Annotated in this window: 114 protein-coding genes (2 of these 114 only partly in view); 62 read left to right on the top strand and 52 right to left on the bottom strand. The window is 51.9% G+C overall.

Annotation, left to right across the window (positions count from 1 at the left end):
* On the top strand, positions 1 to 798 hold the 3' portion of the coding sequence (purD, locus tag HQ393_RS11170) for a phosphoribosylamine--glycine ligase (protein ID WP_179355251.1). 477 nt of this gene lie to the left of the window's left edge; the window shows 798 of its 1,275 coding nt (coding positions 478–1,275); its start codon lies off the left edge, out of view; it ends in the stop codon at positions 796 to 798.
* A 180-nt stretch (positions 799 to 978) separates the two neighbouring features.
* Here the strand turns inward: purD and HQ393_RS11175 are convergent, their stop codons facing one another.
* Entirely contained in the window at positions 979 to 2,373 is a 1,395-nt protein-coding gene (locus tag HQ393_RS11175; RefSeq protein ID WP_179355252.1) for a linear amide C-N hydrolase, read from the bottom strand.
* A gap of 462 nt (positions 2,374 to 2,835) precedes the next feature.
* Here HQ393_RS11175 and HQ393_RS11180 point away from each other — a divergent pair, with 462 nt between their 5' ends.
* The 5 genes from HQ393_RS11180 to prfA all read left to right on the top strand — a co-directional run bounded on the left by HQ393_RS11180 (position 2,836) and on the right by prfA (position 9,035).
* On the top strand, positions 2,836 to 3,102 hold the full coding sequence (locus HQ393_RS11180) for a FeoA family protein (RefSeq protein ID WP_179355253.1): 267 nt from the start codon (positions 2,836 to 2,838) through the stop codon (positions 3,100 to 3,102).
* Positions 3,099 to 4,862: a ferrous iron transport protein B gene (gene feoB, locus HQ393_RS11185; protein WP_179355254.1), complete on the top strand. Its 1,764-nt coding sequence runs from the start codon at positions 3,099 to 3,101 to the stop codon at positions 4,860 to 4,862. The genes HQ393_RS11180 and feoB overlap by 4 nt, the downstream gene beginning before the upstream one ends.
* 163 nt (positions 4,863 to 5,025) lie before the next feature.
* Positions 5,026 to 6,327, top strand: a complete 1,302-nt coding sequence (locus HQ393_RS11190) for an NAD(P)/FAD-dependent oxidoreductase (RefSeq protein ID WP_179355255.1) — start codon at positions 5,026 to 5,028, stop codon at positions 6,325 to 6,327.
* A gap of 154 nt (positions 6,328 to 6,481) precedes the next feature.
* Positions 6,482 to 7,735 (top strand): glutamyl-tRNA reductase, encoded by a 1,254-nt coding sequence (hemA, locus tag HQ393_RS11195; protein ID WP_179355256.1) that lies wholly within the window; start codon positions 6,482 to 6,484, stop codon positions 7,733 to 7,735.
* A gap of 220 nt (positions 7,736 to 7,955) precedes the next feature.
* Positions 7,956 to 9,035, top strand: coding sequence for a peptide chain release factor 1 (gene prfA, locus HQ393_RS11200; protein WP_179355257.1), 1,080 nt, complete (start codon positions 7,956 to 7,958; stop codon positions 9,033 to 9,035).
* A gap of 48 nt (positions 9,036 to 9,083) precedes the next feature.
* Here the strand turns inward: prfA and HQ393_RS11205 are convergent, their stop codons facing one another.
* A complete protein-coding gene (locus tag HQ393_RS11205) occupies positions 9,084 to 11,966 on the bottom strand; it encodes an AAA family ATPase (protein ID WP_179355258.1) in 2,883 nt (960 codons plus the stop codon).
* 125 nt (positions 11,967 to 12,091) lie between these two features.
* On the opposite strand from HQ393_RS11205, the gene HQ393_RS11210 reads away from it, so the two are divergent.
* The 4 genes from HQ393_RS11210 (at position 12,092) to HQ393_RS11225 (ending at position 16,592) form a co-directional block, all read left to right on the top strand.
* Positions 12,092 to 13,942 (top strand): ribonuclease catalytic domain-containing protein, encoded by a 1,851-nt coding sequence (locus tag HQ393_RS11210; RefSeq protein ID WP_179355259.1) that lies wholly within the window; start codon positions 12,092 to 12,094, stop codon positions 13,940 to 13,942.
* 83 nt (positions 13,943 to 14,025) lie between these two features.
* Positions 14,026 to 14,610 (top strand): hypothetical protein, encoded by a 585-nt coding sequence (locus HQ393_RS11215; protein WP_179355260.1) that lies wholly within the window; start codon positions 14,026 to 14,028, stop codon positions 14,608 to 14,610.
* A gap of 179 nt (positions 14,611 to 14,789) precedes the next feature.
* Entirely contained in the window at positions 14,790 to 15,170 is a 381-nt protein-coding gene (gene panD / locus HQ393_RS11220; RefSeq protein ID WP_179355261.1) for an aspartate 1-decarboxylase, read from the top strand.
* Positions 15,171 to 15,386: 216 nt separating this feature from the next.
* Positions 15,387 to 16,592 (top strand): EAL domain-containing response regulator, encoded by a 1,206-nt coding sequence (locus HQ393_RS11225; protein WP_281361496.1) that lies wholly within the window; start codon positions 15,387 to 15,389, stop codon positions 16,590 to 16,592.
* Between the two features lie 13 nt (positions 16,593 to 16,605).
* Here HQ393_RS11225 and HQ393_RS11230 read toward each other — a convergent pair whose 3' ends face one another.
* From HQ393_RS11230 to HQ393_RS11245, 4 genes are all read right to left on the bottom strand, one after another.
* On the bottom strand, positions 16,606 to 17,307 hold the full coding sequence (locus HQ393_RS11230; RefSeq protein ID WP_179355263.1) for a substrate-binding periplasmic protein: 702 nt from the start codon (positions 17,305 to 17,307) through the stop codon (positions 16,606 to 16,608).
* A gap of 111 nt (positions 17,308 to 17,418) precedes the next feature.
* Positions 17,419 to 17,769, bottom strand: a complete 351-nt coding sequence (locus HQ393_RS11235; protein ID WP_179355264.1) for a 4a-hydroxytetrahydrobiopterin dehydratase — start codon at positions 17,767 to 17,769, stop codon at positions 17,419 to 17,421.
* A gap of 13 nt (positions 17,770 to 17,782) precedes the next feature.
* Positions 17,783 to 18,679 (bottom strand): histone deacetylase family protein, encoded by an 897-nt coding sequence (locus HQ393_RS11240; RefSeq protein WP_179355265.1) that lies wholly within the window; start codon positions 18,677 to 18,679, stop codon positions 17,783 to 17,785.
* An 82-nt stretch (positions 18,680 to 18,761) separates the two neighbouring features.
* Positions 18,762 to 19,208, bottom strand: a complete 447-nt coding sequence (locus HQ393_RS11245; RefSeq protein WP_179355266.1) for a tetratricopeptide repeat protein — start codon at positions 19,206 to 19,208, stop codon at positions 18,762 to 18,764.
* 168 nt (positions 19,209 to 19,376) lie between these two features.
* Here HQ393_RS11245 and HQ393_RS11250 point away from each other — a divergent pair, with 168 nt between their 5' ends.
* Positions 19,377 to 20,177 carry a substrate-binding periplasmic protein gene (locus HQ393_RS11250; protein ID WP_179355267.1) on the top strand — a complete coding sequence of 267 codons (801 nt, stop codon included), beginning with the start codon at positions 19,377 to 19,379 and terminating at the stop codon, positions 20,175 to 20,177.
* Between the two features lie 17 nt (positions 20,178 to 20,194).
* Here HQ393_RS11250 and HQ393_RS11255 read toward each other — a convergent pair whose 3' ends face one another.
* Positions 20,195 to 20,434: a CDGSH iron-sulfur domain-containing protein gene (locus HQ393_RS11255; RefSeq protein WP_179355268.1), complete on the bottom strand. Its 240-nt coding sequence runs from the start codon at positions 20,432 to 20,434 to the stop codon at positions 20,195 to 20,197.
* A gap of 75 nt (positions 20,435 to 20,509) precedes the next feature.
* Positions 20,510 to 21,016, bottom strand: coding sequence for an SRPBCC family protein (locus HQ393_RS11260; RefSeq protein ID WP_218871128.1), 507 nt, complete (start codon positions 21,014 to 21,016; stop codon positions 20,510 to 20,512).
* Between the two features lie 187 nt (positions 21,017 to 21,203).
* Here HQ393_RS11260 and HQ393_RS11265 point away from each other — a divergent pair, with 187 nt between their 5' ends.
* Complete coding sequence (locus tag HQ393_RS11265) at positions 21,204 to 22,832, top strand: methyl-accepting chemotaxis protein (RefSeq protein WP_179355269.1); 1,629 nt, start codon at positions 21,204 to 21,206, stop codon at positions 22,830 to 22,832.
* 195 nt (positions 22,833 to 23,027) lie between these two features.
* Here HQ393_RS11265 and HQ393_RS11270 read toward each other — a convergent pair whose 3' ends face one another.
* The 10 genes from HQ393_RS11270 to HQ393_RS11315 all read right to left on the bottom strand — a co-directional run bounded on the left by HQ393_RS11270 (position 23,028) and on the right by HQ393_RS11315 (position 36,303).
* On the bottom strand, positions 23,028 to 23,555 hold the full coding sequence (locus tag HQ393_RS11270) for an REP-associated tyrosine transposase (protein WP_179355270.1): 528 nt from the start codon (positions 23,553 to 23,555) through the stop codon (positions 23,028 to 23,030).
* Between the two features lie 875 nt (positions 23,556 to 24,430).
* Complete coding sequence (locus HQ393_RS11275) at positions 24,431 to 25,192, bottom strand: M48 family metallopeptidase (RefSeq protein ID WP_218871130.1); 762 nt, start codon at positions 25,190 to 25,192, stop codon at positions 24,431 to 24,433.
* Between the two features lies 1 nt (position 25,193).
* A complete protein-coding gene (locus tag HQ393_RS11280; RefSeq protein WP_218871132.1) occupies positions 25,194 to 28,487 on the bottom strand; it encodes a type I restriction endonuclease subunit R in 3,294 nt (1,097 codons plus the stop codon).
* Complete coding sequence (locus HQ393_RS11285) at positions 28,484 to 29,527, bottom strand: virulence RhuM family protein (protein WP_438833109.1); 1,044 nt, start codon at positions 29,525 to 29,527, stop codon at positions 28,484 to 28,486. The genes HQ393_RS11280 and HQ393_RS11285 overlap by 4 nt, the downstream gene beginning before the upstream one ends.
* Positions 29,524 to 31,071: a hypothetical protein gene (locus HQ393_RS11290; RefSeq protein WP_179355272.1), complete on the bottom strand. Its 1,548-nt coding sequence runs from the start codon at positions 31,069 to 31,071 to the stop codon at positions 29,524 to 29,526. The genes HQ393_RS11285 and HQ393_RS11290 overlap by 4 nt, the downstream gene beginning before the upstream one ends.
* Before the next feature lie 119 nt (positions 31,072 to 31,190).
* A complete protein-coding gene (locus tag HQ393_RS11295) occupies positions 31,191 to 32,519 on the bottom strand; it encodes an anti-phage deoxyguanosine triphosphatase (RefSeq protein WP_179355273.1) in 1,329 nt (442 codons plus the stop codon).
* A 12-nt stretch (positions 32,520 to 32,531) separates the two neighbouring features.
* Positions 32,532 to 33,698, bottom strand: coding sequence for a restriction endonuclease subunit S (locus tag HQ393_RS11300; protein WP_179355274.1), 1,167 nt, complete (start codon positions 33,696 to 33,698; stop codon positions 32,532 to 32,534).
* Positions 33,688 to 35,211 (bottom strand): type I restriction-modification system subunit M, encoded by a 1,524-nt coding sequence (locus HQ393_RS11305; protein ID WP_179355275.1) that lies wholly within the window; start codon positions 35,209 to 35,211, stop codon positions 33,688 to 33,690. The genes HQ393_RS11300 and HQ393_RS11305 overlap by 11 nt, the downstream gene beginning before the upstream one ends.
* Positions 35,212 to 35,213: 2 nt before the next feature.
* Positions 35,214 to 35,846: a restriction endonuclease subunit S domain-containing protein gene (locus tag HQ393_RS11310; protein WP_218871134.1), complete on the bottom strand. Its 633-nt coding sequence runs from the start codon at positions 35,844 to 35,846 to the stop codon at positions 35,214 to 35,216.
* Positions 35,847 to 36,024: 178 nt separating this feature from the next.
* A complete protein-coding gene (locus HQ393_RS11315; RefSeq protein WP_179355276.1) occupies positions 36,025 to 36,303 on the bottom strand; it encodes a hypothetical protein in 279 nt (92 codons plus the stop codon).
* 90 nt (positions 36,304 to 36,393) lie between these two features.
* Here HQ393_RS11315 and HQ393_RS11320 point away from each other — a divergent pair, with 90 nt between their 5' ends.
* On the top strand, positions 36,394 to 36,705 hold the full coding sequence (locus HQ393_RS11320; RefSeq protein ID WP_179355277.1) for a helix-turn-helix domain-containing protein: 312 nt from the start codon (positions 36,394 to 36,396) through the stop codon (positions 36,703 to 36,705).
* A gap of 50 nt (positions 36,706 to 36,755) precedes the next feature.
* On the opposite strand, the gene HQ393_RS11325 is transcribed toward HQ393_RS11320, so the two are convergent.
* Positions 36,756 to 37,130, bottom strand: coding sequence for a hypothetical protein (locus HQ393_RS11325; protein ID WP_179355278.1), 375 nt, complete (start codon positions 37,128 to 37,130; stop codon positions 36,756 to 36,758).
* A 164-nt stretch (positions 37,131 to 37,294) separates the two neighbouring features.
* On the opposite strand from HQ393_RS11325, the gene HQ393_RS11330 reads away from it, so the two are divergent.
* From HQ393_RS11330 to HQ393_RS11340, 3 genes are read left to right on the top strand one after another with little or no spacing between them, the layout of a single operon-like run.
* Complete coding sequence (locus HQ393_RS11330) at positions 37,295 to 38,413, top strand: tyrosine-type recombinase/integrase (protein WP_179355279.1); 1,119 nt, start codon at positions 37,295 to 37,297, stop codon at positions 38,411 to 38,413.
* On the top strand, positions 38,407 to 38,730 hold the full coding sequence (locus tag HQ393_RS11335; protein WP_179355280.1) for a helix-turn-helix domain-containing protein: 324 nt from the start codon (positions 38,407 to 38,409) through the stop codon (positions 38,728 to 38,730). Before HQ393_RS11330 ends, HQ393_RS11335 begins: the two co-directional genes overlap by 7 nt.
* A gap of 1 nt (position 38,731) precedes the next feature.
* Positions 38,732 to 39,574, top strand: coding sequence for a hypothetical protein (locus HQ393_RS11340; RefSeq protein WP_179355281.1), 843 nt, complete (start codon positions 38,732 to 38,734; stop codon positions 39,572 to 39,574).
* A 421-nt stretch (positions 39,575 to 39,995) separates the two neighbouring features.
* On the opposite strand, the gene HQ393_RS11345 is transcribed toward HQ393_RS11340, so the two are convergent.
* The 5 genes from HQ393_RS11345 to gatC all read right to left on the bottom strand — a co-directional run bounded on the left by HQ393_RS11345 (position 39,996) and on the right by gatC (position 44,488).
* The gene (locus HQ393_RS11345) at positions 39,996 to 40,289 is read right to left on the bottom strand and encodes an STAS-like domain-containing protein (RefSeq protein ID WP_179355282.1); all 294 of its coding nucleotides are present in this window, start codon (positions 40,287 to 40,289) and stop codon (positions 39,996 to 39,998) included.
* On the bottom strand, positions 40,283 to 41,158 hold the full coding sequence (locus HQ393_RS11350) for an ATP-binding protein (protein ID WP_179355283.1): 876 nt from the start codon (positions 41,156 to 41,158) through the stop codon (positions 40,283 to 40,285). Before HQ393_RS11350 ends, HQ393_RS11345 begins: the two co-directional genes overlap by 7 nt.
* A gap of 76 nt (positions 41,159 to 41,234) precedes the next feature.
* Complete coding sequence (gene gatB, locus HQ393_RS11355; RefSeq protein ID WP_179355284.1) at positions 41,235 to 42,677, bottom strand: Asp-tRNA(Asn)/Glu-tRNA(Gln) amidotransferase subunit GatB; 1,443 nt, start codon at positions 42,675 to 42,677, stop codon at positions 41,235 to 41,237.
* 20 nt (positions 42,678 to 42,697) lie between these two features.
* Positions 42,698 to 44,149, bottom strand: a complete 1,452-nt coding sequence (gene gatA, locus HQ393_RS11360) for an Asp-tRNA(Asn)/Glu-tRNA(Gln) amidotransferase subunit GatA (protein WP_179358488.1) — start codon at positions 44,147 to 44,149, stop codon at positions 42,698 to 42,700.
* A gap of 51 nt (positions 44,150 to 44,200) precedes the next feature.
* Positions 44,201 to 44,488, bottom strand: coding sequence for an Asp-tRNA(Asn)/Glu-tRNA(Gln) amidotransferase subunit GatC (gene gatC, locus HQ393_RS11365; RefSeq protein WP_179355285.1), 288 nt, complete (start codon positions 44,486 to 44,488; stop codon positions 44,201 to 44,203).
* 232 nt (positions 44,489 to 44,720) lie between these two features.
* Between gatC and HQ393_RS11370 the strand changes: the two genes are divergently transcribed.
* The 7 genes from HQ393_RS11370 (at position 44,721) to HQ393_RS11400 (ending at position 51,945) form a co-directional block, all read left to right on the top strand.
* A complete protein-coding gene (locus HQ393_RS11370; RefSeq protein ID WP_179355286.1) occupies positions 44,721 to 45,767 on the top strand; it encodes a rod shape-determining protein in 1,047 nt (348 codons plus the stop codon).
* A 37-nt stretch (positions 45,768 to 45,804) separates the two neighbouring features.
* Complete coding sequence (gene mreC, locus HQ393_RS11375) at positions 45,805 to 46,719, top strand: rod shape-determining protein MreC (RefSeq protein ID WP_179355287.1); 915 nt, start codon at positions 45,805 to 45,807, stop codon at positions 46,717 to 46,719.
* A complete protein-coding gene (gene mreD, locus HQ393_RS11380; protein WP_179355288.1) occupies positions 46,719 to 47,225 on the top strand; it encodes a rod shape-determining protein MreD in 507 nt (168 codons plus the stop codon). Before mreC ends, mreD begins: the two co-directional genes overlap by 1 nt.
* Before the next feature lie 37 nt (positions 47,226 to 47,262).
* Positions 47,263 to 49,185 carry a penicillin-binding protein 2 gene (mrdA, locus tag HQ393_RS11385; protein ID WP_218871136.1) on the top strand — a complete coding sequence of 641 codons (1,923 nt, stop codon included), beginning with the start codon at positions 47,263 to 47,265 and terminating at the stop codon, positions 49,183 to 49,185.
* Complete coding sequence (rodA, locus tag HQ393_RS11390; protein ID WP_246307883.1) at positions 49,178 to 50,290, top strand: rod shape-determining protein RodA; 1,113 nt, start codon at positions 49,178 to 49,180, stop codon at positions 50,288 to 50,290. Before mrdA ends, rodA begins: the two co-directional genes overlap by 8 nt.
* Before the next feature lie 195 nt (positions 50,291 to 50,485).
* On the top strand, positions 50,486 to 51,463 hold the full coding sequence (locus tag HQ393_RS11395; RefSeq protein WP_179355289.1) for a septal ring lytic transglycosylase RlpA family protein: 978 nt from the start codon (positions 50,486 to 50,488) through the stop codon (positions 51,461 to 51,463).
* A 152-nt stretch (positions 51,464 to 51,615) separates the two neighbouring features.
* Positions 51,616 to 51,945: a DUF805 domain-containing protein gene (locus HQ393_RS11400; protein WP_179355290.1), complete on the top strand. Its 330-nt coding sequence runs from the start codon at positions 51,616 to 51,618 to the stop codon at positions 51,943 to 51,945.
* A 66-nt stretch (positions 51,946 to 52,011) separates the two neighbouring features.
* Here the strand turns inward: HQ393_RS11400 and HQ393_RS11405 are convergent, their stop codons facing one another.
* The 20 genes from HQ393_RS11405 to HQ393_RS11500 all read right to left on the bottom strand — a co-directional run bounded on the left by HQ393_RS11405 (position 52,012) and on the right by HQ393_RS11500 (position 75,572).
* Entirely contained in the window at positions 52,012 to 52,209 is a 198-nt protein-coding gene (locus tag HQ393_RS11405) for a hypothetical protein (protein ID WP_218871138.1), read from the bottom strand.
* 104 nt (positions 52,210 to 52,313) lie between these two features.
* Positions 52,314 to 55,133 carry a bifunctional diguanylate cyclase/phosphodiesterase gene (locus HQ393_RS11410; RefSeq protein WP_179355292.1) on the bottom strand — a complete coding sequence of 940 codons (2,820 nt, stop codon included), beginning with the start codon at positions 55,131 to 55,133 and terminating at the stop codon, positions 52,314 to 52,316.
* A 102-nt stretch (positions 55,134 to 55,235) separates the two neighbouring features.
* Positions 55,236 to 56,546, bottom strand: a complete 1,311-nt coding sequence (argA, locus tag HQ393_RS11415; RefSeq protein ID WP_179355293.1) for an amino-acid N-acetyltransferase — start codon at positions 56,544 to 56,546, stop codon at positions 55,236 to 55,238.
* An 83-nt stretch (positions 56,547 to 56,629) separates the two neighbouring features.
* Entirely contained in the window at positions 56,630 to 58,087 is a 1,458-nt protein-coding gene (gene wbaP / locus HQ393_RS11420) for an undecaprenyl-phosphate galactose phosphotransferase WbaP (RefSeq protein WP_179355294.1), read from the bottom strand.
* A gap of 11 nt (positions 58,088 to 58,098) precedes the next feature.
* On the bottom strand, positions 58,099 to 59,193 hold the full coding sequence (locus HQ393_RS11425; RefSeq protein ID WP_179355295.1) for a glycosyltransferase: 1,095 nt from the start codon (positions 59,191 to 59,193) through the stop codon (positions 58,099 to 58,101).
* Complete coding sequence (locus tag HQ393_RS11430) at positions 59,186 to 60,013, bottom strand: glycosyltransferase (protein WP_179355296.1); 828 nt, start codon at positions 60,011 to 60,013, stop codon at positions 59,186 to 59,188. The genes HQ393_RS11425 and HQ393_RS11430 overlap by 8 nt, the downstream gene beginning before the upstream one ends.
* 8 nt (positions 60,014 to 60,021) lie before the next feature.
* Positions 60,022 to 60,540: a GNAT family N-acetyltransferase gene (locus HQ393_RS11435; protein ID WP_179355297.1), complete on the bottom strand. Its 519-nt coding sequence runs from the start codon at positions 60,538 to 60,540 to the stop codon at positions 60,022 to 60,024.
* Entirely contained in the window at positions 60,531 to 61,337 is an 807-nt protein-coding gene (locus tag HQ393_RS11440) for a glycosyltransferase (protein ID WP_179355298.1), read from the bottom strand. The genes HQ393_RS11435 and HQ393_RS11440 overlap by 10 nt, the downstream gene beginning before the upstream one ends.
* Positions 61,334 to 62,440, bottom strand: coding sequence for a glycosyltransferase (locus HQ393_RS11445; RefSeq protein ID WP_179355299.1), 1,107 nt, complete (start codon positions 62,438 to 62,440; stop codon positions 61,334 to 61,336). Before HQ393_RS11445 ends, HQ393_RS11440 begins: the two co-directional genes overlap by 4 nt.
* Positions 62,437 to 62,925 (bottom strand): GNAT family N-acetyltransferase, encoded by a 489-nt coding sequence (locus HQ393_RS11450; RefSeq protein ID WP_179355300.1) that lies wholly within the window; start codon positions 62,923 to 62,925, stop codon positions 62,437 to 62,439. The genes HQ393_RS11445 and HQ393_RS11450 overlap by 4 nt, the downstream gene beginning before the upstream one ends.
* Entirely contained in the window at positions 62,922 to 63,923 is a 1,002-nt protein-coding gene (locus HQ393_RS11455; protein ID WP_179355301.1) for a glycosyltransferase family 2 protein, read from the bottom strand. Before HQ393_RS11455 ends, HQ393_RS11450 begins: the two co-directional genes overlap by 4 nt.
* Entirely contained in the window at positions 63,923 to 65,230 is a 1,308-nt protein-coding gene (locus tag HQ393_RS11460) for an oligosaccharide flippase family protein (RefSeq protein WP_179355302.1), read from the bottom strand. Before HQ393_RS11460 ends, HQ393_RS11455 begins: the two co-directional genes overlap by 1 nt.
* Before the next feature lie 84 nt (positions 65,231 to 65,314).
* On the bottom strand, positions 65,315 to 65,581 hold the full coding sequence (locus HQ393_RS11465) for a hypothetical protein (protein WP_179355303.1): 267 nt from the start codon (positions 65,579 to 65,581) through the stop codon (positions 65,315 to 65,317).
* Positions 65,578 to 66,174, bottom strand: coding sequence for a hypothetical protein (locus HQ393_RS11470; protein ID WP_179355304.1), 597 nt, complete (start codon positions 66,172 to 66,174; stop codon positions 65,578 to 65,580). The genes HQ393_RS11465 and HQ393_RS11470 overlap by 4 nt, the downstream gene beginning before the upstream one ends.
* Positions 66,171 to 67,790, bottom strand: a complete 1,620-nt coding sequence (locus tag HQ393_RS11475) for a hypothetical protein (protein ID WP_179355305.1) — start codon at positions 67,788 to 67,790, stop codon at positions 66,171 to 66,173. The genes HQ393_RS11470 and HQ393_RS11475 overlap by 4 nt, the downstream gene beginning before the upstream one ends.
* A complete protein-coding gene (locus HQ393_RS11480) occupies positions 67,787 to 68,980 on the bottom strand; it encodes a type II secretion system F family protein (protein ID WP_179355306.1) in 1,194 nt (397 codons plus the stop codon). Before HQ393_RS11480 ends, HQ393_RS11475 begins: the two co-directional genes overlap by 4 nt.
* Before the next feature lie 16 nt (positions 68,981 to 68,996).
* On the bottom strand, positions 68,997 to 70,700 hold the full coding sequence (locus HQ393_RS11485; RefSeq protein WP_179355307.1) for a GspE/PulE family protein: 1,704 nt from the start codon (positions 70,698 to 70,700) through the stop codon (positions 68,997 to 68,999).
* A gap of 2 nt (positions 70,701 to 70,702) precedes the next feature.
* On the bottom strand, positions 70,703 to 72,313 hold the full coding sequence (locus HQ393_RS11490) for a tetratricopeptide repeat protein (RefSeq protein WP_179355308.1): 1,611 nt from the start codon (positions 72,311 to 72,313) through the stop codon (positions 70,703 to 70,705).
* Positions 72,310 to 74,145: a type II secretion system protein GspD gene (locus tag HQ393_RS11495; RefSeq protein WP_179355309.1), complete on the bottom strand. Its 1,836-nt coding sequence runs from the start codon at positions 74,143 to 74,145 to the stop codon at positions 72,310 to 72,312. The genes HQ393_RS11490 and HQ393_RS11495 overlap by 4 nt, the downstream gene beginning before the upstream one ends.
* Before the next feature lie 65 nt (positions 74,146 to 74,210).
* Positions 74,211 to 75,572, bottom strand: coding sequence for an ExeA family protein (locus HQ393_RS11500; protein WP_179355310.1), 1,362 nt, complete (start codon positions 75,570 to 75,572; stop codon positions 74,211 to 74,213).
* A 348-nt stretch (positions 75,573 to 75,920) separates the two neighbouring features.
* Between HQ393_RS11500 and HQ393_RS11505 the strand changes: the two genes are divergently transcribed.
* The 17 genes from HQ393_RS11505 (at position 75,921) to hisD (ending at position 88,411) form a co-directional block, all read left to right on the top strand.
* Entirely contained in the window at positions 75,921 to 76,715 is a 795-nt protein-coding gene (locus HQ393_RS11505) for an ABC transporter ATP-binding protein (RefSeq protein WP_179355311.1), read from the top strand.
* 5 nt (positions 76,716 to 76,720) lie between these two features.
* The gene (gene mlaE / locus HQ393_RS11510) at positions 76,721 to 77,512 is read left to right on the top strand and encodes a lipid asymmetry maintenance ABC transporter permease subunit MlaE (RefSeq protein ID WP_179358491.1); all 792 of its coding nucleotides are present in this window, start codon (positions 76,721 to 76,723) and stop codon (positions 77,510 to 77,512) included.
* The gene (gene mlaD / locus HQ393_RS11515; RefSeq protein ID WP_179355312.1) at positions 77,513 to 77,983 is read left to right on the top strand and encodes an outer membrane lipid asymmetry maintenance protein MlaD; all 471 of its coding nucleotides are present in this window, start codon (positions 77,513 to 77,515) and stop codon (positions 77,981 to 77,983) included. It abuts the gene before it with no gap.
* Positions 77,983 to 78,606 carry an MlaC/ttg2D family ABC transporter substrate-binding protein gene (locus HQ393_RS11520; protein ID WP_179355313.1) on the top strand — a complete coding sequence of 208 codons (624 nt, stop codon included), beginning with the start codon at positions 77,983 to 77,985 and terminating at the stop codon, positions 78,604 to 78,606. The genes mlaD and HQ393_RS11520 overlap by 1 nt, the downstream gene beginning before the upstream one ends.
* On the top strand, positions 78,603 to 78,875 hold the full coding sequence (locus HQ393_RS11525) for an STAS domain-containing protein (RefSeq protein WP_179355314.1): 273 nt from the start codon (positions 78,603 to 78,605) through the stop codon (positions 78,873 to 78,875). The genes HQ393_RS11520 and HQ393_RS11525 overlap by 4 nt, the downstream gene beginning before the upstream one ends.
* Positions 78,876 to 78,933: 58 nt before the next feature.
* Positions 78,934 to 79,752 (top strand): MlaA family lipoprotein, encoded by an 819-nt coding sequence (locus HQ393_RS11530; protein WP_179355315.1) that lies wholly within the window; start codon positions 78,934 to 78,936, stop codon positions 79,750 to 79,752.
* On the top strand, positions 79,749 to 80,642 hold the full coding sequence (locus HQ393_RS11535) for an ABC transporter ATP-binding protein (protein WP_179355316.1): 894 nt from the start codon (positions 79,749 to 79,751) through the stop codon (positions 80,640 to 80,642). The genes HQ393_RS11530 and HQ393_RS11535 overlap by 4 nt, the downstream gene beginning before the upstream one ends.
* Before the next feature lie 20 nt (positions 80,643 to 80,662).
* Entirely contained in the window at positions 80,663 to 81,418 is a 756-nt protein-coding gene (locus tag HQ393_RS11540; protein ID WP_179355317.1) for an ABC transporter permease, read from the top strand.
* Positions 81,419 to 81,468: 50 nt separating this feature from the next.
* On the top strand, positions 81,469 to 81,717 hold the full coding sequence (locus HQ393_RS11545; RefSeq protein ID WP_179355318.1) for a BolA family protein: 249 nt from the start codon (positions 81,469 to 81,471) through the stop codon (positions 81,715 to 81,717).
* A 2-nt stretch (positions 81,718 to 81,719) separates the two neighbouring features.
* Positions 81,720 to 81,902, top strand: coding sequence for a hypothetical protein (locus HQ393_RS11550; RefSeq protein WP_179355319.1), 183 nt, complete (start codon positions 81,720 to 81,722; stop codon positions 81,900 to 81,902).
* Between the two features lie 74 nt (positions 81,903 to 81,976).
* Positions 81,977 to 83,227, top strand: a complete 1,251-nt coding sequence (gene murA / locus HQ393_RS11555) for a UDP-N-acetylglucosamine 1-carboxyvinyltransferase (RefSeq protein ID WP_179355320.1) — start codon at positions 81,977 to 81,979, stop codon at positions 83,225 to 83,227.
* Positions 83,228 to 83,394: 167 nt separating this feature from the next.
* A complete protein-coding gene (locus HQ393_RS11560) occupies positions 83,395 to 83,799 on the top strand; it encodes a DUF4870 domain-containing protein (protein WP_179355321.1) in 405 nt (134 codons plus the stop codon).
* Positions 83,800 to 83,859: 60 nt separating this feature from the next.
* The gene (hisG, locus tag HQ393_RS11565) at positions 83,860 to 84,507 is read left to right on the top strand and encodes an ATP phosphoribosyltransferase (RefSeq protein ID WP_179355322.1); all 648 of its coding nucleotides are present in this window, start codon (positions 83,860 to 83,862) and stop codon (positions 84,505 to 84,507) included.
* On the top strand, positions 84,507 to 85,016 hold the full coding sequence (locus tag HQ393_RS11570) for a potassium channel family protein (protein ID WP_179355323.1): 510 nt from the start codon (positions 84,507 to 84,509) through the stop codon (positions 85,014 to 85,016). Before hisG ends, HQ393_RS11570 begins: the two co-directional genes overlap by 1 nt.
* 71 nt (positions 85,017 to 85,087) lie before the next feature.
* Complete coding sequence (locus HQ393_RS11575) at positions 85,088 to 85,228, top strand: hypothetical protein (protein ID WP_179355324.1); 141 nt, start codon at positions 85,088 to 85,090, stop codon at positions 85,226 to 85,228.
* A 119-nt stretch (positions 85,229 to 85,347) separates the two neighbouring features.
* Entirely contained in the window at positions 85,348 to 87,003 is a 1,656-nt protein-coding gene (locus HQ393_RS11580; RefSeq protein ID WP_179355325.1) for an FAD-dependent oxidoreductase, read from the top strand.
* Between the two features lie 115 nt (positions 87,004 to 87,118).
* Positions 87,119 to 88,411 (top strand): histidinol dehydrogenase, encoded by a 1,293-nt coding sequence (gene hisD, locus HQ393_RS11585; RefSeq protein ID WP_438833110.1) that lies wholly within the window; start codon positions 87,119 to 87,121, stop codon positions 88,409 to 88,411.
* A 55-nt stretch (positions 88,412 to 88,466) separates the two neighbouring features.
* On the opposite strand, the gene HQ393_RS11590 is transcribed toward hisD, so the two are convergent.
* Positions 88,467 to 88,898: a hypothetical protein gene (locus HQ393_RS11590; protein ID WP_179355326.1), complete on the bottom strand. Its 432-nt coding sequence runs from the start codon at positions 88,896 to 88,898 to the stop codon at positions 88,467 to 88,469.
* A gap of 163 nt (positions 88,899 to 89,061) precedes the next feature.
* On the opposite strand from HQ393_RS11590, the gene HQ393_RS11595 reads away from it, so the two are divergent.
* Positions 89,062 to 89,616 (top strand): TetR/AcrR family transcriptional regulator, encoded by a 555-nt coding sequence (locus tag HQ393_RS11595; protein WP_179355327.1) that lies wholly within the window; start codon positions 89,062 to 89,064, stop codon positions 89,614 to 89,616.
* Between the two features lie 63 nt (positions 89,617 to 89,679).
* On the opposite strand, the gene HQ393_RS11600 is transcribed toward HQ393_RS11595, so the two are convergent.
* The gene (locus tag HQ393_RS11600; protein WP_179355328.1) at positions 89,680 to 90,708 is read right to left on the bottom strand and encodes a tetratricopeptide repeat protein; all 1,029 of its coding nucleotides are present in this window, start codon (positions 90,706 to 90,708) and stop codon (positions 89,680 to 89,682) included.
* Positions 90,709 to 90,911: 203 nt separating this feature from the next.
* On the opposite strand from HQ393_RS11600, the gene HQ393_RS11605 reads away from it, so the two are divergent.
* From HQ393_RS11605 to HQ393_RS11675, 15 genes are all read left to right on the top strand, one after another.
* The gene (locus HQ393_RS11605) at positions 90,912 to 91,268 is read left to right on the top strand and encodes a TfoX/Sxy family protein (RefSeq protein ID WP_179355329.1); all 357 of its coding nucleotides are present in this window, start codon (positions 90,912 to 90,914) and stop codon (positions 91,266 to 91,268) included.
* 163 nt (positions 91,269 to 91,431) lie between these two features.
* Positions 91,432 to 92,025 carry an imidazoleglycerol-phosphate dehydratase HisB gene (gene hisB, locus HQ393_RS11610; protein ID WP_179355330.1) on the top strand — a complete coding sequence of 198 codons (594 nt, stop codon included), beginning with the start codon at positions 91,432 to 91,434 and terminating at the stop codon, positions 92,023 to 92,025.
* Position 92,026: 1 nt separating this feature from the next.
* Positions 92,027 to 92,683: an imidazole glycerol phosphate synthase subunit HisH gene (hisH, locus tag HQ393_RS11615; protein WP_179355331.1), complete on the top strand. Its 657-nt coding sequence runs from the start codon at positions 92,027 to 92,029 to the stop codon at positions 92,681 to 92,683.
* A gap of 79 nt (positions 92,684 to 92,762) precedes the next feature.
* Positions 92,763 to 93,506 (top strand): 1-(5-phosphoribosyl)-5-[(5-phosphoribosylamino)methylideneamino]imidazole-4-carboxamide isomerase, encoded by a 744-nt coding sequence (hisA, locus tag HQ393_RS11620; protein WP_179355332.1) that lies wholly within the window; start codon positions 92,763 to 92,765, stop codon positions 93,504 to 93,506.
* 5 nt (positions 93,507 to 93,511) lie between these two features.
* A complete protein-coding gene (locus HQ393_RS11625) occupies positions 93,512 to 93,871 on the top strand; it encodes a hypothetical protein (protein WP_179355333.1) in 360 nt (119 codons plus the stop codon).
* 33 nt (positions 93,872 to 93,904) lie between these two features.
* Positions 93,905 to 94,672, top strand: coding sequence for an imidazole glycerol phosphate synthase subunit HisF (gene hisF, locus HQ393_RS11630; RefSeq protein WP_179355334.1), 768 nt, complete (start codon positions 93,905 to 93,907; stop codon positions 94,670 to 94,672).
* A 9-nt stretch (positions 94,673 to 94,681) separates the two neighbouring features.
* On the top strand, positions 94,682 to 95,026 hold the full coding sequence (locus tag HQ393_RS11635; RefSeq protein WP_179355335.1) for a hypothetical protein: 345 nt from the start codon (positions 94,682 to 94,684) through the stop codon (positions 95,024 to 95,026).
* Complete coding sequence (hisI, locus tag HQ393_RS11640; RefSeq protein ID WP_179355336.1) at positions 95,023 to 95,412, top strand: phosphoribosyl-AMP cyclohydrolase; 390 nt, start codon at positions 95,023 to 95,025, stop codon at positions 95,410 to 95,412. The genes HQ393_RS11635 and hisI overlap by 4 nt, the downstream gene beginning before the upstream one ends.
* Positions 95,413 to 95,497: 85 nt before the next feature.
* Positions 95,498 to 95,824: a phosphoribosyl-ATP diphosphatase gene (locus HQ393_RS11645; RefSeq protein WP_179355337.1), complete on the top strand. Its 327-nt coding sequence runs from the start codon at positions 95,498 to 95,500 to the stop codon at positions 95,822 to 95,824.
* A gap of 20 nt (positions 95,825 to 95,844) precedes the next feature.
* Positions 95,845 to 96,171: a histidine triad nucleotide-binding protein gene (locus HQ393_RS11650; RefSeq protein WP_179355338.1), complete on the top strand. Its 327-nt coding sequence runs from the start codon at positions 95,845 to 95,847 to the stop codon at positions 96,169 to 96,171.
* Positions 96,172 to 96,234: 63 nt separating this feature from the next.
* Positions 96,235 to 96,438 (top strand): Sec-independent protein translocase subunit TatA, encoded by a 204-nt coding sequence (tatA, locus tag HQ393_RS11655; protein WP_179355339.1) that lies wholly within the window; start codon positions 96,235 to 96,237, stop codon positions 96,436 to 96,438.
* Positions 96,439 to 96,444: 6 nt separating this feature from the next.
* Positions 96,445 to 97,032 carry a Sec-independent protein translocase protein TatB gene (tatB, locus tag HQ393_RS11660; RefSeq protein ID WP_179355340.1) on the top strand — a complete coding sequence of 196 codons (588 nt, stop codon included), beginning with the start codon at positions 96,445 to 96,447 and terminating at the stop codon, positions 97,030 to 97,032.
* A gap of 3 nt (positions 97,033 to 97,035) precedes the next feature.
* Complete coding sequence (gene tatC, locus HQ393_RS11665) at positions 97,036 to 97,782, top strand: twin-arginine translocase subunit TatC (protein WP_179355341.1); 747 nt, start codon at positions 97,036 to 97,038, stop codon at positions 97,780 to 97,782.
* Positions 97,783 to 97,795: 13 nt separating this feature from the next.
* Entirely contained in the window at positions 97,796 to 99,598 is a 1,803-nt protein-coding gene (locus tag HQ393_RS11670; protein WP_179355342.1) for a PglL family O-oligosaccharyltransferase, read from the top strand.
* A gap of 63 nt (positions 99,599 to 99,661) precedes the next feature.
* A complete protein-coding gene (locus HQ393_RS11675; RefSeq protein WP_179355343.1) occupies positions 99,662 to 100,573 on the top strand; it encodes a pseudouridine synthase in 912 nt (303 codons plus the stop codon).
* Positions 100,574 to 100,851: 278 nt separating this feature from the next.
* Here HQ393_RS11675 and HQ393_RS11680 read toward each other — a convergent pair whose 3' ends face one another.
* The 3 genes from HQ393_RS11680 to HQ393_RS11690 all read right to left on the bottom strand — a co-directional run bounded on the left by HQ393_RS11680 (position 100,852) and on the right by HQ393_RS11690 (position 103,323).
* Entirely contained in the window at positions 100,852 to 101,652 is an 801-nt protein-coding gene (locus HQ393_RS11680) for a hypothetical protein (protein WP_179355344.1), read from the bottom strand.
* Positions 101,653 to 101,754: 102 nt separating this feature from the next.
* Positions 101,755 to 102,279: a hypothetical protein gene (locus HQ393_RS11685; RefSeq protein ID WP_218871140.1), complete on the bottom strand. Its 525-nt coding sequence runs from the start codon at positions 102,277 to 102,279 to the stop codon at positions 101,755 to 101,757.
* Positions 102,280 to 102,408: 129 nt separating this feature from the next.
* A complete protein-coding gene (locus tag HQ393_RS11690; RefSeq protein ID WP_179355346.1) occupies positions 102,409 to 103,323 on the bottom strand; it encodes a helix-turn-helix transcriptional regulator in 915 nt (304 codons plus the stop codon).
* 373 nt (positions 103,324 to 103,696) lie between these two features.
* Here HQ393_RS11690 and HQ393_RS11695 point away from each other — a divergent pair, with 373 nt between their 5' ends.
* From HQ393_RS11695 to HQ393_RS11705, 3 genes are read left to right on the top strand one after another with little or no spacing between them, the layout of a single operon-like run.
* Entirely contained in the window at positions 103,697 to 106,663 is a 2,967-nt protein-coding gene (locus HQ393_RS11695; protein ID WP_179355347.1) for a beta-galactosidase, read from the top strand.
* Positions 106,660 to 108,033 carry a glycoside hydrolase family 125 protein gene (locus HQ393_RS11700; RefSeq protein ID WP_179355348.1) on the top strand — a complete coding sequence of 458 codons (1,374 nt, stop codon included), beginning with the start codon at positions 106,660 to 106,662 and terminating at the stop codon, positions 108,031 to 108,033. Before HQ393_RS11695 ends, HQ393_RS11700 begins: the two co-directional genes overlap by 4 nt.
* Positions 108,026 to 109,198 carry an AGE family epimerase/isomerase gene (locus tag HQ393_RS11705; protein ID WP_179355349.1) on the top strand — a complete coding sequence of 391 codons (1,173 nt, stop codon included), beginning with the start codon at positions 108,026 to 108,028 and terminating at the stop codon, positions 109,196 to 109,198. Before HQ393_RS11700 ends, HQ393_RS11705 begins: the two co-directional genes overlap by 8 nt.
* A 45-nt stretch (positions 109,199 to 109,243) precedes the next feature.
* On the opposite strand, the gene HQ393_RS11710 is transcribed toward HQ393_RS11705, so the two are convergent.
* Positions 109,244 to 110,146: a polysaccharide deacetylase family protein gene (locus HQ393_RS11710; RefSeq protein ID WP_179355350.1), complete on the bottom strand. Its 903-nt coding sequence runs from the start codon at positions 110,144 to 110,146 to the stop codon at positions 109,244 to 109,246.
* 163 nt (positions 110,147 to 110,309) lie between these two features.
* On the opposite strand from HQ393_RS11710, the gene HQ393_RS11715 reads away from it, so the two are divergent.
* Together HQ393_RS11715 and HQ393_RS11720 are read left to right on the top strand one after the other, a co-directional pair.
* Entirely contained in the window at positions 110,310 to 111,194 is an 885-nt protein-coding gene (locus HQ393_RS11715) for a carbohydrate ABC transporter permease (RefSeq protein WP_179355351.1), read from the top strand.
* Positions 111,191 to 112,090: a carbohydrate ABC transporter permease gene (locus HQ393_RS11720; protein WP_246307884.1), complete on the top strand. Its 900-nt coding sequence runs from the start codon at positions 111,191 to 111,193 to the stop codon at positions 112,088 to 112,090. Before HQ393_RS11715 ends, HQ393_RS11720 begins: the two co-directional genes overlap by 4 nt.
* A gap of 135 nt (positions 112,091 to 112,225) precedes the next feature.
* Here the strand turns inward: HQ393_RS11720 and HQ393_RS11725 are convergent, their stop codons facing one another.
* A complete protein-coding gene (locus tag HQ393_RS11725; RefSeq protein ID WP_179355352.1) occupies positions 112,226 to 112,990 on the bottom strand; it encodes a TlyA family RNA methyltransferase in 765 nt (254 codons plus the stop codon).
* A 13-nt stretch (positions 112,991 to 113,003) separates the two neighbouring features.
* A complete protein-coding gene (locus tag HQ393_RS11730) occupies positions 113,004 to 113,771 on the bottom strand; it encodes a pseudouridine synthase (RefSeq protein WP_179355353.1) in 768 nt (255 codons plus the stop codon).
* A gap of 181 nt (positions 113,772 to 113,952) precedes the next feature.
* Between HQ393_RS11730 and HQ393_RS11735 the strand changes: the two genes are divergently transcribed.
* Positions 113,953 to 114,330, top strand: the 5' portion of a protein-coding gene (locus tag HQ393_RS11735; protein ID WP_179355354.1) for a SirB2 family protein. It continues 9 nt past the right edge of the window; the window shows 378 of its 387 coding nt (coding positions 1–378); its start codon is at positions 113,953 to 113,955; the stop codon falls past the right edge of the window.

Genomic DNA, 114,330 nt, shown 5'->3' on the forward strand with positions numbered 1-114,330 from the left:
GACGAAGCGCACGACGCAGTCGATGCGATGCTGTCGGACAATAAACTCGGCGACGCTGGCGCGCGCGTGGTGATCGAAGAATTCCTAACCGGCGAAGAAGCCAGCTTTATCGTCATGGTCGATGGCAAAAATGTGTTGGCGATGGCCTCTAGCCAAGACCACAAACGCCTGCTTGACGGCGATGAAGGCCCGAATACTGGGGGTATGGGCGCATACAGCCCAGCGCCAGTAGTAACGCCAGAGATACATGCCAGGGCATTGCGCGAAGTCATCTTGCCAACCGTACAAGGCATGGCCAAAGACGGCATCGAATACACCGGCTTTTTGTACGCCGGCCTGATGGTCAGCGCCGATGGTTCACTCAAAACGCTGGAATTTAACTGCCGCTTTGGCGACCCAGAAACCCAGCCGATTATGTTGCGTCTGAAATCAGACTTTGTGACGCTGATCGAACACGGCGTAAATGGCACGCTGGATCAAATCGAATGTGAATGGGATCGCCGCGTCGCGCTCGGCGTCGTGATGGCTGCACACAATTACCCTGAGACACCGCGTAAAGGCGATGTGATTACCGGCCTGCCTGGTGAGCTGGAAGATGGTCATGTTTTCCATGCGGGTACTGCGCTCAATGCCGCTGGCGAGCCTGTCACCAGTGGTGGTCGTGTCTTGTGTGTCACCGCGTTTGGCGACAGCTTCAAAATGGCGCAAAAACGCGCTTACGATATTTTGGCGGGCATTCACTTTGACGGCGCCCAATACCGAAGCGATATTGCTTGGCGCGCGATTAATCGCAAATAAAGCGACACTAAGTTCAAACAAAAAGCGGCCTAGGCCGCTTTTTGTTTGAACTGCCAAAGTAAAAATTACTGAATAAAGATGAACTCAATCAAAAAATAGAGTCCACAAGCTCTGCATCACGACCAAACTCATCGTTCAAGTCTGGGCTGTAGGCTCTATTTTTGATGTCTGCAGATAAAACTATCTTTTTGCTGACTGCTTCAATGAAAATTCGCCTGTCAGGTCACGATAAACAATGGCATCCCATACGCTGCCGTCGTCAAGCTCGTAATTGATGAAATAGTTAGCGCCTTTCACCACCTGTTTTTTCACTTCGATAATGCGTTTCAATTTAGCTGATGAGCTATCTTTGCTTACTGCAAAATTGGCGGCATCCATGGCCAGTTGATCGACTTCCGCAGCGCTCCAGCCACCTGCTAAGGACATGATGTTTTGCGATGAATTGGATGGGTTCAAGTATTCGATATCCTGCGCTTTTTCGCGGTCTAGCGGAATACGCACGACCTCCTTGGCATCAAAGTTGACCGTTTTAAAGTCGAGCTGGCGGATGCGGCGGTTGTGTTGCGTGTGGTATTGCAACACGAGATTTTTTGTATCGTACGCCGTCGTCCAAATAGTTGAGCTGCGCATACCTTCTTGATTCACTTCACCACCACCTTCAGCGGCTGCAGTGCCGACAGTGAGGTTGAAGTTATCTAAAATACGAAATGCTTCGTACATGGTTTCTGGACCATCGACTGTTTTACGTGCTGTGCTGGCGTACGCAGCTGCACGCAAGAAGCGTGATGGCGAAGTTAAATCGCCTGGCAAACCAAACAGCCGTGCACCCGCACCAAATTTCAGTGATTTAATATCGTCTGCTTTACGATGAGGCAGCGGTACATCGAGGCTTGTATAGTTCAGCAGATTATTAATGTGCCAATCGTAATTCGGGCCGTTGGTGACAATACCCAAGGGCGCATCATGCAGCTTAGTAATGCCGTTAGTAAATTCGATGACCACAGCTTTACCCGTGTGGTCGGTGACCATCAAATGCACAGGGGGTACACCACCAATTGCTTCAACACGCACGCCAATTACATTGAGTTTCGCCATCGCAGCACGGACTTCATCGATGGATTGGAAGTTGGACAATAAGTAAGGTGCGAGCGCCAAAACTGGAATGCTGGTCGCCGCCTTGCTTGGGTCATACTTCGCATATTCGGTATACCCTTCTTGATAGAACAAGTTGACCGTCAAGCCTTTTTCATTCATCCCATCAATCAGATAATCTTTTTCAACCACATCTAAACCGACCACACCATATTTTGTTTTCCAGCCCACGCCTTTTTTACCGTCTTCCAACGTGGTTTGTAGCGCATAGTTGCGCGGGATAATGGTGACACGAGAGCGCAGATCAAAAGTGCCCCACTCTTGAGTGCGAGCGAAAATGTAAGCGCCATCTTGTGCTTGTAGCGTAATCCCTGTGCATGCTTGTGCCTGCTGAAGAGGTGTAATAGCTAGCAACGCAGTAGCAACTGAGGTGCTAATCAATTTATGAGCGAATTTCCATGATCTACGTAATTTTGACTTCATGCTTTGCTCCTTGGTTTCTGGCGAAATGAAAAACTACAGAATGTAGGCCGCAGTATCCTCGACGAGGAATTACTGGCACCAATTATTCGCATTGTAAAAAATAATATATAAGTAAGCTCATTGTCATTGCATGTTATATTTATGTCAACATGCAACACTGTATTTACCTGCTCTAGATGCTCAGACTTTTTGGCTTTTATCCATGCCATTGAATCAAACCGATACCCAAACAATGGCCTAAGGCATTTCAAATCAGTTTTGTAAATTTTGCTGATCGGATAATGTTTTGGCTGCGCTTTGACCACACGGCACACATAAGCACCGTCTTTGTCTTGCCCACCATAAATCACCCCCTCATTACTCATTTTTAAGCTAAATCAAAATCAGGCTAAATACGATTGATTTTCAATAACCAAAGGCGGATGATCTATATCTATTAAATGCAAATCAGTCTCGTTAATCATGAACCTTGCTCAAATCCCCCTCACTCAAGCCGCCCAAGTCATCGCCTTAGACCTACCCGCGGATCTTAGTCAGCGTTTATCGGCGCTGGGTTTACGCATCAATAGTGAAGTGAAGGTTTTGCGTCGCGGTTGGCTCGGCGGCCCACTGCAACTGCGGGTTGGCGGCACCGAAATCATGCTGCGCCGTGATGCGGCACAAGGGATTAAAGTTCGCCTCATCAGTAGCGAAATGCCATCGGCCTGCAGCGCCGAGGTTGTGGCATGAAGCGCATCGCACTGGTAGGCATGCCCAATACGGGCAAATCGACATTATTTAATCGCTTAACAGGTGGCACAGCCCGTGTCGCCAATTGGCCGGGGCTAACCGTCGAGCTGGCTTCAAGTCGCATCTTGCTCGGTGGCGATATGGTGCAGGTGTTCGATTTGCCGGGCATTTACGATCTGACTGGCGGCGCGGAAGACGAGCAAGTCGCACAGCGCTTTTTGGCCGAAGCGCATTTAGACGCCGTGGTTTTGGTGTTGAATGCGTGTCAGCTTGATCGCCAATTGGCGCTGGCTTTGCAATTAAAAGCCTTGGGCGCGCCTTTGGTCTTGTGCCTGAATATGCTGGACGAAGCCAAACGCGCGGGGATCACCATCGATGTGGCGGCGCTAAGTCAGGCCCTCGATTGCCCAATTGAGCTCGTGAGTGCGAAATACGGCCAAGGCATCCCAGAAACCAAGAAAGCCATTCAGGGTATGTTTGTAAAAACATCACACCAAATGGATTTCAGTAATATACCTAGCGCCAGTATCCTGCATCCACAAGAGCATCAGTTATTCAAAAGCTGCGTTCATCAACCACCTACCTTGAACGAAGGCGCAACGGCCAAGCTCGACCGATTTGTACTGCACCCTTGGCTGGGCCTGCCGCTGTTTATCTTGATGATGCTGGCGCTGTTTCAACTGACCTATGCCATTGGTACGCCGCTGCAAGACTACCTCGGTGAAGGCCTCGATTGGTTCAAAACCCACGCCTTGCTGCCCGCGACGGCCGGCCTGCCTGAATTTGCACGCGGCCTGATTGTGAGCGGTGTATTTGATGGCATCAGTACCGTATTGACCTTTGCCCCGATTATTTTCCTCTTTTTCTGCCTGATGGCTATCATCGAAGACTCGGGCTACTTTGCCCGCGCTGCGTTTATGATGGATGGCGTAATGAGCCGCATGGGGCTTGATGGCCGTGGTTTTGTGATGCTGATGATGGGCTTTGGCTGCAATGTTCCGGCGATTATGGGTACTCGCGTCATTCGCGATCACAAAGCGCGTTTGCTCACAATGCTGACGATTCCATTCTCGCTGTGCTCGGCCCGATTGCAGATTTTCCTCTTTCTCAGCGGCGCGCTCTTTAGCCCGACGCAAGCGCCATGGGTCGTTTTGTCGCTGTATCTGGCGAGTATTTTGATCGCGATGAGCACAGCGGTGATTTTCAAATCGCAATTCAAATCGAGCGAGCCATTTGCGTTGGAGCTACCCCCCTACCGTCTGCCCTTGTTTAATCACATTTGGCGTCGCGGCTGGGGCGAAGCGCGTGATTTCTTGCGCCTGGCCACCACGATGATTGTGATTGGTGTTGTGTTGGTGTGGTTGCTCACCAATTATCCGAACCCACAGCATAGCTACGCCGAAGTAATCGCCAAATTCTTTGCGCCAGTACTCTCCCCCATTGGGATTGAATCCACGCTGTCGATCGCGCTGATCTTCGGTTTTGTCGCCAAAGAAGTCGTGCTCGGTGCGCTGTCGGTCATCACTGGCCACGAAGGCGCAGCTCTGGCGAGCCAGCTCGCGCATACGCTCGATCCTGTTTCTGCGTATAGCTTTATGCTGTTCTCGCTGATCTATGTACCTTGTGTATCCACAATTGCGGCGATCAAGAAAGAATCCAAATCGAATGCCTACACCGCCTTCTCGCTCACGTGGTCACTGGGCTTAGCGTGGTTGGTGTCATTTGTGTTTTACCAATCAGCGCGCTTATTAGGATTCTAAACGCCAGCTCACCCCAAAAAAACGCCCGATAGTGAAAGCTAACGGGCGTTTTGCTATGGATCACTGCTAAGATTGTTGAGAACACAGCAATTCAAGCCATGCCTCATACTCAAAAAGTAAGGCTAGACTTAGCAATAGCACCTCACAAAAGGTAAGCTCACCCATGAATTCAACACACAAAATTGTTATCGTCGGCGGTGGTGCTGGCGGACTTGAGTTGGCAACGAAATTAGGTCGTGAATTGGGGGCTAAAAAACGCGCCCAGATTATTCTGGTTGATGGCTCGCCGACGCACATCTGGAAGCCTTTGCTGCACGAAGTCGCCACTGGCGCGCTCAATACCGGCGAAGACGAAGTTAATTACTTCGGCCACGCCTACCGCAATGGCTATCAATTTGAATTTGGCTGGATGCAAGGAGTCGATCGGGAGCGCAAGATGATTCGTCTGGCGGGCGTGAAAGACGCGCAAGGCGAGCTACTGACGGGCGAGCGCGAAATCGCCTACGACACCTTGGTGCTGGCACTCGGCGCAATCGCCAATGATTTTGGCACACCCGGCGCGCAGCAAAACTGCATGTTTTTGAATACGCCAAACGATGCTGAAAAACTTCGCCGCCGGATTCTCGATTTATCCTTTGCCGTTGGCGCCTCTGGCAATGGGGCAAGCAAGTTGACTATTGGCATTGTCGGCGGCGGCGCAACGGGTGTTGAGCTCGCGGCCGAGATCGACCACACCATCCGCGAGATGCATAACTACGGTGCGAACCTGAGCCCTGCGCAACTGGAAATCACCATTATCGAAGGTGCGCCGCGCATTTTGTCCGGTGCGCCCGAATCGCTTTCGCAATACGCGACCGAGGCTCTGGCTCAGCGCGGCATTATGGTGGCGTGCAATAGCCGCGTTGCTGCGGTGACTGAAACTGGTTTTCAACTGGGCAACGGCCAGCATTTGGATGCGATGATTCGCGTCTGGGCGGCAGGCGTGAAAGCCGCCGACTGGCTCTCGACGCTGGGTTTGGCGACCAATCGCAATAATCAGATCGAGGTCACCACCTGCCTGCAAACCCAAACTGACCCAGCGGTATTTGCCATCGGCGATTGCGCCGCAGCGCCCAACGGCGAAGGCGGGCCGCAATTGGCGGCAACCGCCCAAGTGGCGCACCAGCAGGCGAGCTGGCTGGCCGAAACGCTGATCAAGAAACTCAATGGCCGCGAAATCACGCCTTTTGTCTTCAAGCCGCAAGGCATGATGGTGTCGCTAGGCAAGCATACTGCGGTGGGTAGCCTGGCCGCCGTGGTGGGCCCAAAGCGCGATTATTATGTCGAGGGCCGTGGCGCCAAGTTGATTTACGCTTCGCTGTATCGCCTACATCAAGCCGCCGTGCATGGCTGGGTTTTGGCGGTGTTGCTGTGGATAGGCGATAAATTACGCCGCGTTGGCCGGCCGACTTTGAAACTTCACTAATCACCCCTTCGAGGTAGTCGCGGTCTTTGGCCGCGACAATCGCAACCAAAGGCTTGATTTCAGGTTAAAATAGCGCTCTTTTGCGCCAAATCCGTCCAGCGTTTACGCGAGTGCACGACTTGGCGCATTTATCTCAAGCGAATATCCGAGCAAAATGAATCTCGTTGTTTTAGGGCTGAACTACCAAACTGCGCCAGTCGCAGTACGGGAGCGGCTTGCCTTTAATCCCGACGAGATGACTGCGGCGCTGGCTGAATTAGTGAGCCTCAAAGGCGTCTTTGAAGCAGCAATTGTGAGCACCTGTAATCGCACCGAGCTGTATTGTCACGCCCGCGATTTAGATGCTGTAACGTATTGGCTTGCAGACAATAGAAAACAAGACCCGCAAAGCGTTACCCCCCATCTGTATACATTGCAAGGTGCTGAAGCTGCGCGCCATGCTTACCGTGTCGCCTGTGGCTTGGATTCGATGGTGGTCGGCGAAACGCAGATTTTGGGGCAACTGAAAGACGCCGAACGCGCCGCACGCGAAGCCGGCACGATGGGCACGCTACTCAATGGCGTTTTCCAGCGCGCGTTTTCAGTCGCCAAAGACGTGCGTACCCGCACCAAAATTGGTGCGGCATCGGTATCGATGGCGGCGGCTTCGGTGCGCCTGGCCGAGCGGATCTTCCCGACGATTGCCGAATGCAAAGTGCTATTTATCGGCGCGGGTGAAATGATCGAGCTGTGCGCCACGCATTTTTCCGCGCAATCACCCTGTAAGATGGTCGTCGCCAACCGCACTTTAGAGCGCGGCCAGGCTCTGGCGCGAGAACTCGGTGGCGAAGCGATTTTACTGACCGATTTGCCCGAGCGCATTCACGAATTTGATGTGGTCGTTACTTCGACCGCCGCCCCGCTGCCGATTGTCGGCAAAGGCATGATCGAGCGCGCATTAAAAGCGCGTCGTCGTCGCCCGATGTTTATCGTCGATTTGGCCGTGCCGCGCGATGTTGAAAGCGAGGTGGGCGAGCTGGAAGACGCGTATCTATATACCGTCGATGATCTGGCGCAGGTGGTGCAGCAAGGCATGGCGTCACGTGGCGCCGAAGTTGCGAGCGCCGAAGCAATGGTCAACGAAAAAGTCCACGAATTTAACAACTGGCTCGCTAGCCGTGCGATGGTGCCGACGATCCGCGATTTGCGCGATCACGCCGATCGCCTCGCCCGCACCGAGCTGCAACGCGCACAGAAAAAACTCGCCAATGGCGAAGACCCGCAGTTGGTTATCGAGCAGATGGCGCAATTGCTGAGCAATAAATTCCTGCACGCACCCCTGGCCGCGCTCAATAATGCCCAGCCCGATGAGCAGGAAACGCTGGTTAATCTGGTACGCCGCCTGTACCGCCTGCAAGACATTGATTAGCGACGCTCGCCGATCGCCGCCGCTTGCGCACAGCGCCCCCCAATTCTGAATACAAAATCTCAATACAAAAAAGTGCTCGTGCAATAGTTTTATGGCAAGGCGTCGAAGCCGCAGACAGTACATGTAGTACGACAAGGCGAGACAACGACGCAAGAAAACTTTTGCTTAACTACTTTATTCAATCCGCCAATCCAAATTTGGCGTATGAAATGGACTCAATATGAAACCCTCTATCCTCAATAAATTGGCCCAATTGGCCGATCGACTGGAAGAAGTCGGCGCGCTGCTGGCCTCGGAAGAAGCCACGCGCGACATGGATCAATATCGCAAACTCAATCGCGAATACAGCGAGCTAACGCCCGTGGTTGAGCTCTGGCACGAATTTAATCGCATCAACGCCAATTTAGCCGATGCCGAAGCCATGCTATCTGACCCCGAAATGGCAGAAATGGCCGAGGAAGAAATCAAGGACGGCAAAGCGCGCCTGGAGCAACTCGATCTTGATTTGCAAAAAGCCCTGCTGCCCAAAGACCCGAACGACGAGCGAAATATTTTCCTCGAGATTCGAGCGGGTACGGGTGGCGATGAAGCGGCCTTGTTCGCCGCCGACCTATTTCGCATGTATAGCCGCTTTGCCGAACGCAATCGCTGGCAAGTCGAAGTGATGTCGGCCAATGAATCGGAGCTGGGTGGCTACAAAGAAATCATCGCGCGCATCGTCGGCCAGGGCGCGTATTCACGCTTGAAATTTGAATCGGGCGCGCACCGCGTACAGCGCGTTCCCGCCACTGAAACACAAGGCCGGATCCACACTTCGGCCTGTACCGTGGCGGTCATGGCCGAGGCTGATGAGCTAGAAGAAGTGAACATCAACCCGGCCGATTTGCGGATCGACACTTTCCGCGCCAGCGGTGCGGGTGGTCAGCATATTAATAAAACTGACTCGGCCGTGCGCGTGGTACATATTCCGACCGGCATTATTGTTGAGTGTCAGGACGACCGCAGCCAGCATAAAAACAAGGCCCGCGCTTTAGCAGTACTATCGGCGCGGATTAAAGATGCGCAAATGCAGGAAATTAATGCCAAGGAAGCGGCGGAGCGTAAATCGCTGATTGGCTCAGGCGATCGGTCCGAGCGCATCCGCACCTACAATTATCCGCAGGGCAGGATGACCGATCACCGCATTAATCTGACTTTGTATAAACTCGATTTCATTATGGATGGCGACCTGTACGAATTAACCCAAGCCTTGATGAGTGAGCGGCAGGCAGAATTGCTGGCCGAGCTGGGCGACAACTAATACCCAGCCAGGTATTGCCACACATAGCATTTAATAAAAAGCCAAGGGCTAAATACCCTTGGTTTTTTTATTGATTAGCGCGCCATATTCACGCTGAATATATTTAACCAGCGCGCTTGCACCCCACAGATCGTACTGCTCGATCGCAATATTGAGCATTTGCCGCGCATGGTGATATTGCTGCCGACCAATTAAAAAGCGCGCGTAATACAAGGCAGCCATCCCGTATTCGTTGTGTTGCTGTTGCGCTCGGGCGGACTCAATCGCTTCCAGATAAAAGCGCTGCGCCTGCTCAGGCAACTGCTGCACACTAGCCCATTGCGCTTGCAATAGAGCAGATTTACTAGCAAATAACACCGGATTCATCTGCGCCCATTGTTTGAGTTGGGCAATATCTCTTCGCATCGCCAAGCGATGCGTCCAGCGATGACGATCAATCGACATGCAGCGATTCAAAGCCGTCAGATAACGAAATAACCCCGCAATCACCGAGCCCCGCACCGAGCCCACATAGGGCTGAGCTTGCTCGATCAATTGCAGCGCCTCATCACTGGCATGGCAAAATGTCGCGGCATATACGCCGCAAAGATAGTAATTAAATAGATTCAAGCCATCATTATGCTCGTGCAATTGCGCCAGCATATTGGCGTCAAAATAGCGCCCCTGATTCAGCCACGGCGCTTGAGTGCCCTGCACTAAATTATGCAAAAACTGGCGAAACTCAGCCGACATCGGCAATAGGTGCATTTGGCGAGTATGGCGCAGATCTTCGTCGATTTTGACTGCTTCTTTCGCCAAATGCGCCAAGGGGCTGCCACTGAGTATCGAATGCCCCAAATAAAACAAATGCGCGTAGCCCGCAAACTCAAAATCACCCTGAATTTGCGCATTTTGTTGCCAACGCCAGACATTGGGCAGCAACTGCTGCATATTGTGTCGCCATGGCTGAATAAAGCCGAAATCCAGAATCGGTACTCGATGGCGCTGTCGATCACTTAATACGGTTTGCGATAAGGCCTGCGCTTCGTGGGCCAATTCAAAGGCCGCTTGATAGCGTCCTAGGCTACTCAGTATCAACGCGCCGCAAATTTTCGCCCCCGAGCTCGCAGGGCTTGGTCCATAGCGCAAAGTCAGGATAAGTTGCTTAAGCGTCACTGCAGGCAATAGGTCAGGGCGTGAAAAGAAACACGGGCCAAATAAATCAGCCAGCACTTCTTGCACACTATTGATGCGCACATCGTGGCAAGGCGGCAAGTTGGGCTTGCTTCGCAGTCGTAACAGCCACCATTTAAACAAATACAGCGCCGTCTGCCTTGCACTGGGCTGCATCGCCATGGGCTCGCCCAAATATTGCAAAGCAATTTCTGCGGCAGCAAAAGCGTTTGCATAATCATTACCCAGCAAAGCCAGCCTGAGCTGACACGCAGCCAAGAGATAGATCACTCGCCGGCTCGCTTGCGCGGGCAATCGACGTAATAGAGCCGAAATGCTCTGTTGCTGGGCAGGCTCTTGCAAGGTCTCACACCACGCTTGCACTATTTGCTCGCTGAGCGCTGCGTGCTCGAGCCAGATTGAATCCCCCAGCAACTGCAAGACCTGTTCCAAAATCTGGCCGGCATGGTAAGGGCTACCTTGCTCTATCCCCTGCTGCGCCGCCTGCAAGGCATGGTGCGCAAACTTCACGCACTCCGCCGAGCTGAACACTGACCCAGCCAATTGCGCATGATGCAAAGCGGGCAAGGTCAGATTGGGAAACTTCATCATTCGCTGCGCCAGACGAGAGTGCAGCTCAGATTCGGAGCTATGCTCGATACTTTGGTGCGCCAAGCGCTGCAAATGCGGGTGAACAAAACGCCAAATATCACCCGAAACCACTTCAATCAGGCCATGCTCTTGCGCCAATTGCAGATGTTCCTGCACAGCAACATCGAGCAGATAATCGTGCAGCAAACGCGCGTCAAATTCCATCCCGATCAAGCTGGCGCATTGCAATAATTCCAAGCCAGTCTCCGGCAGCGACAATAATTGGCTGCGAAAATACGACTCGGCTTCGGGCGTGCGTAACTGCAGCGCAATTTGCTGAATGCGCTGCGGCCACTGCGTTTCTGCGACGGGTTTTAATAAATCATGCGCCGCCAGGCTATCGAGCATAAAGCGGCTCAGTTGCAGATTACCCTGGCAGGTTTGCTGCAAGTAAGGCGCAATTCCCGCTGCTAAGCGCGGGCTGAGATGCTGCTCTTCGATTAGCCAGCTGACGGTATCGCGAACGCTGAATGGCTCCAGGCGGAAAACTTGGCAATGCGCTTGCGCCTGCCAGCGCTGAATCATCGGCGCGCGCTCATCGCGCACGCACATCAGCAACATCAAATAGGGAATCGATCGGTGCTCGATCAAATAATCCAAAATCGCCATCGCGTCTGGATCAAGCAGATCGACGTCATCAATAATCCACACCAAAGGCCGCAATTGTGACGCAGCTAAGCTGCAGAGTTCGCCCACCAAAAGCTGCACGCTCAAGGCTTGGGTCAGATCCAGTGCCGAGACTGAATCAATCAAACCCAGACGGCGCGCCATTTCCAGCAGCGCCTCCTGCCCAGTCAACCCTGGATCGATCATCTGCTTGCACAGCGGCAAAGCGAGCTGACTTAAACCAAGCAATAAACTATCGAGCGGATTGCTCCAGTTCAGCGACTCAATCCGGCTTTCAATCAGCATGCCACCCCGTTGGCGCACAAACGGCAGCAAGTCGTGCGCTTGGCGGGTTTTTCCCGAGCCTGCCTCACCCACCAGCATGGCCAGCACCCCCGCACCCGCAGCGGTTTCTGCCAAGGCAAAGCGCAGCTGATTCGTCGCAGAGCGACGCTCCAGTAACTCTGGCTCAGCGGCAGAAAGTGGGGTTGTAGGCGATACGGCCTGCTCGTTGACTGACAAAGTGGGTCATTTCCAAGTTATTTTGTCGATTGTCGCCGATTTAATCCCAACTTTCCATGCCTCAGCCGCAAAAGGCTTTGATATAATTGACGGTTTTGGCCTTAGCGCAACGGTTGATGACGGCGATGAATGTTTTTTACGAGGAAGATGGCAGCTTTAAAGTCGCCAGCATCAATGATGAGCAGGCTGCCAGCATGCAGGTGGAAGACGCGCGCGGCAAACGCAGCAAAATTAAAACGGCGAACGTACTGTTGCGTTTTGACCGCATAAGCCTAGATGACTTTTATAAAACAGCCCAAACACTGGCGGAAGAAATCGACGTCAACTTCCTATGGGAATGTTGTGGCACGGATGAATTTGGCTTTGCCGACATCGCTGCCGAATATTTTGGCGCCAACCCGAATCTAAGTCAGCAAGCCGCAGCAGCCATCGCGCTGCATGGCTCGCCGATGTATTTCTATCGCAAAGGCAAAGGCCGCTACAAAGCAGCCCCCGAAGAAAACCTCAAAGCTGCGATTGCAGGTCTGGAACGCAAAGCGCGCGAAGCCGAGCAAATAGCCGCATGGGAAGCCGATCTATTGGCGGGTATATTGCCACAAGCCTTGCAAGAAAAGCTTCACAGACTAATACATCGCCCAGATAAAAATAGCCTCGAATATAAAGCCCTTGCCCAAGCAGCCGACAGCGCGCAAATGTCGCCGCTGCGTTTGCTCGAGAAAAATGGCGCGATTCCCGATGTGGCGCAATACCATCTGGATGCCTTCCTGAGCGAGCATTTCCCTAAAGGGCGTGGTTTTCCCGCTGCCGAGCCAGTATTCGCACCTGAAGATTTGCCACTGGCCGACGTCGAAGCCTTCTCGATTGACGACGCGACCACCACCGAAATTGACGATGCGTTTAGTCTGAAAAAATTGCCGAATGGTAACTGGCAAGTTGGCATCCATATTGCCGCGCCCGTGCTGGGTATTTTGCCGGGCACGACGCTCGATCAAGTCGTGCTCGATCGCTTGTCGACCGTGTATTTTCCCGGCGACAAAATTACGATGCTGCCTGATGACGCCGTTGAGGTATTCACACTGCAAGAAGGTGCGGCACGCCCTGCGGTGTCGATGTACCTCGAAGTCTCGCTGGGCTACGATATTCTGAATCATCGTTCGGTGATCGAGCGTGTGCCAGTGGTCGCCAATTTGCGCCACCACGACATCGAGCCTTTCTTTAATGAAGAAACAGCGGGCCAAGACGGGCCGGATTACCAATGGAAATCCGAGCTGACTTTCCTGTGGCATTTGGCCGGAGCACTCGAAGGCCGTCGCGGTAAAGCTGATCAGGTTGGCCCAGTTCGACTTGATTACAGCTTTTATATTGATCGCGAAGAGGGTCAGCCCGAACGCGTTCGCATCGTGCCGCGCAAACGCGGCGCGCCGATGGATAAGCTTGTCGCCGAGCTGATGATTCTGGTTAATAGCCAATGGGGCGCAAACCTGCGTGACGCGCAAATCGCCGGCATTTACCGCTCGCAAGGCGGTGGCCGCGTGAAACTCTCAACCCAACCAACGGCCCACGCTGGCTTGGGTGTTGAATGCTATATGTGGTCCAGCTCGCCGCTGCGCCGCGCGGTGGACTTCATCAATCAGCAACAATTAGTTGCGATGCTCAAGGGTGAAAAGCCGCGCTATCAGAAGAACGACGCCGAGTTATTCACCGCGATTTCGTCATTTGACGCCGCCTATGCCGCTTATGCAGATTTTCAGGACAAAATGGAGCGCTATTGGTGCATCCGTTATCTAGAACAAGAGAATATGCGTGAGTTTACGGCGCAAGTGATCAAGGAAAATTTGGTGCGCGTCGATGGCATGCCTTTGGTCTTGCGCGTGGGCGGCTTGCCGGAACTGCCGGCGGGAACAACAGTCTCACTACAGCGACTCAAGATTGATTATCTGGAGCTAGCAGTGGAAGCTCGAATCGCCACGATTTAAGCGCCAAGGCCAGCACAAAGCTGGCCTTCCTCGCCATGTAACTTGTGGCCGTCGCAGTCATGAATATTGTGAAGGATTAATCGATGCAGCCTAACCGCCGCCTCAGTGATTTTCTACCGTTGAAGTTTGCCAACGGCCAAGAGATCAAACAGTTTTCCAAGCCCTGCGTTGCCTGCGGCAAAATGCTGCATGCGAAACACATGCATGGCGTGGCTCGCCTGATAGAAAATCATATTGCCATCGCCGCCAAAGCGCATTGCGAGTCTTGCGGCGCCGATTTTAGCGTGGCCTGCGTTATCAATTCAGATAAGCAAGTGAAACGTGTGGTGCTGCCGCGCATTTTATTTAATCTGTATCTGCGTAATTTACCCCTTCAAAATCAAGAAACCGCCCCGAGCGCCTACGTGCGAGAACAGCCTTTGCCTGAGGAACTCGATGCACGGGAAGATGCAGCCGAATATCGTCGGGCAGGGCCGGTCAAACCGAGTTTTCAGCCGCGCGATATCGTGCGCGCCGAAGAGTCTTTAGGGCGATTTCAGGAAAAACCGATTCCTGCCTGGCTGATTTTGGACGGCGCCCGTTTCGAGTTTGACCGCATCGCCCCTGATGCACGCACCAAGGATGGTGAATATTTACTCGACGGATGCCTGATTTATCGCCCTGCCTGATACATATTCAGCTTGGCTTTTTGATTCAAAGTTTTATAATCGCGCCTATCTTTTGGGTTCTAAAGAACCAAACAAACATTCTCATGCAAGAATCTAAGCCGAAGACAATGTACTGCAAGGCTTAAGTGACGCCGCGTGAGAATTTTTGTCTTATCACTGACCCCGCGCGGGAGAACACCATGCAACGTAATATGCTCAAATCTAAACTGCATCGCGTGACAGCAACGCATGCTGAATTGCACTACGAAGGCTCCTGCGCCATCGATGAAAATCTGCTGGAAGCGGCCAATATTCGCGAATACGAAGCCATTGATATTTGGAATATCAATAATGGCGCGCGTTTTTCAACTTACGCGATCAAAGGCCAGCGCGGCTCAGGCATTATCTCGGTAAATGGCTCGGCGGCACGTCATGCACAAGTGGGCGATTTGCTGATTATCGCAACGTTTGCCGACTACAACGAAGAAGAGCTCACTCATCACAAGCCTTCTTTGGTCTACGTCGACAGCAATAATCGCATTACGCACAGCAGCAATGCGATTCCGACGCAGCAAAATTAATCAAACTCGCCGCACAGCAAAACCCGCTTCTTCAAGCGGGTTTTTTTATACTGCAATCTCCCTCATGGCGGCATCTGGCAGCAGTTAACGCCATATCACCGATTACAAACAGCGAAGGTAAAGGACTAGGCTATAGTGAAATAGACCGAAACGGACCCCTACCTCGTCATGACTGCGACCACTACACTCCTCACCCCCGCTTCAGCTCTTAGGGTAATGATTGTGGATGATTCAAGCGTGCAACTTCAGCATGCGATTGCGCTATGCACACGCCTCGGCTGGAACGTAGTTGAAACGGCTTCAGATGGTCTTGATGCTTTATTAAAACTCAAAAAATCCATCAATCTGCCTGATTTAGTACTGCTTGATCTGGAAATGCCCGGCATTAACGGCGTAGCGCTTTTGCAAGAGCTCGCTCGCCTGCAACTACATATGGCTGTCGTGGTATTAAGTTCGCGCGAAGCTAGCCTGCTGGAATCTGTCGGCTATATGGCACGACAATCGGGGTTAAATTTACTGCAAGTGCTGCAAAAACCGCTCACCAGCGCCATGCTGGAGCAATTACCACTGCATTTACCTTCGGCAAGCAATCCCACCGCAGTACAGATCGAATGTAGTGAAGATGAATTTAGCACCGCCCTCGCCGCAGGTCAGGTGATATCCAGTTATACCCCGCGCACCGTGCTGGAAACTGGTTTAGTCAAACGACTATCAGCCCAGATGGTTTGGCTTCACCCCGAGCATGGCCCGCTGCATGCAGCACAATATGCCAATCAAATTGCCGATAGCCGAATCTATCTGCAAGCGTATAACCAACACCTCGATACGGTACTGAGCCAGATCCAAACCTGGGCCAGTAAAGGCTTGCCACTGTCGGTTCAGCTTGATCTGCCAGCGAAGCTCGTCGCATCGCCATTACAAGCGCGCACTTTATTGGCAAAGATTGAAAATTCTGGCTTAAGTGAATCGGCCATTTGCTTCGAAGTGAGCGCCCAAGCATTGGCCCAAGATAGTGACGCGATGCTGCCAGCCTTGAATATTTTACGAATTCAAAATATCGGCCTCGCCATCCGCGATTATTCGGTGCACTTCGATTGGGTGCGTTATATGGGACGCGTACCATTTAACGAGTTGATACTGGATCGCGAAGTCCTCGACAAAGCCATGTACGAGACGTTGAGTTTGGTGCTATTCGAGCAAATGATCGCTCTGGCGCACAAGCTGAATATGAAAGTAACCATCGATGGTTTAAGCCAACTGGCGCAATGGCAAATGCTGAAACAGATTCATTGTGATTATGCGCAAGGGCCCTTGGTCGGCACAGGCTTATCCGCGGCAGAGATTGCCCCATGGCTGCGCGAGAACATCGACCCGTTACGACAATTAGCGCATCAAGCCGAGCCCCACTCCCCGCAAATTTAGCCGCAAAATACGGTTAGCGCGCCCGTACGGCCTGTAGGCCCTGATTAAACCGCTTTAATATCTCTTCGCCATTGGGCAAGGCGCGCGGCACAATCAAATGCAGCGACAAGCTATCCATCTGCCCACCCAAGGGCACAATATCAGACTGTGCTTTTGCGCTTTTTGCAATGCTACGCAAGCCCTGCTCTTTATCGGTAATCGTAAAATCGCTGTGCCCAGCGGCAATAAGCTTAAGGCAGGCCGTCATATCGTTGGGGCGCTGAATCAGCAGGTCGCCCGATTTGACCATTGCATCAATAGCAGGCAGCAGCGCCCAGCCCAAAGGCTGACAATAACGATGCCCCTTCAAACTAGCTAAATTGCGTCCATCGAGCGCCGCACCGGCATGCCCAAATACATAAAACTTCAAATCAAATAGCGGCTCGGAATATAAAAACACTTTTTCCCGCTCGGGGGTACGCATATAGGGAAAGGTCGCAACGAATTCGCCCTTGAGCGTGGCGTGATAGCCATTACTCCAAGGACGCCACTCCAGCGCAGTCTGCTCACCAGCTTGTTGAAAAGCGGCAATCACCAACTCAGTCGCAATGCCGCCATTGGGTAGGGCTGGATCAGCAAACGGCGCATAATCAGGGCCGGTAACCAGTTTAATGGGCGCGGCCTCGAGCATTGAGCAGGCCAATAGCAGCGCGAACGGGGCAATACGGCGTAGCATATTCACTCCTTTTTCTGGAGTGTAGTCAATCACTTACAAGCTGCCACCCTAGACGCCGACGAACGACATCTGGCGTGACTGAAGGCAAGCGATGGATGCGACTTCGCGACCCTATTCAATCAACAAGCGATCGGTCTTGGCAGCTAATTCAAAATCCATCCGATGTAAGCCACGGATTTTGTGCGACCACCACGTCACGGTCAGTCGCCCCCATTCCAGCAAAAGCGCGGGGTGGTGTCCCACCTCCTCGGCCAGCGTTGCCACGCGGTTACTCATCGCCCAGGCCTCGGCAAAATTGCGAAAGGCATACACGCGCTGCAATTGCAGCACGCCATCGACCACAATCGGCGTCCAATCAGGAATCGCACGCATCAACTCGGCCAACTCGGCGTCGCTAACTTGCGGCGCACCGGCACGGCAGGCCTCACATTTTTGTTGTAAATCGGGATTTATTTCATCCATCACGCCCTCCTATTTAGCCCTTGCCAAACCGCTGAACCGCAGCCCTTACGGTGGCGGCCTGAATCGCCACGGTATCTGCGATAGGCTCAGCATAGCCACCACCCATGGTCAGCGCGACGGGCACGCCAAACCGCAAACAAGTATCTAGCACCATCTCATCGCGCTTGAGTAAGCCAGCCATCGATAAATTCAGCTTCCCCAAGCGATCGCCAATATAGGCATCAGCGCCCGCCAGATAAATCACCAAATCCGGCTGAGCCAGCGCAAACAGCTGCGGCAAAGCGCCAGCCAATTCGGTCAAGTAGCTTGCATCATCGCAAGCGTCTGCCAGCTCAATATCCCAATCGCTCTCTTGCTTATCAAATGGATAGTTATTCGCGCCATGCATTGAAAAGGTAAATAGGCTTGACTCATTGGCCAGCATCTTCGCCGTGCCATTGCCTTGGTGCACATCCAGATCAATCACCAGCGCCCGCTGAATGAGACCTGCGCTTTGCAATAGCTTCAGCGCCACCGCGCTATCGTTAAAGACGCAAAATCCACTGCCATGATCGTCAAATGCATGATGCGTGCCCCCAGCCAAGCTCACTCCGCAACCCTCAGCCAAAGCGGCGCGGCAAGCGGCGATGGTGGCGCCGGTCGATGCACGCGAACGCTCGACCAAGGCAGCCGACCAAGGCAGGCCGATGACCCGCTGCTCCGCAGCACTTAAGTCACCCACACTCATTTTGCGTACGTATTCGTCGGTGTGCGCAATAGCTAACTCGGTATCCGTCACACTAGGGGTATCGACCACATATCCTTTTGCAAATTGGATTACAACCTGATACAGCATGGGGTATTTAATTGCAGGAAAGCGATGACCCGTTGGCAAGGGCAATGGATATTGGTCTGAGCGGAAAATCTTCATTCGATGTCGATCGCAAACAATGTGCCGCCATCATACGTCAAAGCCACACTAAAGAAGTTTCGCGGTAGTACTGCGATCGCACTCATGGCTTGGATTTGCTAATTTCCACCGCCAGATCCTCAGCCTCTTCGCATTGGCCACATAAGGTCCGCAAAATATCGAGTTGCGCCTGTGCATGGCCGACATCGCCCACTTGCAAATATGCCTCACCCAGATACTCATGCGCGCCCAGATGCCGAGGATTTATCTGGAGTGCCCGCTCGTAATACGGAAAAGCCTCTGACAAACGCCCAGATTTGCGCGCCACATAGCCCGACCAATTCCAGACATCGGCCTGATCCGATGCCCTGACACGCAAGGCTTTGAGCTGCGCCTCGGCGGCTGTCCATTGCTGCGCCTTCACCAATCGCTCAACCTCGATCAGTTGCTGACTGGTTTGATTCGCACTGCTTTGTGGCGCAGGGCCGCCACCGCCAGAGGCCAGCGCCAAGCTCGAAATCAAACCGCAAATCAATACTATTTGTTTCATGCTCGGCTCCCGTCTTTGACATATTTAATCCTAGACAGACTTCCGCGGCAGGCTGGCAGATGAAGCATTGAGCCGCCAGACGTACGGTGACATCCCCCACCATAAATCCCTTGCCCAAAGCTGTCACACCAACAATAGTTAAACCACACGATCTAGGTGGGGCACATCATGCAGACACAGCACACCCACAGCACATTGCCTTGGAAATGCCTTGTCATCGTGCTGACATTGCTCAGCGTATGGCAGCCCCTAAACGCAGTAGAAAAATCACCGCTACCGCCGATCCGTGTTTTGACCTCCGAATTTCCACCGTATAACTACGATGATGGCAGTGGCGAAGTCACAGGGCTAAGCACCGATGTAGTGCAGGCCGTGCTGCAAGAATTGCACCTCAAAGCCAAGCCCGAAAATCAGCCTTGGGCGCGGATCTACCAGCTAACGCAAGATGAACCCAATATACTGATCCACTCGATTACCCGCAGCAAAGAGCGTGAGCATTTATTCAAATGGGTGGGGGTGATAGCCCCAGCCGATTGCAGCCTGTGGGCATTGGCTTCACGCACCGACATACACATCAATAGCATTGCGGACCTGAAACCCTATCGCATCGGCACCACGAATAATGATGTGGTCGAACAATACCTGCGTCGGCAGCAATTGCCCTTAATTGATAGCGTGTCGGGGCAAGGCGCTTATGAGCAGAATATTCAAAAATTAAAGGCCAAGCGTATTGACCTATGGGGCGTCTCTACGCTGCCGGGGATGTATTTTCTAATGCGTCAGGGTATGGAGGGCAAAGTGATTAAGGTATTCCCGCTCAAGGACATACCCAGTGATGGTATGTATATGGCTTTTGGCAACAAAACCGACGACACGGTCGTCGAGCAATTTCGCGCCGCACTCGAGAACATCAAGCGCAAAGGCATCTATCAGCAGCTACTTAATCAATATGGCTTTAGCGCGCCATAACTTGGCGCAGGCTGACTTTATAGATGGGCGTGCGTACCGTCGCAAAATGGCTTGGATTCGCTGTGTTTACAGCAGCAAAAATAAACCGTTTCGCTCACTTCGGCGACAAACTTAATCGGCGTCATATGGGTATAGCGATGCGAGCCATCACAAAATGGCTGCGTTTTGCTATGGCCGCAGGCGCACCAATGATAAGTTTGCCCCGCTTCAACATCGACAGCGATCGGGGCTTTCTGGGCAATCATGGGCTCGGACATGGTAGAAACCTCCTGCAAACGGGATATTTCAGCCTAGCCGCAGCAGGACAGGATAGCAATAAGATCAACTGAGCGTCAGATGCGCTGCATATGCGCAATCAATTGTTCCAGCGCTTTGCCCCAGCCTTCCTCAAACCCCATTGCCGCATGCTGCGCGCGACCCGCTGCATCGCGATGTTTCACAATCGCCGTGTAGCGTGTACCACCGGCGATCGGCTCCAGCTCGATCTGAGCCGTAAATGGGAAATCACCACAACTACTGTCTGCAAAGGATGGATTTGGGCGAAAGCCCGGCAGCAAAGCATTGGTCCACACCAGTCGACGATGGGGAAGCAACTCCAGATAGCAGCCGATGCCGGAGAACTGCTGCCCCGGCTCAGGCCCTTTCATCTCGGTATGAAACAGCCCGCCGACTCGTAAATCGATCTGGCATTCAGTGGTTTGCCACGGCGCAGGCGTAAACCAGTGCACCACATGTTCAGGCTGTGTCCATGCCGCCCAGATTGCTTCGGGCGGCAAAGGCACTTCGCGCTCAAAAACCAGATCCAGCGTGGCGTCAAATTGTGCATTATTCATCGTCATCAAAAACTCCATCCTAGGGCTAAAACTCAGTGATTGCAGCCGCTGGCAAGGCATGCAACGGAGCGATATTTATATTGCATATACATGATAGAAAAATAAAGCACTTGGCGACATCCCCTACTAACCACCAACCTGCCAATTTGCTATGGTGGCAAACTCTTGACCTTACAAGCTGACAGTTGCCATTATGAAAACGCTCAAGGCCAAAATCAGACTGGTACTGATTCTGCTCACCTCGCTGGCGGTGCTTACTTTCTGTATCTTCAGCTACTTCGAAACCCGCACCGTCGCGATGAAGGCCATCGACGATCAGTTGATTGCCGCCGCCAATGGCTATCGATTTATGATGCCTGACGAGCTACACACTCAGCTTACGCCACGCGAGAGTGCGGATCTCAAACAGATGCGCGCACTGAGCGTGAAACTCACCCGCTTTGCCGAATCACTCGGCTTACCTTACGTGTACAGCTTTGTCCTCAAAGACAACAAGCCCTACTATGTCGTCTCTTCGCTCTCGCCCGACGAAGAAAAAGACCCCAATCTTGAGCAATACCTCAAGCTCTACGAAACGCCCAACGCCGAATTGCTCACCGCCTTGCGTGAAAACAAGCTCACCTGGGCTGAATACACCAGCAGCTACGGCAGTTTCCGTTCGATTTACTTGCCTTTCCGCACCGCCAACGGCACAACGATTGTCGCAGTGGCCGATGCAGATTTGGGCGTAGTGCAAAATACGCTGCGCACCTTGCTACTCAAAGAAGTCGGCGCGGGTCTGGTCTTGATTTTGATAGCCGCCATCGTTTCATTTTGGCTGAGCAATCTAGTGGCCCGCCCACTGGAAAACCTGCTCGCCGCGATGCGCCAGCTCAATAGCGGTGAAGCCGACCTTACCACGCGCCTCGACGCCAGCCGCCAAGATGAAACCGGCCAGATCGCAGGCGCGTTCAACCAGTTTATTGGCGAGCTACATAAACTCATCAGCACCGTGGAAACCGAAACCACACGCCTGAATCAAGGCGTACAAAACATTGAACGCGTGGTCGAGCAATTGGCCAAAGAATCGCGCTCGCAAGCTGATCTGGTCTCCGAAACCGCCGCCACAATCGAAGAAGTCACCGTCAGCATCTCGCACATTGCCGATAGCACCAGCCAAGTCGAACGCGCCGTCAGCCAAGCCGACGCCGGCGCACGCAGCAGCGCGCAATCGATGGGCCAGATGAAACAGCAAGCCGCCACCATGGGCAGCACGCTGCACGCGCTGGCCGACTCGATCAGCCAGCTCGACACCGAATCCAAACAAATTAATAACATCACCAATGTGATTAAAGATATCGCCAACCAGACCAATCTGCTGGCGCTCAACGCCGCGATCGAAGCCGCCCGCGCGGGCGAGCAAGGCCGTGGCTTTGCCGTTGTCGCCGACGAAGTACGTAGTCTGGCCGAGCGCACCGCGCGTGCCACGATCGAAATCGAAACGCTATTGGGCAATATCTGCGAAGAAACCGCCCGCGCCGTCGAGCGCACCACCGCCACGGCCAGCGGCGCTGAAATCAGCCGCCAGACCGTCGACGACGTCAACACCCGCATCGCCACCATGCAAAACGAAATGCAAGGCGTGCTCATGCAAATCAACGAAATCTCCGCCGCCACCCGCGAGCAATCGCTCGCCACCGAGCAAATCGCGCAAGTCTCCGAGCGCATCAGCCAACAAGTCAGCACCACCGACCAAGCGCTGCAGCAAACGCGGCAGACCTTGAATGGCCTCAATCAAATGGCAGGCGCATTACATAGTGTCGTGAAGCGCTTCCGTTTGTAATTACGGGCTTGAAACTTGAAGTTAAAAAACCGCCTTTGGGGGCGGTTTTTTATTGCCGATATTTGCAGCGTAGAACAGTTAAATAGAAAGATTAGCCTGCTAGCGCAGGCGGTGAATCGGCCATTCGCCGGGCAATTCGTTCTAATGAGCGCTGTAGGGTGTAATAAGCGAAGCGCATTACACCATGAAAACACCTCAATCCTGATAATCGGGCAACTCATCCGAACCCGCCCAATTCAAAGGGTAATCGCCTTGTAGCACCCAGCGATGAAATGTCGAATAGGGCCAGTCCTTCACCTGCGTCACCAAACCATGCTTCAGTGGATTGATATGAACATAATTGCAATGCGCAGCAAAATCCCATTCATCCCGAATCAAATGCTCCCAGTAGCGACGCTGCCAAATCCCCCGCTCCCCACGCTTTAAGCGAATGGCCGATCGAACCTCGTTTTTGGGAATTCGTTTTGAAAAGTCAGATTTGATCAAATGCCAGCGACGGGCAAAATCAGCATCTGCTGCGGGCAACTCAATCACACAATGCAGATGATCAGGTAAAACCACCCACGCATGAATCAGAAACGGATGCCGCCTTTGAACATGCAGCACCACCTCGCGCAGCGCATCAACATGCCGCACCAGTAAATCATTACCGGATCGTTGCAATAGATTGACCGTAAAGAAATACGTGCCGCCAGGGCACCAGATGCGATGATAATTAGCCATACACCCATTGTAGGGTGCAAAAGCGATGCGCATTGCACCTTTAGACGCGCATCTTCGTGCCAAACAAACCGGTGTAATGCGCTTCGCTTATTACACCCTACGGCCGCAATTAATTGATTCACGATTGCCTAGCCTGCTGGCGCAGGCGGTAAACCGGCGGCTTCGACCGCCTAACGAGCAAAGCAGGTTTTTATGCGGCTACGCCGCGAGATTTTGGTGCGCGTTCCGCCGCGCAGACAGGTTGGGGGCTTTGCTTCTCCAAAGCCCCCAACACCCCAAAGGAGCCCCCCGCCTGCGGCCCTCCGGGCTTCCCTCAGTCGGTCGCGAGCCAAACGATAAAACAGTTTGTCTCACTCCACTCCCTCGGCGATGGGCGACAGGGGATTAAAAACCCCAGCCCATAGAGCTCATACAAAATTACCATGGGTATATCGATAAAAACCAATAGGCTAAATACCTTTAGAGCAACACCACAGCAGGTATATTCCACAATCGTCGGTCTGCGCAGTTTTCCCTGTCATCAAGCCGAGCGAGGAACAAGCGGCAAGGGAATTCGGCGGGCTCTGTTTTGTTAAAGCCCGCCGCCTTGCCGATTGTCCGCAGCGAGGGCATTTTGCGTAGCAAAACTTGATGAGGGGTCGCCTTTCTTTGCTGACTTTCTTTGGCGAAGCAAAGAAAGTCAGTGCCGCGGCGCACAGCCGCCAATGCCCGTTGATTGAATATTGCAGGCAAAATAGTGATTTCCTGATTTATCGTATCAAAGTCCGAATGATCCCCATGGTATCCCCCAGCTTTGCTGGGGGTCATTTAACTACTTTTTTCGAATGAGCCTTTATTGTCATGCAAATTTCATTACGGCAGAAGTGAGATGCCTTTCAGGAAATCAACATATTCGCCGAACTATCCAACCTGCTTTTCACCTTTTCCCAATTCGGCATCACCTGCCCAATTAGTCGGTAAAACCGCTCGCTGTGGTTGTGTTCAGCTAGGTGGCATAGCTCGTGCAAGATCACATAATCGATACAATCTCTTGGTGCTTTGACTAAGTGAGGGTTGAGCGTCAGACGTCCTGCTGGTGAACAGCTTCCCCATTGGGTTTGCATGGTTAGAACCCGTAGTGGTGGCTTTTCACTAACCCATAGGGCTTGCTCCAGCATTGCTTCTAATCGACGGACAAAGACTTCTTTCGCTCGCGCTTTGTACCAGTCGGCAAGCAGTGCGCTGATTTTCTCTGCTGACTTTTCCCGTACCGTTACTTCGATCTTTCCTCGTAATAGTTTTACGGATGGCTTCTCAGTGAGGTTTTCGATGACTTTCAGGACGTACTGTTTGCCAAGGTAGTAGTGGCTTTCGCCGCTGATGTATTGCCGTGGGCGTACGTGTTCTAGGCGGGATCGGAACTCGCGTAGTTGCTGATAAATCCAGCGCGCACGCTGTTTGGCAGCAGCAATCACTTGCTCATCACTGGCCGTTTCAGGTGCGCTGATTTGCACACGGCAATCTGGCAATACTTTGATCAGGATTTTGCCATTGCCTTCTGTGCGCGGTAGCCGCTCAAAACTAATCTGCTCGTCGGAATAGTTGAACGACAGCGTAGTTTTGCTCGGCTTTTGCTTCGGTTTGATTGCGACGTTCAACTTACACCCCAGCCGCATTCAAACCAACGCGGGTAATTTGCACCACCCATTCCACCATTGCCTTGGCCTGATCCATGCCTGCACCAATGGCTTTGCACTCTTTGAATAAGAGCGGTAGCAATTGCTTGCGGATGTTGGCTTCGATGTTTTGCGGATTGATAGAATGCTCGCCCACAACTTGCTCAACCAGCTGGTCGATATCAAAAGCCAGTGCCACCCATTTATCGAGTACCTGTGGATCGCTGATAGCGAATACCTCGGGCAGCGATTTTTTAAAGATGCCGAAATAAGCCTGCGCATGGCGATTGCCTTTGAAAGCATCTGGCAATTCATCCAGCTGGCGACTTTGCACTTTTTCTTCAAATTCGTGGAACAGCAGGTATTGTTTGAGCGGGTGATCGAATAGCTTTTCAGCCTCGGCAATCGCATCGCGCAGCAGCTTGGAAAAGGCCTCCTGCGCGTAGGGATCATCACGCAATTCCTGCTCAATCATCTTGGCCACACGGGTTTTGATGATGTCGGTTTCATTGCGGGTTTTTTCTTCTGACCAGTCTTCCGGCTTGGGCTTGCTGCCCATTTTGCCAACTTCATAGGTGCCACCCGGCTCACGCACTTCAACGCCGACAACGTGCTTATCAAGCAGTTTTTTCACCTGCGCGGCATAGTCGTCGTAGTTGATGGTTTCGCCCGAATCCTGCTTTACCAATTGGCGCAAGCTAGAGAACTGCTTCACCGTTTCTTTGTAATGCTGGCGGTCGGCATCGCTAAAGCTGGTGTCCTCGAAGAAGGTGGCCGATTGAAGCGCCACTTTCAGGCAGCTAGAAAACTCGCTCAAGGCCTCGTAAAAGTCATCGCGCACTTTCTGGTTTACATCGACCAGCTCGCCGTTGCGCTCTTCGGTTTTCGGGATCAACACCTGGCGCAGTTGTTCGATGTCGTTCTTGTTTTTAACGCCATCAAAAATTGCCCACAACTGTTTGTATAAGCGCGGCAGGCGTTTGTATTCGGTGCTCATCGGGTTGTAGAGGCCCGCAATATCGTTGATGTCGTAGCCACCTTGAGTGCGCGAGGCTAGGTCCTGATACTTGGCAATGGTGGTATCTAGCTCCGCCAGAATGCCGCGATAGTCGATCAGCAGGCCGAACTTTTTCAGCGGGTGCAGTCGGTTCACGCGGGCAATGGCCTGAATCAGGTTGTGCTCTTTCAGCGGCTTATCGATATACAGGACGGTGTTTTTTGGTTCATCAAAGCCGGTAAGCAGCTTATCCACCACAATCAACAGCTTCAGCGATTCATCTTTATCGAAACGCTCGATCACTTGTTTGGTGTAGGCCTGCTCGTCTTGTGAGCCAACATTGTCTTTCCACCATTGTGTCACTTCGGGGATGGAGGCCTCATCCACTTCCGAATTACCCTCGCGGGTATCCGGTGCGCTGATCACCACGGCGGATTCAAATAGCCCAACCTCATCGAGGTATTTCTTGTATTTGATGGCCGATGCTTTGCTATCGCAAGCCAACTGGCCTTTCAGGCCTGCGGTGATGTTTTTATCAAAATGCTCGGCAATATCGCGGGCAATCAGCTGGATACGATCTTCAGCGCGATACAGCTCGCCACGCTTGCCGTATTTGCGCTTCAGGTCGGCTTTCTGCTCGTCGGTCAGGCTGGTGGTAATGCGCGTGAAGCCTGCATCAATCGCTCGGTCATTGATATCCAGATCGGGGATGCGCTCTTCGTACAGCAGCGGGGTAACTGCTTCATCTTCCACCGCCCGCTGCATGGTGTAGGCATGCACAATCGGGCCGAATTTGCTGGTGGTTTTGTCGTCTTTCAGCAGCGGCGTGCCGGTAAAGGCCACGAAGGCGGCATTGGGCATAGCCTGCTTCATGCGGATATTGCTCTCGCCACCCTGACTACGGTGGCCTTCATCAATCAGCACGATGATGTCGGGGCTGGTGTTCACGCATTCTGGCAGCTTGGTCGCGGTATTGAATTTGTGAATCAGTGAGAAAATAATCCGCTCGGTGCCGGTGCTAATCTGCTCCGCCAAGCGCTTGCCCGAGGTGGCCAGCGCGGCCTCTTTGTCTTTTTTGCCTGCTAATTCGCCACCAGAAGCAAAGGTTTTGGAGAGCTGGCTTTCCAAGTCAACGCGGTCAGTCACCACTACTATGCGACATTGCTTCAACGAAGCATGCAAGATCAGCGCCTTGCTCAGAAACACCATCGTGAACGATTTACCCGAGCCGGTGGTATGCCAGATCACGCCGCCTTCGCGGCCACCATCGGCACGGCGGGTATTGATACGGGCGATCAGCCGCTTAATGCCAAACACCTGCTGATAGCGGGCGACGATCTTGCCGACCTTTTTATCGTACAGAGTGAAATACCGCACAATCTCCATCAGGCGGGCAGGCTTGAGCAAGCTAATCAGCAATTTATCCTGCCCAGTCACCGCCAGCTCACCACCGGCGAGCAGAGATTGAAACCAAGCCAAATCCTTGGTTGGGCGATGATTAAATAGCGTATCTGTCTGTAGCTGGCTCAGCGTCTTATTCTTGATCGCATACATCTCAGCATCAGAGATATCCTCTTCGCGCCAGGCAGCGAAAAACTTCTCCGGCGTGCCGCAAGTACCATAGCGGCCATCAGTGCCGTTGATAGATAAAATCAGCTGCGCATAGGCAAACAGGCGCGGGATTTCATCGTGGCGCTGATTACGTAGCGATTGCGAAATGCCCTCGGCAATGGTCGGGCCTTTTTTGGCATTACCATCGGGGCGCTTGGCCTCGATCACTACCAGCGGAATGCCATTCACAAAGCACACGATATCAGGGCGACGGCTATCAATGCCGCCCGTGCGCGTTACGCTGTATTCCTCGGTAAACAGGAAGCTGTTGTTCTCTGGCGTTTCCCAGTCGATCAGCGCAATAGTCGGGTTGGCTTTCTTGCCATCCACAAACTCGGTCACCGAAATGCCATACAGCATGTGGTTGTAGAGTTTTTCATTCGCTAGTGCCAGACCTTCATTCAGCGCCGGGCTACACACCTCGGCAATCAGCTTATCCACCGCTTTATCCGACAAAGCCTGCTCACGCCCCTCAAAGCGAAAACGCCGAGTTTGCAAAACCTGCCGCAGCTCATCGCGCAACACCACCTCATCCTGCTTGCCACCGCGTTTGGCCAAGGCCAGCTCGGGTGGCAGGAAAGTCCAGCCGAGGTTGGTCAGCAGCGTCAGCGCGGGGATTTTGGCGCTGTATTCTTCTTGGAATTTGGGCGTGAACGCTTGATTCATCATTGATCCTTGTTGCGCGGCGAGGCATTCCATGCCAAAAGTGCCGCGATGTCTTGTTCACCCTCTGCCTCTTTCAGCCTGCGTTGCTGTTCTGCAAATTGTGCGTATTCGGCCAAGGCCTTTTCATCGGCTTGCTGCTTGCTAATTTTGCCCGCACCTTGCAATACATCGCGGTCGTTAAATTGTAAAAACTGATCCAGCTTGTCCTGCCAATCGCGTAGAAACACCTGCTGGCGTCGCTTGGCCTGGTCTTCGGCAAAATCCAGCCACATTGAAACTACGCGGTTCAGCTCGTCGATTTCCTGCTGATTCAGATAGTTTTTGGCAACAGTCACATCACCTTTGCGGACTTCTTCACCCTTAAAGCTGGTCAGCCCCATGTGTGGCAAGCGGGCATCTACGCGATGGTGAATCAGCTCGGCTGCAGTCTGGCCCGTGCAGGCAAAATGCAGCTTATTCTGGATGATCTGGAAAAACTGCGTGGTTTCTTTCAGGGATGGCTGGTAATCGGCAGCTAGCGCAAAAATCTCGCGCACCCGCAGGTACATCCGCCGCTCGCTGGCGCGAATGTCGCGGATGCGTTCCAGCATCTCGCCAAAATAATCAGGTACGACGGACGGGCCAACGGGCGGGTTTTTCAGCCGCTCGTCATCCATCACAAAGCCCTTGATCAGATATTCCTGCAGCGTCTGCGTCGCCCATTGGCGGAATTGTGTGCCACGGCTTGAGCGAACGCGGTAGCCAACAGCCAGCACCAACGGCAAGCTGAAGTATTGCACCTGATAGTTTTTGCCATCTGCGGCAGTTGTTCGGTAAAACCGAACAACTGAATCTTCGCTTAGCTCACCCTCTTCAAATACATTCTTGATATGCCCGCTGATGGTGGCCTTGGCCTTGCCGTATAGATCGCAAATCATCGCTTGCGAGAGCCACAACGTCTCGTTTTCGAAGCGGCACTCGATACGTACCTTGCCGTCTGGGCTGGTAAACATTACGAATTCACCTGCTGGGATCGGCATACTCTCGGCACTCGAAGTACTCATTGTTGACCCTCTGGATTTAATTCAGCAAGTACGCGATCCATCCATAGCTGACCATCCACTTGGCGACTTTGTGGATCAACAGGAATAACAGTTAGTAATTGGCTGGCCGCATGTGAAATGCGCAATTTATTGCGTAATCTTCGTTTTTGGTCTTCAGCACTACCTTCGCTAGCCACAGAAATCACAAACAATCTGCGCCCATTTACTTCCAAAAGCTCTCTAAAAAGCCCGTTGATATGGCTGTCATCCTTATGGAATCCGAAACCAATTGCCACAATGGCGTCCGAATCAGCAAACGTATCAAACAGTTTTACGTATCGCCGCGACATCGCGACCGACGTGAGAGGCTTGAGGCCGCTTTGCGTCAAAATGAAAGGTACATGAATCTGGCTAGTATCTACATCTTCAGGGCGATCAACAGTAACAACCGTATTTTTATAAGGGTTGTAGTAATCGTTAACGCTGCCATTCAAATGAATCACTTCTGGCAATGCAACGCCAAGACCAGCAAAAACTTGAGCAAGTATGCTGTTGTAGTTTGCAGTGCCAACTGCAGAAATTTCTACGCCATCCGCAAGTGCGGCTAGATCATGGTAATAACCGTGATCAGGTAGGTTTGCAGCATCTGGGGCTTGTGAATTGATGTAGTGTCGGGCAATTTTTAGGAAAATCACCATCCGGGTAAACTTAGCCCACTCGGTTGATGGTGAAAACAAATACCGGAAATGACTATCGATGAGCTGCTGATAGTCCAATACCGTAGTGAATATATTTTCTAGAACTTGCTGTGCAATTGCACAAAACAGTTGGTTTGCATCCGCATTTTCGCTAAGGTCAAATCGTCGATTTTCTTCTAGCAGCAACTCAAGAGCAGTAGAGCCAACTCGGTTAAACTCCAAACGGAACATGCCTGTTACATCATCGAAGATCGGCAAGTCATCTGGCGCAGCTTCGAATAGCTCCTGATTCAAGCGTTGAACCAAATCTTGACCATGAGCGCCAACCAATAATTGTAAAAAAGCGGTCACGTAACGTTTTAGATCATCGCAATTTGCTGCAAGCTTGATAATGTCCAGCATGGCCGAATAATGTTCAGACCCAAAAAGTTGAACATCGCGAGCCAGCATTTCATTAAGTCGAATGGCATGCTGATAACGCCTCTCGCCGATCTCCACTCCGGTCAGTGCATGAAATACCTCACCGAGTCGAACTCGATCTATTCCAAGATCGCGAATTGCTTTATCGCACTCCTGGTCAAAATTATTGAGCCTTCTAATGATTTCATCCCGCTTGTATTCAATTGAGGACTCAATAATGCTGGTAAATTCATTACGGCCGAATGCATAAATGCTGTTATCAACGTAGCGAGGAGGAAGCCAAAAGGTTGCGTAAGGGGTCGTTGAATCAATAGCCCGTAGCTGGGCCCTTAGCTCCAACTTGTATCGACTTGGATCTTGCCTAAAGAGATCAATTGCAAACTTACCACCACTTGGCAATCCATAACCAATTTCTGCACCCGCTCCAAAGAAAAATCCAAGTTTCATATCACCCCTTTGCCTCTCAGTAACTAACCAATCAATGTCGAACTACACACCAATGCTTTCCCTTCCATTCAAAAACATGGCATATCGTCATTTACCAATAAATTGAAATTTTCCAGCCTTCAGAGCCTGTCAAAAATAGAGCCTTTGTGTGGGTAATACAGCTTCTCATAAAGCCGAGTGGCATATTCATCGGTCATGCCGGAAATGAAGTCGCAGATAATGCGTGCTTTTTGCTGGTCATCTGCGGCTTCGCTGTACTTCAAGATGGTTTTTTCTGGTAGTAGGCGTTTGGGATCTGAATTCAATGCTTCAAAAAGTTCAAAAACCAATTTTTGCCCTTTGAATTCGAGCTGCTGAACATTGCTGCTTTTGATGACTTTCTTCAGTACCAGCTGGAAAATATGCTCAAGCAATTCTTGGTGTGATTGCGTCATGACAGCATTCCACTTAATGAGTTCGCATGTTGCTGAAGGAACTCCTGAATCTCCAACCTCGGTAGCCATAATAAATAGATGAACCAAACCACCGATGGCATTCTTTCGCAGGTAGCTTTCATCAGAAAATAATTGAGTTGCGAGATCTTGACTATTCAAGCCACAAGCTTCAAACAGTGGTTGCTTATCGGCGTTGTGCGATTCCCAATCTTTTTGGGTTACCATACCTAAAGAAATCGCGTCTTCTAGGTCGTGCAAGCTGTAGGAAATATCATCAGCCAACTCCATGATTGAAGTGTCCAGCGCTTTGTGGGCCGGCTTTGAATGCTTTGCAGTCTGTGTATTGAGTTCGGTAAAACGTGTACGCTCAGCCCCACTTAATGGGGTAAGAATCCAATTAACTACATCCTGCTCGCTGTCCATGTAGCACTTTGGAGGATGCTGTTGTTTAGCTTGAGACAGCCAACTTTGCGCAGGTACTGGACCATATGCTTCTTGGCAAACAGTCAAACTATAAGGAGCTGGATATTTTAAGATGCCAAGCAGCAAGCGACGAGTTGGGTTTAAGCCATGCTCCTTGGTGTATTTGTCTAACCGAGACAAAATCCGCAGCGTCTGGCCATTCCCCTCGAAACCGCCAAACTCTCGCATGCACACATTAAGAGCAACCTCTCCACCATGACCAAATGGCGGGTGCCCAATGTCGTGTGCTAAGCAAATCGAGCTGATTAAGGTGTCGCAAGGAAGTGCAGCAACAATCTCAGAATTATCTTCGTGCTTTTTTCTCAACCAATGAACGATTCCCACCCCAATTTGTGCAACTTCCATCGAGTGAGTTAGGCGAGTACGATAAAAATCGCTCTCACCAAGTCCCAAAACTTGCGTTTTTGATTGCAAGCGCCGAAATGCAGCAGAATGAATTAGTCGAGCGTAGTCTTTATCCCACTCGGAGCGAACATCATTTTCACGAGTAGTTGATGGGCCGCGACGTTCTTGCCATGGTTCATGTGACATTAATATTCCTCCTTAATTGATTTGTACGCGGCGCTTGCCGGTTAGCAGGGCTTGCATCAGGGCTTTTTTCTCTTGTTTCAGGCCGTCGAGCTGGGATTGCAGGGTTTCGATTTCTTGGTCGGCTACAGATAAAACAGTGGCGATCTTTTCCTGCTCTTCCTTGCTTGGAATCGGAACAACCAAATTTGAGAATATGGAAATCCAATGACGCTGATGCCCACCCACAGCAAAGTTCAACATCTGCATAGCTTCAAAAACATACTTGATTGATACGCCTTTTTTTGCGACCAAGATTTTCATTGCACTTGATTTTGCCTTGAAGGGAAAATCGACAAATTTACTGTCTGTAGTGAAATCATCAAAAATGATCGCAGGCAGTTCTTCCTGATAAATGCCGGACGTTTCGTCTGTGTAACCCAAGATGAATGTCTTTCCTGCTGTTAGCACAGGGGTTTTGTATTCGTCGCGGTATTCCGTTGAATCAACCAGATATGGCGTCGGCTGCTTATAGTCAAGCAACTCCCCCAACTCAGTGCGATGCCAGTCTCCCTGAAATTTGACGCCATTTTTATCCACCAAGCGTTTTTTGCCGGTGAGCAGTTGTTGCATCAGGGCTTTTTTCTGCTGGCGGGCGAGGTCGAGCAGGCGCTCGGTGGTGGTCATGGCCTGATCCCAAGTCGAGAGGATTTGGGCGATTTTCTTTTGTTCTTCAAATGGAGCCAAAGGAAAATCTATAGAATAAAAATCTTTATGATTTAAGTCAGGTATCGTGCTTGCACCTGCTTTAGTCAAAATAACATGCTGTACTCGTGATGAGCGTAAATAATTGACCAAAAATATACTATCTATTTTTGATCGATTGAAGTCGATAAGGAAGAAGTTATTATGAAACGCGCCTTCAACTCCAGTAACGACAATCCCAGTATTACCTGTTCTAGTCATTAGAACGTCACTGCTGGAACATATCACTCGATCTGATGGTGACTCTACATATTCTCGATCTTGATTTTGTCGATTGATCGACTGAATCGTAATGTATTCTTTTGAAGTTGGCGTGGGGGTTTTCAGCCGGTCTGAAATTGCAATTTGAAGTCCTTGGCGAACCTTTACTATTTCCCCAAACTTCACGCTAGACCAAGCTTCAGGCAGCATACCTAGATCTGAAGGTTTATAACCCATAACCCAACTCCTGAAGATATTTAGCCATCTCGCTTTCCAGCGCATTCAATTGCGTTTTCAATTGTTCGCGCTCGGCACGCACCGATAGCAGGTCGATTTCTGCCTCTTCTTCAAAGGTGTCGACGTAGCGTGGGATGTTCAGGTTGAAGTCGTTATCTTTGATCTCGTCAAAGCTCGCCACATAGGCGTATTTATCAATGCTCTGGCCTTCGCGGTAGGTGCTGACGATCTTGGCGATGTTGTCTTCCGTGAGCTGGTTCTGGTTTTTACCGGCTTTGCATTCGCGGCTGGCGTCGATGAATAGCACGTTGGTATCCGATTTTTCCTTGCTGAAAATCAGGATCGCCGCCGGGATGCCGGTACCGTAAAACAGTTTTTCCGGCAGGCCGATAACGGCGTCGAGCAGGTTTTCTTCGATTAGCTTCTGGCGGATTGCGCCCTCGCTACTGCCACGGAACAGCACGCCATGCGGCACCACCACACCCATGCGGCCACTGCCGGGTTTCAGCGTTTCGATCATGTGCAGGATAAAAGCGTAGTCGCCCTTGGTTTTGGGCGGAATACCACGGCGGAAGCGACTGTATTTATCGTTTTCGGCTTCGTCATGCCCCCATTTTTCTAGGCTAAACGGCGGGTTGGCAGTCACGATGTCGAACAACATCAGCTCGCCGTTTTTATCCAGCAGCTTGGGGTTGCGGATGGTGTCGCCCCATTCGATTTTGTGGTTGTCTTCGCCGTGCAGGAACATATTCATCTTGGCCAGCGACCAGGTCGAGCCGATGGCTTCCTGCCCGTACAGCGCGTAATTTTTGCTGCCGTGATTGCTGACTACTTTGCGGCCACACTTCATCAACAGCGAGGCAGAACCACAAGCCGGATCACAAATGCTGTCGCCCGGCTGTGGGTCGAGCAGCTCGGCGATCAGCTCGGAGACTTCGGGTGGGGTATAGAATTCACCGGCTTTCTGGCCACCGCTGGCGGCGAAGTTTTTGATCAAAAATTCATAGCCATTACCGATGATGTCGAGCGTGCCGACGCGGCTAGGCTTGAGGTTGAGTTCGGGCTTGGCAAAGTCTTCGAGCAGGTGGCGCAGAATAGTGTTTTTCTGCTTTTCTTCGCCCAGCTTGTCGGTATTAAAGCTGATGTCCTGAAAAACGCTTTTGCCCGCGTCTTTGAGCTTGGTGCCGTTGGCTTCTTCAATCGCGTGCAGCGCCTGATCGATGCGCTCGCCATTGCCCGGCTCGTGGCGTCGTTCGTGCAGTTTGTAAAAACTGGCCTCGCGGGGCAGCACGAAGCGCTCGTTTTTTAGCATCTCTTCGATCAGCTCAGGCTCATCTCCGTATTCAGCCTGATAGCCGTCATAGTGGTCCTGCCATACATCGCTGATGTATTTCAGAAACAGCATGGTGAGCACGAAGTCTTTGTAGGTGTCGGCGCTGATGGTGCCGCGAAACGTATCGCAGGCCGCCCATAGCGCTTTGTTGATGTCGTCCTGATTGATTTGGTCGGTCATGGTTATTCCTTGGATGGCAAATTTTTAATGGTTTGTATTGCAGGCGTTGAGTCGGTGAGCAGGTCAGCGGCTAGCTCGTTCGCGATGGCGGCCAGCATTTGCTCGCCGTTACGGCGCAGTTGTTCGATGAGGCGCAGCTCTTGCTGCAGAGTATTGGCGAGGCCAATGATGGCCTGCTGGCGGGTTAGATCAGGTACGGCAATGGGTATCTCTTCCAAAGCATTGCGCTTAATGGCTTTGGTGATGGTACCCTCGGCGTTAAGTTCGAAATAGCGCTGGCTAGGCGGCTGATTAAGAAACCAGCATAGGTATTCGGGTAATAATTGCGGCGCAGTGGCGCGAACAATGAAAAACTGCGGCGCAGCGATGGCCTGCTTGCCAGTTGCGGTGAGAGCGTCATCAATCAGCACCGCGTAATTACGGCTGCCACGGGCGGCGACCAGAATATCGCCGACCTGCAGGCAATCATCACGGCGGCCTGTGGACTCGGTTTCAATACAATCAGCCCAAGCCACACCGCCGAGTACCGAGGCATCTTTCATCTGCACAGCCACAATCCCAGAGCCTAGTGACTCAGGAATCTTCCCCCGAAAGGGATGCCCAGCAGAGATGTTGGCGAGGTGTTTCAGTTGCATGTTTGTGCCGTTTCTTTAGCGATACTGCACAATATTCTTCCTAACAAACCTTGTCAACAAATATTGTTTCTTTTGCTTTACTGCATAAAAAAGCCACGCATTTGAGCGTGGCTTTCAAATTTTGAGCATTGTGAAGCATCCAAATAACAAGCGGATGAATTTTAACATTCACATGATGTCAGCACATGAAAAACAAGCGAGCTGCTTGGCGTAGCACTGCATTTTCTTGCTCAAGTCGCTGTATGCGCTGTTCTAGCTCGTGTGTGGACTTTCGTGGTTCGAGCGTTTTGGTATTTTGCAGTTCACGTTTCATAAATTCTTCGAGCCCAATGCGTTGCCATGTGGCCAGTGTCGATGGGTGAACGTCAAAGCGGCGCGCAGCTTTGGTCAGGCTTCCAACACGGCGCAAGTATTGCAAGGTCTCGATTTTAAAGTGGTTTTGATAAAAATTTTTCATGACGGCATTGAAAACTAAGAATTCCTTAGTATATCTTATGTGAAGGAACTAAGAAAATCTTAGGTATTGCATCTAACTCGGACGTTCGCAATGCCTATCCAATCGCCGTTCCCAATTCGCCTGAAAGAAGCGCGACTCAACAAAGGCTTAACCCAGCTACAGCTGGGAGTGAGGATGGGTATGGATGAAAATAGCGCGAGTGCGCGGTTGAACCAATATGAAAAAGGCAAGCACGCGCCAGATTACGACACGATGAAGCGGATGGCGGAAGAGCTGGGAGTGCCGGTGGCGTATTTTTTTTGTGAAACAGAATTAGAGGCTAGCCTAGTGAAGGAAATGAGTAAGCTAAGCGATGACGGAAAGCGCAATTTGCTCGCCAAGTTGCTCGAACAACAGATCTGAAAACAGGGCGAACATCAGATGTTAAGTCAAAATTCTTGAAAGCAAGGATCTTATTCGGATTGCTCTTCAGCTGCATTTTTATTAGATCTATCTGCATTCGTGGTTGCTATTTTTTTTGCCTGCCTCTTTGTTGCACGTTGAAGTGAAGCAACGTGCTCGTCTTTGATCAGAAAATAGAGTGCACTTTGGATTTTATAAAATCCTAAGTGATTGAGAATCATTAACTTGATTCTTGGGTTGGGCTCAACTTTTCCACCAAGCAATTCTGACACGCTGGACGCAGACATCGTAAGGTATGCTGCAAACTCCTTATCTTCGATCAGACCTGTTGACTGCTGAAGACTCTTTAGGGCATCTGCCCACCTAATTTTGCCTGTTGCATCGTCGATTAGACTTGGATCGCTTATCGACTCTTCAAGTTCCACCGCCTGCCCTGCAAAAGGTGGTTGCGCTCTATTGATTATCATCTATAACTTTACATGTAAATCGATTGGTCGAATCGACCAGTCGACATTGGATTGTAAACTTGACAGTACATATTGTAATTTCTTAATGCAACTCACAGCAAGTTACGTGAAGGAGATTCGCTGTGTCCAACATACTAGTTTTCCCAACTGCAATATTGCAAAAACGCGAAACTAATCAAGCAACTTCATATCGACAACAAACCGTTGCCGAGGCAGAAGTTATGGACAATCTACTGGAAAAATTCCGCCGACACCTAAGAGCCACAAGAGGCAATTCGCAAGGAACCGTTAAGCTAGCATTCGAAAAAATACAAAGTGCAATTCAATTTATTGGAAAACCTATTTGGCTTTGGACTGAATCAGAAATAGAAGAATTCTTTTATTACAAATCAGATGTTTGCTCAATTTCTACATCCACACTAGCAGGCTACCATACCTATTTGCGCAAACTCCAAAATTTTTTATTAATCTCTGATAACCTAAATAGATTTATAAAAAATGAGTTCGGAGCAACATTCTCGAAGTTTGTACCAGACCAAATACCTCTGCCAATAAAAAACAAAAACAGAAAGACCAGAAAAAACATAAACATTCTCAGTAAGGAAGAGTGCGAAATTGTAGTTAATCATATAGAAAAGGAAATGGAGAGCTCCAATAACAAATGGGAATTGCTACTCCTGCAAAGGGACAAGACAATATTCATTACACTACTAACCATGGGCCTTCGAGTTAGTGAGCTCGTGAAAATTAAAATTGGTGATTTTCTTACAGCCACAAATGAATACAATGAAAAAATTTATTTAAATTTAAATACCATAGGAAAAGGTAATGTGGGTCGATGCATCGACGTTCTATTCGATATAACAAGTGATGTTCTTGACTGGTACACAAAAAATGTACGATGGGCTTTTTTAAAAAACAAAAATGAAGATGACGACCTTTTATTTTTTTCAGTGCGCGGTACTGCTCTTTCAATAGATCAGGTAAATAATATCGTAAAAAAACATTGTAGACTAGCTGGGATCAATAAAGATATCACTACCCATGTGCTGAGACATACGTATGCCACGCACATTCTTCCGATCGTTGGGCCTACTGCCACCCAAAGATTGCTCGGGCATGGAAATTTAGCAACGACACTAGGCACGTATTACCATCCAAATATTAAAGATGTAATTAAAGACATTGGTGACGCAGTCTCAGATAAAATAAAAATAGCTAGAGGAGAGACGAAATGCTAAAGAGCAATATAAAAGCTATTGCTCTCGCCAGGGGAATAAAAACAGCGCGGCATTTTTCTGAGGCATTAAAAATAGCAGGTGTAACTATGTCCATTCAAAATTCAGCTCGATATTTGAAAGCACAGCCTCCTGCGATGACGCTCAAACTTATAGATGCAATATGCAAAGCTCTCTCGTGCTCAGTCGGCGAATTGTTTTCAGATCAGGATTATACGACTGCAAATTTTGAAAATACGAGTAAAAAAAATGACCCTTTGGAGAAGGAACCTCAATATAGGTCGGTCGCCAAGTTTGGTCCTAGCTCAAAGTTTTTTTAAAATGTCAAAACGCTACAAGTCAGGCCAAATAATAAAAATACCGAGCTCCTTTGCTATTGCAATAAAAAGCTATGTAAATGCAGCTTACAAAAAAATGAATAAAAAAATCAACGGTGGATATGATTATTCAAGTAACACGCCACGGAAGCGTGGCTACGAGGCAATTAGGTTTTGTGAATTTCTTGTCAGCATAGGGATTGATGACTTCGGCAAAGTTGAACAATCAATACTTGACCAGTATGCTGATGAGCACTCACGAAAGGAGGCGGGAAAAGCATCAAATTTCCTTAAGTTCATAGCTTATAGCTATCCGAATCTACTTAAGCTACAGCCGCCCATATTTAAAAGAGCTCCTGCCTGGTCAATGTGCGAGCAGGAAAAAAATGTCCGAGAAATAATTGCAAACTCCAGCACGATTACTAATAAAGAAGTTCAATTGGCAATTCATTTTCTTGCATTATATGGCCAACCAATAAGCAAAAGCGCAAGAATAAATATCCGCGACGTTAAAATGGATGGTGACGATGTGTTTGTAAAGTTTTGCAAATACTTCATCAAAATCGATGAGACTGCAAAATCCATATTGCTTTCTATACACCCAGACCTTTGCGAAAAAATTAATAAAAAAGAAAATGAATCAATTTTATCTAGCAAGGTTTGTTATCGAGTTCAGCCGGGGCTCTTGGGTTGCGCCCCCAAAAAGATACGAAATACCGCAATCTTAAATATTATTAAAGCACAACGAACACATAGTCTAAAAGCCCTTTCAGACGCATTAGATGTCTCAATGCCAACCCTAATATGGCTTGCTCAAGCAATATCAACATCTTACTTTGATAGATGATGTTTTTGAGCTTTAATTCATAAAATTATCCCAAAATACGAAATCTAGCGCCCCTCCCCGGAAATTAACCTCGGTTAGAAGTAGAATTTTCTCCTATTAGTATCGAGGAAGGGTAATCCCCCCACCAAATCATCGCCATCCTCAAGCAAGCCGAAGGTGCTCGCCGGTGATCGAGTCATCTGCAATCTGATCACAAATAATCAGAATGGGTGGTCATCTCTGCAAAAATCCGCACCAAACCCATCTCAGGCAACTAGAGCCAACATTCAACATAATATGATGCTTAATTTTTATTTGTGCTCATATCATGAGCAGTTTTCTCATTTAATGAGCAAAATCAAGTAAATATTCGGGAATAGAAAAACCGCCGAATTAGCGGTTTCATTCGCACGCTTATGCTACGTCACCCATACGGAGGGCTCTACAAATCATTGCGTTGAGACTCAAAAACCAGTCTAGATTTAATCATGCTATTAATTTGCTTTGTTGAATCAATAACACTTAAATTCTCTTTGATTTTTTGAAGACCAAAGGACTCTAACACTCTAACGAAACAACCGTTAGCAAAAGATGATGGTATTGCATCAATTCCATAAAATGAAAGGGTTACTTTTTCATTTTCATGAAATGTCCTAATCACAATATCACTAATTACCACACCATCTTCATATGTATAAGCTTGCTTCACAAGATCAAGCACACGTAAATTTACCATTCGAACTCCTCATCATCGGCAAGTGTTCTATCAAACTTATCGGTGCGTAACATTATCTCAAAAACTGTTCCCGTATAATACCCAGATCTTTGGCTACAGTCCGAGTAACCGTATTCACTACAAATTATGTGTGCATTTCCAGAGCGAATGGAAACCTCACCGCCATTATTTGTAACTGTTTGTGAAAGATAAAAAAGGCCAACACCTCTATTCCTCACCGTTGTATTGGTGGTAAAACCCTCTTGCATCGCAAGAATAACAGCCTCTCCATCGGAAAGTTCAGGCCGCACTTTCTTTACATTAGCTGGAATCCCAATACCAAAATCGGAAAGGGTAATCACAATTTTCTTTAATTTAGGAAAAAACTGAACAAAAATACAACCCGTATCTTTACCCGAATGGTCACGAATATTATTAAATAACTCCCACAAACACATTCTCAATTCAACAAGCGATTTCTTGGACGTTTCTAATGCTTTTGCTAACCAAGAAATACAATGATTTTCAATCCACAAATGACTCTGAGGGTGATTAATCCATTTCAAAGGGAGAGTTGTGGATCGGAGAGACGCATTATTAAAAATCTTTTTCCCTGCGTAATGCTCAAAAAATAAAGAATCATCCAAGAATCTTATGGCGCCAGCATTTTTGTTAGGTATATCAAACCGCTGCGCAACACCTTTCGAAAGCAGCCATTCAATTAGATTGCTGAATACAGTAACGCCAGTTGGGTCAATAAACTCCAATGGAGCCAAATCGTAAACAATTTCATCAGAAATTGGCGTCAGTGACTTATCAACCGTTTGTGATAACAAGTGATCAATCGTGAGGATATTCATCCTCTTGGGCAGTTTTACTTTTAACGCCATATGTACCCAACAATAACAACAATAAGATACTGTATCAAAAATAAAATTGGAGATGCAATAACATCTCCAATTTATCTTACCCTACCTTCTTCTTCAACAACTCCAACGCCATCCCTGGGTTGGCCTTGCCGCCTGAGCCTTTCATCACTTGCCCGACCAAGGCATTGAGTGCCTTCTCCTTCCCGCTGCGATATTCCTCAATCGCTTTCGGATTGGCCGCCAGTACCGCATCAACAATCGCTTCAATCGCGCCGGTGTCGGACTCTTGCTTCAGACCATCGCGCTCGATAATCACATCCGCAGCATCACCGCTTTCCCACATTTTTTTCAAAACGTCTTTGGCGGTTTTGTTGTTGATGGTGTTATCGGAAATGCGCTTGATCAGGCCCGCCAGCGCGTCGCTGGACACTGGGCTATCGGCGATGGTTTTCTCTTCGCGGTTGAGCGTGGCGGAGATGTCGCCCATGATCCAGTTGGCGGCGAGCTTGGCGTCGGCACCTGCGGCGACGCTGGCTTCGAAGTAGCTGGCGAGCTCTTTGCTGGCGGTCAGCATACGGGCGTCGTATTCAGACAGGCCGTATTGCGACGCAAAGCGCGCTTGCATCGCGACGGGCAGCTCAGGCAATTCACTGCGTACGCGATCGACCCATTCCTCGCTGATCACCAGTGGTGGCAAGTCTGGATCGGGGAAGTAGCGGTAATCGTGCGCGTCTTCCTTGCTGCGCATCATCCGTGTTTCGCCCGTGTCGGGGTTAAACAGGATGGTGGCTTGCTGGATTTTGCGGCCCGATTCGATTTCGTCGATCTGCCATTGCACTTCGTACTTAATCGCCTGCTCGATGAATTTGAACGAGTTCAGGTTTTTGATCTCGCGGCGCGTGCCAAATTCGGCTTGGCCTTCGGGGCGAACTGAGACGTTGACGTCGCAGCGGAACGAGCCCTCGCTCATATTGCCGTCGCAAATACCGATCCACGTTACCAAGCTATACAAGGCTTTGGCGTAGGCCACGGCTTCGGCGGCCGAGCGCATTTCTGGCTCGGAAACGATTTCGAGCAACGGTGTACCCGCGCGGTTTAAGTCGATACCCGATACGCCGTGAAAGCCTTCGTGCACCGATTTACCCGCGTCTTCTTCCAAATGCGCGCGCGTCAGGTTGATCACTTTTTCGTACGGGTCGCCCTTGGCAGGCTGAACCTGAATCGTGATCGCGCCGCCTTCCACCACTGGCAGCTCAAACTGGCTGATCTGATAGCCTTTGGGCAAGTCGGGGTAGAAGTAGTTTTTGCGGGCAAAAATCGATTTGCGGTTGACTTTGGCGCCAATCGCCAAGCCAAACTGGATGGCTTTTTCGACCGCTGCGCGGTTCATCACCGGCAATGCGCCCGGCAAGGCGATATCGACCACCGCGGTTTGCGTGTTTGGCTCTGCGCCGTACGTCGTACTGGCGGCAGAGAAAATTTTTGATTTAGTGGTGAGCTGGGTATGTACTTCCAGCCCAATAACGACTTCCCATTTCATCGTATACGTCCTTGTGCCGCTTAAAGTTGCGGCGCTTTGGTGTGCCAATCGGTGACTTGCTGGTATTGATGCGCGATGCCGAGCATTTTGGCCTCGGCAAAGTAATTACCAATAATTTGCAGGCCGATCGGGTGGCCGTTGGATGCAAAACCCACCGGTACGCTCATGCCTGGCAAGCCCGCCAAGTTCACGCCCAGCGTGTAAATATCTTCCAAATACACGGCGATTGGGTCGGCATTTTTCTCGCCGATATTCCATGCGGTGGTTGGCGTAACAGGCCCCATGATCACGTCGCACTGGGCAAACGCGGCTTGGAAATCGTTAGCGATCAGGCGGCGGATTTTTTGCGCCTTGATGTAGTACGCGTCGTAGTAGCCGTGGCTGAGTACATACGCGCCAGTCATGATGCGGCGTTTCACTTCGGTGCCAAAACCTTCGGCGCGAGTTTGCTCGTACATATCGTCCAGATTGCCGGTTTTAGCCGTGCGATGGCCGTAGCGTACGCCGTCAAAACGCGACAAGTTACTTGACGCTTCGGCTGGCGCAATCACGTAATACGACGGAATCGCGAGCTTAGTGTTTGGCAAGCTGATCTCAACAATCGTTGCACCGAGTGCTTTGTATTGCTCAACGGCGGCGTTGATTGCGCCGGCGATTTCGGCATTGAGGCCTTCAGCGAAATACTCGCGTGGCAAGCCGATTTTCAGGCCACTCAATGGGGCATTCAAATCACGAGTGTAGTCTTCTTTGGCGTGCTCTAGGCTGGTTGAGTCGCGTTCGTCAAAACCAGCCATCACATTGAGCATCAGCGCGCAGTCTTCGGCGGTGTGCGCCATTGGGCCGCCTTGATCCAGTGAGCTAGCGTACGCCACCATCCCAAAACGGCTCACGATGCCGTAGGTTGGCTTGATGCCAGTAATGCCGCAGAACGCTGCAGGCTGACGAATTGAGCCACCGGTGTCAGTGCCGGTGGCAACGGCTGCAAAGCCAGCTGCGACCGATGCTGCCGAGCCACCTGATGAACCACCGGGAACCGCTTTTTTATCCCACGGATTTTTTACTGGGCCGTAAAAGCTGTTTTCATTGCTCGAGCCCATCGCGAATTCGTCCATATTGGCGCGGCCAACGACGACAAAACCTGCCGCATCGCAGTTTTCCGCGACTTGTGATGAATATGGTGCGATGAAATTATCGAGCATCTTGCTGCCGCAGCTGGTTTTCCAGCCTTCATGGCAGAAGATGTCTTTGTGAATCAGCGGCACGCCCAGCATCGCTCGTGTATCACCTGCGGCGCGTGCAGCATCGGCAGCGGCGGCGGCGGCGAGCGCTTTTTCGGCATCAACGGCGACCAGCGCGTTCAATTGGCCATTGTGCGCGGCGATTTGCGCCAGACATTCGGTGACGAGGGCAACCGAAGTCGTTTGGCCTGCGGCCAGCGCGTCAATCTGTTGTTTTAAAGTTTGCATAACAATTTAGGTCATGGCGGGGTTGCCCCACACACCATCACCCTCACTCCTTATCAATTACTCGATGACTTTCGGTACCAGATAGAGGCCATTTTCCACGCTAGGCGCAACGGCCTGGAAGCTTTCCCGGCGATTCGGGGCGGTGGCGGCATCTTCACGCAGACGCAACATCACGTCCTGTGCATGGGCCATCGGCTCAATACCATCGGTATCTACTGCGCGCATTTCTTCGATCAGCGCAAAAAGTTGATTCAGTTGCGACTGGCTAGCTACCACCTCATCGTCGCTGACCGCAATGCGGGCCAAGCGTGCAATGCGGCGTACATCGTCCTGTGACAAAGACATGGTCGTATTTACCCCGTAAAACCTTCAATAACGTCAACACAATAGGGTATCATATCGGGTTTGTTTCTCCCACCCACGAACTAAATGGGTCGGAAGCAAGACAAAGCTTGGCTTGTGCGCGATGATCACCATGCCGCAGTGCAACATCAAGACCCAACAACAGGGTATTTGATTGGCAAAACAGCGCCGTCGAATACCGATTTAATACCGCTTTAGAAACGTGAGATTCGCAATGTTTGGACTTCTTTCCGGCTACTTTGCCAACGATATCGCCATCGACTTGGGCACCGCCAATACTCTGATTTACATGCAAGGCAAAGGCATCGTGCTTGATGAGCCTTCGGTCGTCGCCATTCAGCAAGAAGGCGGCCCATCAGGCAAGAAGACTATTTTGGCCGTCGGCGCCGAAGCGAAAAAAATGCTGGGTCGCACGCCTGGCAATATTAACGCGGTACGCCCAATGAAAGACGGCGTAATTGCCGACTTCACCATTACCGAACAAATGCTCAAACAGTTCATTAAAAAAGTGAACCCAAGCCGCATGTTCAGCTCGCCTCCGCGCATCGTCATTTGTGTACCTTGCGGCTCTACGCAGGTTGAACGCCGTGCGATTCGTGAATCAGCCTTGGGCGCTGGAGCGCGCAAAGTTGAATTGATCGAAGAGCCAATGGCGGCGGCAATTGGTGCGGGTCTGCCGGTAGAAGAGGCAACCGGCTCGATGGTGGTGGACATCGGTGGCGGTACGACTGAAGTGGGCGTGATTTCTTTGGGCGGTATCGTGTATGCATCTAGCGTGCGCGTGGGTGGTGATAAATTTGATGAGTCGATCATCAACTACATCCGTCGTAACTACGGCATGTTGATCGGAGAAACCACTGCGGAAGAAATCAAAAAACGCATTGGTTCGGCTTTCCCTGGCGCTGAAGTGCGCGAGATGGAAGTGAAAGGTCGCAATTTGGCCGAAGGTATTCCACGCTCATTCACGATTTCGTCAAACGAGATCTTGGAAGCGTTGACCGACCCACTAAACCAAATCGTTTCTGCGGTAAAACAAGCACTGGAACAAACTCCGCCAGAATTGGGCGCTGACATTGCCGAAAAAGGCATGGTATTGACTGGTGGTGGCGCTTTGCTGCGCGACTTGGATCGTTTGTTGATGGAAGAAACCGGCTTGCCAGTGATCGTGGCCGAAGATCCATTGACTTGCGTTGTTCGTGGCTCAGGCAAAGCGCTTGAAAAACTGGACAAAGGCAATATTGGCATTTTCACTAACGACTAAGAGTTAAGCAGGTATAGCTACAAAGGCCATGCCTAGCATGGCCTTTTGGCATATACCCAATGCCATTATGCAAGCCACTCAACCTACGTTCTTTAAGCAAGGCCCCAAGCCACTGACGCGTGTGCTGATTTTTTCAGCACTATCGATTGCGTTGATGGTGGGCGATGCTTATTACCAACTGCTTGGTCGCGTTCGCGAACAAGTCTCGGTCGCGCTTTATCCGTTGCAATGGCTGGCGACTGCGCCAACCAATGCGGTGATTGAAGCCAGTAATTTCCTGCAAAGACAAACTGAGCTGATCGCCGAAAATCGCGCGCTCAATGATGTGCGTTTAATTGCGCAAGGGCAGGAAATGCGCTTGAAGGCGCTTGAAGCCGAAAATGCGCACTTACGCGCACTCAAAGTGGCGAACGAAAATAATCCACGCGAAAGTCAGCTCACGCAGATTCTCTACAATGGTCGTGATCCATTTGGCGCGAAGCTGATTGTCGATCGCGGGCAACGCTCTGGCGTAACCGAAGGGCAGATTGTGCTCGATGCCAGTGGCGTCGTCGGCCAAGTCGTGCGTACCCAGCCAATGACCAGTGAAGTACGACTGATTTCAGATCGTGAACATATGGTGCCCGTCGTCGTGGCACGCAATCAGTTGCGTACCGTGGTGTATGGCACTGGACGTCAATCACCGCTGGAAGTGCGCAATATGGCGCCAAATGTCGACATTCAAGTCGGTGATACTTTACTGACGTCGGGGATTGATGGGCTTTACCCTGCCGGTTTGCCCGTGGCCAAAGTTGTTAAAGTGGAACGCGCTGCCGGTACGGCTTTTGCGCGCATTCAATGCCAGCCATTGGCTGCGATTGATCAGCACCGTTTTGTGTTGCTGCTCAATGCACCGCCAACACTGCCACCTTACCCTGAATCAACGCCAGCACCGAAAGCGAAGGGACACTAATGCCAATTAGCCGCCAAATGCTGCGCCCTGTTGGGGGCGGTTTTATTTTTATGTCGTTTATTTTTGCGCTGCTGATTAATTTATTACCTTGGCAGGCCACGACAGCCAGCTTTGCGCCCGATTTTGTCGCGCTGATGATTATCTACTGGACGCTAAATCAGCCGCGTCGTTTTGGCGTGGCGTGGGCGTTTTTGCTGGGGATTTTCATGGATGTGGCCGATGGCAATTTGCTCGGGCAACACGCGCTGGCATATTCCATCATCGCTTTTCTGACTTTATCGCGCCAACGCCAGTTGGCTGTATTTCCATTCTGGCAGCAAGCTTTTGTCGCACTGGCGTTTATGCTGCTTTCGCAAACCATCATGTTAGTAGTACGGATGATGATGGGGGCTAATTTTGTTGGTTGGAGTTATTTTGCGGGCAGTTTCCTCGCCGCTTTTATCTGGCCACCATTATCAAATTTGATGATTATGTATCAACGCAAGGACGTACCGGACGAACTATGAAGGTACTTCACTTGCCTCTATGCGCGTGGGGTTTGCAATGAGCCGCCATGTCGTCATGAATCAGCACAATGAGCGCAACGCGTTTCAAATTCGCCTTGCGGTCGCTGCGCTATTTATCCTCACGATGTTTGGCGTGCTGGTGGCGCGCTTCGCGTGGCTGCAGGTATTTCAGCACGGTAAATACCTGACGCTGGCCGAGCAAAACCGCATTTCACTCGTCCCCATTCCACCGTCACGCGGCATTATCCGTGATCGCAATGGCGTGATTCTGGCGCACAATTTTTCGGCCTATACGCTAGAAATCACGCCCTCTAAAGTGGGTGATCTGGAAGACACGATTGCGCGCCTCAAAGGCATCGTTGATATTACGCCCAAAGATCGACGCCGCTTTAAAAAGCTGCAAGAAGAAACCAAAGATTTTGAAACGCTACCGATCCGCACCAAGCTAACCGATGATGAAGTAGCCCGCTTTGCGGCACAAAGCTATCGCTTTCCGGGGGTAGAAATCAAGGCGCGCCTATTCCGTCAATATCCCCTGGGCGAGTCGGCCAGCCATTTGATCGGCTACATTGGCCGCATTAACGATAAAGACCTCAAGCAACTCGATGAAGATGGCATGCTGGCCAATTATCGTGGCACCGATCATATTGGCAAGCTGGGCATCGAGCAAAGCTATGAAGAACAATTACATGGCGTGACCGGTTTTGAGCAGGTCGAAATCGATTCGGGCGGTCGCGCCGTACGCACACTCAAACGCACGCCGCCGCAGTCGGGCAAAGATTTGACGCTCTCGGTGGATATCAAATTGCAGCAAATAGTTGAGCAGCAGTTTGCCGATCGCCGTGGCTCACTCGTCGCGATTGATCCGCGTACAGGCGGGATTTTGGCGCTAGTGTCACAGCCCGGCTTTGACCCCAACTCATTTGTCGATGGTATCGATCCGCAAACGTGGGGCGAGCTGAACAATTCGATTGATAAGCCTTTGCTCAATCGCGCCATTCGCGGTGAATACCCACCGGGCTCGACCTTTAAGCCATTTATGGCCATTGCCGCACTGGAGCAAAACTTGCCCTTGGTGCATCAGACTATTTCCGACCCCGGCTACTTTATGTATGGCGGCCATCGATTTAATGACTCGAAAAAAGGCGGTTATGGCTCGATGAGTTTTGACCGCTCGATCGCACTGTCTTCTGACACTTATTTTTACCAGCTTGCGGTGCAGATGGGGATTGATAACATTGCCAAATCGATGGCGATGCTCGATTTTGGTTCGACCACAGGTGCAGATCTCCCTGGCGAGCGCCCAGGGATTTTGCCTAGCCCCGAGTGGAAGAAAAAACGCTTTAAAAACCCCGCGATGCAAAAATGGTTCTCAGGCGAAACGGTGTCGATTGGTATTGGCCAGGGCTATAACGCCTATACGCCGATGCAAATGGCACATGCCACCGCGACACTGGCGAATCGTGGCGTGATGTTTAAGCCGCATGCGGTGCAATCGATTCTGGATGCCGCGACAGGCAAGGTGACTTTAGTTGAGCCAACGCCAGTGAAAACGCTGCCGTGGAAACCAGAAAATATCGAACGCGTTATTCGCGGCATGGAAGGCGTCATGACCATTGGTACTGCGGCTGGGGTATTTAGAAATGCACCTTATGTGTCAGCGGGTAAAACCGGTACCGCACAGGTGTATAGCTTGAAAGGCGCGAAATATAACGCCAAAGCAATTAATGAGCGCCTACGCGATCACTCTTGGTTTATTGCATTTGCCCCTGCCGACAAGCCAACTATTGCCTTGGCGATCATCGTCGAAAACGGTGGTTTTGGTGCGCAAGCTGCTGCGCCGATCGCCCGCAAAGTACTCGATTATTATCTGACGGGCAAAATGCCTGACGATCCTGCTGCTGTAAGCGCTTCTGCAACGGCCAGCGCCCCCGCCGCCGAGGAGACCCCAGGTGATTAAGCATATCTGGAATCAAATCAAGCGCCCGATCGACCCGTGGCTACTGCTGTTTATCGTACTGCTGTTTATCGTGTCGTCGTTTGTGCTGTATTCGGCCTCCAATCGCGATATGGCGCGTGTACTGGATAAAGTCACCTTTATGGGTGTAGCCATTGCGGGAATGTGGTGTATCGCCAGCATCCCGCCACGCACCTTGATGCAGTTAGCACTACCCGCGTATGCCGTAGGCGTGATCTTACTGATTGCGGTTGAAGTTGCAGGGGTGACCAGCCACGGCGCCACACGCTGGCTCAATATCGGCATTACCCGCATTCAGCCCTCTGAACTCATGCGTTTGGCACTGCCATTGATGCTGGCCTGGTATTTCCACCACTTTGAATCCACGCTCAACTGGCGGCATTTTATTGTCGGCGCGTTGATTATGTTCATTCCGGTCGCGCTGATTTTGAAGCAGCCCGATTTGGGAACGGCACTGCTGATTGCGTCGTCCGGCTTTTATGTGCTGTTTTTTGCGGGTCTGTCGTGGCGCTTTATTGGGCTGATGTCGGTCGTGATTGGCGTGTTTGCCTACGTCGTGACACACTGGGATATGTGCATTAATGTGCTGCACGAATACCAATGCCGCCGGATCGCGACCATGCTCGACCCGATGGAAGACCCGCTGGGCGCGGGTTACCACATCATTCAAGGCACGATTGCGATTGGCTCAGGCGGCTGGTTTGGTAAAGGCTGGCTGGCAGGTACACAAACCCATTTGGATTTTATCCCAGAGCGCACCACTGACTTTATCTTTGCAGTGTATGGCGAAGAATTTGGTCTGGTCGGCAATTGCGTATTGCTGGTTTTGTATCTGCTGGTGATTTTCCGTGGCCTGATGATCTCGAATAATGCCAATACGCTGTTTGGGCGGCTTTTGGCTGGCGCGATCGCGATGAACTTTTTCACCTATGCGCTCGTCAATATGGGCATGGTGTCGGGCATCTTGCCCGTCGTTGGCGTACCGCTGCCTTTAATTTCCTACGGCGGCACGTCGATGGTCTCGATTTTGGCGACGTTTGGATTATTAATGAGTATTCAGCGCGATCGCTCACTAATGAAGGGTTAGGCTGTAACAGCATTGGGGTTCAAGCAGCGCAGGTCTCGGCAAAGACGAGCCCTAGAGGCTTTTTCGACACACTACAGCCTATATGTTCTATTCCCGCCCCCCGCCCTCTCCCTGAGAGGGCGCCTCGCTACGCGAGAAGGTTCTTCGATAAAATTGGGCGTAAGGCACTAGAACTTACCGGACAAAGGGTAGTCAATGAAATTCAATAACAAGGGTATATTGATCAGCGCATTATTAATTAGTGCTTGTAGCACAACACCCCCACCTCGTACCGAATCCAAGCCTGCCGCCACACCCAAACCCACACCGCAAAGCACGCTTGCTTCATCACCATCACCTTATCGCTGCACCTATGCACCGGCTTCAGGTAGTGGCGCGTTTTATAAAGATGATGGCCCGATGGGTGAAATGCCAGCCAATCTTGATTATGTGATGGAGCCGACGCCAAAGTGGGAGCCACTGCATAAATGGGCCAATCGCCCGTATAACGTCTTGGGACTTTCATTCACCCCCCTCGACACTCCCGGGCAATTAAATGAACAAGGCGTAGCCAGCTGGTATGGCCGTAAATTTCACGGCCAGAAAACCAGCACCGGCGAAATCTACGATATGTTCCAAATGACAGCAGCGCACCCGACTTTGCCGCTGCCGAGCTATGCCCGCGTCACTAACTTGAAAAATGGTCGCAGCGTGATTGTGCGCGTCAATGACCGCGGCCCATTTCACAAAGGCCGCGTGATGGATTTGTCATTCCTTGCCGCATGCCGATTGGGCTACGCCACAGGGGGTAGCGCCGAAGTCAAAGTCGAAAGCTTGCTCCCTAGTGATGCGCCCAGCACCATTGTTGCCGCAGCGGCCCAGCCAATTGTCATCACCCCTGCACCCACAAACGCACCGAACGTCACACCCAAGCCGATCGCGATCCCCATTGCCGATCAAGCGGGCGGCGGCGTTTATGTGCAGCTCGGCGCATTTAGTTCGCAACAAAATGCCGACAATTTCAAAGCTCACGCGGCGCGTGAATTAGATCAGGAAGGCAGCAAGCTCTCGATCCAAGCAATTAATAAGCTCTATCGCGTGCGCCTAGGCCCATACGCCAGCCGCGATGAAGCCCTCAATGCCATTAGCCGTGTTACCGGCGAGAAAAATCTACAGGCCGTCATTAGCAAATAGCCGAGTAGCAAAGCTGTGGCCCCCTAGCATACGGAGGCATGACAACAGAATGGCATTTTACCTTTGAGTCTTGAGGTGTTTGACGGGTAGACTAAGCGAATTAGCCTTGAATTAAGGCGACCCATTTCATAGACTCCCGCAAAGGTACGGCCATGACATTTCAAGAATCGATTCAGGTTTGTTTGCAGAAATTCGCCGATTTTACCGGCCGCGCTTCGCGCTCTGAATACTGGTGGTGGACGCTATTTAACTTTCTGGTTTGCATCGGCACCAGTCTGGCACTCGGCCCCAATTTAGCGAGCTTTGCCTCAGTTGCGCTGATTTTACCCAGTATTGCTGTTGCAATCCGCCGCCTGCACGACTTAGACCGCAGTGGTTGGTTTTTACTGTTGAGCCTGATCCCTGTGATCGGTGCGCTGGTATTGCTGTACTGGTTCACCCAAGCTGGTAAAGGGCCCAATCAATATGGCGAGGCAGCCTGATCGATCCAAGCCCTAGTAATCATAAAAGCCACCTTTAAGGTGGCTTTTTTTATTCAACGACCAGGCTTAAGCCTCTGTCAGCAGCGTGTGCGCTGCAACTCCACCCGATAAGCAAAGCACACACGTGCCCGCCATAATCAGCAAATCCACTTTATCTTGCCGAGCATAGAACATCTGGATCAATGCAATCAGAGCAGCAACGCTCACGGAGTAAAGCAGAATGGCGGCGGTATGCATAAACGAACCTTCTCGGTGAATATGCACAATTGACCCGCCAAAAAAGCGAAAGTTCTACTCGGTTGACATATTAAAATAACAAAAGGTATACGGCCAAGGTCGAATAAGCTGAATGGTTTCAGAGACATACCCTAACGTAAACCGGGGTGATCACGTTGCGGTTTGTCTAACCAATAGCCTTGCACCTGATCCACGCCAAACTCGACCAGCATATTGAAAATGACTTCGTTTTCAACAAATTCGGCAATCGTTGTTTTGCCCAGATCATGCGCAATGCTGACCATGCCACGCACGAACACTTGGCTGTCGGCATCGTTTTGCAGGTCGCGAATAAATAGGCCATCGATTTTCAATACATCGGCTTTCAGTTGCTTCAAGTAGGCAAAAGACGCAAAGCCCACACCAAAGTCATCCAGACACACCACACAACCCGTTGCCCGCAACGCATCAATAAAGCGCTGCGCATCGGTCATATCCGATACCGCTGAAGTTTCGGTCAGCTCAACCAGCAAGCGTTTTGGGCTCACGCCATATTGCACCAAGAGCGCATGAATATATTTAGGCAAATCAGGATCATCAAACGAGCGCCCAGATACATTCACCGCAATCGACGGGCAATCGGGGAAATCGGCCAATTGGCGGATTACGCGCTGAATCACCCAACGATCTAGGTCAAGGATCTTGCCGGTTTTTTCGGCGTGCGGAATAAAGTTATTCGGCATGATTACGCCGCCTGGTGAGCCTTCATCTTTCATCCGCACCAGAGCTTCCAGATGCGCCAATGATTTATCGTGGCAGTGGTAAATACCCTGAAAATGCAACTCAAAACCATCGTGCTCCAGCGCGTCAATAATGCGCTCTTTCCACGAGAGGCGCGTCAGCTCATTGCGCGAATGATCGGCATCGGGGTGGTACAAACGCCATGTCCCCTTCCCGGCGGCTTTGGCCTGATACATCGCCGAGTCGGCGTGCGCAACCAGATCTTCCGCATTATTCGCGTGCTGCGGATAGAGCGCCACGCCAACCGAAGTACCCGGACGCATCAGGTGCGAGCCGGCCATAAATTGAATTTGTGAAATCGAGCTGACAATGCGCTCGGCCAATTTAGTGACTTCAAATTCGCCGCACTCGGGCAACAGCACGGCAAATTCGTCGCCCCCCAGTCGTGAGAGCACCTCATGGCGACGCACCTGCTTACCAACCTCACGGGCAATGGCTTTGAGCAACTCGTCGCCAACCGCGTGGCCGAAGCTATCGTTGACGTGTTTGAATTCGTCCAGATCAAAGAACACCAGCGCCATACTTTGTTGGCGACGGTCGGCTTCCGACACCATGCGCTCCAATTCTTGCTGGAAGCGGTGACGGTTGTAGAGGCCAGTCAGCGCATCGCGTTCGGCTAGATTGACCATATGTTCCGCCAACGCCCGCTGCTGTGTGACATCCTCGTATACCCACATCCGGCCATTGGTTTGGCCTTTTGGATCGAGCACGCGATAGCAATTTTGCGTCACGATGCGCCCGTCGTTCATTGTGACTTCGCCAAAGTCGACGCGATCTTCCATCAGCGACAACTCTTCAAGGTAGATCGACAGAATATCGCCCATCGCCGGGCGATTATCGGCCTGCTGCAACACCTGACCAATCGGGCGATGGCTGAGCAAATCGGCGCTAGAGATGCCCCATAATTCGCAGAAAGCGGGGTTAAAAAACACCAAGCGGTTTTCATTATCTAAAAACAGCACGCCAAAGCGCATTGCGGCCAGTAGCGCCAACATGCGTGCCCGCTCTGACTCGGCGCGCTGCAAATAACTTTGCCCCAAAGACTGAATTTGCCGCAACTCAACCACCGCTTTACGCAGCGCCAAGCGGTCGTCCTTCATTTCGCTATTATCACGCAAGCTGGCACGCAAGCCCTGATATTGCCCTTGCGCACTAATCAAAGGCATCCAGCTCACCGAGGCCCAGAATAAGGAGCCATCGCGCTTCACCGCACGGAATTCATAGTCTTGTTGAATCCCACGCTCCTGCAAGGCGTCTTTGAGCGCCAGATCAAAGCGCGAACGCTCTTCTGGTGTGGCCAGCGACAGGGGGAAATCCGGCAAAATCATGCATTCATTCACCGAGTATCCTGTGAGACGCTCGATCGAGGCATTGATCCAAACTAGCTTGCCAGTGGGGTCGAGCCATAGCTCTGCGCTGTAGGTATGATCGGCAATCGCGTGAAATTTTGCTTCAGATTGCGATAGCGCCTGCACCCGATCACGAATCGAGCGCGACATCTCATTAAATCGGCGGGTAATTTGCGAGACTTCGTCATTGCCGCTCGGCTCTGCAAGCGCCTCAAAGTGCCCTTGACTGGCGGTTTCGGCCGCGCTGATGATGCGGTACAAATGACGCGTCAGCCACACGCCCAGCATCGCCATCAACACGACCATACACAATAAGCCGATCACCAAGGCCAAGCCACTTTGCCAAACCAGACGGCTGGCGGCATCGTGCATAATCAGATTCGACACACCGTAGTGCAATTCACCCAGCGCCTCGCCACCTTGCTCAATGCGAGTCACAGCATGAATCAGTGCCAGACCTTGCTCACCCAGCACTTCATTGCTCGTTGCTGGCGGCAGCTTTTGCGAAACATCCCAACCTCGAGCTGCAATGATCTGCTGTTTTTCATCCAGCAGCACCAGATAATCTATGCCATCGGTAGACCGGATGCCATCGAGCAAATCACCGGCCTTGGCCAAATCGCCGGTGGCCAGTGGCGTCGTAAATGCGGCACTTAATAAACGCGATAATTCTTGAATTCTGACCTCGGTGGCATGCTGCACCATGTCGGTCCAGATGCGCGAGGTATTGATGAATAACACAGCCAGCAATACGCACTGCACCAGAATACTGGCCGCAATCAGGCGTGCGCGAAGCGATGTAAAAATGGGGCGATTTTGCATACTCTGGAGCTTACTATTTCTTGACCCGATTGCACTAGAAAAATGCAATCAATCGCTGCAAAACCACAGCTTCAGGGAAATGCGCCTCACCCCAATTTACAATTAGCGTGCCAATTGCTTGATAAACACTTTTGAGCGGCGCTGATAATTGTAGAGCTGCTTTTTCTCGATCGGCAGATCATCGACCGAAGCCTGTGCAAAACCGCGCTCAACAAACCAATGGCTCGTGCGCGTCGTCAGTGCAAACAGCTTTTCCATGCCAAGGCCGCGCGCCTGTTGCTCGACGTGACGCAGCAGATCTGCGCCACGATCTTCATCACGATAATCAGGATGAATCACCAAGCACGCCAACTCAGCCATGCGGCCTTCGGCAAAGGGATGAATCGCCACAATGCCGATAATCTTGCCATCGTGCTCCAATACCGAGTAGCGGTGTACCTCGCGCTCCAAGAGCTCACGGCCCCGCTTAACCAACACCCCCTGATCTTCCAGTGGCTCAATCAAAGCCAGCATACCGCCGATGTCATCAATCGTGGCATGACGCAGGGTTTCGAGGGATGCGCGCGAGATCATCGTACCGATACCATCGTGCGTGAAGAGCTCCATCAGCAAGCTACCGTCGACATGATGCGTCACTAAATGGGCCCGCTTCACGCCATAGCGGACCGCGCGAATCGCGCACGGCAAATACAGCCGCACGTCTTCGTTGACATCGGGGTGATCGAGCAAAAATTGCTCGGCTTCAACGGCGGTCAGCTCGGTTTGCAGCTCGCCCGCTTCATTAACCACGCCCTGCTGGCCAAACATAAATAGCAATTTATCGGCTTTCAATGCCACGGCCGTACTAGTGGCAACATCTTCAAGTGTTAAGTTGAAAATCTCACCCGTTGGCGAGTAGCCGATGGTCGAGAGCAAGACCAGCTCGCCATCGTCGAGGCGATAGTTAATCGCCGTGGTATCGACTTTGCGCACTTCACCGGTGTATTGCAAATCAACGCCTTCGCGCACGCCCATCGGCTGCGCGGTGACAAAATTACCCGCTGAAACGCGAATATCGGCATTCGCCATCGGCGAATTAGCCAGCCCCATCGACAGCCAAGATTCAATCTCGACGCGTACGTGACCGGAAGCCTGAATCACGCATTCCAAGGTTTGGCTGTCGGTGACCCGCACGCCATGCAAATAGCGGCCTTCCAAGCCGCGCTCGGCGATGCGCGCCTCAATTTGCGGCCGCGCACCGTGTACCACAATCAAGCGCACGCCCAAACTGGTGAGCAAATTAATATCATGCGTTAGCGTGGCAAATTTGCCATCGCGTACCACTTCGCCACCCAAGGCAATCACAAAAGTTCGACCACGGAAGGCGTGGATATACGGTGCAGCCTGACGAAACCACTGAACAAAATCTTGCATTTTAGCCGCCTCTAGGGCAAATCATTTCAATGGGTATAGCTATCAAGATCAATCAATAAAAGAACTTGATCAATATACCCCAATCAATAAGCACCATGCCCGCTCACCACCGTACGGATGGTTTTGCAGACAATCGCAATGTCGTACCATAAATTCCAGTTCTTCACGTACCACGCATCCAGCGCCACACGTTCAGCATAGGTCGTGTCATTACGACCGGAAACCTGCCACAAACCCGTCAAACCCGGCCGCGCTTCCAGATAGAAATCGACTTTATCGCCGTAACGCTCGAGCTCAGCGTCAATAATCGGACGCGGCCCTACCAGACTCATTTCGCCTTTTAACACATTCCACAGCTGCGGAATTTCATCGAGACTAGTCTTGCGCAAAAATGCGCCAATGCGGGTAATGCGCGGGTCATTGCGCAATTTGAAATCCAAATCCCATTCCGCCTTGGCCTGCGGATCGCTCGCGAGCAATTTTTCCAGCACTTCCTGACTGTTGTGCACCATGGTGCGAAATTTCCAGCACTTAAATGGCACGCCATTCATGCCCACGCGCACATGACCAAAGAACACCGCGCCGGGGCCGCCTTCTTTTTTAATCCGCAACACCACATAGGCCAGCAAAGGAGACAACAACAGCAAGCCAACACTCGCGCCAAACAAATCAAAGGCACGCTTGAGCATAATCAGTGGCTTCACCATCAGATTATTGCGCACGCGTAGCAGCAAAACTTCATGGCTAAAGAAATGGTGCGGCACGACGCCAAACAAAGGCAAACCCGCTATTGGCGGAATAATGTGAATGTCTTTGTAGCGCAGCGACAATTGCTCAACCTGATTTTCAAGCTGGCGCAACTCATCTTCATCAACCGCAATCACGACATGCGGACGGCCATTATCGGTAAGCCACTGCAATAATGCTTCACGCGGCAAACGAACTACAGGTAAACGATCTTGACCAAAAACCAGCTCATCGGGGGCATTTTCATCGATCGATAAAAACGCCTGTACTTCAAAGCCTAATTGCCGCTCCGAATACATCGCCCGATAGGCGTCTTGTGCATTCGTACCCGCGCCAATAATCGCCGTGGGCAATTGCCAGATTCTCCGCTTGAGCAACCAGGACTTCATCGCCGAGCGTGCATATGGCAGTAGCACCAAGGCCACACCCCACGAAACGGGCCACAAAAAACGCGAAATCGTAAATTTACCCAGCAACACCAACATGCCGTTGAGCAAAGCAGCCAGCAGCAAGGCGCGCAACACTTCGAGCAGCTCATCCCAGAATGGTAAACGCAGGCTGTAATGCCCGCGCCACCAAAAGTTGGCGACGGTGATGATGGCCAAACCGAGAAAAGCCAAGCCCTGTTGCCGCCCTTCCCAGACCCACCACAACTCCATACTGGCACCAATGCGGTGATAGCGGAAAATCCACAGCAATAGCATGGCCAAGCCAAACGAGATCGCCAGCGCCATAAAATCGGCCAGCGCCAACCACGGTTTGGCACGCTCTGGCTGTAGGTGTTTATCTTGCATATTTTTTCCAATCATTCCGAGATGCCATAAGCGGCATACAGCTCGGTCATCATCTGAGTCAGCGAATAATGAGCTTGCGCATATTGCTGCGCCTGCGCGCCCAGCTTCCTACGCAGGTCAGCATCATTGACCAATTGCGTGAGGCGCGTTACAAAATCAGCGGCATTTTCAGCCAAATAGCCATTTTCATCATTTTTAATCAAATCACGATTGCCAACGACATTGGTCGCTACCACCGGCAAACCCGCCGCCATCGCCTCGATCACCGCCACCGGCAAACCTTCCCAACGACTGGTTTGAATATAAATATCCAGCGTCGCCAATTGCTGCAAAGCCTGTTTGCGATCGCACCAGCCACTGACGGCTACGCCAGCCTGCTTTAAAGCAGCCTCGCCACTCTCATCGCCCCCGCCAATCCAGACAAAATCAACACCCAATGGCTGGCATTTTGCAGCAATTTCGGCAAACAGCTCGGGATTGCGCGCCAAGGTAACGCGCCCTACCGTACCGATGCGGAGGCGATTAGAATTTGGGATCGCCGCGGGGATCGCAGCCAAATCAACCGCATTGTTCACCACTTTGACATTAGGTGATAGATGTTGACGTATTTCTTCGCCCTCGGAAGGCGAGCAGGCGAGAAAAGTCACCGGCACGCCAGCCAGCAATTTCTCGATTCCGAGAAATACGCTATTTTTCACACGCCCTTCAGCACGCTGCAAAAACGACAATCCATGCGGCGAGAAAAACCAGCGCGGTCCTGTTTTACCCGTCCACGCCAAGCTGACCAATCGCCCCACCGCGCCCGCTTTGCTTGAATGCAAGTGCACAATATCGGGCTGCAAATCTTTCAACCAACGATACAAGGCGCGAGCAGAGCGAAAATCATTGAGTGGATGAATCGATCTCTGCATCGGCAAATGAATGCAATTGACCGCACTAGCAAACAAATCACGCCAATTTTCCGGCGTTTCCTCGCGCACGGAATGAATCACCGTAATCTGATGCCCGTCGCCCGCTTGCGCATTGGCCATCGCCGACACCATCGATAATGTGCCTGCGCCAAACGATTCCACCACATGCACAATTTTAGCTATTTTCTTAGCCATTTAACTTGCCACCACGCAGTTTGGATTTAATCTTGAACGCCAGCTCATACGGCATCGCCAGCAGCGCCATTGTGCGCACTATCCCCGCAATCGCAGCGGGGCTGCCGTCAAAATATCGTTTTTGCAATTTCAACCGTGATTTAAGCTGCGTTTTGCGTTTACCCAGCGAAATACCGTTTGGATCTAACTCATAACGAATCAATACATCAGGCAAATTGGCCACTTTGAACTGCTGTGCCATCGCCCAGAACATCGCGTAATCTTCGGCCGCAGGCGCATCCAGCGGATACATCCCCACTGTATCGGCCGCAGATAATTTAAATATCACGCTCGGGTGAATATACGCCGAGTTTTTCTTCATAAATGCCAAAATGTCTTCGTGCGCCGTCGGATGGCGAAGGACAAATTGCTCGACACCCTGCTGATCAACAAAGCTGGCCGCACCACCAAGCAATACCACATCAGGGTATTGCTCCAGAAACGACAATTGACGAGCAATACGGTCAGATACATTCTCATCACCGCAATCGAGCCGTGCAATCCACTCATAGCCACGCGCTTTGGCCCACGCTAAACCGGCGTTCAACGCACCTTCAATGCCTTTATTCTGCGGCAAATTCAAAATCCGTAATGTACCGCAACCTTGGTAAGCCGCCTGCGCGGCCGCCGAATCAATCGGCGCACGCGTGCTGCCATCATCAACCACCAGCACATCACAGGGCTCATCTGTACCGACACTCGCCAGCGATTTATTCAAAGCTTGCGGGTTATTAAAATGCGGGATGAGTAGCAAAACAGCTTGTGCAGTCTTTTCGCTCATTATTAACTTTATTCCAGTTCGGCAAACGCCGGATGATAGTGAATTTCGCCCACAACAGGCGCAGCTTGCCAATTGAGCACCAAAACGTATTCATCAGGGATGCTTGGAGATGACAAACCCGCCTGCTGATAAAAACCAAATCGATTGTAATAGGCGGCATCGCCAACCAACACGCAGGCCGAGTACCCTTGCTCGCGCAGACGCAACAAAGCAGCAACCATCAATTGCGCGCCAATACCTTGCCTTTGCTGTTCAGGCCGCACAGCTAAGGGCGCAATACAGCAAAAGCGCCCTGGCAAAGTTTGACCTGCAGCTACAATTTGCACGTCCGAAGCATGCACCGCGCCAAATAACACCTCATTTTTTTGCACCACCAGCGCCAGTGAAAGCGCATTTGCGTCTCTTAACGCATTGACCAAGCGAAACTCCTGATTTTGGCTGTGCGGATGATCGGCAAAAGCCGCCTGCAGCAATAAAGTCACGGCATTGGCATCTTCTATCTTTTCGTCGCGAAGGATTAATTCCATTTTTTGACCCCTAAGACGCGCTTGATCGCACGCCCAACGACAACTGGCAACACAGCAGAAATCGAAGCTTTGGCGATGTTCATCGCAGATTTGGGTTTCCAGTCAAAATAGCGCGCCAAAATCTTGATTCGCATCGCTTGTTGCTGGCGGCGGCGGCTCATGGAGATGCCGCTATCGTTATATTCACTTTTGGTCAGCACTTCGGCCAAATTGGCCGTCTGATAGCGCGCGACAAAGGCCCAGAAATAGGCAAAATCTTCGGCGGCTTTGCAATCGGTTGGATAAAGCCCAATCTCGCGCACGCCTGCCATGCGGAACATCACCGTCGGATGGGTGAAGGCATTGTCATTATGCATTTGCCACACAATGGCCTCGTGAGTGAGCGGCTGATTAATCGTAAAACGATCGCCGCTGGCATCGAAAAATGTCACCGCGCTGCCCAGCAAATACACCGAGGAATTTGCATCAAGAAACTTGACCTGTTTAGCAAAACGATCAGGCACTACAACATCATCGCAATCGAGACGTGCACAATATTCGTAGCCCGCCGCCAAAATGGCCTCTAGCCCCGTATTGAGCGCATATTCGATGCCGCAATTGTGGGGCAGATAATAAAATTTCAGCTCGCCACGGCCTTTAAACGCCAAACGTGCAGCATCTTCGTCGATTGTGCGTCTCACACTGCCATCATCAACAATGACAACATCAATTTGCTCGTCGGTGCCAATTGAGGCCAACGATGCGCATAATCCTGCCGGATTATTAAAATGTGGAATTAGTAGTGCACAGCGGTTCATGCGTTTTGACTCACAGACGGTGGACGGAGCAAGGCACTCCATTGCTGCAAGCTATGAGCTTGCGAATATTGATCGGCACGTTTGATCAGGAAATTTTGTAGTTTCATTCGCTGCGCTTGCTGCGTGACGATCAATGAGGCTAAAGCTTCTGCCGTAGCAGCTTCGACCACAAAATCAGATCGGCGCTCGCCAAACAGCTCATATACCCCACCCGCGTTTGTGCTGGCAATCAATACACCCATTGGCATAGCCTCTAATACCACCAGAGGGCAGCCTTCGAAATTGGAAGTAAGTAACAATACATCAGCTTGCGCCAGATAGTCGCCGACATTATCACGTCGCCCGGCAAACTCCACCTGAGCGAGCAAACCTCGCTCTTGAACCTGCTTTTTCAGCTCGGCTTCCAGCGGGCCGTCTCCGACGATGGTCAACTGCGCTGACACACCCTTAATATTTAAGGCCACCAAAGTATCCAGCCATAAATGGGGCTGCTTTTCTTCGGCAATCCGCCCCACAAACAACAAGCGCAGCGCTAGGCCCATTTCGCGCTCAACGAGCTGAGGTGTCACTTGCTGCTCATCGACAAAATTAGGCAGCACAGCCCAAGTATCGCGCGGCGGCATTTCCAACCAGCGGGCCATCGAGTTACGCGCATGATTGGACACAAATACGAGCTCTTTCAGGCGGCGATACACAAACTGGCATGCGGCACGGTGAACGCGATTCATGCGCGCAAACGCATCCAGCTCAAAAAATGGGCCATGTACCCAGCCGATGACCCGCTTACCCAAGCCCATACTGGCGGCGTAGGCCATATACAGCGGCAATAGAAAAGTCCCTGCAATCACAACATCGTGCTCGCGCACAATGTTACGCGCGGCTCGCCAGCCCGAAAGCCAAGTCCAAGGCTTCAGGGGTTGCCATTGGCCAGAAAGGTCAACCACTTTGACAAGTTTAATCCGTGACTGCCATAGATTTCGCGACCCGCCCAGCAGCACCAGCGTCACCTCAAAACCCAGCGCAGCCAGCCCTTCGCCCACCAAGACCGCGCAACGCTCAACGCCGCCCAAACCTAAGTCTCGTAGGAAAATAGCGACCTTCATTCGTCCACGCCCCCAATGGCAAAAACCATATTTTCATGGCGTTCCTTGCCCAGCATAAAGTCGCAAATGCCGACTTGCTGCATACCTTGGCGCAGATAAAAAGCGATGGCATTGTGATTAGCGTGATAGGCAGATACCCAAAACTTCGGGCATTGAGCACGAACAGCGGCAAATAGCGCATGACCAACGCCTTTTTTCTGCATTCTGGATTGCACGTACAAAGTACTCAGCTCGGCACCGTGCTCGCTTGTTTGCTGTTCATTCAATACTGCAAAGCCGAGTAGTGTTTCATCGCAAGCCGCGACCCAAACCGTGTTCTCGGCGATCAAGGTCAGCATTCTCTCGGGCGTAAATTCAGCCAATACATACTCGGCATGCGACCCCGTGACCCCTTTGGTATAGGTGTCGAGCCAGACCTGTATCGCCAGCACCGCTAAAATAGGCGCGTCTTTTGATTCGGCACGTCGAATTTGATAATCATTCATCGCTTAATACTCCGCCAAACCCGATCAGAGACCAGCAGTCGCACCATTTGCTTGCGCAATTTTTTATGCTCGGCCGCAGGAGGGGGCAAACGCAAATACAGTCGGGCAGCTCCCGCAAAATCACGCACGCTGACACCGCGTGTGCGCTGCAAAGTATCGAGCCAGATTTCGCCTAAGACAGCGCGGCTTTCAGGGCAAAGCTGCAATAGATGCTCAAAAAAATCACGCATCCAGTGCCATTCGTCGCGGTTGATAATCCGTCCCGGCTCGGCCAGCTCGGCAAAGCGCGCAGCCAGCGGCTGCAAAGGCACCGGCAAGGCAGTTTGTGCGTATTGTTCGCGCACACGTTGCGCGGTAATGCGTAATGCAGCGCGCTTGGCCTGCGTGACCTGCCCAGCATGACAGCGGTATTGCAATAGCACTTCAGGCACATTGGCAAAGCGTACCCCCTTCGCCGCCAAAATACACCACAAGGAATAATCTTCGGCGTGCGGGGCATCGAGGGGATATGGGTTTGCTTTGAGTATGTCTGCACGCGCCAAAATCGAGGGGTGCGCCAAAGGGGTGTTAAAAAGCAGTGCAATCCGAATACCTGCATCGGTCTGCGGTGTTTGCCATTGCCCACTGCGCTCGCCGATAAATTCGATCCAGCTTCCGCAGACGTCAGCGCCAGTCTCGGCCATATAAGCCAATTGCCGAGTCAGACGCTGCGGTAAGCAAATATCATCCGCATCAATGCGCGCAATCCATTCCCCCTGCGCGGCGGCGATGCCTTCGTTCAAGCTAGCAATCAGGCCACGATTTCCCCGCGAGATGATTTTAAAGCGCGCATCTTGCGCAGCAGCCTGCTGCAAAATCGATAGCGTCAAGTCCATTGACCCATCATCAATAGCAATACATTCCCAATGGGTATATTGCTGAGCAAAAATACTATCAATGGTTTGCTGCAAATACTCTGCCGAATTAAAACAAGGCAAGATAAATGAAACCAAGCTCATCACATCGCTCCCTGCTCAATACCGTGTTTTATTTCCCGCGTCACTTGCCGCGCCCGCCACCAGAATGCCAGCACAATAAATGCCTCAACCAGCAATACCGATTGCGCAGCGCGTACACCGGCATTCACTGAATTGGGCACCAGCACGCACATCAGGCCCACATTGAGCAAACCCGCGGCAACCAGCACACGACTAAAGTAACGCTCCAAGCCAAAAACCAGCAAGGTTTGCTGACCAAAGACATATGACAGCGCGCCCAGCAAGATCACTGGCGCAAACCAGTACATGATTTCTTGCGAATGACTCAGCGCCAAAAATGCTTTTGAAATACCGGCGCTTTCACCAAAAACACTCACACTGAGCGGTGTAAATAAGGGCAGCATCATCGCCAAGGCCAGCGTCATGGCCAAACCCACACCACCTTGCAGGAAAAAAGCTTTGCGGATCAATTTAAGCGCGGCGGCTTTATCGTTTACGGCATATTGCGCAATGCGCGGGTAGGTGGCTTGCACGAAAGGACCAATCAAGCCTTGAGCGATGTAGACCAATTTACTCGCGGCAGCAAATAAACCAACCTGCAGCGGCACCGAAAACATTCCGAGCAGTACCGTCGTTGACGTGGTGTAAAGGCTGGTTGAAATCGCCGATAAAAAGAAAGGCCAACTGGCGCGCAATGCGTCTTTTAATTCGCCAAACTGCACGGCTACCCAAGCTGGACGGGCAACTCCCCACCCAGTAAACCACCACAAGACCCCCGCCAGAATTTGCGGCGTCGCCTGCAAAATTACCGCTAACACGACGTCTTGCGGGCCACTGACCCACAATAATAAAAAGCCCAAGGTGAGTGCGCGCGCAAACACCATCAAGCCGGACGCAAGCTGCAGCTTTTCAAAACCTTGAAAATACCAAATCGGGAACAAGACCGAGCTAACGATATAGAGCTGAGTCCACAGGAAAACATCAGCGTGGGCGCGCCAGCTCTCTAGGCTGAAAGTCAGCACCAACAACACCAGACTTGACACTAGCATCAGCAAGACTTTGGCCAAGGTCACGCGCCAGAAAATCCGCGCGGCGGCGGCTGGATCATCCCGTACTTGCGCGACATCGCGCACCGCAGACAGATTAAAGCCGAAGTCCGTCAGCAACACGCCATATTGAATACAGGCAAAGGCGAAATTCATCGCGCCAAAGCCCTCTCCCCCCAATTGAACAATCAAAAAAGGGAAGGTTACAAAGGAAACGACGTAGTTGAGCCCCTGCACCAGATACAGGGCAAAAATATTGGAACGCAAACGCGTATTGACCACTGAGCACTCCCGCCCGCACCTGCGAGCAAGCGCCATTTTACCCGCTAATTTTAAATGTGCTGTAACAGTGTTCTATAGCCGTGCTTAGGGCTTGCTCCAGCTTTGTCCGGGTTTGACATTGGCGGGCGGCTTGGCGATTTGACCATCGACCCAATGCGTTTTTTTACGTGGCGTCTGCAGCACACCATCGTAACGCTGCACACTGGCGCTACTCGGCTCAAGCGAGGTGGCCTGGCTCGGTGCCTCTTTCAGCCCCGCCCGCTGCGCGGGACTGAAAAATAATTTGCCCCAGTCATCCGCTTGCACACAAAGCGGTAGCAAGAGCAGCATTAAACCGATGCGAATTTTCATGGCTTTACCTCGACGGGTTTGGCTGGCGCAATCGTAATCCAGTCATAGAGGCACATCACATCAATACCAGCCTCGTCATTCCGTTTAAGCTCGCACGAGCGAGGAATAGCCTTGCCAGGCAGCTTGGCCAGCCAGGCATTAAAGCTAGAGAAATCCCATTCGTTTTGCGCCAGATACTGCACCTTCATTTCGCTGGCAAACAGCATTAAATCCTGCTCACCAACCGCACCCTCTTTGACTCGCTGCGGCGCAAAGGTGTAATCGAGCGCCAAAGCCCCATTACGGCGATTGAGTTCAGCCAAAGCCTCAACCCAATCGAGCCGATGCTCTGGGCCAACAATGCCTTTGCTCATCATTTGCGCGTATTGCTGCTCAAATCGCTGCATCGCCTGCCAATTATTAAACGCCAAATCAGCCGCCCCCGTGATTTCTCGGATTCGAGTTTGCTGGGCTGCCAGCTCTTTTTCACTAAAAAACACATAAGCCTGCGTGACCAGCAGGATCAAGCCGGCCACCAGCATGGCGGTGCCAAACCAGATTAATTGTCGACGGATCAAGAGCCAGTCTTGTAGGCTGTATTGATTCAGCTTCATGGTGCAAGCTCCTGCTGAGGCGGCACAGTCGGGGCTGGCAAGTGAAGTCGAATGACAAAGTCAGCGTGACGTCCTTTTTCGTCACTCACCGAGCGATCAGCTTGCGCTTTGATGCTCGACTCAGAGCGAATATCGATCGGCCATTGCAATACGGTAACCTGAGCTTGCGGTAACAGTTGCAAACGTTGCATCAAGGCATTGACCTGCGCCAATGCTGCACGATAGGCATTCGGGTCTTGCACCCGACCACTCAATTGCAAAGTCTGACTCAACCATGGCGTACCACCAGGCTGCGCATTGGGATCCGCCGCCGCGGCCGCATCCTGTTGGCTTGCAGGCGCGACGGGGGTTCCTTCAGCGCTGACATCAGAGCCCGCCGCCCACTTCACTTCGTCAAGCGTTAAGGTCGGAAAATCGAGCAAGATCTGGCTAATTTGCCGCAGCAACGCTTCAACATTGGGGGCAAACTCAATATGCTCGCGATACATCTTAACCGCTGCTTGCAGTCGCGCTGGCTCACTGGCCGCGACCTGCTTTAACAAACTACTGTACTGGCGCTGTCGTTGCTGTAATTGCTGCTGCCGACGCTCGCCCGCGGCTAGCTGGCCTTGAAGTTGACCCGCCTGAAAATAGCTCAAACCAGATAGTATGCACGCACAAACCAACACTATAAAGGCCGATATAAACAAACCCTTACCCAGTATATAAAGTCCATTGTATTTGATGGCCTCAGCAGGAGCGTATTGATTCACTGGGCGCTGAGTCACCAGCATCGCCACCAAAATATCCAGCCAGGTATGGCAAGCCTTGGGTAATTTCAGCCGTTTTGCCAAATCCTGCAAATCAGTTTGCACGCTAAAATCAATTTGCCCTGCATCATCCCCTAATGCGGCCCAGATGGTTTCGCGCTCAGCCGCCATTTGTGAGTCAAACAAAGCAAAAATAGTCAGCTGCTCTTCGCGCCCCATGAGGCGCAAAGTCGTCAAATATTGCCGGGCACGACGAATTTCATTGGCGACTTCAGCCGCTTGCAGCGCGATTTCTTGTTCAGGGTTAAAGGTGCCCAAGCGGGAAAAGCGCAAACCATCGGGCGTGAAATAGCTTTGTCTTAACTGCCCTGCTTCACAAGACGACATCACCAGAATATGCGGCAAGTCAGAGTGCAGCTTGGCCATCATATCTTGCGTCAGCAGTGAAACCGAATACACCCCGGCCACAGCAGCCTTGACGGTATTTAATTCGGCCAAGATGCGATCAATTTGCTCGCGACTGGTCAGCGCAGACAATTGCAATCGGTCTTGCTCACCACGCTTGCCTTTGAGCTGAATCCTCGCGCGCCGATAAGGCGTAGCGCGAAAAAGCTGATCTAGCTTTCGCTCTTGCAAGGCGCGTTGATCTTTGGCGTTGAGATGCGGCACCATTTCATGCTGCAGATCTTCCTCAACCAAATCGGTGAGCAGGTAGTAGCGCTGCAATTCCTGCTGCGAGAGCCAGTGCTTAAACTCGGCGATCCCCGCTTCATCATGGCTAAAGCGCGCCAGATCTTCGGCACCCAGATGACCCCATTGATAGGCGCCCAATCTTTCATGTGTTAGCAGCAGAACTATCGATTTCATCGTAATTTACTAATCGTATCGAAAATAGGCCCGAGGACCGAAGACATAATCCACGCCAGGATCAGCCCCAAAATGACGGTCATCATCGGCTCGATGAGTGACTGCACCCGCTCTATGGCCTCTTTGATATCGCGATTATAAAAATAAGACACATTCATCAAGGCATTATCCAATTGCCCCGTGCTTTCACCGACGCGGAGCATGCGCAGCACCAGCGGAGGAAACAGCCCAACCCGCTCAAAGCTCGCCGTGACGCCTTGGCCTTCGCGAATTTGCATTTCGGCCCGATTCAGTGCGTCGGCGATGACTAGATTTCCCACAATCCCTTCGGTAATGCGGATGCATTCCAAAATCGGAATGCCAGCGCCGTACAACAAGGCAAAAAAGTTCGCAAATCGCGCCAGAATAATCTTATGCAAAATTGGTCCAACCGCCGGTATACGCAATTTCCAGCCATCAAACTTAAAGCGAAAAGCAGGATCGACCTTATTTCGCCAGCGAATAAATAAAAATATCAGCGGTGGTGCCGAAATAATCAGCCACCAGAAATTGACAAAAAAAGCAGAAACCCAAAGCAAAATTTGCGTATTGAGCGGCACTTCCTGCTTCATGGATTTAATAAACTCCACCAGCTGCGGCACCAGATAAATCATTAAAAAACACACCACGCAAAATACCAGCGCCCCGACAAAGGCGGGGTACATCACAACGCGCTTGGTCTGGGCGATCAGCTCATCTTGCCATTTGATCGACTCGGTCAGGCTTTTGAGCACCGAAGGCAGCTCGCCACTGGCCTCGCCGGCGCGAATCAAATTGACAAAAACCGAATCAAATACCTCGGGGTGCGCAGCCATCGCCTGCGACAATTGACTACCGCCTTCAATGTCTTCGATGACATTAGCAATCACTTCGCGAAACTTGGGGTGATCGAGGCTATCGCGCAGATCAACCAATCCTTCTAGCAAGGGCACGCCCGCGCGGGTTAATTGCTCCATATGAAAACAGAAAGTAATCAAGTCGCGTCGTTCAATCTTGCGCCGACCCAACAAATCCATCCCGCTGCCTTTGGCATGGATCAGCGTCATTCCCAGTCGGCCAAGGCGTAACTCCAAGTCGGCCATATTGGCGGCTTCCATCTGCCCTTGTTGCACGCGCCCTTGCGCATCGGCGGCCCGATAGCGGTACTGCATTAATTACGCCCTCGCATTAGCTCACCCTATCCGTCAGATCGACGACGCGGGTGATTTCTTCCAGCGAGGTTTGCCCGGCGATCACCCGACGACAGGCATCGTCGGCAATCGGCCGAAAGCCTTTACTCATCGCCATATGCTTAATTTCACGCATCGAGGCGCGACGTGAGATCAGCTCGTCCACATCAGCGTCGAGTTTGAGCAACTCCATTACCGTTGTGCGGCCTTTATAGCCCTGCTCCTCACATTTCGGGCAACCCACGGCGCGGTAAATGGCGGTGTGCTGGCCATGCATACCAAGCAAGCGGCGCTCAAAATCATCGGGCTCATACGCTTCTTTGCAAAATTCACACAAAGTACGCACCAAGCGTTGCGCAATAATCCCGATGATATTGCCCGACAATACATCGGGCAGCACACCAATATCGAGTAACCGTGGCAAGGCACCAATGGCCGAATTAGTGTGCAAAGTCGAATAAACCTGATGCCCCGTCATCGCCGCGCGAAATGCCATTTCGGCGGTTTCACGATCACGCACTTCACCAATCAAAATCACATCGGGGTCTTGCCGCATCATCGAACGAATGCCGTTGGCAAAGTCCATTTTTGAGACTTCACTGACCGAAGTTTGCCGTATCATCGGCAAGGGATATTCGACTGGGTCTTCCAAGGTCATGATGTTCACATCAACCGAATTGATGTGATTGAGTATGGAATACAGCGTGGTTGTTTTACCCGAGCCCGTCGGGCCGGTCACCAAAATAATGCCTTCAGGCCGTGCGATCATCAGGCGCAGCAAATCGAGATTGTGCTCGGTCAGCCCCAAGCCATCGAGCGGCACCAAGCCTTTTTGCCGATCTAAAATCCGCAAAACGATATTTTCGCCCCACGTCGTTGGCTGGGCCGAAACCCGAAAATCGAGATGCCGCCCCGATAAGGTCAGCGAAATACGGCCGTCTTGCGGTGCACGGGTTTCGGCAATATTCATCGTCGCCAAAACTTTGAGGCGAACGACCATCGCGGGCCAATAGGTTTTATGCAGCGCACGAATTTGCCGCAATACGCCGTCAATGCGATAGCGAATTCGGACAAAAGACTGCTCGGGCTCAAAGTGAATATCGGATGCACCGCGCGTCACCGCGTCGGCCAGCAGCGCATCAATCAAGCGCACCACGGGCTGACTGTATTCGGCCTCGGCCTGCGCCAAACTGGTGTAATCGATTTCGCCCGTTTCAATCTCGTGCAAAATGCCGTCAATCGACAGCTCGAAGCCATAATACTGATCAATCGCGCGCACGATGTCAGACTCAGCCGCTAGCAAAGATTCGATTTCAAATTTGTCTTTGGTCTGCAAGCGGAGTTGATCGAGCGCGACCAGATTATTCGGGTTCGCCATCGCCACCGTGAGGCGCTGCGTCGCTTCATCCAAACCAATCGGCAAAATCAATAGCCGTTTGGCCAGATCTTTGGGGATTAAGCGAATCGCCTGCAAATCGGCAATCACGCGTCCGAGATCAACACTCTCGTGCCCTAAGTTTTCCGATAAAGCCTCGCGCAAGACATTTTCGGAAACAAAACCCAGCGACACCATCAATTTGCCCAGCGGCGTACCCGAGCGGCGCTGCTCTAGCAAGGCAATACGCAATTGGTCGTCGGTAATCAGCCCCTTATCGACCAATAGCGCGCCCAGCGGTAAACGATTTTTAGCTGGTGTATTCATCCTTATTCACCCGCCAGTCGCAATTGAGCCAGCCGCGCTTCCGCCGCGGCCCGATCAAAAGACGATGCCCGCTTATTGGCTAAATCCAAGGCTTTACGGTAGTAATCGGCCGCCAACCGTGCTTGTTTGAGGTGATCCAGGCTCACGGCCAAGTTGTAGGCCAAGTCGGCGTTATCTGGATGCACGCTCCAGGCTTGGAAAAATTGTTCTTGCGCCTCTTGCCAGCGTTGCCGATTGGCATAGTACTGGCCGAGTAGTAGCGGATTTTTACTTTGGCTGGCATCTTGCAATAAACGAGCCTCGCTACTTTCGCTAATCGCCTCTGGATTGAGCGCCATCTGCGCCTGCTGCACCGCCTGATCTTGTGGGTTTAGCTGCAATAAATACTGATAAATCCCCGCCGCCTGCGCGCTCTGCCCGCGCCGCACATGCACTGCGGCCAAGCCAAGTAGCGCATCGCGATTACGCGGCTCACTCGCCAGCACTTTGCGATACAGGCGCTCAGCCTGCGACACATCATCCTGCTGATAAGCCAGCCATGCCTGCTGCAGTGGGGCTTGCGTATCGAGTGTGGTTTTTTCAAACTTGACCGTATTTGGGCTGGTACTCGTTAATTTGGGGGCGAGCGGTTTAATATTGCTAGGAACTCGCTCTGACTGCACTTCAGACTCTGTGGACTTAGATATACCCGCCACAGTATCTTCATGAACATCTTTCTTAGGCTTAACTTCTGGCAAATACTCCCCCGCTGGAGCATGGCTAAGTTCGGTTTCTAGCGGGCTGGCGCTTTCTTGCGGCAAGGAGGCAACCGGATCTTTTGGCAAAGCCGCCGGAAGCGGAGCCAGAGAAGGATTGGTGAGCTGCTGATACTGCCAAGCAAACCAAGAAATTAAGCCAAACAACAGCACTGCACCGCCGAGCGCGATCCACGGCAGCAAGCCTTTACCCGTCTTCTTTTTCGTTCCCGATTGCAAAATCTGACTGGCCGCCAAGCGCTGGGCGGGTGAAGCGACAGACTCTCGTCCAGCCTCTCGCCCAGCATTAAGTGCTGCTGGCGCGGCAGGCGCAACAGCCTGAACGACCGTCTCCCGTGCTACTGGCGCGGACGATGGCGGTGGCAGTGGCGGGGCAACCGATTCAGGGCTTGCGTGATCTGCAGTCACATCGGCAAGGTTTTCTGGGTTACTTGACAGGCCACTCGCAGGCAACTCGTCGGCTTGCAGCGGCTCTACTGTGGCTTGCTCGAAATTCAAGGGTTCAACATCGGCAAGGCTTAGCCCCGGCGCAGCCCGATCAGGCGGAGCAGATTGCTCTTGGCTTATCGGTGGAAGTGTCGCTGGCTCAATATCTGATGCTGATGGCGGTGCTGGATCTGGAACTGGATCGGGCAATGGATCAAAGACCCACGCCTCTGGTGGCAATGACTGAGACGACTCATCTTTATCGTCATTTCGCGCTTCATCGCCAGCGCTGGCAACGCGATCAAGATTTTCAGCCTGTTGCGATTCAGGTAGCGTATCTACCGACGCGCCAGCCAACTCCGCCTGCGCTAGCGCTTCTCGGCGACGCTTTTCCTCTTCAGCTTTTTTCAGCGCTTGCAACAGTAAACTCATTTGCCGGCCTCTTTTGGCAAAGGAATTACGCCGCTTTGAAACGCTGAAATCGCTTGATCGCTCGGGGGATTAAAAAAGTCCTCGCCTGGCAACAGGGATTTCAGACCGCTTTGCGCACCGTTCAAGCCATCTTCATGCACGACAATCGGGCGCAAAAACACCACCAGCTCAATTTTACGCACGGTGTCATCACGATAACTAAACGCATCACCCACCCAAGGGATGCGTGACAAACCTGGTACGCCTTGGCGGGAGTTGGTTTGTTTATCCTGAATCAATCCACCCAACACGGCAGATTGACCGCTGGCGATTTTGAGTGTGGAATCAAATTCGCGTACTTGCAAAATCGGAATCAAACTTTGCACCGGATTGCTTTCGGTTCTGGACATCAATGCCACCGCGGGATCTTGCACATAGCCGCTGATATTGGTGATCGTTGGGCGAACATTCATAGAAATCAGGCCCGACTCCGAGATCTGTGGCGTGACCTGCATCACCAAGCCGACCGGCACGGTGTGCAAGGTACTTTCATACGTCGCCCCAGTAATCCCGCTCGGCGTATTGGTGCCCTCAGTGACGGTGAGCGTGAAATACACCTGTTCTTCTACCACCTTCATCACGGCGGTTTGATTATTCAGCGCAATTACTTTGGGGCTGGACAGCACGCGGGCACGACCAAATTGTTCCAGCAGTTTTAAGGTAGCAACCAGATTAGTGCCTTTGTAAGACAGCACACTGACCGGCGCTGCGGCCAGATTTGATCCAATTAAACTTTGCCCCACTGACCAGCCATTGCCACTGGCGATTTTGCTCCAATCGACCCCTGCCTGATATTGATCGCTAAGTGCAACTTCAACAATCGTTGCCTCAATCATCACTTGGCGCTGCGCCGATGATTGCACCATGGCCAAAAATTCAGCGACTTTTTGCTGATCTTTATGCGAAGCACGAATACTGATCGTGCCACTTTCCGGGTTCATCACCACCAGATTGGGCTCGACTACCGCGGCAATCGGCGCTGCCGCCGCACTGCTTTCCTGCTTGAGTTTTTCTGTTTGTGCTACGGTTTTTTCAATTTTGGCCAGCCCTTCAGCGAGTGCCAGCGCAGTCTTGGCATCGGTGTTTGCATTATTCACCGTTTGCGAAACCTGCTTGCCGACGTTGGCCGTTACGGGAGGAGCCAATGCCGCCGTCGCCGCAGCCGTGGTCGGGTTATCTTTAACGCCCAAGATTTCCTTCAAATTGGCTTCGAGGCGCTTCCAGAATTGATTGGGATTTTCACTATCGATTGAAGTCGATGAGGTATTGTTATTGCCCCCTGTGCCACCGCCTTGCGTATCAGAGCTGGCCACCGAATTGAGGATATTGACGCTCGACTTCATATTGCGCGACAAATTGAAATAGTCGACGCGATAGGTTTTCAAATAGGGCGTATCGGGGGCGATCGTGAGTACCCCTTGCTCCAGCGTCCAGCGAATATCAACTTGCTTGGCAATTCGATCCAAAATCTGTGGCAAGGTCTGATTGATCGCATTCAAAGTCACGCTACCCGACACCGAGGGATGCACATCAACATTGATTTTGGCATCCCGCGCCAGCGCAAAGAGCAGCTCGTTCACCGGCAATTGGCTCACTACGACGCTATAGGTTTCTAGCTTAGCGCTTTGACTGGGCTTGGGCAGATAGGGGATTTGTGTCACAGGTTTGGGGATATTGACATCCGCCTCAGGTGCGGCCTGCACATGGCGCCCTTCTCGCGGCGGCAAGCCATTATTAGTCGCGCATGCAGTCAAGGTGCTGGCAATCAAGAGCGGTAAAATGAGTGGTTTCATAAACTCAATCAATAAAGTCGTTCATTTAATTTAAGCGAAAGTCCGAGTAAGCGCCAGATTGCAACTTACAAAGTCCAAATTTCTTCCCGCACGCCCGCTACGCTGCGCAGCAGCGGCTTATTGCGCTTTAATGCATCCGGCAATTGCGCCATCGCTTGCTTGGCACTGCGCTTATCGGCAAACAAGCCATACACCACGCCCCAGCTTTTGACGCCATTGGCTTGTGTCGGATAAATCATCACTTGATCAAGCTTCATTTGCCCATCGTAGCGTTGCATCAGCTTTTCCAATTCTCCAAGCTGATTGTGCGGCACGGTCATCAGTAAAATAGTCTGCGTCTGCGCATTGGCAGCATTGATTTGCTGGCGGGAGTGCTGGGCCAGCTGATCCAGCGCTGGTGGCAATCCATCAACGTCAATCTGAGTTGTTGCGCTAGCCACGCTGGACGAACTGACTGCAGCAGGCGAATTCACCCGTAGCGGGGCGCTGGCCGCAACGACAGTTTGAGCCGAAGCAGTCGTTGTCCGTGCGCCATACCACAGCCCAAACACGATCCCGACCGCCGCTACCGTAGCCAGCACAGCAATTGGCTTGACTGGCCACGCTCGAAACGCTGCAGCGGGCGCATAGGCGCATTCGCGCACAGCCAATCGGGCGTGTTCACGACTGACTGTCCGCGCATTGTCGGCAAAGCTCGCTAACAGCGCTTTGTCGGCCAATAAATTGATTCGCCGCGTCAAACCTTGCGCCGCGAGCGCGATTTCCTTGACCGCGGCATCGTCAAATAAAGGTGGACCCTGCCAGCCAGCAGCCTGTAGGCGAAAATGCAAATACGCGGCCACATCGGTTTTTTCCAAGCGAGATAATTCAAAGCTGTAACTGATGCGTTCGCGCAGAGGGCGCATTGCAGGCTGGGTTAATTGCTGATCGAGTTCGGGCTGGCCAAACAAGACGATCTGCAAGAGTTTGTGGTGGCCGTAATCCAGATTGCTCAGTAAACGAATAAACTCCAGCGATGCGGCGGGCATGGCATGCGCTTCATCCACCACAACCACAACTTGCTGACCCGCGCCATAACGCTCGATCAGCGCCTCCTCAATGCGTCGAATTGCTGACTTCGACGGGGATATTTCAGCGGGCACGGCTAATTCGAGCAATAGATTTTGCGTAAGCTCACCCTCTGACATCATCGGGTTGGCAAAGTAAATGGCCGTCATCTTGGGCGGCATTTTCTCCAGCAACATGCGGCACAGCATAGTCTTACCTGCGCCGACTTCGCCGCTCACCTTTATGACCCCTTCGCCCGAGTCAACGGCATACAGCAAGGCTTGCAATAGATGCCCTCGACCTGCGCCGTCATAGAAAAAATCAGGATGCGGTGTGAGCCGAAATGGTGGGCAATGCAGGGAAAAGTAACTTTGATACATGCTCATGCCTCCTCACCCTTTTGCCCTTTTGAATAACAGGAAATACTAACACTGTCTGTGTTTAGCCTATGCCATCAGCCCAAATGCTGGCGCTTTAATGCGACAGCCAGAGTCTTGGCCACCGCGGCAGGACGCCCTTCTCACATACCCACGGAAGGTATAGCAACCAAAGTCAATCATTAAATTGATCACATAGACATACCCCTAAATGAAAAAACGGGCTTTTCATGACATGTACAATATTCACCCTTTTGCACGGCATATTTGCATTAAAATAAGAATCAATCCCGAACCAAAACGATAAAAAACTTGATTGAGCCCAACTAAGAGCCCGACTAAAATTTCCCCATGTCAATAATTGAATTTCAAAACGTCAGCTTTGCTTATGGTGAAACACCGATATTGCGCGATGTCTCGCTCAATATTGAGGCTGGCCAGCTGGTCGCCATCATGGGTGGCTCGGGCTCAGGCAAAACCACTTTACTCAAATTAATTGGCGGGCAAATTCGCGCGCAAAGTGGCGTGGTGCGGGTCAATGGTGAGGATGTGGGCTCGCTCAATGAATCAGCGCTCTACCGCATGCGTCGCAAGCTGGGCATGTTGTTTCAATTTGGCGCGCTGTTTACTGATTTATCAGTTTTCGACAACGTCGCCTTCCCGCTGCGTGAACGCACCGCATTACCCGAAAGCATGATTCGCGATCTGGTACTCATGAAGCTGCAAGCGGTTGGCTTGCGTGGCGCGGCGCAATCGATGCCGCAGGAATTATCAGGTGGTATGGCGCGTCGCGTGGCGCTGGCGCGAGCCATAGCGCTTGACCCGCAAGTGATGCTGTATGACGAGCCCTTTACCGGGCTAGATCCCATTTCACTCGCTACGGTGGGCAAACTGATTCGTGAATTAAACGATGCACTTGGCACGGCATCGATTGTGGTGACGCACGATGTCGCCGAATCGCTGGCGATTGTCGATTACATTTATTTCCTCGCCGATGGACAAATTGTTGCACAAGGCACACCCGACGAAGTTAAAGCCTCAACTCATCCATTTGTGCAGCAATTTATCAATGCGCGGCCTGATGGCCCGTTACCGTTTCACAAACCCGCCCCCGCCTATGCGGATGATTTGGGGCTTCATCAATGAGCCGCATGAACGATTTTGTGAATCTGATTAGCCGCTTTGGCCAGCCACTGACCAATAGCCTGATCAAGCTGGGCTTTGCCTGCCGCTTTCTCATCGCCATTTTGCGTCACTCGGCCACCGCCTTGCTGCGCCCTCGCCTGACCATCCGCGAGGTTTGGTTTGCTGGCGTGCTATCGGTATTGATTATTGCGGTATCGGGTTTGTTTGTGGGGATGGTACTGGCCTTGCAAGGCTATGACACTTTACAACGGTTTGGCGCCTCTAGTTCGCTCGGCATTTTGGTCGCACTCTCCCTAGTGCGCGAACTTGGCCCCGTGGTGGCGGGCTTATTGTTTGCCAGCCGCGCCGGCAGCGCGATTACCGCCGAAATCGGCCTAATGAAAACCACCGAGCAGCTCTCGGCCATGGAAATGATGGCCGTGAACCCGATCGCCCGCGTCGTTGCCCCTCGTTTTTGGGGTGGCGTAATTTCAATGCCGCTGCTGGCCGCAATGTTTAGCGCAATGGGGATATTTGGTGGCTATCTGATTGGCGTGCAATTACTGGGGCTGGATGAAGGCAGCTTCTGGTCGCAAATGCAGGGCTCAGTTGATTTCCGGCTTGATGTGATGAATGGCGTGATCAAAAGTATCTTTTTTGGTTTTGCCGTATCGCTGATTGCGGTATTTGAAGGCTATGATGCGCCGCCCACTGCCGAAGGGATTTCCAGCGCCACGACGCGCACCGTAGTGACCAGTGCATTAGTGATCCTAGCACTTGACTTTATTCTTACTGCATTTATGTTTCGGGGTGTTTAAATGAAACGTGGCATGATCGATTTTTGGGTGGGCTTATTCGCCCTCGTTGGCATTGCGGCCCTGCTATTTCTGGCGCTCAAAGTGAGCAGTCAGGGTAGCTTACCCGCCAGCAGTAGCTACGAGCTGATTGCCAATTTTGAAAATATCGGTGGACTCAAGGTGCGTGCGCCGATTAAAAGCGCTGGTGTCGTCGTAGGCCGCGTAAGTCATATCGAGCTAGACCCAGTACGTTTTGTCGCCAAGGTGACGATGGATGTCGATAGTCGCTACCACTTTAGCCGCGACAGCTCGGCAGAGATTCTGACTTCAGGTCTCTTGGGCGAACAATACATCGGTATTACCTCTGGCGCCGACGAAAAAACGCTGAGCGCTGGCAATACATTCAAAATCACGTCTTCAGCCATCGTGTTGGAGCAATTAATTAGTCGTTTCCTGTTTAGTCAGGCCGATAAAGATAAGGAAAAACAATAATGTTCAAATCACTTCGCCATGCTTTTTTGGTATTGGGTCTGGCCTTTTTATCGAGTCAATTGCTTGCTGCGCCCGCCCGTGCTGGCGATGCACCCGAGCAAATCGTGCGCTCGGCCAGTAAAGACGTACTTGAAATCATTAAAAAGAATGACAAAGACAGCGCCAAAATGCGCGATCAGGTGGATGCACGTCTGTCACCGCTGGCCGACTACAAGCGCATGACGTCATTGGCGGCTGGCCAATATTGGAAAAGCGCCACGCCAGCGCAACAAGATGCGCTCACGACCGAGTTTCGCGCCATGCTGATCCGTACCTATCTCAGCGCGCTGACTTTATATAAAAATGCGCAGATCAACATCAAAGGCACACGCGCCGGTAACGACAGCGATGAGCAAACCGTGCGGACCGAAGTCACCTTACCCGGCCAAAAACCTATTCCACTGGACTTTATGTTTGAAAAACAAAGCAATGACTGGAAGATTTTTGACATCAGCGTCGACGGCATCAGCTTTATTAATAATCACCGTAATCAGTTTGGTTCGGTGATTCGCAAGGACGGCATCGATGGTCTGATCAAGCAATTATCAGACCGCAACAATGCCGCCAAACAAGGCAAGCAATGAGCCAGCCCTACCTAGCGCCAGCCGAACTCACCGCCGAGTTTTGCGGGCGCTTACTCGATGCGCTTGATGCTCCGCTGGCACTCGATCACGTCTGCGTTGATTTTCAGGCGGTCAAATCGCTCGATTCGAGTGCTGTGGCCCTGTTGCTGGAATGGCATCGCCGCGCCCAAGCTGCACAACGGCAGCTCGAATTAATGCATCTACCTAGCGCGCTTTCGCAACTCATCAAAGTCTATGGCGTAGAAGAGTTCTTGCAAATCAAGGCTTAAGCATCGCACAATTACATCAATCCAACCTGAATTGCGCCGATGGGCGCATCGAGCAACTATGCGCCGCTTGATCATATTATTGGCTGTGATTTGCACAGCCTGTGCCACGCCACAAAATAACTACGACCCACTCGAAGCGGTCAATCGCCCGATTTATAAATTCAATCGGGTGGTAGATGGTGCGATTTTGCGCCCTGCCGCCGTAGCCTACACCGAATATATCCCGCCGCCACTGCGCTCGGCCGTGAGTAATTTCTTTGGCAATATCGACGATCTATTTGGCATTCCTGCCGCGATTCTAGAAGGCAAAGGCGTTGCTGCGAGTAGTAGCCTCGGACGCGTGGTCGTCAATAGCACGGTCGGTTTGGGTGGCTTGATCGACTGGGCCAGTGATATGCCGATCGAAAAGCAAAACGAAGATTTCGGCCAGGCCTTAGGCGTGTGGGGAATACCAACAGGCCCCTATTTGATGGTGCCATTCTATGGCCCACTCACGCTGCGTGATGCGAGCGACCCGCTGATTCGTTTAAGCTGGGGGCCAATTGACTATGTCGACCCACTTGCAGGTCAAATCGGCTACTACAGCGTTTATCTGACCGACCTGCGCGCCAGCTATTTGCCGCTGGATGCGGTGATTAAAGAGCAGCCCGATCAATACGCTTTTGTGCGCGACACTTATTTGCAGCGTCGCTGGTTCAAGGTGTATGACGGCAACCCACCTCATCCGTTGCCGTTTGGCGAGCCGATCGCAGCTGAAGCAATCGAAAAAGCCATTGCCACTGAAGCCGCGAGCCAAGTCGCAAGCGAAGTGGCAGCAGCCGCCACCGCTTCAGCCGTATCGAGTAATGCAAGCAGCAGTACTGAGGTTACCCCTTGAAAGCAATTGAATTTAATGGCGTAGGCAAAGACTTTGGCGATTTTACCGCGCTCAAAGAAGTTACTTTTAACGTCGAGCAAGGCGATTTCTTTGCGCTGCTAGGCCCCAATGGCGCGGGAAAAACCACGCTAATCTCGATTTTGGCGGGGCTGACCAAAGCCACGCGCGGCACAACGCGCGTCATGGGCTTGGATGTACAGCAAGACTACCGCGCTGCGCGGCGTGCTGTCGGTATCGTGCCGCAGGAATTGGTGTTTGACCCTTTCTTTAATGTACGCGAAGCGCTGGTCTTTCAGTCGGGCTATTTCGGTATCAAACACAACGATGCATGGATTGATGAAATCTTGCACAATCTTGGCCTCACCGAGAAAGCGCACACCAATATGCGCGCTCTATCTGGGGGTATGAAGCGCCGCGTCATGGTGGCTCAGGCTTTGGTACATAAACCCCCTGTTATCGTACTCGATGAACCTACCGCCGGCGTCGATGTTGAGCTACGCCAAACGCTGTGGGCCTTTGTCAAAAGCCTGAATGAAAACGGTCATACGATTGTGTTGACGACGCATTATTTGGAAGAAGCTGAAACGCTGTGCAATCGCATTGCGATGCTCAAACGTGGTGAGCTGATTGCGCTGGAAGACAAAGACAAAATGATGCAGCGTGGCGCTGCACGCAGCGTGATTTTGAAGCTCAAGCCCGCGCAACTGCCAGCCAGCCTGCAATCGCTGCTGATTAAACAGCACGACAATCGCTTTGAGCTCAAACTCGCTGATTGCAACGGGCTGGAAGCCATCTTAGCAGCGCTACGCGCCGAGCAAATCACACTGAAAGATCTGGAAATTACCCAGCCTGATCTGGAAGAAATTTTCGTACAAATGATGCACGCCTAAGCCTTGCGGCTGGAATCACTATGACTGGTTTTTACACCCTATTTCGTAAAGAAGTGCTGCGCTTCTGGCGCGTTGCGTTCCAAACTGTCGCCGCCCCCGTACTGACGGCCTTGATGTATCTGTTGATTTTCGCCCATGTGCTCGACGCACATGTTGAGCCGTACCCGGGCGTGCGCTACACCGAATTTCTGATTCCGGGCTTGATGATGATGAGCATGCTGCAAAATGCCTTCGCCAACACCAGCTCTAGCCTGATTCAATCCAAAATCACCGGCAATATTGTGTACATCCTGCTACCGCCGCTGTCGCATATGGAATTTTTTAGCGCTTATGTGCTGGCTGGCGCGGCGCGTGGTTTTGTGGTGGGCGCAGGGGTATTACTCGCAACGTTCTATTTTGCAATACCTGCGTTCAAATACCCGCTATGGATCATCTTCTTTGGCCTACTGGGTTGCAGCTTGATGGCGATACTAGGGTTGATCGCGGGCATTTGGGCTGAGAAGTTTGACCAGCTCGCCGCATTCCAGAATTTCCTGATTATGCCGCTGACGTTTTTGTCGGGCGTGTTTTACTCGATTCACAGCCTGCCGCCATTTTGGCAAAGCGTGTCGCACTTCAACCCCGTTTTCTACATGATTGATGGCTTTCGCTATGGATTTTTCGGCGTTAGCGACGTCAATCCTTGGTATTCGCTGGCGGTTGTCGGATTTACTTTAGTAATCCTCACCTTAATCACGCTGAGCTTGATAAAATCGGGCTACAAAATTCGCCGTTAAGCGTAAGCTAGCGCCTATCGGCATTGATTGCTTCATTAAAACAGAGCCTTATGACACCAGAATACGTACAAAATCTGATCGGGCAAGTGCTGCCCTGTGATCACCTTGAAGTGGAAGGCGACGGCCATCACTTCTATGCCACCATCGTTTCAGCCCAATTTGAAGGCTTGCGCTTGCTGGCTCGCCATCGCCTGATCAACGATGGTTTGAAATCGTATCTGGATTCGGGCGAATTGCACGCGCTGTCAATGCGCGCGACCTTGACCCCAGCCGAGTGGGCTGCGCGTCAAGCGGCGTAAAGATGACAGAACGCGACCCCCGCTTTGATCTGGGCAGTATCGCTAAAAACAAAGCGATCATTGAGCAAGCCAAGCAAGACAACAAAAAGCGAGAAAGCCGCTCCGGCGGCCCGCTGATGGCCTTGGTCAATTTACCGTGGCTAATCGCCGCAGGCGCTTGGATCTGGTGGGAATACTTTCGCTAAACCGTCAAACACAGACTTTTACATACAAAATTACATAGGGTGAGCACGCAGCTCACCGCGCAAGGTCGAATCAAATGGATAAACTCAAAATCATCGGTGGCAACCCAATCGCTGGCGAAATCACCATTTCTGGCGCCAAAAACGCCGCCCTGCCTATTTTGTGCGCCTCATTGCTCACCGCCGACACGCTGCGCCTGACCAATGTACCGCAATTGGCCGACGTGAAAACCACGCAAAAATTGCTGCAAGGCATGGGCATGCGCGTGATGACTGACAACGTTCACGAATACGAACTCACCGCCAATAACATCACCAGCACCATCGCGCCGTACGAATTGGTCAAAACCATGCGCGCATCGATCTTGGTGCTCGGCCCGACGCTGGCGCGTTTTGGCGAAGCGCAAGTGTCCTTGCCCGGCGGCTGCGCCATCGGCGCTCGCCCGATCGATCAACACATCAAAGGTCTGCAAGCGATGGGCGCCGAGATTGTGATTGAACACGGATATGTGAAAGCCACCGGCAAACTCAAAGGCTGCCGCTTCCGCTCGGACATGATTACCGTTACTGGTACCGAAAACTTGCTGATGGCCGCCACCTTGGCCGAAGGCACGACGATTCTGGAAAACGCTGCACGCGAGCCAGAAGTGGTTGATTTGGCAGAATGCCTGATCAAAATGGGCGCCAAAATCAGCGGTCACGGCACCGACACGATCACGATCGAAGGCGTGAAAGAATTGCACGGCGCTAACCACGCGATCGTTGCTGACCGGATCGAAACCGGTACCTTCCTCGTAGCCGCTGCCGCAGCGCAAGGCAAGATTCTGCTCAAAAACACCCGTGCCGACATTCTGGGTGCGGTGCTCGATAAGCTGGTTGAAGCGGGTGCTTACATCGAAACGGGCGACAACTGGATTTCGCTTGATATGAAACAACGCGCCAAAGCCGTTGATATCCGTACACTGGAATACCCAGCCTTCCCAACCGATATGCAAGCGCAATTCACGCTGCTCAATGCCATTGCCGAAGGCACGGGCGTGATCACCGAAACGATTTTTGAAAACCGCTTTATGCACGTGCCAGAGTTGGCGCGCATGGGCGCGAAGATCAAAGTCGATGGCCATAGCGCGATTGTTACTGGCGTTGAAAAACTCTCTGGTGCAACCGTCATGGCGACTGATTTGCGCGCTTCGGCCTCATTGGTGATTGCGGGCATGATCGCCGACGGCGAAACCATCGTTGATCGTATTTATCACCTGGATCGTGGTTACGAGCATATCGAAACCAAGCTGGCAGGCGTGGGTGTACAAATCGAACGAATCAGCTAAAAGCGATGTAAAACGGCTGCGAGACTCACTAGGCGTTGGAAGGCAGTTCAAAATCCTCGTTTACCTTGTGTAAACTCCGGTTTTTCACTGCTTTCCGCCTTACCCTTGAGTCTCTCGCACATTTTCCATTCGCCTTTTGGCTCTATCAATATTGGAAATAGGCACGCATGTTAACAATTAATCCCAAACCCGCTGGTGAAGATAGCGACGGCAAACCACAGCCGCCCAAGGAACATGAGAAAATCGCTGCGGTGATTATTCATCTGGCGGGCGTTTTCTGGCTGCCGCTGTTGCCGATGCCGATGCTGGCACTGGTTGTGCCGTTTATTGCACTGCAATTTGCCCGTGTTCACTCTGATTTTGCCGAACAACACGCGGTACAGGCGTGCAATTTCCAAATGCTGATGGGCTGCTTTTATGTGCTGGCGATGCTCGCTGGCTTTGCGCTGAAAACGCCATTATTTATTTGGTGGGTCGGCATTGGTTCAGCGCTATTTTGCATGTGGCAAGCCGCACGCGCGATTAATGGCTGGCCAGCCAAATACCCTGTTACGCTAAAAGTATTCAAATAATTATCCGTAGGTATATACCTACAGACTAATAAAGACATAGATCACAAAGAGATACCCAACATGATTACCATCGCCCTTTCCAAAGGACGTATCTTTGAAGAAACACTGCCGCTCTTGGCTGCGGCAGGGATCGTTCCTGCTGAAGCGCCGGAAAGTACGCGCAAATTGATCATCGGCACCAATCAAGCCGACGTGCAGCTCATTATCGTGCGCGCGTCTGATGTGCCAACTTATGTGCAATACGGCGCAGCTGATTTGGGAGTGGCGGGTAAAGACGTGTTGCTCGAACACGGCGGGCAAGGCTTGTATCAGCCGCTTGATCTGGAAATCGCTAAATGCGCATTGATGGTTGCGGTCAAAAACGGCTTTGATTACGAAGGCGCGGTCAAGCAAGGCGCGCGGATGCGTATTGCAACCAAATACACCGAGCAAGCCAAAGACCACTTTGCCAGCAAAGGCGTCCACGTTGATCTGATTAAATTGTACGGCTCAATGGAGCTTGCGCCGCTGGTGGGCTTGGCTGACGCGATTGTCGATTTGGTATCAACGGGCGGCACGCTCAAAGCCAATAATCTGGTCGCAGTCGAGCATATTCGCGAGATTTCCAGCCGACTGGTGGTCAATCAATCTTCGCTCAAACTCAAGCACGATCGACTGCAACCGATGTTGGATGCTTTTGCTACCACCGTGGCAAGCCGTCACGCCTAATGTCGCTGCACAACGTCAATTGGCGGCCGATTCCGCTGTATACACTGCTATTGATGTTTGTTTGGCCATGGCTGATTAAATGGGAAATCGTCGATAGCGGCGGCGATACGCTGTATTGGTTTATCGCCGCGACGTACCTCAATTATCTATCGTTTATTTTCAGCATTGCCTACGGCCAACGCATGCAAGCGGGTTTGCACCCAGCGCAAGCCGTATGGCTGTTTATGCTCAGCAATGTCTTGTTGATTCTGACCTTTGCCACTGGCTGGCAAGTGTTTGATGTTTACGGCACCAGCGCGGGCTGCACCAACAATACCAATTTCCTTGACTCGCTATATTTCTCATCGACGATCTTTGCCACCGTCGGCTTTGGCGACTTTCTGCCGTGCAATGACCACGGCAAAGCATTGTTTATCGCCGAATCCATCATCGGCTCAACCCATTTTGGTATTTTCATCACGCTGATTTTTAGTCGCGTGATATTTCCTAGCGCCCCAGACAAGGAATAAATGCTGCTCAGCAGCAATTGCGCGTATGCTGTGATAGCCAACTGGCACACAACCCACCAGGGGTAAACACCATGGCCAAAGGTCAGGTTCGCAGCAATAAAGAAACAAAAAAACCCAAGCAAGACAAGAAAAGCGCAGCACCCGCCTCAACATTTGGCAATGCCGCAGCACAAGCTAGCTCGCAAATCAGCGAAGCAAAGAAACACAAGTAAACCCACTGCTATTGTCTGCCCACAGCATGCCACCTTCACGGTGGCATTTTTGCGGCTTTACATTATATGCATTTATATATTATATTAATACATATCATATCCAAGCGCAGGAAGTCATCATGGCAGACGTACAGAAACTCCTTATTGTGGGTGGCGTAGCAGGCGGCGCCTCAGCGGCGGCACGGGCTCGTCGGCTCAATGAAGCGGCGCAAATCATCGTATTCGAGCGCGGCCCCTATGTTTCATTTGCCAACTGTGGTCTGCCCTATCATTTGGGCGGAGACATTGCCGAACGCGAATCTTTACTGCTCCACACCCCCGAATCGCTCACCGCACGCTTTGGACTGGATGTGCGCGTCAATAGCGAAGTCTTGAGCATCGATCGCAGCAATAAAACCGTGCGCGTCCTCAATCGCCTCACCGGCGATGAATATCTGGAAAGCTACGACGCACTGATTCTCGCGCCCGGCGCAGCACCGATTCGCCCACCACTGCCCGGTTTGGACCATGAGCGCGTCTTTACGCTGCGCACCGTACCTGATCTGGATCGCCTGATGAATGTGATGACGCCCGATGTGAAACATGTGACCGTCGTTGGCGCGGGGTTTATCGGGCTGGAAACGGTGGAAGCCTTGCGTCATCGCGGCTTGCAGGCCAGCCTCGTTGAGCGTGGCACGCAAGTGCTCACCCCGCTCGATGCCGAAATGACTGCGCCACTTTCCCATGAGCTAAAAGCCCACGGCGTCGAGCTACTATTGGGTGAAAGCCTGCAAAGCGTGAATGCCGGCGAGCGACTCACCTTGCAAATGGAATCGGGCCGCCAAGTGACGACCGATCTGGTGGTCTTGGCCATCGGCGTGAAGCCAGAAAATCAATTAGCCCGCGAAGCCGGTTTAGAAATCGGCAGTACAGGTGGGGTATATGTCAATGAGCAGCAGCAAACCAGCGATTCCAGCATATACGCCGTAGGGGATGCCGTTGAAGTGCGCCACACGATCAATGGCAAAGCGGTATTGCTGCCGCTGGCTGGCCCTGCCAATCGCCAAGGCCGCATCGCTGCCGACACGATTTTTGGTCGCCAAGCACACTATCGCGGCAGCCAAGGCACGGCGATCTGTAAAGTATTTGATCACACTGCGGCCAGTACCGGCCTGAACGAGAAAACGCTGCAAGCGGCCAATATGCCGTATCAAAAACTGTATTTACACGGCAACGATCACGCCAGCTATTACCCCGGCGCGACGATGATTAGCCTGAAAGTACTGTTTGACCCCGCCTCGGGCAAATTGCTGGGCGCGCAAGCCGTCGGCGAAAAAGGCGTCGATAAACGCATCGATGTGCTGGCCGTAGCGCTGCAAGCCGGCATGACGATCGATGATCTGGCTGAAATGGAATTAAGCTATGCACCACCGTACGGCGCAGCCAAAGACCCGGTTAATTTGGCCGGGATGGCGGCGCAAAATTGGCAAGCGGGTTTGCTGCAACTCACTCAGCCGGAAGATTTGGCACAAGCCAGCGACGCGCAAATCATCGACGTACGCGAGCCGGAAGAAATCGCCAGCGGCCAGATTGCCGGTGCGCGCAATTTGCCGCTGAGCCAGTTGCGCCAATTGAGCCACTTGCTCGATAAAAATAAGCCAGTGATTGTGTACTGCATGGTCGGCTTGCGCGGCTATATTGCGCAGCGGCATTTAAGTCAGCTCGGCTTTAACGTACGCAGCCTCAACGGCGGATACAAAACTTGGCAAATGTGGCAGGCCACAAAGACGGCATAAAAAGAGGACATGCAGGCTCAACATTACGCCTGCATGGATTTCTGTTTCGCGTCAGACTCGCAATCAGCAAGTAAGGGTATAATCGCCCGATAGAAAATTACTTTGGGTCTGTGCCATGATTCGCCGTTTAGATTCCACCTCCGCTGATTTTCAATCCGAACTCACCGCCCTGCTGGCGTTTGAAACCTCGCAAGACCCGCAGGTGGATCAACGCGTTGCCGCTATTTTGGCTGACGTTAAAACGCGTGGCGATGCGGCTGTGGTTGAGTATACAAACAAATTTGATGGCACCAGCGCCAGCTCGATGGCCGATCTGGAGCTGACGCAAGCTGAGCTGAAAGCCGCTTTCGAGCGCCTGCCCGCCGATCAAGCCACCGCCCTGCAAGCCGCCGCCGCCCGCGTACGCAGCTACCACGAGAAACAAAAAATGAGCTCGTGGAGCTACGAAGACGAAGACGGCACGCTGCTTGGCCAGCAAGTCACCGCACTCGATCGCGTCGGTATTTATGTACCGGGCGGCAAAGCGGCGTATCCCTCATCGGTATTGATGAATGCCATTCCAGCGCACGTCGCCGGCGTCGCGGAAATCATCATGGTCGTGCCAACGCCCAAAGGCGAGCGCAATGATTTGGTCTTGGCCGCTGCCTATGTGGCGGGCGTGAGCCGCGCTTTCACCATCGGCGGCGCGCAAGCCGTTGGCGCACTGGCCTATGGCACGCAAACTGTACCGCAAGTCGATAAAATCACCGGCCCAGGCAATGCCTATGTCGCCGCCGCCAAACGTGCGGTGTTTGGTGTGGTTGGCATTGATATGGTCGCCGGCCCATCGGAGATTTTGGTACTCGCCGATGGCACCACCAACCCTGATTGGGTCGCGATGGATTTATTCAGCCAAGCCGAGCATGATGAAATCGCGCAATCGATTTTACTGTGCCCGGACGCAGGGTATGTCGATGCAGTCTATGCCAGCATTGAGAAATTGATCGATACCCAGCCACGCAAAGACATCATCGCCGCCTCGCTGAAAAATCGCGGCGCGCTGATTGTGGTGAAAGATTTGGACGAGGCGTGCGAGATCTGTAACTACATCGCGCCCGAACACATGGAATTGTCGGTCGAAAACCCCGAAGCGCTGCTACCTAAAATCCGCCACGCGGGCGCGATTTTCATGGGGAAATTCACCTCTGAATCATTGGGCGACTACTGTGCTGGCCCAAATCACGTGCTGCCGACCGCGCGCAGTGCGCGTTTCTCTAGCCCGCTGGGCGTGTATGACTTCCAGAAACGCTCTAGTCTGATCAAAGTATCCGAAGTCGGCGCACAAAAACTCGGCCAGATTGCTTCGGTACTGGCGCACGGCGAAGGCCTGACCGCCCACGCCAACGCGGCTGAGTTCCGTCTGAAATAAGCTGTATCGCGGGTGAGCTTTGCTGCAGCTCACCCGCAATTTCATGCGGCAACCATTATTGCAGGCGCAAACCAATATGCCCGTCAATGCGCTGCAGACGGCCATCATCAGCAAAAATCACGGCATCAACGCCGTGAAATAGCTCCGCGCCAGCGGCATCCACAATACTCCACTCAAACAAAGCGCTAGAGCCGGTTGTGCGCACATTCCCCACCATTTTGCTTTGCATTCCCGGGTAGCGACTCAACATCTGCACAATCTGCCCATCTAGCTCAGGGCGTGTTTCAGCCAAACTATACGAATCATTGTGCCGGACTTTGTCGATGACGGCGGCCCGCAAAATCTGTTCGCGTTTTGCCGTATCTTTTTCCCCCCAAGCCTGCAAATAGCTGCTCACAATCTGCTCAGGGTTCATTTTTGCCTGCGCAGCCAACGCACTCGCCATCATCAAACTGGCTACCACGACCATCTTCAATTTTTTGTGCATTTCCAGTGCTCCTATCTCTTTTTTTATTGAGTTTGTGATTGATTACTTCGCTTCAAACGAACAAAATGTACCGTTCGTTCGGTACATAATTTGCAACATCACGCGATACGCTGTCAAGCGCTTTGTCGTATCCGTTAAACTAGCGGCATTGAAGGAGATATTCGTGGCGATCCAGCGCAGCACTTTGATTGAATTATTACGCGCCGTTTTTCACACTTACGGCTATGACGGCGCTTCACTCAGCCGTATTTCGCAAGCCACCGGTTTGGGCAAAGGCAGCTTGTATCATCATTTCCCTGGCGGCAAAGATGAAATGGCGATTGCAGTCTTGCAGGCTGAAGGTGTGTATTTTCAATCGCTGCTCGCGCCACTGAGCGAGGCGGGAACGCCGCTCGAACGTTTGCGCCGATTTGCCGAGCAGTTACAGCTCAATCCACCGGAGCAACGCTTTTCCAGCACACTCGATGTCTACACCATGGGCGATGCATGGCAGCTATTTCAAGCCGATATGCGCGCAGCGGTTGAAGAATGGGTCGTCAAGCTGAGCGCCGTATTGGTGGAAGCGGGCATTGCGCCAGATACCGCCCAATATCGCGCCAAGGAAATGATCGCGCAGATCGAGGGAATGCGGCTGATTTGCCGTTGCCTTGGGGATTGGAAAGATTACGAGCAATTGCTGAATCATTTACCCGAGCAATTACTCAAGCCTAGCAATTAGCCAATGGCTGTAGGGTATATCAATACAAACATTATTATAAAAGGACTTGGCAGGTATACCCTACTAAGCCACTAGCTCAGGCAAGCGGGTTAAATCCAGTGTAGCGTCACTGGGCATTTCGGCATGCAGGTGAAGTTGCAAAAAGCTCACTTGCCGCCCGTATTCTGCCGCCAGCTCTTTAATCCCCAGCACATGGCAATAACGCTCCGCCTGTCGCACCAGACGCATTTCAAGATGACGCAGCCCGTCTTCTTGGGCAATCAACAAGCCTCTTCTGACGATCTCCATCGCCCGCTCAGCATCCCCTTGATGGAATACCAGCTCGCCCCATTCGGCTAATAAATTGACTTCAACCCAGTGATAGGGCGTGGTGGAAACAGTTAATAAACCTTCCTCGATTTCGGACTCAGCCACCTCCAGCGCCCCTTCTTGCATTGCAATTTGCGCCAATCGAAAGTGACATTCCGCCACATGATGCGGTAATTGATTGGCATGACTCATGGCCAGCGCCTGATTGAGCAACACACGGGCGGCTGCATATTGCTGCAGCTTAAACAAATTAACCGCCCAGTTGATTTTGGCCATGGTGATCAAAAAGGCGTCTTCAGTTGCGAGCAAGATGGTGTGCCCCGCTTCGTGCATCGTGACCGCCAGTTGGTTTTGGCCACACACATCACAAATACGCCCTAACCCGACCATCGCCAAACCGCGCGTTTTGGCCAAACTGGCTTGCTTGCCACACAGCAATACGCATTGCTGCCAATAAGATAGCGCCGGCGGATAATGGGCTAAGGAATAATGACAACAACCGAGTTGCTCTAAAATGGCCGGCATTTCTTGGAATAATTTGAATTCCTGCGCATAGGCCATCGCCTCAGACAAAACCTCGATCGCCTGCGCAAAATCGCCCAATTGATCTTCAATCAGCGAAAGGCGCAATGAGGCCGCAATAAAATGCTGAATATCAAAGGCCTCGCGCGTCTCTTGCAACAAGGACATGCAAAATCCACGCGCCAATACCGGGTCGGTAAAGATGTGCGCGTCAATCAGATCTAGTGTGTGCTGGCGTGGCGGGCTGGCTGGAGCTGACATAATGAACCTCTCACTCTATGCTTTGTAGCACAGCAACTCTGGATAGTCTTTTTCATTCAGTAGTAAAGCAGGCGAACGATCTGCAGAAAAATACCCAACCTAGGTATTTAATCAAGGAGCTTATTTAAAAAAAAGCCTGACGACATACACCGTCATAAACTACACCCCAGACACCACAACAAATAAACTCAGCAGGATGCATCATGCCCAGTGAATACCTTCGTTTTTTGTTGGAACAACTTCAGCCCTTAGGCCACTTGCGTGCCAAAGCCATGTTTGGCGGGCACGGGCTGTATTGCGATGAGATCTTTTTTGCCATCGTCGTCGACGATGTGTTGTACGTCAAAGTCGACGAACACAATCGCCCACGCTTTTTAGCTGCCGAGTTAGCGCCTTTTAGCTATTCAATGAAAGATGGCCGCACGATGAGTATGAGTTACTACCCTCTCCCTGAGTCTGCATTAGAAGAGCGCGCCGAGTTGCTCGATTGGGCTCGAGAAGGCATTGCGGCAGCCTTACGTGCGCCTGAGCGCAAAACTCGCAAAAAAACAAAGGCCTAGCGGCGAGACCAAATTAGCGATAAAAGCCGGTGAATATCTTTGTCAGCACAGCTTTTATTGCAAAACTTACGGATTTAGCGCGTTCAGAGCTTCCCGCCAACGCTAATCTGTTGGAAAATGCGGTATTGATCGGCATAAGCCGAGCCGTTTACGAGAATCATTGATGCGCCAAGTTACCGTTACTCGCAATACGCTAGAAACCCAGATCACCATCACGCTAAACCTCGACGGCACAGGCGTGAGCAAATTTGATACTGGCGTACCCTTTTTTGAGCATATGCTCGACCAAGTTGCCCGTCATGGTCTGTTTGATATTGAAATCAAAGCCGTTGGCGATTTACATATCGACGCGCATCACACCGTAGAAGACGTCGGCATTACACTGGGCCAAGCTTTTGCCAAAGCAGTTGGCGATAAAAAAGGCATCGTGCGTTACGGTCACAGCTATGTGCCACTCGATGAGGCGCTGAGCCGCGTCGTGGTCGATCTCTCTGGCCGCCCCTGTCTGGAATATGACTGCGAATACACGCGTGCGATGATTGGCGGCTTTGACGTTGATCTGTTTGGCGAATTTTTCCGCGGCTTTGTCAATCACGCCGCGATCAGCCTGCACATCGACAATCTGAAAGGCAAAAACGCCCACCACCAAGCCGAAACCATTTTCAAAGCCTTGGGCCGCGCCTTGCGCATGGCTGTTGAGCTTGACCCACGGATGGCTGGCATTACGCCATCCACCAAAGGCACACTGGTAGGCTGAGATGACGCAAGCACACAAACCAACGATCGCGATCGTCGATTACGGCATGGGCAATCTACACTCGGTGACCAAAGCGTTTGAGCTGGTTGCTGGTGACGATGCCACCATTATTTTGACCGCTGATCCTGCGGTGGTCGCTAGCGCGGACAAAGTTGTTTTCCCCGGCCAAGGCGCCATGCCAGACTGTATGCGCGAGCTTAATGAAAGTGGCTTAAAACAAGCCGTGCTCGACGCCGCAGCCAGCAAGCCATTTTTGGGCATCTGCGTCGGCGCTCAGTTGCTTTTTGAACACAGTGAAGAAGGCGATATGGATTGCCTGGGTGTATTCAAAGGCAAAGTCGTGAAATTCAAGCCAGAAAACATGCGTGATACCGAAGGGCTGAAGCTCAAAGTGCCGCACATGGGCTGGAATGAAATGTTTATTCAGCGCGAGCACCCGCTTTGGGCTGGCATTAATGAAGCAGAACGCTTTTATTTCGTGCATAGTTACCATTTCGCGCCCGAGAGCGATGCCGATACCATCATCGAATCGGCGTATCCAAACCGCTTTGCCGTGGCGGTGGCGCGCGATAATATTTTCGCCATTCAGTGCCACCCAGAAAAAAGCGATAAGGCGGGTCTGCAATTGCTGAAAAATTTCGTACACTGGAATGTATAACAATTTGATGAAATACGTCATAAGGCGTTATTTTTACAAGCTGTTTTAATTAAACCCCTCACTATATGCTTTTGAAATCATGCTGATTATTCCTGCAATTGATCTTAAAGATGGCCAATGTGTTCGTTTGCGCCAAGGCGAAATGAATGATGCAACGGTGTTTTCCGATGACCCAGCGAGCTTTGTATCGCATTGGCTCGGTCAAGGCGCACGCCGTATGCACTTGGTCGACCTCAATGGCGCGTTTGCTGGTAAGCCCAAAAATCTGTCGGCGGTAAAGCAGATTTTGAAAGCAATCAATGGCGAAGTCCCTGTGCAATTGGGTGGTGGTATTCGCTCGCTCGAAACCATCGAAATGTATCTGGATGCCGGCATTGATTACGTCATCATCGGCACTGCGGCCATCAAACAGCCGGGCTTCTTGCACGAAGCATGTGATGCCTTCCCTGGCCAAATCATCGTTGGCCTTGATGCCAAAGACGGTATGGTGGCCACCGATGGCTGGGCCAAGGTCACCGACCACGAAGTCATCGATCTGGCCAAGCGCTTTGAAGGCTATGGCGTGGAAAGCGTGATTTACACCGACATTGGCCGCGATGGCATGTTGTCGGGCGTGAATATCGAAGCGACCGTCAAATTGGCTCAAGCTCTGACGATTCCTGTGATTGCGTCGGGTGGCCTGACCAATCTGGATGACGTACGCAAATTGTGCGAAGTAGCCGAAGAAGGCATTGAAGGCGTCATTACTGGCCGTGCGATTTACGAAGGCACCATCGACTTTGCCAAGGCACAAGAACTCGCTGACGAGCTGTGTGAAGACTAAGACCGATGACAGACAATCAGGCAGACGACAACAAACCTGAGTGGCTGGATTGGGCAACTGAAGAGCGCCATATTGGCCAGCTCATTCGCGAGCAAAATCCAGCCTGGTTTACTGAAATCTGCCAGATTTTATTTGATACCGACCCGATGATGATACGCCTGGTCGGCGAGCCGGAAGGTTACGCACCTGAAGTCGGCAGTATTATCCGCAGCCTACCGCAATGCATCAGTGTCGAGGATGTGCAGCAGTTGATTTTTAATGTGTTTACCCAGTGGTTTACCCCCGAATTTGCTGGCGGTCGCAGCCAGTACTTTGAAACGGCGCAAGCCGTCTGGGCCAGCTGGAAAGCACAACAGCAAGAATAGTGGCGGCGCACCCTACGCCCGCTCGGAAAAAATATGCCATTAGCCAAACGTATTATCCCTTGCCTTGATGTGACCGCAGGTCGTGTTGTGAAAGGCGTCAATTTCCTCGAGTTACGCGATGCGGGCGATCCGGTTGAAATCGCCAAGCGCTACAACGATCAAGGCGCAGACGAGCTGACCTTTCTCGACATTACCGCCTCTAGCGATGATCGCGATCTGATTTTGCACGTAATCGAAGCCGTTGCTTCGCAAGTATTCATTCCACTCACCGTCGGTGGTGGCGTACGCAAAGCCGATGATGTGCGTCGCTTGCTCAATGCTGGCGCAGATAAAGTCAGCATCAATACCACCGCGGTATCTAACCCTGAAGTCGTCAAGCAAGCCGCCAGCCGTTTTGGTAGCCAAGCCATTGTGGTGGCAATTGACGCCAAGGCGACCGACGCCACCAATAGCCGCTGGGAGGTCTTTACCCACGGCGGTCGTCGTGCGACGGGTCTTGACGCGGTTGAGTGGGCGTTAAAAATGCAAAAGATGGGTGCGGGTGAAATTTTGCTCACCAGCATGGATAGAGATGGCACCAAGATCGGCTTTAATTTGCCGCTAACACGCGCCGTTTCGGATGCAGTAGATATTCCCGTGATCGCCTCGGGCGGGGTGGGTAATCTGCAGCACTTGGTTGACGGCGTAAAGCAAGGCCATGCCGATGCGGTCTTGGCAGCGAGTATTTTCCACTTTGGTGAATACACAGTGCGTCAGGCCAAAGAAGCCATGCACGCCGCCGGCATTGAAGTGCGCTTCTAAATGAAGACCATGATGAAGACCAGCCTACAGCTCATTAGCGGCTTGATGTTATTGGCTGCAAGTGTCGCCAATGCCTGCGAAATCAGCGTCCAGACTCCGGCGAATGTGTCGATGGAAGTCGACAATATGCGCCATGGATTGAAAAATGAGCTCACGCTATTTTTGACTGTTAAATCAGCGGTCAATACCGAATTAAAACGCCCTCCTGCGGTTGTCGACGACAAGGGTCGCGTGAGCGAACCGATACGCATGGAAGGGGCTTTAGGAAAAATCAACGCCAATGAATCGCGCCAATGGGTGGTGTATTACGCCCCTGTCGCAGATTTCACGGCTGAAAAAGTGGTCTTGCAATGAGCTGGTTAGACGAAATCAAATACGATAATGCGGGCTTAGTGCCTGTTATCGCCCAAGACGAGCAAACAGGTCGGGTGATGATGTTTGCCTACGCCAACCGTGAGGCCGTCGCGCTGACCGCAGAAAAAGGCACCGCGCACTACTGGACGCGTTCGCGCCAAAAGCTGTGGCATAAAGGCGAAGAGTCTGGCCATTTTCAGCACGTGTCGGCGGTGCAGCTCGATTGCGATGGCGATGTGCTGATTTATAAAATTCGCCAAGAAGGCGGTATCGCCTGCCATACCGGTCGCGAAAGTTGCTTCTTTCGCACGCTGATTGATGGCCAATGGCAAGTGACTGAAGATGTGTTGAAAGATCCGAGCGCAATTTACGGCCATAGCCACTAAGCATTGGCGGTGCTGAACTTGATCAGCGACACAAACTTGTCACCCCAGTGCAATATAATCTACAAGTTTTCAATTGGAGCAGGACATGATTTCCGCTGAAATTCTGGAACGTTTGTCACAAACCCTAGCCGAACGCCGTGAGGCCGACCCTAGCTCATCGTATGTTGCCAAGCTCTACAGCAAAGGTCAGGAAGCCATTCTGAAAAAAGTCGGTGAAGAAGCCGTCGAAACCATTATGGCCGCCAAAGATGGCGACAAATTGCATTTGGTACGCGAAGTGGCTGACCTTTGGTTTCACACGCTGGTCTTGCTCGCACATGAAGGCCTGAGCGCGGAAGATGTTCTGGCCGAATTGGCGCGCCGTGAAGGCATTTCGGGCATCGAAGAAAAAGCCGCCCGCAAACCCGCTTAAGCTCGCGACAAGGATTAAATATGACTGATTGTATTTTTTGCAAAATCGCCAGCGGCGCTATTCCGGCCGACAAAGTCTATGAAGATGACGATGTGCTGGCGTTTAGGGATATTCGCCCCGCCGCTCCGGTGCACTTATTGCTTATCCCAAAGAAGCATATCGATTCGATGCTGACTACCACCAAAGAGGACGAAGCCTTGCTGGGGAAAATGTTAGCATTAACGCCTAATCTGGCGCGCGACAATGGCTTGGGCGCTGGTTATAAAACCGCCATTAATACGGGTTTGGCCGGTGGGCAGGAAGTATTCCATTTGCATCTGCACATCTTAGGTACCCCGCAACAGTAATTAAATGAAAACCTTATAAAATAAGCTTTTCATTCATATACCCCAATAGAAAGAGAGTGCATCATGGGTTCATTCAGCATCTGGCATTGGTTAATTGTCTTGGCCATCGTGGTTTTGGTCTTTGGTACCAAAAAACTCGGTAACGTCGGCAAAGACCTCGGCTCGGCCATCAAGGGTTTTAAAGACGGCATGAAAGGCGAAGAAGAGCCTGCCGCCAAAGATCCAAATCGCATTATCGACGTTACGCCACCGACCGATAAGAAGTAATCGCGCGTGTTTGACATTAGTCTTGGTGAATTGCTCGTCATCGGCGCGGTGACGCTGGTCGTCGTTGGCCCAGAAAAAATGCCCAAAGTCGCACGCACGGCGGGCATGTTGTTTGGGCGTTTGCAGCGCTTTGTGAATACCGTCAAAGGTGATTTACAGCGCGAAATGCAAGCGAGCGAATTGGCGCAGATTCAAAAAGAAATCGAAGCTGAGGCGGCGGAAATCAAAAACACGATTCACCAGCCGATGGCTGAAACGCGGCAAGCGTTTGCTGATTTGGAAGCCAACTTTCAAGCCACGCTCAGTAGCGAGCAGGCCGCAGTTGCCGCCGAAACAACCCCCAGCACCGCCGCACAGCCGAGCATAGCCGTTGCGGAAACACCGACCACTGCCGAGCCAGAGCCCGCACTGAGCCCGCAGGTCAATCTACCCACGGCAGAGCCTAGCGCTCAGCCCGATAGCAGTGGCGAGCCACCCGCCAAGGTCAAAAGCAAATCGGCCCATGCTGATAAAACAGCCGATCTTCATGAAGAACAGCTCGATTTATTTGCCGATTTAAACGAAACCAGCCCTTTACCTTCGGATCGGCGCTAAACAATGAGTGATATCAGCGACAATCTGCAACCCTTGATTAGTCATTTGGTTGAATTACGCATCCGCCTTGTTCGCGGTGCTTTGGTTTTTATCGTTGGCTTTCTGATTGCCTTTGCTTTCTCGGCCAAATTGTATGACGTGCTCGTTGCACCGCTCGCCGCGGTCTTGCCCGGGCAAAAGCTCGTCACCATCGGCATTGCTTCACCGTTTCTGGTACAGGTCAAAATCGCCGCGATGGTCGCCTTCGTCGTGACCTTACCGCATACGCTGTATCAAATCTGGGCCTTTGTGGCGCCCGGCCTCTATACGCATGAGAAAAAGCTCATTCTGCCGCTTGTTGTTGCCTCAACCCTGCTGTTTTTACTCGGAATGGCGTTTGCCTACTTCCTTGTATTTGGCGTGGTATTCAAATTTATCGCCTCAGTGGTACCCGCCAGCATGCAATGGTTACCCGATTCGGGCGAATACCTCGACTTTGCCATGGGCATGTTTTTGGCCTTTGGTGTGACTTTTGAAGTCCCCATTGCCGTTATCGTGATGGTGCGCATGGGCTTTGTCACCATCGCCAAACTGCGCGAAATTCGCTCTTATGTCATTGTCGGCTCATTTGTCATCGCCGCCGTTGTGACGCCACCTGATGTATTATCTCAATGTCTATTAGCGATACCGCTTTGGCTGCTATACGAGGCAGGGGTATTGGTTGCGGCTTGGTTATACCAGCCGACCACTGCTCAGCCACAACAATCCTGATCCGAGTTTAATAATGCCCTTCAGCTCTTACCAACTTCGCCTCTACCAAGGCTTGCTCTTTTTACTGGCCGCCGTGCCGTGTGGCATCCCGTTTCGCTGGGACCCCAATCCGGTTTTCCCCTCTGAGCTCGCCGCTTTTTTCTTCTGCGTGCTAATCACGCTGGCTGGCGTGTTGGTGCCGAGCGAGCGCGGTGAAAAGAGCAATCCACCTTGGGTTAGTCTGATGTGGATTGCGTTTGCAGGCGTGATCGGCTTGCAAACACTGGTACTGAGCCATGGCTATAGCACCGAGCGGCTTTATCCGGTGATTTACGCGCTGGGAGCGGCAGGTGCGGCGTGGTCATTGGCGCGCGCAATCGCGGTGTATGGTGCTGAGCGACTATTGAATATGTTTGCCTGGGGCTTATTGGCCGGCGCGATTTTCAATTCGGGCTTGGCTGTGCCGCAAATTGTGCAGTTGATTCAAGACGGCCCACGTCTGATTTTTGGCAATATCGGCCAGAAAAACATGTACGGGCATTATCTGGCTTGGGGCTTGGCCAGCGCGGCGTATCTGGTTACGCAAAAAGATGAGCTGCCCAAGTGGATGTTTTGGATCGTAGCGACTTGGCTGGCGCTGTCATTGGCCTTCTGCGGTTCACGTTCGCCATTCCTTTATGCACTGGCTTGGTTGCCAGCGGGTTTATTCCTCTGGTGGCGCGGCGCAGAAACTTTGCGAGAGTTTGGTAAATCACTAACGATTGCTGCGGCCTTGATTATCTTGATGCAGTTCCTTGCGCCCGTGGTGAACGAGCTATTACAAGCCTTGCTCAAAGCCAAAAACGACGTGCCAACGGGGCTGGATCGTATTGATTCAAACGGCTCGCGCCGCTTGGTTGAATGGCAAAAAGCGTGGATTACCTTCCTCAATCATCCATGGCTGGGTATTGGTTGGGGCGCGTGGGGCTCGCAAAGTATCGCTTTGCAGGTGCGCCCCGAGTTTGCGATTTCATCCGAAAGCGTCTTGTTTACCCATGCGCATAACTCCATCCTCAATTTGATGGCTGAAACAGGCGTGATTGGCACCAGCATGATTGTGGCAGGTATTACTTATGCCTACAGCCAAGTGCTGCGCGCATGGCGCAATCCGGCCGTGATGTTTGCGGCGGCCTTGGGCGCGGTCTCCATTTTGCACAGTCTGGTTGAATATCCGCTGTGGTATTTCCACTTCCTCGGCCCCTTTGCCGTGATTCTGATCTTTATGCAGCAAGGTGCGCCGCGTCTGGCTTTCCCGGCATCGATTGCGCGGATGAGCTGGGCACTCTGGGGCGGTGTGGCACTGGGCTTATGTGTTCTCGGTGGTCAGCTTTATCTGAAGATTTATCCGATCATGGACCCTGCTGGCAATGAAAAGCTCAATGCCAGCCGCATCGCCACACTGGAATCGATGCGCAACAATCCGCTCATCGATTATTACGCCGAGCATGGTTTGAGCAATTACATTGTCGCCAGCCGTAGCGAAATGGATTGGAAACTGGCGATCTTGCGCAAACAAAATGCGCTGCGCCCCTATCCCGGCCAAATGACCGATCAAGCGGTATTAGAGGCCTTAAGTGGCAACCAAGCGATTGCGCATCAATTGATCCGCCAAGCGGCCTTTGCCTACCCAGAGAGCTTTGATTATTTCTATCAAACACTCGATAGCTTTAAAGAACCTGAAATCAAAGCGCTACTCAAAGACGTCGATGAAGCGCGCGAGTTTTTCAACGCCAAGCTCGATTTCAAAATTAAGCGTCCAGCCACGCATGACGCCAGTGAGCCCAAGGCCGAAAAATAAGCCTGACACACCGAGCAAAAGCCCCCATGTGGGGCTTTTGTTTTTACAGGTAAACTAAGCACGATGAAAAAAGCTGTTTCCCCCCTCCCCCCGATTGATGGCCTCGCTCCAAGCTGCGTCGCGCTGTGCCCCGGCCCTTGGGACACGATGTTGGCGTTTTTAGAAGAACGCTTCCCCTATCTGGAAGCCGGCTTGCTGCAAACCCGCCTCGCCGCGGGCGAAATCTATGACGATGCGGCGCAGCCCGTCGCCGCCGATGCGCCCTTCGTCGCGGGCGGCTATTTGTGGTACTACCGCGCCGTGCGGCAAGAAACGCGCGTACCGTTTGAGATCGACATTCTGTACCAAGACGAGCGCATTATCGTCGTCGATAAACCGCATTTTTTATCGACGATTCCCGCCGGGCGTTTTGTCAAAGAAACCGCCTTGGTGCGGCTGCGTGTCTTGCTCGGCATACAGGAAATCGCACCGATGCACCGGCTAGATCGCGAAACCGCCGGCGTTTTATTATTTTGCCTCGACCCAGCCAGCCGCAGCGCGTATCAGCAGCTATTTGAAAGTCGTGAAGTGCAAAAGCAATACGAAGCCATCGCCCCATACCGCGCCGAGCTGGATTTACCCCTCGTCCATCGCTCGCGACTAGAGCGTGCTTCTGGCGAGTTTTTTACCATGGCCGAAGTGGCGGGTGAGCCCAATAGCGAAACCAAAATCAGCCTGATCGAACGCCAAGGCGCATGGGCGCGTTACTTCCTTGAACCGCACACCGGCAAAAAGCATCAACTGCGCGCGCATTTAGCCGCGCTTGATATTCCGATCGTCAATGACCCATGGTATCCCGTTGTGCTCGACGAAAAAGGTGATGACTTTAGCAAGCCGCTGCAATTACTGGCGCGCGAGCTGCGCTTTATTGACCCATTTACGCAAGAAGCCCGCTGCTTTAGATCGCAACGTACGCTGCTCTGGCCCATAGAATAAAGCCGGCATGACGATCGGGTAATTTGTCACACGCCCGAAGTTAAATAGTACAAGGACATATCGGCGCCAGGACACTAGAATGTTTTACATGGAATACGCCTTGAACACGTATTTCATACGAGAGAGTTGGAGCCCGCTCAAGCGGGCTTTTTTTTGTTTGATGAACAACCTCCTACGACGCTAGATAGTAGTTCAGTGGAACAATTTAAGTAATGAGGCGCAATTGATTGGAGTCCGCTCCCACAGAAATTCAAAATTGGCCCACTGAACTACTTAGCTTAATTAAGGAATACCTCCCAAGAATTTTCAAAAGCAGCAAGCTGCTTTGGACTGACACCGGGCATCTTGGGATCATTTAATCCTGGATAAAATCTTTCAGGTGTATCGAGAAAAACATGCCCAGGAACAATGTAATATTGTGGTGAAATACCTGGCAAATTTAATATTACAAAAACGTATATGTGATTTCTCACTATTCTATCGGGAGAGATCAAAAACCAGTTTTTCTTCCTAAGCGACTTCACTTGAACATTGAAAGTCTTATTCGTACTTTGATTATAAGAAAATATATCGATTGATTTTGCATTACCAAATGTCAGTGAGGTCTGCATATCTCTCTTTAAAAGTTCTGCTGCAACAAAAAACTCTCCTGACAGCCCCGTAATTTGCCCGTCTACTTTGGTCTTCTTTGGCGCGGTCTTTATAGCATTTTCGACAGCAGGCGTAACAGCCCTGGCAAGCAACAGATTATTAATAACATCCATTACAATTTCTCTATCCTTAACAACATCGACACATTGGTATTGTTCAGGATCACGATTAACCCATGAATCAAGCACGGAGAATTCATTATTTAATTGTAATATTTGTAGCCGATAAATCAGAAATCCAGTCCAGCTTCGATGAAAGTTAAGCCATCCATCCGCGTAGTATATAAACCACTTCTCCTCCATTTCCTCTGGAATATAGCCTGCCTTGATTTTCAAAAATTCTTCACTTGTAAAGCTTGTTCGCAAATCAAGAGGAGCGACTAAATGTGGAGCTGGCAATGTTTGCCAAGTAATCTGAGTGGCTTCCATAATTATTACCAAGATTAAAATTAATTAGTCAACAAACGATTACACTCTATTGTAAAAACATAAAACTCACAAATAGAAACTCGCAAGATGGGATTGAATAGATCAGGCAAATTCCACAGAACCAATAGCTTTTGTGATCTGTGCCAAGGAAGAAAAATGAACATCTACATATGTCGCATCAAAATACTGCCCCTTAACAATAACACCAACCTCCTTCCAGCGTTCAATAGTTGAATCTTTAATTTTATTCTCATCTAGGAGGCCAACCCTAAATAAGTTAACCCCAGCCACACCAGCCAGCATATGCCTACCCTTTAAATAAAATCTAACCTCGGTCTTTAATATTGCAATTTCATCAACAAATGGACAATCCACCAATGCCGTAGCGATCTCAATCAACTTTGGATTCAAGACATTTCCATTATTATCACAGGCCACATCTGTAATATAATATCCATCCATTTTCTTGATTATCTTTGGCCTGTTAGACTTATCGTATTTTGCCAGTGCAATTTTTGCAGCCTCAAGTAAATCAATGCGCCCCTTAGAGTTAGCATTGCAAATTATATTTTCCAGCTCATGCTTGGTAAACTTATCTGACTTAATTTTTTCTAGAAAATCACTCATAACATCCTCAAATACGACAAAATATTTTTTTAAAAACATACAACGCAAATTCAAATAGTAACAGCGACCTATCTCAGATTTAGTGTTAAGAATGAGTAAACTTGATACAAGTTAGTGAATCTACCCACGTCAACACGCCCGCTGAATCGGCATCAGTAATTGCCCGATAATCTGGCCATCGATGCATTTACTCAGCTCAATATACGGTCGGCGGCCGTCGAAGACGTAGACTGATTGCTGCTCCAGCCAGTCTTCGTGCATCCAGCGCGACAGCGGCATTTCATTCACATACGGCAAGCAGGCATACAGCCCGCCGGCAATTTGGCCGCGAATAAAGTCGGGAAAATCACGCGAGACCAGCTCGCTGCGCGGGTCGATAATAAAGCCAAATTCGCATAAACGATGATCAACACGGATCAGGCCGCCGTCTTCGCGCTCCAGCCAGACACATTGCAACCCACCCAGACCGAGCTTTTCACCATCGGCAATCGTTTGATCGACTGCGGCGCCGATCTGCGCCCAGCCCAGCATCAGACGCCAGCTGCGGTACAAATATTGGCTAGTCGCTAATTCGCGCACTTGAATACGCTGCGCCACATCGATGCGAAACGGCTCGCGGCTGGCATACCAGGCATCGGCTTGCTGCATCAGCTCGGCATTGACCTGATTCGAGACTACCGCGGTGCTGTCCATATAGCTACGCCAAGCACCTTGCCGCCAATCGCGCGCCGAGTAGCCGAAGTATTGCTTGAACGTTTTGGCAAAGGCCGAATCCGATGAAAAACCGGTGGCGTGGGCGATTTGGGTAATGGCCGTTTTTTCATAGCGCACGCGCATACAGGCGCGCTGCAAACGGCGGCGGCGCAGATAGTCCATCGGCGTTTGCCCGACATGATCACCAAATACCCGATCAAAGTGATGCACCGAATAGCAGGCCTGCCGCGCCAATTCATCCAAGCGGATCGGCTCGGCCAAACGCATTTCTAGTCGATTAATCAGGCTATGAATTCGCCGCTCGGGTACACCATATTCGAAATTCGACATCTAACTGCCTTTCATTTCACTGAAGCTTTCATTACGAATTGGTAGTTTGCCACAAAATCAGTCTGCAATAGTACGAGGACAGCGGCATATCGCATCGCTACACTGATGTTGATGGAATACGCCTTGAACACGCATTTCATAGAGAGAGTTGGAGCCCGCGCAAGCGGGCTATTTTTTTGCCATTTTGTTCCCGTCACTATTCACACTTCAAAGCGCTTGTTGCGCGATCAAAGCTGAGCTTAAGCTAGCTCAATTGCAGTCAAATCAACAAGCCGCCGCACCAGATGTCTTCGTCATATTCTGGCTATACTCAAGCAGCCTATGACCCAGATCGCTCACCAAGCCACTGGTACAGCTAGCCCGAGGATAAACCATGAGTGTTTTTATTCTGAGTAGCGACCCACTCTTACCAGCGCAAGCCGCACTTCAAGCACAACAAGCCATTCCACTCGACCCCGCAAGCAAGACCCAACCATCGCCCCTTGCCCACGCCGGTGCGGGCGATGCGCTGATCTTGGCCGATTGCCCTCGTGATTTCTGGCCGCAAGTGCTGGCCTTTTTGCAACGGGGTGGCGGCTTGGTATCGCTGGGGCGCTTTCCGCTGGCGGGTGATGATGCGCTGTTTCGCGATCTGAATATTCATGAAGCCCTCGCAGTCGATTGCGCTACCGCGCAAGTCATCAATACAAGCCATGAGTATCCGAATCAATACCAATACAGCAAATCATTTCCAGCCAATACCCCCACTTGTGGCTTGATATTGATGCCAACCAAGCACAAAGATTGCGCCAATGAATCAGGCTCTAGCGGCCCGATGGATGCGCGAATTTATCCGCTACTGACCGCCAATGACGCGCAAGATCGCGCAATCGCCGCGCCGGTGGTGCTGATTGAAAATCATCGCGGCGCTTTTGCCGGTGGCCGTTGGGTCTTGGCCAATATTGACCCGACGCCAGCATTTTGGGCGCAAGGTGGTGCGGCCGCTTTACTCGATTGGGCGCAACTGAGCGCGCGTGGCGCGACCGAAATCACAATCAAACCCGACTTTGCCTGCTATTACCCCGGCGAAGCGGCGAGCATCACCTTGCAAATGGAGGCCTTGCGCGCCAGCGCGATCAGCGAATGGAAAGCGCAATTGAGCGTGCGGCTCAATGATCAGCTCGTTCACCAAGCCGCATTGACCTTGCATACCGGCCAACACGGCCCGATTTTCCAGCGCTTCACGCTACCGTTTGCGATTGCAGCAGGCTGCTATCACATTGAATGTCAGCTCACCTCGGCTGAAGGCGAAGTGCGGCAGATTTCGCAAGGCTTTTGGGGCTATGACGCAGACTTGCTCAATAGTGGCGCACCGCTTGAATGTGGCCGCGATTATTTCTCGCGCGCCGGCAAGCCGGTACCGATTGTTGGCATGACGTATATGGCCAGCGATGTGCATCGCAAATTCTTGCAATTGCCCAATGTCGCCGTTTGGGACGCCGATATGGCCGAATTCGCGCGCATGGGCATCAACTATGTGCGCACCGGCATTTGGACGGCATGGCGGCAAGTGATGTTTGCCGACGGCCATGCGCAGGAAAGCGCGATCCGTGCGATCACGGCATTTTTCCTCACCGCCAAACGGCATGAGCTGGAAACCTGCTTTACCTTTTTTGCGTTTACGCCCGAAAGCTGGGAAGGCAGCAATCCCTACCTCGACCCACGCGCGATTGCCGCGCAGAAACGCTTTATCGCCGCCATCGTCAGCCGCCACAATGCGGCTAGCCATGTGCATTGGGATTTGATCAACGAGCCGTCGATGTTTGACCCGCAGCGCGTTTTCCTTGGGCCACGCACGCTGCGCGACCCATTTGAAATCGCGGCATTCCAAAATTGGCTGCAAGCCAAAGAACCTGATCTGAACGTCTGGCGCGCGCGCTGGCATGTCAGCCCTGCCGATTTGCCCGATTGGTCGGCCGTGCGGCCGCCCGAGCCAACGGATGTCGGCCTCAATACCACCGAGATCAGCGCCAAACAGCACGGCATCTGGCTCGATTACACGCTATTTACGCAAGATATGCACACGCAATGGGCGGCAGACCTCGCCGAGACTATCCGCCAGATTGCGCCGCAACGCCTCGTCACTGTCGGCCAAGACGAAGCGCTGGGTATGCAGCGCCCCTCGCCATTCTTTTTTGCCCCAGCAGTCGATTACACCAATGTGCATAGCTGGTGGCTCAACGATGATTTGGCTTGGGATACGATTTTCAGCAAAACGGCGAGCAAACCGAGCTTGGTGCAAGAAACCGGCATCATGCATGTGGAAGCGCCCAATGGCCGCAGCAAACGCTCGGAAGCTGAGCTCTCTCGCCTGTTGGAGCGCAAATACGCCTACGGCTTTATCAACGGTGGCGCGGGTGCGGTGCAGTGGATTTGGAATATCAATTACCACATGGACAACATCAACGAGTCGCATATCGGCGCCTGCCGCGCCGATGGCACGCGCAAACCCGAAGCGCAGATCAGCGATGACTTTGGCGCTTTCTTCAAAATCATCGCGCCGCTGATGCTGGAGCGCGAGCTGGAAGACATCGCCGTCGTTTATCCATTTAGCAATGATTACAGCAACCGCCGCTTTGCAATGGAAGCCACGCAAAGACTGGTGCGCGTATTGCAATACGAGCTCAAAGTGCCTGTGCGCGCGATCAGCGAATATGATCTGGCCGCGCTTGATGCTGCGCCCGCCAAACTGGTGCTCGTCCCCAGCCCACATGCGCTGTGCGGCGCGGCGCGCGAATGGTTGGGCAAAACGGCGATGCCGGTGCTGTTTACAGGCCCTTGCGATCTGGACGAGCACTGGAACAGCACGACACCGCTGTTTAGCGAAACCGATACGCAAAACTTGCAACGCGAGGCGAGCATCAGCATCGCCGGTACTCGCTACCGCGCCAGCTTTGGCGGCGAGAAAATCGCACGGCTGTATCAGGGCAATCGCAGTGGGCAAATTCATCGCCACGAGAAAAAACTGTGGTGCCCGCTGCCGCTGGAAATGAACGATCGCACCGAGCCACTGGCCGCGCTCTATCGCGAAGCGATGCATCTGGCCGAGATCACGCCACCGATAGAATGGCTATCTGGCGAACAAGCTGGGGTATTCATCCAGAAGCTCAGTTTTAATGAGGCTTCGCTGTGGATACTGGTCAGCGAATCGGCTAATGATGAAGTCTGCGAATTTATCGACAATCACAACGGCCAGCGTTATCGCCTGACTTTACCGAGCGAGCGCGCCGTGCTGTTTGCCTGCAATGCCGCCGGCCAACTCATCGCCAGCCTGCGTGACCACGAGGTACAAGCACTATGAACACCGCAGCAAACCCAAACCAGCGCCCGGCGGAGCGAAAATTTAGCAGCGCCGCCGTTGAAGCCGAACTCCAGCGCGTCGCGGCGCTGATTACCGAACCCGAGCTGCGTCAGCTCTTTATCAACTGCTACCCCAATACGCTCGATACGACGGTTCAATACCGTGAAATCGACGGCATACCCGATAGCTTTGTGATTACCGGCGATATTCATGCATTGTGGCTGCGCGATAGCGCCGCGCAGGTCTGGCCGTATTTGCCACTGGTACAACAAGACGCAGCGCTAGGCAAAATGATCGCCGGCTTAGTGCGTCGCCACGCGCAATGCATCCTGATCGACCCCTACGCCAATGCGTTTAACGATGGCGCGGCGGAGAGTGAATGGCAATCAGATCATACCGACATGAAGCCCGAGTTGCACGAGCGCAAATGGGAACTCGATTCGCTGTGCTACGCGATTCGCCTCGCGCATGGCTACTGGAGTGCGAGCAAGGACAGCGCGCCGTTTGACCCGCCGTTTGACCCACCATTTGACGAGGCCTGGCTGGCGGCCATGAAGCTGGCGGTGGCGACGATGCGCGAGCAGCAACGCAAAACCGATCGCGGCCCGTATCGCTTTACGCGCACCACCGCGTGGCAATCGGATACGCTGCCTTGCGGCGGCTGGGGCAATCCGCTCAAGCCTGTAGGGCTGATCGCGTCGATGTTCCGCCCGTCAGACGATGCCTGCGTTTACCCTTTCCTTGTACCGAGCAATTTCTTTGCCGTGGCAAGCCTGCGCCAATTGGCGCAGATGGTGACCGCGCTATTTAACGAAGCCGAATTTGCCGCCGAGTGCACCGCCTTTGCCGACGAAGTCGCCGCCGCACTTGAGCAATACGCCGTGGTGCAGCACCCGAAATACGGTGCAATCTATGCCTTTGAAGTCGATGGCTACGGCAATGCGCTGATGATGGATGACGCAAATATTCCTAGCCTGCTTGCCCTGCCGTATCTGGATGAAAGCCTTATTGGTAATGATGTTTACGCCAATACCCGCCGCTTTGTACTGTCAGAAGATAACCCGTGGTTTTTCAAAACCGCGCAATTTGAAGGCAACGGCAGCCCGCATACGCTCGCGCCGATGATCTGGCCGATGTCGATTATCATGCGCGCACTGACCAGCGACGATGATGCCGAGATTGCCAAGTGCCTGACGATGCTGCAGCACAGCCATGCGGGCACTTACTTTATGCACGAGTCGTTTGATGTACACAATCCGGCTAACTTCACGCGGTCGTGGTTTGCGTGGACCAATACTTTATTCGGCGAGCTGATCGTCCATCTGGCGAACACTCGATCTCATTTATTGCAAGGGGCAGCTCATGCTTGATTTCCGTACCCGCTCATTTTTGCTCGATCATATTCGCCATACTTTATCGTTTTACGACCCGCGCTCGGTCGATCCAAACGGCGGCTTTTATCATTATTACCTTGATGACGGCACGATTTACGACGCCAAAACGCGGCATTTAGTCTCGTCGACGCGCTTTGTTTTCAATAATGCGATGGCATGGCTGCAATTTGGCGAGCCGCAATATCAAGAACGCGTGCGCCACGGCATCGCCTTTATTCGCGACGTACACCGCAATGCCGACACGGGTGGCTACGCTTGGGTGGTGCGCGACGGGCAAGCCGTTGACGCGACCAATCAATGCTATGGGCTAGCGTTTGTGATGCTGGCCTACGCCTGCGCGCTGCGCTGCGGCGTGGAGGAGGCGCGTGGCTTGTTGGCTGAAACTTATGATCTGATGGAGCAACGCTTCTGGTTGCCTGAGCATGGTGTATATGCCAGCGAAGCAAGCGCTGATTGGCACCTAGACCCATACCGTGGTCAAAATGACAATATGCACGGCTGCGAAGCGATGCTGGCGGCGTTTGAAGCCACGGGGGACAAGCGCTATTTGCAACGCGCGCAGTTGCTTGCGCACAACTTCACTCAGCGCCAAGCGGCGCTCACCGGCGGGCAAGTCTGGGAGCATTTCCGTACCGACTGGACGCCTGATCTGGAATACAACAAAGGCGATCGCAGCAATATTTTCCGCCCTTGGGGCTTTCAGACTGGCCATCAAACCGAATGGGCGAAACTGCTGCTGATTCTCGATCGGCACGACCCGCAACCGTGGCATTTGCAACGCGCACGCGAGCTATTTGACGCGGCGATGGCATCGGGCTGGGATGCGCAACATGGCGGGCTGATTTATGGCTACGATCTGGCTGGTGCGCCATACGACGAAGACAAATATTTCTGGGTGCAAGCCGAATCATTTGCCGCCGCCGCACTGCTGGCCGAGCGCACCGGCGAGGAAAAATACTGGCAGTGGTACGACAAAATTTGGGCTTATAGCTGGGAATATTTTGTCGATCACCAATATGGCGCGTGGTTCCGCATTCTGAGCCCTGCCAATCAAAAAATCGATAATGAAAAATCACCCGCAGGTAAAACCGATTACCACACGATGGGCGCGTGTTATGAAGTGCTCAATGTGCTGAAATAGGCCGACTTCGCCTTCGCCCTGCGCTCTAGGGCGAAGGCGGCTCCGCTAGAAATTCAAACTCTCGACACTGGCCGCTTTGACGGCGGGCTCTTTAGTCGGCAGGTATTTCTGCTTCATCCCCAACAGCTGATCGACCGTCACAATCTGATAGCCGCTCGCTTTCAGCCACGGAATAATCGCATCGACCGCGGCAACGGTCTTGCCGCGTTTCCCACCGCCGTCGTGCATCAGAATAATGGCCTCTTCGTGCATATAATCCTGCATCGCGCGCTCGATATTGTGTTTGCCAAATAGCATGCGGTTGCGATTCCAGTCTTGGGTATCGAGCGACCATTGAATCACTTTCATCCCCTTGCTTTGCATCAGTTGCACCTGCTTATCGCTGATATGACCATAGGGCGGGCGCATCAGCGCGGGCTGTACGCCGAGTACATTCTGGAAAATATCCTGCGTGCGCCCCACTTGCTCATCCCAGACATATTCGACGGGCGATTCAGCGCCGTCGAGCGAATACAGATCGGGGTGATCAAAGGTGTGATTGGCGATCGTATGCCCTGCGGCAAAAGCGCGCTTGGCTGGATCGCGGAACATATTGACGTTTTTACCCTGCCAGAAAAACGTCGCCTTCACTTGGTGCTTGGCCAGCACATCGAGTAAAGCCTTGGTATCGGGCGATGGGCCATCGTCAAAAGTCAGCGCCACCATGCGCCGCGAGGTGGGGCCAGACAAAATTACCTCGCTGGGAAAGCGTAGCGCCTGCGCTTCCATCATTTCTTTGGGCAATTGATCCCAATGCTCGATCACCGGAGTCAGTAAAACCTGTTTGGCTTTGACCGTATTGGCGGCGATTACATTAGTTTGCGGCAACGGTGCGCGCGGCCACCATTCAACTGCCAGCCAACCAGCCGCAACCACGCTCAGCCCCAGTATCAGATAGGTCTTTTTCATCTTGTTCTCTGCATCTACGCCTTGATGCAGCCACTATATCGCTGTTGCTGACGTTTAATTTGCCGAAAATTGCTGTTTTAGCGCTGCTGCTGAACAACTTAGCAATATTCGACAAGTTTTTAATTGGCAAAAATTGATAATGGGCGTCAGGAGGAAAATAGATATGGCAATGCCTGGTATCAAACAACATCAAATCTGGCTGTTTATCGCACCATTTTTTGTCGTCTTTGCCGTATTCACGGTCTGGCCGCTGATTTTTAACGCATGGCTGGCGTTTCATGATTATTTTTTTCGCGGCGGTCATACGCTGTGGAATGGCTTTGCTAACTTTGTCGCGCTGGCCGACGATGATCAGTATTTCCACCCCGCGGTGAAAAACACGCTGCTGTTTCTCGTCGTGGTACCGATTATTCAAGTCGTTTCATTGGGCTTGGCGCTGCTGGTCTCGCCCAAGCGATTAGGCGCTTTTCGCGCCATGCTGTATTTGCCGGTGATTTTGGCCGTTTCAATTGCGGGTGTCGTTTGGCGACAAGTACTGCATGCGGAAGGGATGCTCAATCAAATGCTGGCATCCATCACGGGGCTACCGCTACTCGATATGCCACCCTGGCTCGATAGCCCCAGCACCGCGATGTATGGCGTACTGCTGTTTTTCTGCTGGAAACACATCGGTTACTACATGGTGCTGTATCTGGCTGGGCTGCAAATGGTACCCAAGCAATTACTCGAAGCGGCGATGCTCGACGGCGCCGGCGTTTGGATGCGGATACGGCATGTGATTTTGCCTGCGATTCAGCCGGTGATTTTGCTGTGCACCTTGCTCACGACGATTGCGGCGCTGAAAGCCTTTCAAGAAGTCATGGTACTGACCGGTGGCGAGAGCGACACGATTACGGTGCAGATGTATGTCTACGGTGCCGCAATGTATAGCCAGAATTTTGGGCTTGGTGCTGCGGCGGCGTTTTTAATGTCGATTTTCTGCCTCGCGCTGGCGTGGGTGCAATGGCAGCTTTTTGGTGAAACGGGCTTATTGCGGGGACGAAAATGAGCGAACTTCAACTCACAAAACATCTCAATCCAATGATGGCTTTCAAGCCGATGAAATATCTCAAGCCAATGAAAGCGCTTAATCCCTTCCACATCCTTCACGGTGGAGCGCTCGTATTATTTACGATTTTTGCGATCTTTCCGATTGTCTGGACAATCTCGGTCGCGTTCTCGGCCGACTCATCAACGATGTGGCTATTTCCCCGTGCATTCTGGCCCAATCAGCTCAGTCTGGATTGGTTTGGCCGCGTCTGGCAAGAAATCCCCATCGCGCGCTATTTTATCAATTCGCTAGGTATATCCATCAGCACCACAATTATTGTTATCTTGCTAGCTATACCCTGCGGCTACGCTTTTGCAATGCATGATTTTCGTGGCAAAAATGCGCTACTGGCGCTGCTGGTGATTACGTTGATGGTGCCCAGTGAAGTGGCGTTCATCCCCAACTTTCTCACCATCAACCGGCTCGGTCTGCTCGATAGCTATACCAGCGCGATCTTGCCCAATATCGCCAGCGCTTTTGGCGTGTTAATGATGAAGCAGGCATTTCAGGATTTGCCGCGCGAAACGCTTGATGCGGCGCGGGTCGATGGCGCGAGTGAAATGCAATTACTGTGGCGCATTGCCTTGCCGCAAACGATGCCGATGGTTGCAACGCTGACGGTATTTAGCTTTGTATTGGCGTGGAATGATTACTTCTGGCCGTCAGTCGTACTGAAAAGCCGCGAGAAAATGCCGCTAGCGGTCGGCATGTTTAACGATCTAACCGGCCCATTTGCCACCTCGACCAGCATGGTGCTGGCCGCAGTGACGATTGCGCTCGTGCCGATCTTGATTCTGTTTGTCGCCACGCAGCGGCACTTTTTATCCGATGGGATGCAAGACAGTACGACTTAGAGTCGTGTTCACGATCTAGCGAGCTGGGGCGAGGCAAAAACGACAGAGGAAGCGGAGTGTGCACAGTGTCAATGAGCATTCCGACAGCGGTTTTAACGCCGCATCGCCTACGCGCAGCAGATTGTGAACAGGCTCTTAAACCGCGCGGGCGTAGATAAAAAACTCCCGGTTGCCATCACCACCGGCAATCGGGCTGGCAAAATAATCGAGCAACTCAAAACCCGCCGCCACCGCGGCGGTTTTGATTTTGTCTTCCACCAGCGGATACAGCGCCTCGTCGCGCACAATCCCGCCCTTACCCAGTGCCTGTGGCCCCAGCTCGAATTGCGGCTTGACCAGAAACAGCAGCAAACCGCCAACAGGCAAGACCGTACGCAAGGCAGGCAGCACCAGCGTTAAGGAAATAAACGACACATCGCCAACGACCAGATCGAGCTGCGCATCTGGCGAGTCGGCCACCACCGCAGGCGCGATCAGCTCGGGGGTCAAATGGCGCGCATTCACGCCCTCAAACTGCACGACACGCGCATCGGCCAGCAGGCGCGGATGCAATTGATCGTGTCCGACTTCAACACCGATCACTTTGCGCGCACCCGATTGAAGCAGGCAATCGCTAAAGCCGCCAGTCGAAATACCCACATCGAGCGCCAACATGCCGCTCACATCAAGCTGGGCACTCGTCAAAGCGCCCGCCAATTTCAGCCCGCCGCGCGAGACGTAGCGATCGACTTCATCGGGTGTAATTGTAATGTCGGCTTGAGCATCGAGCTTGAAAGCCGCTTTGGTAATCGGCTTGCCATCAGCAAATACGCGCCCCGCCGCGATCATCGTCTGCGCCTGCGTGCGCGAACTCGCAAGGCCTTGCTCGACCAAAAATAAATCAGCGCGCTGTAGACTCATTGAATCATCCGTATCAGATGAAACTTTCGTCGCTACGCAAATAGCGCCACTGCCCACGCGGTAGATCGCCGAGCAAGATGCGGCCGATGCGGATGCGTTGCAGACCGACGACTTCTAGCCCGACCATTTCACACATACGACGGATTTGGCGTTTTTTACCTTCGCGCAAAATAAAACGCAGCTGGTCTTTGTTTTGCCACCAGACGCGCGCGGGCTTGAGTGCTTCGCCATCGAGCGACAGGCCGTGGTTCAACAGGCGTAAACCATCGCCTTTCAAATGCCCCGAAACGCGCACCAGATATTCTTTTTCAACTTGCGAATTCTCGCCAATCAGCGTTTTCGCCACGACGCCGTCTTGCGTCAGCACCAGCAAACCGACCGAATCAATATCCAGACGCCCTGCGGGCGCGAGGCCTTGGAAATGCACCGGCGAAAAACGCACCCCGCTGGTGTCGCCTTCCCACTGGTTTTCGGGTTTGAACAATACCACCGCAGGCTCATAGCCATCTTCAGCCTGACCCGACACATAGCCCACAGGCTTATTGATCAGAATCGTTACGCGGCTGTCTTGGATTTGCTGCGCAATCGGGTCAAGCTCGACATGTTGAGTTGGGTAAACCTTGGTTCCCAACACATTCACCACTTCACCATCGACGCGCACCCAGCCTTTGGCAATGTATTCATCGGCTTCACGACGCGAGCACAGACCGAGCTCGGCAAGGCGTTTCGAGAGGCGCAACATTTCTGGCGCGCTGGCTGCTTGATCTTGCTGATCTGACATGATTTTTCTACATTTGAAGCCGATAATCCCCCATTTTACTGGTTAAATGCAGCACTTAGAACATGTTTTCAGACCAATGAACTTAATCGGCGCCAGCTAGGTCTGATATTGCGGCTGTTATGCCATGGCAATGCGCTCATCAGCGCCAGCTTCAATCAATAAATCACGATAGGAAAATCGCGTGGAACATTACTTCGCCATCCGCCACCTTCACATCACGCTCGCCTTGTTGTCGGGGGCATTTTTTCTATTTCGTGGCGTGTTGATGCTCAAGCAATCAGCTTGGCTACAGCATAAAATCTGCAAAATCGCGCCGCATATCATCGATAGCGGGCTATTGGGTGCGGCGATTTATCTGGCGGTGATCACGCATCAAAGCCCGGGTAACTCTCCGTGGGTAGCGGCTAAAATCGGCGCTTTGCTGCTGTATATCGTGCTGGGGACGATAGCGCTCAAGCGCGGGAAAACAATGCAAATCCGCAGCGCGGCGCTGATTGCGGCTTTGGCAACGTATGGCTATATCGTCGCAGTTGCGATCACCAAAAACCCGCTGCCTTGG

The sequence above is a fragment of the Chitinibacter bivalviorum genome (assembly GCF_013403565.1).
GTDB classification, from domain to species: domain Bacteria; phylum Pseudomonadota; class Gammaproteobacteria; order Burkholderiales; family Chitinibacteraceae; genus Chitinibacter; species Chitinibacter bivalviorum.

What these genes read in the sequence shown, in the direction of transcription:
- HQ393_RS11175 (WP_179355252.1), bottom strand. Translation starts at nt 2,373, where the DNA reads ATGAAGTCAAAATTACGTAGATCATGGAAATTCGCTCATAAATTGATT.
- HQ393_RS11180 (WP_179355253.1), top strand. Translation starts at nt 2,836, where the DNA reads ATGAACCTTGCTCAAATCCCCCTCACTCAAGCCGCCCAAGTCATCGCC.
- feoB (WP_179355254.1), top strand. Translation starts at nt 3,099, where the DNA reads ATGAAGCGCATCGCACTGGTAGGCATGCCCAATACGGGCAAATCGACA.
- HQ393_RS11190 (WP_179355255.1), top strand. Translation starts at nt 5,026, where the DNA reads ATGAATTCAACACACAAAATTGTTATCGTCGGCGGTGGTGCTGGCGGA.
- hemA (WP_179355256.1), top strand. Translation starts at nt 6,482, where the DNA reads ATGAATCTCGTTGTTTTAGGGCTGAACTACCAAACTGCGCCAGTCGCA.
- prfA (WP_179355257.1), top strand. Translation starts at nt 7,956, where the DNA reads ATGAAACCCTCTATCCTCAATAAATTGGCCCAATTGGCCGATCGACTG.
- HQ393_RS11210 (WP_179355259.1), top strand. Translation starts at nt 12,092, where the DNA reads ATGAATGTTTTTTACGAGGAAGATGGCAGCTTTAAAGTCGCCAGCATC.
- HQ393_RS11215 (WP_179355260.1), top strand. Translation starts at nt 14,026, where the DNA reads ATGCAGCCTAACCGCCGCCTCAGTGATTTTCTACCGTTGAAGTTTGCC.
- panD (WP_179355261.1), top strand. Translation starts at nt 14,790, where the DNA reads ATGCAACGTAATATGCTCAAATCTAAACTGCATCGCGTGACAGCAACG.
- HQ393_RS11225 (WP_281361496.1), top strand. Translation starts at nt 15,387, where the DNA reads ATGATTGTGGATGATTCAAGCGTGCAACTTCAGCATGCGATTGCGCTA.
- HQ393_RS11230 (WP_179355263.1), bottom strand. Translation starts at nt 17,307, where the DNA reads ATGCTACGCCGTATTGCCCCGTTCGCGCTGCTATTGGCCTGCTCAATG.
- HQ393_RS11235 (WP_179355264.1), bottom strand. Translation starts at nt 17,769, where the DNA reads ATGGATGAAATAAATCCCGATTTACAACAAAAATGTGAGGCCTGCCGT.
- HQ393_RS11240 (WP_179355265.1), bottom strand. Translation starts at nt 18,679, where the DNA reads ATGAAGATTTTCCGCTCAGACCAATATCCATTGCCCTTGCCAACGGGT.
- HQ393_RS11245 (WP_179355266.1), bottom strand. Translation starts at nt 19,208, where the DNA reads ATGAAACAAATAGTATTGATTTGCGGTTTGATTTCGAGCTTGGCGCTG.
- HQ393_RS11250 (WP_179355267.1), top strand. Translation starts at nt 19,377, where the DNA reads ATGCAGACACAGCACACCCACAGCACATTGCCTTGGAAATGCCTTGTC.
- HQ393_RS11255 (WP_179355268.1), bottom strand. Translation starts at nt 20,434, where the DNA reads ATGTCCGAGCCCATGATTGCCCAGAAAGCCCCGATCGCTGTCGATGTT.
- HQ393_RS11260 (WP_218871128.1), bottom strand. Translation starts at nt 21,016, where the DNA reads ATGACGATGAATAATGCACAATTTGACGCCACGCTGGATCTGGTTTTT.
- HQ393_RS11265 (WP_179355269.1), top strand. Translation starts at nt 21,204, where the DNA reads ATGAAAACGCTCAAGGCCAAAATCAGACTGGTACTGATTCTGCTCACC.
- HQ393_RS11270 (WP_179355270.1), bottom strand. Translation starts at nt 23,555, where the DNA reads ATGGCTAATTATCATCGCATCTGGTGCCCTGGCGGCACGTATTTCTTT.
- HQ393_RS11280 (WP_218871132.1), bottom strand. Translation starts at nt 28,487, where the DNA reads ATGATGAATCAAGCGTTCACGCCCAAATTCCAAGAAGAATACAGCGCC.
- HQ393_RS11285 (WP_438833109.1), bottom strand. Translation starts at nt 29,527, where the DNA reads ATGAGTACTTCGAGTGCCGAGAGTATGCCGATCCCAGCAGGTGAATTC.
- HQ393_RS11290 (WP_179355272.1), bottom strand. Translation starts at nt 31,071, where the DNA reads ATGAAACTTGGATTTTTCTTTGGAGCGGGTGCAGAAATTGGTTATGGA.
- HQ393_RS11295 (WP_179355273.1), bottom strand. Translation starts at nt 32,519, where the DNA reads ATGTCACATGAACCATGGCAAGAACGTCGCGGCCCATCAACTACTCGT.
- HQ393_RS11300 (WP_179355274.1), bottom strand. Translation starts at nt 33,698, where the DNA reads ATGGGTTATAAACCTTCAGATCTAGGTATGCTGCCTGAAGCTTGGTCT.
- HQ393_RS11305 (WP_179355275.1), bottom strand. Translation starts at nt 35,211, where the DNA reads ATGACCGACCAAATCAATCAGGACGACATCAACAAAGCGCTATGGGCG.
- HQ393_RS11310 (WP_218871134.1), bottom strand. Translation starts at nt 35,846, where the DNA reads ATGCAACTGAAACACCTCGCCAACATCTCTGCTGGGCATCCCTTTCGG.
- HQ393_RS11315 (WP_179355276.1), bottom strand. Translation starts at nt 36,303, where the DNA reads ATGAAAAATTTTTATCAAAACCACTTTAAAATCGAGACCTTGCAATAC.
- HQ393_RS11320 (WP_179355277.1), top strand. Translation starts at nt 36,394, where the DNA reads ATGCCTATCCAATCGCCGTTCCCAATTCGCCTGAAAGAAGCGCGACTC.
- HQ393_RS11335 (WP_179355280.1), top strand. Translation starts at nt 38,407, where the DNA reads ATGCTAAAGAGCAATATAAAAGCTATTGCTCTCGCCAGGGGAATAAAA.
- HQ393_RS11340 (WP_179355281.1), top strand. Translation starts at nt 38,732, where the DNA reads ATGTCAAAACGCTACAAGTCAGGCCAAATAATAAAAATACCGAGCTCC.
- HQ393_RS11345 (WP_179355282.1), bottom strand. Translation starts at nt 40,289, where the DNA reads ATGGTAAATTTACGTGTGCTTGATCTTGTGAAGCAAGCTTATACATAT.
- HQ393_RS11350 (WP_179355283.1), bottom strand. Translation starts at nt 41,158, where the DNA reads ATGGCGTTAAAAGTAAAACTGCCCAAGAGGATGAATATCCTCACGATT.
- gatB (WP_179355284.1), bottom strand. Translation starts at nt 42,677, where the DNA reads ATGAAATGGGAAGTCGTTATTGGGCTGGAAGTACATACCCAGCTCACC.
- gatC (WP_179355285.1), bottom strand. Translation starts at nt 44,488, where the DNA reads ATGTCTTTGTCACAGGACGATGTACGCCGCATTGCACGCTTGGCCCGC.
- HQ393_RS11370 (WP_179355286.1), top strand. Translation starts at nt 44,721, where the DNA reads ATGTTTGGACTTCTTTCCGGCTACTTTGCCAACGATATCGCCATCGAC.
- mreC (WP_179355287.1), top strand. Translation starts at nt 45,805, where the DNA reads ATGGCCTTTTGGCATATACCCAATGCCATTATGCAAGCCACTCAACCT.
- mreD (WP_179355288.1), top strand. Translation starts at nt 46,719, where the DNA reads ATGCCAATTAGCCGCCAAATGCTGCGCCCTGTTGGGGGCGGTTTTATT.
- mrdA (WP_218871136.1), top strand. Translation starts at nt 47,263, where the DNA reads ATGAGCCGCCATGTCGTCATGAATCAGCACAATGAGCGCAACGCGTTT.
- HQ393_RS11395 (WP_179355289.1), top strand. Translation starts at nt 50,486, where the DNA reads ATGAAATTCAATAACAAGGGTATATTGATCAGCGCATTATTAATTAGT.
- HQ393_RS11400 (WP_179355290.1), top strand. Translation starts at nt 51,616, where the DNA reads ATGACATTTCAAGAATCGATTCAGGTTTGTTTGCAGAAATTCGCCGAT.
- HQ393_RS11410 (WP_179355292.1), bottom strand. Translation starts at nt 55,133, where the DNA reads ATGCAAAATCGCCCCATTTTTACATCGCTTCGCGCACGCCTGATTGCG.
- argA (WP_179355293.1), bottom strand. Translation starts at nt 56,546, where the DNA reads ATGCAAGATTTTGTTCAGTGGTTTCGTCAGGCTGCACCGTATATCCAC.
- wbaP (WP_179355294.1), bottom strand. Translation starts at nt 58,087, where the DNA reads ATGCAAGATAAACACCTACAGCCAGAGCGTGCCAAACCGTGGTTGGCG.
- HQ393_RS11425 (WP_179355295.1), bottom strand. Translation starts at nt 59,193, where the DNA reads ATGGCTAAGAAAATAGCTAAAATTGTGCATGTGGTGGAATCGTTTGGC.
- HQ393_RS11430 (WP_179355296.1), bottom strand. Translation starts at nt 60,013, where the DNA reads ATGAGCGAAAAGACTGCACAAGCTGTTTTGCTACTCATCCCGCATTTT.
- HQ393_RS11435 (WP_179355297.1), bottom strand. Translation starts at nt 60,540, where the DNA reads ATGGAATTAATCCTTCGCGACGAAAAGATAGAAGATGCCAATGCCGTG.
- HQ393_RS11440 (WP_179355298.1), bottom strand. Translation starts at nt 61,337, where the DNA reads ATGAACCGCTGTGCACTACTAATTCCACATTTTAATAATCCGGCAGGA.
- HQ393_RS11445 (WP_179355299.1), bottom strand. Translation starts at nt 62,440, where the DNA reads ATGAAGGTCGCTATTTTCCTACGAGACTTAGGTTTGGGCGGCGTTGAG.
- HQ393_RS11450 (WP_179355300.1), bottom strand. Translation starts at nt 62,925, where the DNA reads ATGAATGATTATCAAATTCGACGTGCCGAATCAAAAGACGCGCCTATT.
- HQ393_RS11455 (WP_179355301.1), bottom strand. Translation starts at nt 63,923, where the DNA reads ATGAGCTTGGTTTCATTTATCTTGCCTTGTTTTAATTCGGCAGAGTAT.
- HQ393_RS11465 (WP_179355303.1), bottom strand. Translation starts at nt 65,581, where the DNA reads ATGAAAATTCGCATCGGTTTAATGCTGCTCTTGCTACCGCTTTGTGTG.
- HQ393_RS11470 (WP_179355304.1), bottom strand. Translation starts at nt 66,174, where the DNA reads ATGAAGCTGAATCAATACAGCCTACAAGACTGGCTCTTGATCCGTCGA.
- HQ393_RS11475 (WP_179355305.1), bottom strand. Translation starts at nt 67,790, where the DNA reads ATGAAATCGATAGTTCTGCTGCTAACACATGAAAGATTGGGCGCCTAT.
- HQ393_RS11480 (WP_179355306.1), bottom strand. Translation starts at nt 68,980, where the DNA reads ATGCAGTACCGCTATCGGGCCGCCGATGCGCAAGGGCGCGTGCAACAA.
- HQ393_RS11485 (WP_179355307.1), bottom strand. Translation starts at nt 70,700, where the DNA reads ATGAATACACCAGCTAAAAATCGTTTACCGCTGGGCGCGCTATTGGTC.
- HQ393_RS11490 (WP_179355308.1), bottom strand. Translation starts at nt 72,313, where the DNA reads ATGAGTTTACTGTTGCAAGCGCTGAAAAAAGCTGAAGAGGAAAAGCGT.
- HQ393_RS11495 (WP_179355309.1), bottom strand. Translation starts at nt 74,145, where the DNA reads ATGAAACCACTCATTTTACCGCTCTTGATTGCCAGCACCTTGACTGCA.
- HQ393_RS11500 (WP_179355310.1), bottom strand. Translation starts at nt 75,572, where the DNA reads ATGTATCAAAGTTACTTTTCCCTGCATTGCCCACCATTTCGGCTCACA.
- HQ393_RS11505 (WP_179355311.1), top strand. Translation starts at nt 75,921, where the DNA reads ATGTCAATAATTGAATTTCAAAACGTCAGCTTTGCTTATGGTGAAACA.
- mlaE (WP_179358491.1), top strand. Translation starts at nt 76,721, where the DNA reads ATGAACGATTTTGTGAATCTGATTAGCCGCTTTGGCCAGCCACTGACC.
- mlaD (WP_179355312.1), top strand. Translation starts at nt 77,513, where the DNA reads ATGAAACGTGGCATGATCGATTTTTGGGTGGGCTTATTCGCCCTCGTT.
- HQ393_RS11520 (WP_179355313.1), top strand. Translation starts at nt 77,983, where the DNA reads ATGTTCAAATCACTTCGCCATGCTTTTTTGGTATTGGGTCTGGCCTTT.
- HQ393_RS11525 (WP_179355314.1), top strand. Translation starts at nt 78,603, where the DNA reads ATGAGCCAGCCCTACCTAGCGCCAGCCGAACTCACCGCCGAGTTTTGC.
- HQ393_RS11530 (WP_179355315.1), top strand. Translation starts at nt 78,934, where the DNA reads ATGCGCCGCTTGATCATATTATTGGCTGTGATTTGCACAGCCTGTGCC.
- HQ393_RS11540 (WP_179355317.1), top strand. Translation starts at nt 80,663, where the DNA reads ATGACTGGTTTTTACACCCTATTTCGTAAAGAAGTGCTGCGCTTCTGG.
- HQ393_RS11545 (WP_179355318.1), top strand. Translation starts at nt 81,469, where the DNA reads ATGACACCAGAATACGTACAAAATCTGATCGGGCAAGTGCTGCCCTGT.
- HQ393_RS11550 (WP_179355319.1), top strand. Translation starts at nt 81,720, where the DNA reads ATGACAGAACGCGACCCCCGCTTTGATCTGGGCAGTATCGCTAAAAAC.
- murA (WP_179355320.1), top strand. Translation starts at nt 81,977, where the DNA reads ATGGATAAACTCAAAATCATCGGTGGCAACCCAATCGCTGGCGAAATC.
- HQ393_RS11560 (WP_179355321.1), top strand. Translation starts at nt 83,395, where the DNA reads ATGTTAACAATTAATCCCAAACCCGCTGGTGAAGATAGCGACGGCAAA.
- hisG (WP_179355322.1), top strand. Translation starts at nt 83,860, where the DNA reads ATGATTACCATCGCCCTTTCCAAAGGACGTATCTTTGAAGAAACACTG.
- HQ393_RS11570 (WP_179355323.1), top strand. Translation starts at nt 84,507, where the DNA reads ATGTCGCTGCACAACGTCAATTGGCGGCCGATTCCGCTGTATACACTG.
- HQ393_RS11575 (WP_179355324.1), top strand. Translation starts at nt 85,088, where the DNA reads ATGGCCAAAGGTCAGGTTCGCAGCAATAAAGAAACAAAAAAACCCAAG.
- HQ393_RS11580 (WP_179355325.1), top strand. Translation starts at nt 85,348, where the DNA reads ATGGCAGACGTACAGAAACTCCTTATTGTGGGTGGCGTAGCAGGCGGC.
- hisD (WP_438833110.1), top strand. Translation starts at nt 87,119, where the DNA reads ATGATTCGCCGTTTAGATTCCACCTCCGCTGATTTTCAATCCGAACTC.
- HQ393_RS11590 (WP_179355326.1), bottom strand. Translation starts at nt 88,898, where the DNA reads ATGCACAAAAAATTGAAGATGGTCGTGGTAGCCAGTTTGATGATGGCG.
- HQ393_RS11600 (WP_179355328.1), bottom strand. Translation starts at nt 90,708, where the DNA reads ATGTCAGCTCCAGCCAGCCCGCCACGCCAGCACACACTAGATCTGATT.
- HQ393_RS11605 (WP_179355329.1), top strand. Translation starts at nt 90,912, where the DNA reads ATGCCCAGTGAATACCTTCGTTTTTTGTTGGAACAACTTCAGCCCTTA.
- hisB (WP_179355330.1), top strand. Translation starts at nt 91,432, where the DNA reads ATGCGCCAAGTTACCGTTACTCGCAATACGCTAGAAACCCAGATCACC.
- hisH (WP_179355331.1), top strand. Translation starts at nt 92,027, where the DNA reads ATGACGCAAGCACACAAACCAACGATCGCGATCGTCGATTACGGCATG.
- hisA (WP_179355332.1), top strand. Translation starts at nt 92,763, where the DNA reads ATGCTGATTATTCCTGCAATTGATCTTAAAGATGGCCAATGTGTTCGT.
- HQ393_RS11625 (WP_179355333.1), top strand. Translation starts at nt 93,512, where the DNA reads ATGACAGACAATCAGGCAGACGACAACAAACCTGAGTGGCTGGATTGG.
- hisF (WP_179355334.1), top strand. Translation starts at nt 93,905, where the DNA reads ATGCCATTAGCCAAACGTATTATCCCTTGCCTTGATGTGACCGCAGGT.
- HQ393_RS11635 (WP_179355335.1), top strand. Translation starts at nt 94,682, where the DNA reads ATGATGAAGACCAGCCTACAGCTCATTAGCGGCTTGATGTTATTGGCT.
- hisI (WP_179355336.1), top strand. Translation starts at nt 95,023, where the DNA reads ATGAGCTGGTTAGACGAAATCAAATACGATAATGCGGGCTTAGTGCCT.
- HQ393_RS11645 (WP_179355337.1), top strand. Translation starts at nt 95,498, where the DNA reads ATGATTTCCGCTGAAATTCTGGAACGTTTGTCACAAACCCTAGCCGAA.
- HQ393_RS11650 (WP_179355338.1), top strand. Translation starts at nt 95,845, where the DNA reads ATGACTGATTGTATTTTTTGCAAAATCGCCAGCGGCGCTATTCCGGCC.
- tatA (WP_179355339.1), top strand. Translation starts at nt 96,235, where the DNA reads ATGGGTTCATTCAGCATCTGGCATTGGTTAATTGTCTTGGCCATCGTG.
- tatC (WP_179355341.1), top strand. Translation starts at nt 97,036, where the DNA reads ATGAGTGATATCAGCGACAATCTGCAACCCTTGATTAGTCATTTGGTT.
- HQ393_RS11670 (WP_179355342.1), top strand. Translation starts at nt 97,796, where the DNA reads ATGCCCTTCAGCTCTTACCAACTTCGCCTCTACCAAGGCTTGCTCTTT.
- HQ393_RS11675 (WP_179355343.1), top strand. Translation starts at nt 99,662, where the DNA reads ATGAAAAAAGCTGTTTCCCCCCTCCCCCCGATTGATGGCCTCGCTCCA.
- HQ393_RS11680 (WP_179355344.1), bottom strand. Translation starts at nt 101,652, where the DNA reads ATGGAAGCCACTCAGATTACTTGGCAAACATTGCCAGCTCCACATTTA.
- HQ393_RS11685 (WP_218871140.1), bottom strand. Translation starts at nt 102,279, where the DNA reads ATGAGTGATTTTCTAGAAAAAATTAAGTCAGATAAGTTTACCAAGCAT.
- HQ393_RS11690 (WP_179355346.1), bottom strand. Translation starts at nt 103,323, where the DNA reads ATGTCGAATTTCGAATATGGTGTACCCGAGCGGCGAATTCATAGCCTG.
- HQ393_RS11695 (WP_179355347.1), top strand. Translation starts at nt 103,697, where the DNA reads ATGAGTGTTTTTATTCTGAGTAGCGACCCACTCTTACCAGCGCAAGCC.
- HQ393_RS11700 (WP_179355348.1), top strand. Translation starts at nt 106,660, where the DNA reads ATGAACACCGCAGCAAACCCAAACCAGCGCCCGGCGGAGCGAAAATTT.
- HQ393_RS11705 (WP_179355349.1), top strand. Translation starts at nt 108,026, where the DNA reads ATGCTTGATTTCCGTACCCGCTCATTTTTGCTCGATCATATTCGCCAT.
- HQ393_RS11710 (WP_179355350.1), bottom strand. Translation starts at nt 110,146, where the DNA reads ATGAAAAAGACCTATCTGATACTGGGGCTGAGCGTGGTTGCGGCTGGT.
- HQ393_RS11715 (WP_179355351.1), top strand. Translation starts at nt 110,310, where the DNA reads ATGGCAATGCCTGGTATCAAACAACATCAAATCTGGCTGTTTATCGCA.
- HQ393_RS11720 (WP_246307884.1), top strand. Translation starts at nt 111,191, where the DNA reads ATGAGCGAACTTCAACTCACAAAACATCTCAATCCAATGATGGCTTTC.
- HQ393_RS11725 (WP_179355352.1), bottom strand. Translation starts at nt 112,990, where the DNA reads ATGAGTCTACAGCGCGCTGATTTATTTTTGGTCGAGCAAGGCCTTGCG.
- HQ393_RS11730 (WP_179355353.1), bottom strand. Translation starts at nt 113,771, where the DNA reads ATGTCAGATCAGCAAGATCAAGCAGCCAGCGCGCCAGAAATGTTGCGC.